The sequence below is a fragment of the Pseudomonas sp. Leaf48 genome (genome assembly GCF_001421885.1).
Classification (GTDB): domain Bacteria; phylum Pseudomonadota; class Gammaproteobacteria; order Pseudomonadales; family Pseudomonadaceae; genus Aquipseudomonas.
The window spans coordinates 169,771-253,513 of record NZ_LMLH01000030.1; the positions used below are offsets into that span (position 1 = coordinate 169,771).

General features: G+C 59.2%; 79 protein-coding genes, 4 tRNA genes and 2 pseudogenes (1 of these 85 cut by a window edge). 45 read left to right on the forward strand and 40 right to left on the reverse strand.

Going from position 1 to position 83,743, the window contains the following annotated elements:
- On the forward strand, nucleotides 1-968 hold the 3' portion of the coding sequence (gene gdhA / locus ASE98_RS21480) for an NADP-specific glutamate dehydrogenase (protein WP_060543323.1). Its footprint begins 370 nt before the window's first position; only the last 968 of its 1,338 coding nucleotides appear in the window; its start codon lies beyond the left edge, outside the window; its stop codon occupies nucleotides 966-968.
- Here the strand turns inward: gdhA and ASE98_RS21485 are convergent.
- The 3 genes from ASE98_RS21485 to ASE98_RS21495 form a co-directional block, all read right to left on the reverse strand.
- The gene (locus tag ASE98_RS21485; RefSeq protein WP_060543324.1) at nucleotides 965-1,459 is read right to left on the reverse strand and encodes a GreA/GreB family elongation factor; all 495 of its coding nucleotides are present in this window, start codon (nucleotides 1,457-1,459) and stop codon (nucleotides 965-967) included. The genes gdhA and ASE98_RS21485 overlap by 4 nt on opposite strands.
- Before the next feature lie 107 nt (nucleotides 1,460-1,566).
- Entirely contained in the window at nucleotides 1,567-3,420 is a 1,854-nt protein-coding gene (locus ASE98_RS21490) for an Lnb N-terminal periplasmic domain-containing protein (protein ID WP_060543325.1), read from the reverse strand.
- A 217-nt stretch (nucleotides 3,421-3,637) separates the two neighbouring features.
- On the reverse strand, nucleotides 3,638-4,126 hold the full coding sequence (locus ASE98_RS21495) for a DUF3015 domain-containing protein (RefSeq protein WP_060543326.1): 489 nt from the start codon (nucleotides 4,124-4,126) through the stop codon (nucleotides 3,638-3,640).
- Nucleotides 4,127-4,406: 280 nt separating this feature from the next.
- Between ASE98_RS21495 and ASE98_RS21500 the strand changes: the two genes are divergently transcribed.
- Together ASE98_RS21500 and ASE98_RS21505 are read left to right on the forward strand one after the other, a co-directional pair.
- Nucleotides 4,407-6,845, forward strand: coding sequence for a Lon protease family protein (locus ASE98_RS21500; RefSeq protein ID WP_060543327.1), 2,439 nt, complete (start codon nucleotides 4,407-4,409; stop codon nucleotides 6,843-6,845).
- A 342-nt stretch (nucleotides 6,846-7,187) separates the two neighbouring features.
- Nucleotides 7,188-7,529: a PA4575 family protein gene (locus tag ASE98_RS21505; RefSeq protein WP_060543328.1), complete on the forward strand. Its 342-nt coding sequence runs from the start codon at nucleotides 7,188-7,190 to the stop codon at nucleotides 7,527-7,529.
- 6 nt (nucleotides 7,530-7,535) lie between these two features.
- Here the strand turns inward: ASE98_RS21505 and ASE98_RS21510 are convergent, their stop codons facing one another.
- Nucleotides 7,536-9,365, reverse strand: coding sequence for a hypothetical protein (locus ASE98_RS21510; protein ID WP_060543329.1), 1,830 nt, complete (start codon nucleotides 9,363-9,365; stop codon nucleotides 7,536-7,538).
- A gap of 159 nt (nucleotides 9,366-9,524) precedes the next feature.
- Here ASE98_RS21510 and ASE98_RS21515 point away from each other — a divergent pair, with 159 nt between their 5' ends.
- The 3 genes from ASE98_RS21515 to ASE98_RS21525 all read left to right on the forward strand — a co-directional run bounded on the left by ASE98_RS21515 (nucleotide 9,525) and on the right by ASE98_RS21525 (nucleotide 11,176).
- Nucleotides 9,525-10,013, forward strand: a complete 489-nt coding sequence (locus ASE98_RS21515) for a TIGR00645 family protein (RefSeq protein ID WP_060543330.1) — start codon at nucleotides 9,525-9,527, stop codon at nucleotides 10,011-10,013.
- Nucleotides 10,014-10,147: 134 nt separating this feature from the next.
- Nucleotides 10,148-10,438: a DUF6482 family protein gene (locus ASE98_RS21520; protein ID WP_060543331.1), complete on the forward strand. Its 291-nt coding sequence runs from the start codon at nucleotides 10,148-10,150 to the stop codon at nucleotides 10,436-10,438.
- 120 nt (nucleotides 10,439-10,558) lie between these two features.
- Nucleotides 10,559-11,176, forward strand: coding sequence for an FKBP-type peptidyl-prolyl cis-trans isomerase (locus ASE98_RS21525; RefSeq protein ID WP_060543332.1), 618 nt, complete (start codon nucleotides 10,559-10,561; stop codon nucleotides 11,174-11,176).
- Nucleotides 11,177-11,310: 134 nt separating this feature from the next.
- Here ASE98_RS21525 and ASE98_RS21530 read toward each other — a convergent pair whose 3' ends face one another.
- From ASE98_RS21530 to ASE98_RS21540, 3 genes are all read right to left on the reverse strand, one after another.
- Nucleotides 11,311-11,568: a PA4570 family protein gene (locus tag ASE98_RS21530; RefSeq protein WP_060543333.1), complete on the reverse strand. Its 258-nt coding sequence runs from the start codon at nucleotides 11,566-11,568 to the stop codon at nucleotides 11,311-11,313.
- 204 nt (nucleotides 11,569-11,772) lie between these two features.
- A complete protein-coding gene (locus ASE98_RS21535; RefSeq protein ID WP_060543334.1) occupies nucleotides 11,773-12,114 on the reverse strand; it encodes a zinc ribbon domain-containing protein YjdM in 342 nt (113 codons plus the stop codon).
- Between the two features lie 181 nt (nucleotides 12,115-12,295).
- Nucleotides 12,296-13,264, reverse strand: coding sequence for a polyprenyl synthetase family protein (locus ASE98_RS21540; RefSeq protein ID WP_060543335.1), 969 nt, complete (start codon nucleotides 13,262-13,264; stop codon nucleotides 12,296-12,298).
- 239 nt (nucleotides 13,265-13,503) lie between these two features.
- Between ASE98_RS21540 and rplU the strand changes: the two genes are divergently transcribed.
- From rplU to ASE98_RS21565, 5 genes are all read left to right on the forward strand, one after another.
- Nucleotides 13,504-13,818: a 50S ribosomal protein L21 gene (rplU, locus tag ASE98_RS21545; protein ID WP_007950961.1), complete on the forward strand. Its 315-nt coding sequence runs from the start codon at nucleotides 13,504-13,506 to the stop codon at nucleotides 13,816-13,818.
- 35 nt (nucleotides 13,819-13,853) lie between these two features.
- Nucleotides 13,854-14,111, forward strand: a complete 258-nt coding sequence (gene rpmA, locus ASE98_RS21550; protein ID WP_003281574.1) for a 50S ribosomal protein L27 — start codon at nucleotides 13,854-13,856, stop codon at nucleotides 14,109-14,111.
- 195 nt (nucleotides 14,112-14,306) lie between these two features.
- On the forward strand, nucleotides 14,307-15,530 hold the full coding sequence (gene cgtA, locus ASE98_RS21555) for an Obg family GTPase CgtA (RefSeq protein ID WP_060543336.1): 1,224 nt from the start codon (nucleotides 14,307-14,309) through the stop codon (nucleotides 15,528-15,530).
- Nucleotides 15,531-15,667: 137 nt separating this feature from the next.
- The gene (gene proB / locus ASE98_RS21560; RefSeq protein ID WP_060543337.1) at nucleotides 15,668-16,786 is read left to right on the forward strand and encodes a glutamate 5-kinase; all 1,119 of its coding nucleotides are present in this window, start codon (nucleotides 15,668-15,670) and stop codon (nucleotides 16,784-16,786) included.
- Between the two features lie 12 nt (nucleotides 16,787-16,798).
- Nucleotides 16,799-17,263 (forward strand): CreA family protein, encoded by a 465-nt coding sequence (locus ASE98_RS21565; RefSeq protein WP_008022496.1) that lies wholly within the window; start codon nucleotides 16,799-16,801, stop codon nucleotides 17,261-17,263.
- 239 nt (nucleotides 17,264-17,502) lie between these two features.
- Here the strand turns inward: ASE98_RS21565 and rpsT are convergent, their stop codons facing one another.
- Complete coding sequence (gene rpsT / locus ASE98_RS21570) at nucleotides 17,503-17,781, reverse strand: 30S ribosomal protein S20 (protein ID WP_060543338.1); 279 nt, start codon at nucleotides 17,779-17,781, stop codon at nucleotides 17,503-17,505.
- A gap of 388 nt (nucleotides 17,782-18,169) precedes the next feature.
- On the opposite strand from rpsT, the gene murJ reads away from it, so the two are divergent.
- The 6 genes from murJ to ispH all read left to right on the forward strand — a co-directional run bounded on the left by murJ (nucleotide 18,170) and on the right by ispH (nucleotide 25,776).
- Nucleotides 18,170-19,708, forward strand: a complete 1,539-nt coding sequence (murJ, locus tag ASE98_RS21575; protein ID WP_060543339.1) for a murein biosynthesis integral membrane protein MurJ — start codon at nucleotides 18,170-18,172, stop codon at nucleotides 19,706-19,708.
- Nucleotides 19,709-19,837: 129 nt separating this feature from the next.
- Nucleotides 19,838-20,776, forward strand: coding sequence for a bifunctional riboflavin kinase/FAD synthetase (gene ribF, locus ASE98_RS21580; RefSeq protein WP_060543340.1), 939 nt, complete (start codon nucleotides 19,838-19,840; stop codon nucleotides 20,774-20,776).
- A 13-nt stretch (nucleotides 20,777-20,789) separates the two neighbouring features.
- A complete protein-coding gene (ileS, locus tag ASE98_RS21585) occupies nucleotides 20,790-23,621 on the forward strand; it encodes an isoleucine--tRNA ligase (protein ID WP_060543341.1) in 2,832 nt (943 codons plus the stop codon).
- Nucleotides 23,614-24,126 (forward strand): signal peptidase II, encoded by a 513-nt coding sequence (lspA, locus tag ASE98_RS21590; protein ID WP_060543342.1) that lies wholly within the window; start codon nucleotides 23,614-23,616, stop codon nucleotides 24,124-24,126. Before ileS ends, lspA begins: the two co-directional genes overlap by 8 nt.
- A gap of 7 nt (nucleotides 24,127-24,133) precedes the next feature.
- The gene (fkpB, locus tag ASE98_RS21595) at nucleotides 24,134-24,571 is read left to right on the forward strand and encodes an FKBP-type peptidyl-prolyl cis-trans isomerase (RefSeq protein WP_177336994.1); all 438 of its coding nucleotides are present in this window, start codon (nucleotides 24,134-24,136) and stop codon (nucleotides 24,569-24,571) included.
- Between the two features lie 257 nt (nucleotides 24,572-24,828).
- Nucleotides 24,829-25,776 carry a 4-hydroxy-3-methylbut-2-enyl diphosphate reductase gene (gene ispH / locus ASE98_RS21600; RefSeq protein ID WP_060543344.1) on the forward strand — a complete coding sequence of 316 codons (948 nt, stop codon included), beginning with the start codon at nucleotides 24,829-24,831 and terminating at the stop codon, nucleotides 25,774-25,776.
- Here the strand turns inward: ispH and ASE98_RS21605 are convergent.
- Nucleotides 25,745-26,303: pseudogene (locus tag ASE98_RS21605) on the reverse strand (GspH/FimT family pseudopilin). The gene ispH and the pseudogene ASE98_RS21605 overlap by 32 nt on opposite strands.
- 128 nt (nucleotides 26,304-26,431) lie before the next feature.
- On the opposite strand from ASE98_RS21605, the gene ASE98_RS21610 reads away from it, so the two are divergent.
- Genes ASE98_RS21610 through thiO form a run of 7 tightly spaced genes read left to right on the forward strand, consistent with a single transcriptional unit; the run spans nucleotide 26,432 to nucleotide 30,506 of the window.
- Nucleotides 26,432-26,905, forward strand: a complete 474-nt coding sequence (locus tag ASE98_RS21610; protein ID WP_060543346.1) for a GspH/FimT family pseudopilin — start codon at nucleotides 26,432-26,434, stop codon at nucleotides 26,903-26,905.
- Complete coding sequence (pilV, locus tag ASE98_RS21615) at nucleotides 26,902-27,351, forward strand: type IV pilus modification protein PilV (RefSeq protein WP_060543347.1); 450 nt, start codon at nucleotides 26,902-26,904, stop codon at nucleotides 27,349-27,351. The genes ASE98_RS21610 and pilV overlap by 4 nt, the downstream gene beginning before the upstream one ends.
- Nucleotides 27,348-28,055 carry a prepilin-type N-terminal cleavage/methylation domain-containing protein gene (locus ASE98_RS21620; protein WP_060543348.1) on the forward strand — a complete coding sequence of 236 codons (708 nt, stop codon included), beginning with the start codon at nucleotides 27,348-27,350 and terminating at the stop codon, nucleotides 28,053-28,055. Before pilV ends, ASE98_RS21620 begins: the two co-directional genes overlap by 4 nt.
- 10 nt (nucleotides 28,056-28,065) lie before the next feature.
- Nucleotides 28,066-28,530 (forward strand): pilus assembly PilX family protein, encoded by a 465-nt coding sequence (locus ASE98_RS21625; RefSeq protein WP_060543349.1) that lies wholly within the window; start codon nucleotides 28,066-28,068, stop codon nucleotides 28,528-28,530.
- Nucleotides 28,517-28,936 carry a hypothetical protein gene (locus ASE98_RS21630; RefSeq protein WP_060543350.1) on the forward strand — a complete coding sequence of 140 codons (420 nt, stop codon included), beginning with the start codon at nucleotides 28,517-28,519 and terminating at the stop codon, nucleotides 28,934-28,936. The genes ASE98_RS21625 and ASE98_RS21630 overlap by 14 nt, the downstream gene beginning before the upstream one ends.
- A 14-nt stretch (nucleotides 28,937-28,950) precedes the next feature.
- A complete protein-coding gene (locus tag ASE98_RS21635) occupies nucleotides 28,951-29,352 on the forward strand; it encodes a type IV pilin protein (RefSeq protein ID WP_060543351.1) in 402 nt (133 codons plus the stop codon).
- 53 nt (nucleotides 29,353-29,405) lie between these two features.
- Nucleotides 29,406-30,506 carry a glycine oxidase ThiO gene (gene thiO / locus ASE98_RS21640; RefSeq protein ID WP_060543352.1) on the forward strand — a complete coding sequence of 367 codons (1,101 nt, stop codon included), beginning with the start codon at nucleotides 29,406-29,408 and terminating at the stop codon, nucleotides 30,504-30,506.
- A gap of 83 nt (nucleotides 30,507-30,589) precedes the next feature.
- Here thiO and ASE98_RS21645 read toward each other — a convergent pair whose 3' ends face one another.
- From ASE98_RS21645 to ASE98_RS21655, 4 genes and pseudogenes are all read right to left on the reverse strand, one after another.
- A complete protein-coding gene (locus ASE98_RS21645; protein WP_060543404.1) occupies nucleotides 30,590-31,921 on the reverse strand; it encodes a sigma-54-dependent transcriptional regulator in 1,332 nt (443 codons plus the stop codon).
- 107 nt (nucleotides 31,922-32,028) lie between these two features.
- Nucleotides 32,029-32,152, reverse strand: a pseudogene (locus tag ASE98_RS27830) (hypothetical protein); the annotation flags it as partial.
- Between the two features lie 11 nt (nucleotides 32,153-32,163).
- Nucleotides 32,164-32,397: a PP0621 family protein gene (locus ASE98_RS21650; RefSeq protein WP_060543353.1), complete on the reverse strand. Its 234-nt coding sequence runs from the start codon at nucleotides 32,395-32,397 to the stop codon at nucleotides 32,164-32,166.
- 269 nt (nucleotides 32,398-32,666) lie between these two features.
- Complete coding sequence (locus ASE98_RS21655) at nucleotides 32,667-33,689, reverse strand: outer membrane protein assembly factor BamD (RefSeq protein WP_060543354.1); 1,023 nt, start codon at nucleotides 33,687-33,689, stop codon at nucleotides 32,667-32,669.
- 151 nt (nucleotides 33,690-33,840) lie between these two features.
- Here ASE98_RS21655 and rluD point away from each other — a divergent pair, with 151 nt between their 5' ends.
- The 7 genes from rluD (at nucleotide 33,841) to ASE98_RS21690 (ending at nucleotide 38,937) form a co-directional block, all read left to right on the forward strand.
- Nucleotides 33,841-34,803 carry a 23S rRNA pseudouridine(1911/1915/1917) synthase RluD gene (gene rluD, locus ASE98_RS21660; RefSeq protein ID WP_007990414.1) on the forward strand — a complete coding sequence of 321 codons (963 nt, stop codon included), beginning with the start codon at nucleotides 33,841-33,843 and terminating at the stop codon, nucleotides 34,801-34,803.
- Nucleotides 34,800-35,525, forward strand: coding sequence for a peptidoglycan editing factor PgeF (gene pgeF, locus ASE98_RS21665; protein ID WP_060543355.1), 726 nt, complete (start codon nucleotides 34,800-34,802; stop codon nucleotides 35,523-35,525). The genes rluD and pgeF overlap by 4 nt, the downstream gene beginning before the upstream one ends.
- A 130-nt stretch (nucleotides 35,526-35,655) precedes the next feature.
- A complete protein-coding gene (gene clpB, locus ASE98_RS21670; RefSeq protein WP_060543356.1) occupies nucleotides 35,656-38,220 on the forward strand; it encodes an ATP-dependent chaperone ClpB in 2,565 nt (854 codons plus the stop codon).
- Between the two features lie 300 nt (nucleotides 38,221-38,520).
- A tRNA-Asn gene (locus ASE98_RS21675) sits at nucleotides 38,521-38,596 on the forward strand.
- Between the two features lie 9 nt (nucleotides 38,597-38,605).
- Nucleotides 38,606-38,682, forward strand: a tRNA-Pro gene (locus ASE98_RS21680).
- A 5-nt stretch (nucleotides 38,683-38,687) separates the two neighbouring features.
- Nucleotides 38,688-38,763, forward strand: a tRNA-Lys gene (locus ASE98_RS21685).
- A 97-nt stretch (nucleotides 38,764-38,860) separates the two neighbouring features.
- Nucleotides 38,861-38,937, forward strand: a tRNA-Pro gene (locus tag ASE98_RS21690).
- A gap of 174 nt (nucleotides 38,938-39,111) precedes the next feature.
- On the opposite strand, the gene ASE98_RS21695 is transcribed toward ASE98_RS21690, so the two are convergent.
- From ASE98_RS21695 to ASE98_RS21710, 4 genes are read right to left on the reverse strand one after another with little or no spacing between them, the layout of a single operon-like run.
- A complete protein-coding gene (locus tag ASE98_RS21695) occupies nucleotides 39,112-40,410 on the reverse strand; it encodes an NAD(P)/FAD-dependent oxidoreductase (RefSeq protein WP_060543357.1) in 1,299 nt (432 codons plus the stop codon).
- A 60-nt stretch (nucleotides 40,411-40,470) separates the two neighbouring features.
- Nucleotides 40,471-40,644 carry a DUF3094 domain-containing protein gene (locus ASE98_RS21700; protein WP_060543358.1) on the reverse strand — a complete coding sequence of 58 codons (174 nt, stop codon included), beginning with the start codon at nucleotides 40,642-40,644 and terminating at the stop codon, nucleotides 40,471-40,473.
- A 54-nt stretch (nucleotides 40,645-40,698) separates the two neighbouring features.
- Nucleotides 40,699-41,226 (reverse strand): MOSC domain-containing protein, encoded by a 528-nt coding sequence (locus ASE98_RS21705; RefSeq protein ID WP_060543359.1) that lies wholly within the window; start codon nucleotides 41,224-41,226, stop codon nucleotides 40,699-40,701.
- Nucleotides 41,223-41,849 carry a DUF1780 domain-containing protein gene (locus ASE98_RS21710; RefSeq protein WP_007970534.1) on the reverse strand — a complete coding sequence of 209 codons (627 nt, stop codon included), beginning with the start codon at nucleotides 41,847-41,849 and terminating at the stop codon, nucleotides 41,223-41,225. The genes ASE98_RS21705 and ASE98_RS21710 overlap by 4 nt, the downstream gene beginning before the upstream one ends.
- A gap of 137 nt (nucleotides 41,850-41,986) precedes the next feature.
- On the opposite strand from ASE98_RS21710, the gene ASE98_RS21715 reads away from it, so the two are divergent.
- Entirely contained in the window at nucleotides 41,987-42,676 is a 690-nt protein-coding gene (locus ASE98_RS21715; RefSeq protein WP_060543360.1) for an energy-coupling factor ABC transporter permease, read from the forward strand.
- 32 nt (nucleotides 42,677-42,708) lie between these two features.
- On the opposite strand, the gene yacG is transcribed toward ASE98_RS21715, so the two are convergent.
- The 4 genes from yacG to ASE98_RS21735 are packed head-to-tail and all read right to left on the reverse strand — an operon-like array spanning nucleotide 42,709 to nucleotide 45,617.
- Entirely contained in the window at nucleotides 42,709-42,909 is a 201-nt protein-coding gene (gene yacG, locus ASE98_RS21720; protein WP_060543361.1) for a DNA gyrase inhibitor YacG, read from the reverse strand.
- Nucleotides 42,906-43,529: a dephospho-CoA kinase gene (gene coaE / locus ASE98_RS21725; protein WP_060543362.1), complete on the reverse strand. Its 624-nt coding sequence runs from the start codon at nucleotides 43,527-43,529 to the stop codon at nucleotides 42,906-42,908. The genes yacG and coaE overlap by 4 nt, the downstream gene beginning before the upstream one ends.
- On the reverse strand, nucleotides 43,526-44,398 hold the full coding sequence (locus tag ASE98_RS21730) for a prepilin peptidase (RefSeq protein WP_060543363.1): 873 nt from the start codon (nucleotides 44,396-44,398) through the stop codon (nucleotides 43,526-43,528). Before ASE98_RS21730 ends, coaE begins: the two co-directional genes overlap by 4 nt.
- A gap of 1 nt (nucleotide 44,399) precedes the next feature.
- Nucleotides 44,400-45,617 carry a type II secretion system F family protein gene (locus tag ASE98_RS21735; protein WP_060543364.1) on the reverse strand — a complete coding sequence of 406 codons (1,218 nt, stop codon included), beginning with the start codon at nucleotides 45,615-45,617 and terminating at the stop codon, nucleotides 44,400-44,402.
- Between the two features lie 225 nt (nucleotides 45,618-45,842).
- Here ASE98_RS21735 and ASE98_RS21740 point away from each other — a divergent pair, with 225 nt between their 5' ends.
- Both ASE98_RS21740 and ASE98_RS21745 read left to right on the forward strand, forming a co-directional pair.
- Nucleotides 45,843-46,259, forward strand: a complete 417-nt coding sequence (locus ASE98_RS21740) for a pilin (protein ID WP_060543365.1) — start codon at nucleotides 45,843-45,845, stop codon at nucleotides 46,257-46,259.
- Nucleotides 46,260-46,570: 311 nt separating this feature from the next.
- Nucleotides 46,571-46,927, forward strand: coding sequence for a BON domain-containing protein (locus ASE98_RS21745; protein ID WP_060543366.1), 357 nt, complete (start codon nucleotides 46,571-46,573; stop codon nucleotides 46,925-46,927).
- Between the two features lie 205 nt (nucleotides 46,928-47,132).
- Here ASE98_RS21745 and ASE98_RS21750 read toward each other — a convergent pair whose 3' ends face one another.
- The 15 genes from ASE98_RS21750 to dksA form a co-directional block, all read right to left on the reverse strand.
- The gene (locus ASE98_RS21750) at nucleotides 47,133-50,102 is read right to left on the reverse strand and encodes a DUF748 domain-containing protein (protein WP_060543367.1); all 2,970 of its coding nucleotides are present in this window, start codon (nucleotides 50,100-50,102) and stop codon (nucleotides 47,133-47,135) included.
- A 60-nt stretch (nucleotides 50,103-50,162) separates the two neighbouring features.
- Entirely contained in the window at nucleotides 50,163-51,179 is a 1,017-nt protein-coding gene (locus ASE98_RS21755; RefSeq protein WP_060543368.1) for a class I SAM-dependent rRNA methyltransferase, read from the reverse strand.
- 166 nt (nucleotides 51,180-51,345) lie between these two features.
- Entirely contained in the window at nucleotides 51,346-52,218 is an 873-nt protein-coding gene (locus ASE98_RS21760) for an oxygenase MpaB family protein (protein ID WP_060543369.1), read from the reverse strand.
- Nucleotides 52,219-52,276: 58 nt separating this feature from the next.
- Entirely contained in the window at nucleotides 52,277-54,214 is a 1,938-nt protein-coding gene (gene acs / locus ASE98_RS21765; RefSeq protein ID WP_060543370.1) for an acetate--CoA ligase, read from the reverse strand.
- Nucleotides 54,215-54,657: 443 nt separating this feature from the next.
- A complete protein-coding gene (gene pgi, locus ASE98_RS21770; protein WP_060543371.1) occupies nucleotides 54,658-56,322 on the reverse strand; it encodes a glucose-6-phosphate isomerase in 1,665 nt (554 codons plus the stop codon).
- A 229-nt stretch (nucleotides 56,323-56,551) separates the two neighbouring features.
- On the reverse strand, nucleotides 56,552-56,932 hold the full coding sequence (panD, locus tag ASE98_RS21775; protein ID WP_003228271.1) for an aspartate 1-decarboxylase: 381 nt from the start codon (nucleotides 56,930-56,932) through the stop codon (nucleotides 56,552-56,554).
- A gap of 302 nt (nucleotides 56,933-57,234) precedes the next feature.
- The gene (panC, locus tag ASE98_RS21780; RefSeq protein ID WP_060543372.1) at nucleotides 57,235-58,095 is read right to left on the reverse strand and encodes a pantoate--beta-alanine ligase; all 861 of its coding nucleotides are present in this window, start codon (nucleotides 58,093-58,095) and stop codon (nucleotides 57,235-57,237) included.
- Nucleotides 58,092-58,892 (reverse strand): 3-methyl-2-oxobutanoate hydroxymethyltransferase, encoded by an 801-nt coding sequence (gene panB / locus ASE98_RS21785; protein WP_060543373.1) that lies wholly within the window; start codon nucleotides 58,890-58,892, stop codon nucleotides 58,092-58,094. The genes panC and panB overlap by 4 nt, the downstream gene beginning before the upstream one ends.
- Nucleotides 58,893-59,329: 437 nt before the next feature.
- Nucleotides 59,330-59,815, reverse strand: a complete 486-nt coding sequence (folK, locus tag ASE98_RS21790; protein WP_060543374.1) for a 2-amino-4-hydroxy-6-hydroxymethyldihydropteridine diphosphokinase — start codon at nucleotides 59,813-59,815, stop codon at nucleotides 59,330-59,332.
- 3 nt (nucleotides 59,816-59,818) lie between these two features.
- Nucleotides 59,819-61,219 carry a polynucleotide adenylyltransferase PcnB gene (locus ASE98_RS21795; protein ID WP_060543375.1) on the reverse strand — a complete coding sequence of 467 codons (1,401 nt, stop codon included), beginning with the start codon at nucleotides 61,217-61,219 and terminating at the stop codon, nucleotides 59,819-59,821.
- Nucleotides 61,220-62,031: 812 nt separating this feature from the next.
- On the reverse strand, nucleotides 62,032-63,471 hold the full coding sequence (locus ASE98_RS21800) for a sigma-54-dependent transcriptional regulator (protein ID WP_060543376.1): 1,440 nt from the start codon (nucleotides 63,469-63,471) through the stop codon (nucleotides 62,032-62,034).
- 22 nt (nucleotides 63,472-63,493) lie between these two features.
- Nucleotides 63,494-66,448, reverse strand: a complete 2,955-nt coding sequence (locus tag ASE98_RS21805; RefSeq protein WP_162237410.1) for a sensor histidine kinase — start codon at nucleotides 66,446-66,448, stop codon at nucleotides 63,494-63,496.
- Nucleotides 66,432-66,608: a hypothetical protein gene (locus ASE98_RS26720; protein ID WP_003176118.1), complete on the reverse strand. Its 177-nt coding sequence runs from the start codon at nucleotides 66,606-66,608 to the stop codon at nucleotides 66,432-66,434. The genes ASE98_RS21805 and ASE98_RS26720 overlap by 17 nt, the downstream gene beginning before the upstream one ends.
- A gap of 77 nt (nucleotides 66,609-66,685) precedes the next feature.
- Nucleotides 66,686-67,570, reverse strand: coding sequence for a tRNA glutamyl-Q(34) synthetase GluQRS (gene gluQRS / locus ASE98_RS21815; RefSeq protein ID WP_177336995.1), 885 nt, complete (start codon nucleotides 67,568-67,570; stop codon nucleotides 66,686-66,688).
- A gap of 207 nt (nucleotides 67,571-67,777) precedes the next feature.
- A complete protein-coding gene (gene dksA, locus ASE98_RS21820; RefSeq protein WP_060543379.1) occupies nucleotides 67,778-68,221 on the reverse strand; it encodes an RNA polymerase-binding protein DksA in 444 nt (147 codons plus the stop codon).
- A 330-nt stretch (nucleotides 68,222-68,551) separates the two neighbouring features.
- On the opposite strand from dksA, the gene ASE98_RS21825 reads away from it, so the two are divergent.
- Both ASE98_RS21825 and sfsA read left to right on the forward strand, forming a co-directional pair.
- A complete protein-coding gene (locus tag ASE98_RS21825) occupies nucleotides 68,552-69,724 on the forward strand; it encodes a pyridoxal phosphate-dependent aminotransferase (protein ID WP_060543380.1) in 1,173 nt (390 codons plus the stop codon).
- A complete protein-coding gene (gene sfsA, locus ASE98_RS21830; RefSeq protein ID WP_060543381.1) occupies nucleotides 69,724-70,437 on the forward strand; it encodes a DNA/RNA nuclease SfsA in 714 nt (237 codons plus the stop codon). The genes ASE98_RS21825 and sfsA overlap by 1 nt, the downstream gene beginning before the upstream one ends.
- Here the strand turns inward: sfsA and ASE98_RS21835 are convergent.
- The 4 genes from ASE98_RS21835 to ASE98_RS21850 all read right to left on the reverse strand — a co-directional run bounded on the left by ASE98_RS21835 (nucleotide 70,434) and on the right by ASE98_RS21850 (nucleotide 73,580).
- Nucleotides 70,434-70,751, reverse strand: a complete 318-nt coding sequence (locus ASE98_RS21835) for a Rieske (2Fe-2S) protein (RefSeq protein WP_060543382.1) — start codon at nucleotides 70,749-70,751, stop codon at nucleotides 70,434-70,436. The two genes, sfsA and ASE98_RS21835, sit on opposite strands and share 4 nt — an antisense overlap.
- 321 nt (nucleotides 70,752-71,072) lie before the next feature.
- Nucleotides 71,073-71,345 carry a TfoX/Sxy family protein gene (locus tag ASE98_RS21840; protein ID WP_007971093.1) on the reverse strand — a complete coding sequence of 91 codons (273 nt, stop codon included), beginning with the start codon at nucleotides 71,343-71,345 and terminating at the stop codon, nucleotides 71,073-71,075.
- Between the two features lie 244 nt (nucleotides 71,346-71,589).
- The gene (locus tag ASE98_RS21845; RefSeq protein ID WP_060543383.1) at nucleotides 71,590-71,934 is read right to left on the reverse strand and encodes a pentapeptide repeat-containing protein; all 345 of its coding nucleotides are present in this window, start codon (nucleotides 71,932-71,934) and stop codon (nucleotides 71,590-71,592) included.
- A gap of 89 nt (nucleotides 71,935-72,023) precedes the next feature.
- Nucleotides 72,024-73,580: a bifunctional aminoglycoside phosphotransferase/ATP-binding protein gene (locus tag ASE98_RS21850; protein WP_060543384.1), complete on the reverse strand. Its 1,557-nt coding sequence runs from the start codon at nucleotides 73,578-73,580 to the stop codon at nucleotides 72,024-72,026.
- 116 nt (nucleotides 73,581-73,696) lie between these two features.
- On the opposite strand from ASE98_RS21850, the gene mrcB reads away from it, so the two are divergent.
- The 9 genes from mrcB to msrQ all read left to right on the forward strand — a co-directional run bounded on the left by mrcB (nucleotide 73,697) and on the right by msrQ (nucleotide 83,581).
- Nucleotides 73,697-76,021, forward strand: coding sequence for a penicillin-binding protein 1B (gene mrcB, locus ASE98_RS21855; RefSeq protein ID WP_060543385.1), 2,325 nt, complete (start codon nucleotides 73,697-73,699; stop codon nucleotides 76,019-76,021).
- A 16-nt stretch (nucleotides 76,022-76,037) separates the two neighbouring features.
- On the forward strand, nucleotides 76,038-76,787 hold the full coding sequence (locus ASE98_RS21860) for a tetratricopeptide repeat protein (RefSeq protein WP_060543386.1): 750 nt from the start codon (nucleotides 76,038-76,040) through the stop codon (nucleotides 76,785-76,787).
- Nucleotides 76,787-77,122 (forward strand): YqcC family protein, encoded by a 336-nt coding sequence (locus ASE98_RS21865; RefSeq protein WP_060543387.1) that lies wholly within the window; start codon nucleotides 76,787-76,789, stop codon nucleotides 77,120-77,122. Before ASE98_RS21860 ends, ASE98_RS21865 begins: the two co-directional genes overlap by 1 nt.
- A gap of 487 nt (nucleotides 77,123-77,609) precedes the next feature.
- Complete coding sequence (locus ASE98_RS21870) at nucleotides 77,610-79,334, forward strand: acetolactate synthase 3 large subunit (protein ID WP_060543405.1); 1,725 nt, start codon at nucleotides 77,610-77,612, stop codon at nucleotides 79,332-79,334.
- Nucleotides 79,335-79,336: 2 nt separating this feature from the next.
- Entirely contained in the window at nucleotides 79,337-79,828 is a 492-nt protein-coding gene (gene ilvN / locus ASE98_RS21875; RefSeq protein ID WP_060543388.1) for an acetolactate synthase small subunit, read from the forward strand.
- 45 nt (nucleotides 79,829-79,873) lie between these two features.
- A complete protein-coding gene (gene ilvC / locus ASE98_RS21880; RefSeq protein ID WP_007909969.1) occupies nucleotides 79,874-80,890 on the forward strand; it encodes a ketol-acid reductoisomerase in 1,017 nt (338 codons plus the stop codon).
- A gap of 144 nt (nucleotides 80,891-81,034) precedes the next feature.
- Nucleotides 81,035-81,889: a CDP-diacylglycerol--serine O-phosphatidyltransferase gene (pssA, locus tag ASE98_RS21885; RefSeq protein WP_060543389.1), complete on the forward strand. Its 855-nt coding sequence runs from the start codon at nucleotides 81,035-81,037 to the stop codon at nucleotides 81,887-81,889.
- Nucleotides 81,890-81,947: 58 nt separating this feature from the next.
- The gene (gene msrP, locus ASE98_RS21890) at nucleotides 81,948-82,961 is read left to right on the forward strand and encodes a protein-methionine-sulfoxide reductase catalytic subunit MsrP (protein ID WP_060543390.1); all 1,014 of its coding nucleotides are present in this window, start codon (nucleotides 81,948-81,950) and stop codon (nucleotides 82,959-82,961) included.
- On the forward strand, nucleotides 82,961-83,581 hold the full coding sequence (gene msrQ, locus ASE98_RS21895; RefSeq protein ID WP_060543391.1) for a protein-methionine-sulfoxide reductase heme-binding subunit MsrQ: 621 nt from the start codon (nucleotides 82,961-82,963) through the stop codon (nucleotides 83,579-83,581). The genes msrP and msrQ overlap by 1 nt, the downstream gene beginning before the upstream one ends.
- The last annotated feature ends 162 nt before the right edge of the window (nucleotides 83,582-83,743 follow it).

Sequence of the window (83,743 nt, forward strand, 5' to 3'; positions counted from 1 at the left end):
GTGGCAAGGGCGGTTCGGACTTCGATCCGAAAGGCAAAAGCGATGCGGAAGTCATGCGCTTCTGCCAGGCCTTCATGAGTGAGTTGTACCGTCACATCGGCGCGGACGTTGATGTACCGGCCGGTGACATCGGCGTCGGTGCCCGCGAAATCGGATTCCTGTTCGGCCAGTACAAGCGCCTGAGCAACCAGTTCACCAGCGTGTTGACCGGCAAGGGCCCCAGCTATGGCGGCAGCCTGATCCGTCCAGAGGCCACCGGTTTCGGTTGCGTGTATTTCGCCGAGGAGATGCTCAAGCGTCGCGGCCTGGCGGTCGAGGGCAAGCGTGTGGCGATTTCCGGCTCCGGCAACGTTGCGCAATACGCCGCACGCAAGGTCATGGACCTGGGCGGCAAAGTGATTTCGCTGTCTGACTCCGAAGGCACGCTGTACTGCGAGAGCGGGCTGACCGAAGAACAGTGGCTGGCGGTGCTGGAACTGAAAAACGTCCAGCGTGGGCGCATCCGTGAACTGGCTGGCCGATTTGGCCTGGAGTTCCGCGCCGGCCAGTTGCCGTGGACCCTGAGCTGCGACATTGCCTTGCCGTGTGCGACGCAAAACGAACTGGATGCCGATGCCGCCCGCGCCTTGTTGCGTAACGGCTGCATCTGCGTGGCAGAAGGCGCGAACATGCCTACGACCCTTGAGGCGGTAGACCTGTTCATCGAAGCGAATATTATGTTTGCGCCGGGCAAGGCGTCCAACGCGGGCGGCGTGGCAGTGAGCGGACTGGAAATGTCACAGAACGCCATGCGCCTGCTATGGACTGGTGGCGAGGTCGACAGCAAGCTCCACGCGATCATGCAGTCGATCCACCACGCTTGCGTGCATTACGGCGAAGAGAACGGCCGGATCAACTATGTCAAAGGCGCCAACATCGCCGGCTTCGTCAAAGTTGCCGATGCCATGCTGGCCCAAGGCGTGGTTTAAGCCGGTTCTATACGGATCACTTCGATCAGTTGATCCCCGGCGGGGCGCTGCCACAGCACTTCATCGTTGAGTCGTGCGCCGAGCAGTGCCCGACCCAGTGGTGAGCCCCAGTTGATCAGGCCATGGGCGGCATCGGCCTGATCTTCGCCCACCAGTTGCACCCGGTGTTCGGTGGCGTGCTCGTCGGCATAGGTTACCCAACTGCCAATCTGCACTTTGTCGGTGGAGGTCGCGTCCGGCACCACCTGAGCACTGCCCAGGCGTTGCTTGAAGTAGCGCAGATCGCGCTCGAGATCGGCCAGGCGCTGTTTGTCGGCCTGATCGCCCCGGGCCGATTGTTCGGCATGCAGGGTTTGCAGTTCGCTGAATTTGCCCTGCAACAGGCGCAGGCCTTGCGGTGTGACGTAGTTAGGCTGCGCGCTGACCTGTCGTTCGACGGGCTGGTCGGCTTGCGCGGCGGCGTTATCTTCGTTGACGAATGCCCGGCTCATGGTTTTCTCCCGTGATAGGGTTTGGGCCATGGTCGCAGGCATTTGGTTTCACTGGATGTCTGGATACGACTCACTGTGAGCGACAGGCGCGGATAGGCGTTGCCCGGTCAGTAGTGATACCACTTCACCTCAAGCATCACTTCGTTCTCGGGTGTGGCCAGATGGCTGAATTCGCGCTGGGCGCTCAGGCGCAGCCCGAGGTTGCGCGACAATTCCCACTGCTGGTTCAGACTCAGGCTACGGCGCACTTCGCCGTTGGTGAAGAAGTCGCCTCTGGCCTCCAGACTGAAATTACCCAACGGATTTTTCCACAGCACGCCGCTGTTGAACCCAGCGGCCGGAGCGATGAATTCAGCGAAGTCGTTGTTGTGCTCGACACGTACGGTGCCCAGAGCGAATCCGAGCATGTCGTCAGTCAGTTGCCAGGTGCCACCTGCGCCGCCATTGACGTGGCTGACCAGGGTTTCGTCGTCATGCTTGCCCGGTACCCGCTCCAGGCCGCCGGTGACTTGCCACGACAGCGGTTGCAGCAGCTCATTGCGTGGTGTCAGGGAGCGGATGGTCGCCAGGTCCAGTTGTTGCACCTGCCAGTCGTTGCCTTCGTACTGGCGCAACTTGAGTTGCAGGATTTCGATCTGTGCGCCGAGGGGGAAGCTTTCGGCGTTGTCGTTGAGGTCGTGATAGGCCATGCGCAGGCCATATTCGCCAAAGGCCCGGTCGCCGCGCGTACCCAGGCCGGCCTGCCAGGTGCGGGACTCGTGGCCATCCTCGGGCAGACCGGGTTGCGGGATATCCAGTTCCGGAGGCGGATTGCGGTTGATCGCCCGCAACAGTTCGAAACTGCGCTGGGCTCGCTGCGGATCGCGTTCCTGGCCGTTGGCGCGGTAGCGTTCCAGGCGATAGGCGGCATCAATGATCAGCGCCTGGCGGTTGCGGGGTAGTGCCGTGAACGCCGCATCTTGCAGTTGTTGCTGGTCGGCGCTGACTTTCAAGACCCATTGCTGCTCCTCATCGCTCAACGGCTCGGCTCGGCTCAGCAGTTCGCGCTCGCGGGAGGGGCGGTACTGGATCGATTCAACCAGCCCGGCCTCTTTCACCGCTTTGACGGTGTCGGTGGGGATCGCGGTGATCGGGAATTGCTCGGTCAGGCGCAGACTCGGACGCGCCACTTGCAGCAGTTCGAGCAGGCGATAGGAGCAGTTTTCATCGAAGAAAAAATAGTCGAACTGGATCTGTTTCAACTCCCAGACGTGTTCGACCATGCGCGCGGTTTCTTGCTGGCTCAGGTTCAGGCGGTATTCCCACAGGTCACGGTTTTCGAGGCTGCGGTATTCCGAGAGTTTTTCCTGATAGGGCACCAGCGCGAACAACCCCGGATAACCGCCCATCAAACCTTTCCAGGCGTAAAGGATGCTGTTGTCCGAGCCCTCGACGTAGGCGCCGAAGTTGATTGCGTAACTGAGCAGCGAAGTCTTGTCGCTTTGTACATCGGCCTGATCAATGCGCAACAGGGTGTGGCCGAACATCGACGAAGGGCTGTTGAGGTAAGCCGCCGGGAAAATCATCACCGCACTGTGGGGAGATACGTCCTTGAACCATTGCTTGAATTCTGCGCAGGCAGGCGCTGGCAAGTCGGTCAGGTTGAGCTGTGATTTCAGCCAGCGGGTACGGGCCGGATAGACGCATTGGGCATGCTGTTCGCCAGTGCTGGCCGGGGCGTACAGCGCCTGTAAGGTGGCGGCGAGCTCATGGTCGGGATGTTCGTTGCCGTCGGCGGCGAGGAAGAACTTTTCATCGCTGACATAACTGCGCCAGCCGCCGAGCTTGGCGGTTTCGTAATGACCGAGGGAAAGCCAGAAAGGGTCATTGGCCAGTTGCTGCAGACGTTGTGGATCGAGATGAGGCGCGGCGGACAGCGGGGCGCAGACACAGAGCACCAGCCAGGCAAGGCGTTTGAGCATAGTCGGCAACTTAAAGTCGAAAAAAACAAAGACCCAGTACGGAAGATACGTCGTTTGCAGGAGCCGGCTTGCTGGCGATGGCATCACCGCGGTTTATTTGGGCAACCGCAGTGATGCCATCGCCAGCAAGCCGGCTCCTACGGCTGACGATTTGGCCGAAAAGAGCAGGTCCAAAAAATAAAACCCGCTTCCCGAAGAAAGCGGGGTGCGTTCGAGCTTAAGCCTGGGTGGCGTACTTGGCCAGACGAGGGTCGCTTTTCAGAACGGCCAGGGTGTTGGCATGCACATCTTCCGCGGTCACATCAGCCTTGCTGAAGATCTGCTGGAAGTGCTCGTGAGTGACAGCGGCGAAATGCGCACGGTCTTGCGGCGCAACGCCCAGTACTACGGCATAAGTGGTCAGCGCTTCGCCCTGACCTTTAGCCATGTCTTCGGACAGCTCGTTCATCATGCCATTCATGGCAATCCAGGATTTGCCGCCATAGGTCAGCGACGCGTTGGTCGAGCAACCGTTGGTGCCGGAGGTCATACCGAAGGTTGCGTTGCCGGAAGTGCCGTTGGTGGTGGATGCCAGGAAGTGAGCCGGAGTACCACGCTGACCTTCGAACAGCATGTTGCCCCAACCGCAATCCGGGCCGCCTGGCGCCTGTGCCATAGCGTTGATGGATACAGCGGTGAAGAGAGTACCGAGAAGAATCCGTTTCATAGCTTTATTCTCTTTGTGTGCATACCAATAGACGAGGGAATCTGGCCCGTTCCGGTGCCAGTGGGCTGGGCATTAGTCCAGCCGCGCAGTTTGGAGTTTAGGCACGATCACGGGGTTCCGTTATTTTTTGCAAAAACTTCGTTGCAGAGCCGCGATTTAAGCCCGTCCTGGTTAGGGATTGCCAATTGTCGATGCGCAGGGCCGCGGCGCTCCTTGCCAGTCGGGCACAGGCAGCGCCAGAATGCTGGCATCTGCCCCGCCTGATTGTTAAGGAAGCCCGATGCCTGATCCTGTTGCTGCCAGCTTGCGTCTAGCGCCCGAAGCGCTGACTCGTCCGTTTTCCGCTGAACAGTTCAGCTTCTCTACCACCAATGATCTGGAGCCCTTTCGCGGTGTGCTTGGCCAGGAACGTGCGGTCGAAGCCTTGCAGTTCGGTGTGGCCATGCCACGCCCCGGCTACAACGTATTTGTCATGGGCGAACCCGGCACTGGCCGGTTTTCCTTCGTCAAACGCTACCTGAAGGCCGAAGGCAAGCGCCTGCAGACCCCGGCTGACTGGGTCTACGTCAACAATTTCGATGAGCCTCGCGAACCTCGCGCCCTGGAATTGCCCTCGGGTACCGCCGGCGCTTTCATCGGCGACATCAACGGATTGATCGACAATCTGCTGGCGACGTTCCCTGCGGTATTCGAGCACCCGTCCTACCAGCAGAAGAAAAGCGCCATCGATCGTGCTTTCAACCAGCGTTATGACAAGGCGCTGGATGTGATCGAGCGCCTGGCGTTGGAGAAGGAGGTCGCGCTTTACCGTGACGCCAGCAACATCGCCTTCACCCCGATGAGCGATGGCAAGGCCCTGGATGAGGCTGAGTTCGCGCAGTTGCCGGAAGCTGAACGCGAGCGTTTTCACGAGGATATCTCCGCGCTGGAGGAGCGTCTGAACGAAGAGCTGGCCAGCCTGCCGCAATGGAAGCGCGAGTCGAGCAATCAGCTGCGCCACCTCAACGAAGAAACCATCACCCTGGCTCTGCAGCCCCTGCTGTCACCGCTGTCGGAGAAGTACGCCGAGAACGCGGCTGTATGCGGTTATCTGCAAGCGATGCAGGTGTATTTGCTCAAGACTGTGGTCGAGCAACTGGTCGATGACAGCAAGACCGATGCAGTCGCCCGCAAGCTCCTGGAAGAGCAGTACGCACCGAGCCTGGTGGTCGGTCATTCAGCCAGTGGCGGTGCGCCAGTGGTGTTTGAACCACACCCGACCTACGAAAACCTTTTCGGCCGTATCGAATACAGTACTGACCAGGGCGCGCTCTTTACCACCTACCGGCAACTGCGGCCGGGTGCCTTGCACCGGGCCAACGGCGGTTTCCTGATTCTTGAAGCGGAAAAAATGCTCAGCGAACCGTTCGTATGGGATGCGCTGAAGCGCGCCCTGCAATCGCGCAAGCTGAAAATGGAATCGCCGCTCGGGGAACTGGGGCGTCTGGCCACCGTGACCCTGACCCCGCAACATATTCCGTTGCAGGTCAAAGTCGTGATCATCGGCGCCCGTCAGCTCTATTACACGCTGCAGGACCTCGATCCGGACTTCCAGGAAATGTTCCGTGTCCTGGTGGATTTCGACGAAGACATTCCCATGGTCGACGAGAGCCTGGAGCAGTTCGCCCAGTTGCTTAAAACCCGCACGTCCGAAGAAGGCATGGCACCCCTGACCGCTGATGCGGTGGCGCGCCTGGCGACCTACAGCGCGCGTCTGGCCGAGCACCAGGGGCGTTTGTCAGCGCGTATCGGTGACCTGTTCCAGCTGGTCAGCGAAGCGGATTTCATCCGTCACCTGGCCGGCGATGAAATGACCGACGCCGGGCACATAGAACGGGCGCTCAAGGCCAAGGCCACGCGGACCGGTCGGGTTTCGGCGCGGATTCTAGATGACATGCTGGCCGGGATCATCCTGATCGACACCGACGGCGCTGCGGTCGGCAAGTGCAACGGTCTGACGGTGCTGGAAGTCGGTGACTCGGCCTTCGGTGTACCGGCGCGGATCTCCGCCACGGTCTATCCAGGCGGCAGCGGCATCGTCGACATCGAGCGTGAGGTCAACCTCGGGCAGCCGATCCACTCCAAAGGCGTGATGATCCTCACCGGGTATCTGGGCAGCCGGTACGCCCAGGAATTCCCGTTGGCGATTTCCGCGAGTATCGCCCTGGAGCAATCCTATGGTTACGTCGACGGCGACAGCGCCTCACTGGGCGAGGCGTGCACCCTGATTTCGGCCTTGTCGAAAACCCCGCTCAAGCAATGCTTTGCGATCACAGGCTCAATCAACCAGTTTGGTGAAGTGCAGGCCGTCGGCGGGGTTAACGAGAAGATCGAAGGTTTCTTCCGTCTCTGTGAGGCTCGGGGGCTGACCGGCGAGCAGGGTGCGATCATTCCACAGGCCAACGTGGCCACCTTGATGCTCGACGAAAAGGTGCTGGCGGCGGTGCGCGCGGGGCAGTTCCATGTCTACGCCGTACGTCAGGCCGACGAAGCCTTGAGCCTGTTGGTCGGCGAACCGGCCGGCGCGCCCGATGAGAACGGCGAATTTCCGGAAGGCAGCGTGAACGCGCGGGTAGTGGAGCGCTTGCGCGTTATCGCGGAAATGATCAGTGAAGAGGATCTGAAGGAAGCCGAGAAAGAGATGGCGCAGGAGGCGTTGGCAGAAACCAAGCCTGCTTGACCTGACATTGCACAAAACTCTGTGGAAGCCTTTGTGGCGAGGGGGCTTGCCCCCGCTGGGCTGCGAAGCAGCCCCAAAACTTTTGGGACTACTGCGTAGTCTGACGGGGCGATGCGGCGTTCCGACAAGCCCCCTCGCCACAATGTTTTATATTGGCACTCATAAAGCGCCGTCGAAATGGCGTCAATATTCACACAATGACCGCTCGGCGTATTCTGGTCTCGTCCGGCATTCAGTTCGGACTTTTCTTCTATTCTCTGCTCAGGGATACCTACAGTCATCACTGGATCGAGACAGCCTTCCCTTGGGGGCTGAATACCGGATTTAACGAGGGTAGCCGCCATGTCGCGCAACCTCTGCCTCACCCGTCAATGCCTGGGTCTTGTGACCCGAATCGAATGCGCCGTGCGCCCCCTGGCGGGTGATAACGGTATGTGGACATTGCTGTTCGCCGCTGGAATGGCCGGTGAACAACCATCGGCCATCAAGGCCCAAGGGCCGTTTCATGGCCCGTTCGCGGCTGAATCCATCCTCGACACCATTGTGGAAAGCCTGACGCTTCACGGTTACGAATTGGCCGACGATCCGCAAATCTGGTGCCTGCACCTGCAAGCCCAGCTTCGCGAAATCAATGGTGGTCGCTGCAGCACCGTGGGCGGCTTTGAGTTTCGGCCGGAGCACTGAGTCGCACTATTGATCGAGGTGCGATGTATCGGCTTTGTCGAGTTTGACCTCGAAACCATATTGCACGGTGGTGAGGTCAGTGCGTTGATAGGTTTCAAGTCGCGCAGGCTGTCCGTAGAAATAATGCACGGCAAACAGCGCAGGGCCTTGTGCGTGCGCGTCATGGCTGACCGAGAGTATTTCTTTCAAGTAGTTGCCGGTGTCGTCCCTGGCAAAAAAGCGCCAGTCCTCAGCCGGGAACCGTTTCAGATCAACCACCAGTGTGTTGCCTTTGAGCTCCAGGCCTGCAGGCAACTGATTGGCATCGACGGTTTTTTTCTCAACTGTGGCCAGGAACAGCGGCATGGAGCCCACCGCATAGGCCGGCGTCTCTGGAAACAGATTCAGGTCGTAAGTGATGGTGCCTCGCAGGGGATCGATCTGAAACGCTTGTGGGGGCAGTTCGATAGGCTCGTCGCGTTTGCCGCCACCGTCTTCGGTAAAGAAACTGACCGGACTTTCGCCGGGGCTGAACGAGCTGCCGAGCATTTCATCATTGAAGCTGCGCAAGTGATTGAACTCGATTCGCGCAGCGCTGGGGTCGTCCACCGACTGACTGATGCTGACACCTTTCTTCAGTTGTTCCGCGCTCAAGTCTGCCCCTTTGAGCCAGCTGATGGCCTGGTCGTCGTACACGACCACGGACAGGTCCAGGGGCTGGATGGTTTTCGATGTGGTATTGGCCTCGAAGTGGCGTACCGGCAGGCTCAGATCCTTGCGGGTCACGGTGGCGGCGGAGAAATCCAGCAGGCTGACTTCCAGGGTTTCAATCGTCCCGTTGAAGTACACCTTCGAATAATGGCGGGTTTGCTGTTTCTCAAAGGTGCGTTGTTCTTCCTCGAGCTGTTTTTCCAGCGTCTCGCTCCAGGTTTTCTGCTGCTGTAATTTCGCTAACTGCTTCTGATAAAAAGCGATTTGAGCAGTTGTCTGGTTGATTGAGCCGGAGCGTGAGATGAATTGCCCGGTACCGTCCCTGGCCTGGACAATCAGCGGGTTCAAAGGTGTTTCGCTGACCTCGGGGGCCGGCGGCGCGCTGTTGCTGTATTCGATTTCTGCGTAATTGTCCGCCAGCTTGAGCAAGGTGACGCTGAGGTTGTCATTGCTGCGGGTCTTGCCAAGGTCTTGCCGGGTCAAATCGAAGCTGTAGAGCCGACGTGGCGCAATGACCTCCACCTTGCCTTGCAGACTCACTGGTTGTGGCTGCTGTTTTCGGTCGACGTCGAGGCCTTCGATGAATGGGTACGCCACGGTCAGGTCGTCGGGGTTGGTCAGGTTGGAGCTCGATGGACTCAACTGAATGCCGGGATCGGTTTCCGACCATTCCGGCTGGAACGGGATAACCCGTTTGTCGCTCAGCGTGACCGACTGCCATTGCAGACCATTGGGAAACACAAATGCGACGGGACCATTGAATGCGAATGGGAACACCGGTTGCAGATCGGTCAGGTAGTCGGAACTGGAGTCTTTTTTCAGTACGAACAACCCATTGATGTAAGTATCGACCAGCGCTTGCGGCGATGGGTAATGCTTGAGCATGGCGAGGGCGTCTTCGCTGTACTCGGTTTCCACCGGTTTGCTGTCGAGCTTGAGTTGCGCCCGTTCAAGCAGCAACAGTGATCCACCGAGCTCGGCTACGGCGTCCTTGAGCTTCGGATCCGGGATGGAGTCCAGGGACTTTTCGAACTGCGCGGTTTTTTCCTCAAGGTCGACCTGGCGCTTTTCATCCTCGGGTGAGCAGCCGCTTATCAGCAGCACCAGGCAAATACCGGCGCTTGTTAAAGGCAATCGCACATCCATTTCCAGTCTTCCTGTCCGATGTTGCTGGGCGGTCATTAATTTCGACACTAGCAGAAAAACTTTGAAGCACAGGCGCCGGTAACGGACTTTTCGACTGTTTCTGGGTGTGACGAGCGGCTGATATACTCGCGGCGATTTCAAATCCTCATGTGAGATTCAATGGAACGCTTTATCGAAAACGCAATGTACGCCTCGCGCTGGCTGCTGGCGCCGATCTATTTCGGCCTGTCCCTGGGACTGTTGGCGCTGGCGCTGAAATTCTTCCAGGAAGTCTTGCACCTCATCCCGAACGTCTTTTCGATGCTTGAATCAGACTTGATTCTGGTGCTGCTGTCGCTGATCGACATGGCGTTGGTGGGCGGTTTGCTGGTGATGGTGATGATCTCCGGTTATGAGAACTTCGTCTCGCAACTGGACATCGATGACAGCAAGGAAAAGCTTAACTGGCTGGGCACCATGGATTCTTCGTCGCTGAAGATGAAGGTGGCTGCGTCGATCGTGGCGATTTCCTCTATTCACTTGTTGCGTATTTTCATGGACGCCAAGAACGTCGATCCTCAGCATTTGCAGTGGTATGTGATCATCCACATGACCTTTGTGGTGTCGGCATTCGCCATGGGTTACCTGGATAAAGTGACCAAGCACTGATCTGCCGTTGATTGCTTTATCGCACCGCCCGTTTGTTGCAAAACAGACGGGCGGTTTCGTTAGTGGCTTGTGATTTAAGGCGCCGAGGCATATCCCTGTAGGAGTATTGATTCACCACCGCGAGAGGTGCGTCCATGAACCTGCAAGAGTTGAATGCTTATGCCATCGCCGGGAAGGTCGATGAGCTGAACCTGATCTCGATGGAGGGGGGGATCTACCTGCTGGAGGCTCGGATGCACGGCGCGCCGTATCCCTTGAGCGATGCACATGGCCAGATGATGAGCCTGCGTTCGGTGGAGCATGCCCGTGATGTGTTGCGCTCCTTTCCCAAGCTGCACTTCAACCTGGTACACACGGTGGTCCACGACGAAATGTGTGGGCTGGTCGCCGATATCCAGGGAAACCTGAAGGTGCCGATCACCTGACGCCTCTCATCAATGCCATGACAACTGTGCTAGTCTGCTGGCCCTTTTGGTTCCGGGCGCTCCGGGACGCGCTGTGCACGCACGGCTAGTTCCGGGGCGTCCGCACAGCGGAGCAGTGTCATGTCCGAAGTAAATCTGTCCACCGACGAAACCCGCGTCAGCTACGGTATCGGCCGTCAGCTGGGCGACCAGCTGCGCGACAACCCGCCACCGGGCGTCAGCCTGGACGCGATCCTGGCGGGTCTGACCGACGCTTTCGCCGGCAAGCCAAGCCGTGTCGGCCAGGAAGAAATGTCTGCAAGCTTCAAGGTGATCCGCGAAATCATGCAGGCCGAAGCTGCAGCCAAGGCTGAAGCGGCCGCTGGTGCCGGTCTGGCTTTCCTGGCTGAAAACGCCAAGCGTGACGGTATTACCACTCTGGAATCCGGCCTGCAGTTCGAAGTTCTGACTGCTGGCGAAGGCACCAAGCCATCCCGTGAAGACACCGTGCGTACCCACTACCACGGCACCCTGATCGACGGCACTGTGTTCGATAGCTCCTACGAGCGCGGCGAGCCTGCAGAATTCCCGGTTGGCGGCGTGATCGCCGGCTGGACCGAAGCACTGCAACTGATGAATGCCGGTAGCAAATGGCGCCTGTACGTGCCAAGCGAACTGGCTTACGGCGCTCAAGGCGTTGGCGGCATCCCGCCGCACAGCGTTCTGGTGTTCGACGTCGAGCTGCTCGACGTTCTGTAATGCCTGGCCCGATATGACCTCGGGCTAATGTGGGAGCGAGCCTGCTCGCGATGGCGGTGTTTCAGTCAGCAGCAATGTCGACTGTCAGATCGCAATCGCCAGCAGGGCTGGCTCCCACAGTTTTTTGCGCTGCATCATATTTCGATCTTGTGGTGCAAATCATGCGTCGGGCGCAATGCCCGGGCATAGCAGAACAGAAACAGATTGCGCACCAGTTCCTTGAGTACCACCGGCTCACAGGAACTCAAGCCGTTGAGGTCCAGGTCACCCTGATCCTGCAGTTCGTTCAAGGCTTCCTCTTCCAGCACTGCACAGACTTCCCCGGTTTCCCGATGCAGGATTCTGAGGTAAGGGTGTGGGCGATCCAGCCAGGCATCGATCAAATAAGTCATGGTCTCATCTCCATTGAAGGGTCCGATGAGAATAATTCTTATTTGTAAAATAGCAAGAGCCTATTGGCGGTTTGAGCTTTTTTCCGGGTGAAGATTGCGCGAGGTCAAAACGACTGGCGTTTGGCTACCAAGCGGGGTTGCCAGAGGAGAGTGCGAGGAAGGTGATACGCATCCCGCGCCTGGCACGGGATGGAATGGGCAGGCTCAGACCTTCCTGACGAACTCTGATTTGAGCTTCATCGGGCCGATGCCGTCGATCTTGCAGTCGATGTCATGATCGCCATCGCACAGGCGGATGTTCTTGACCTTGGTGCCGACCTTGACCACCAGGGACGTACCCTTGACCTTGAGGTCCTTGATCACGGTGATGGTGTCACCGTCCTGCAGGACATTGCCCACCGAATCCTTTTTCACCGCGTCGGCGGACACTGCTTCGGCTTCACCGCCAGCGGACCACTCGTGGGCACACTCCGGGCAGATCAGCTGGGCGCCGTCTTCATAGGTGTATTCGGAATTGCATTTCGGGCAGGGTGGCAACGTGCTCACTAAGGCTCCTTGGATTCAGGATCGCTAAAAGCGCACATTATATAGGGTTTTTTCAGGGGGTGGCTAACCCTGTAGGAGCGAGCACGCTCGCGATGGGCGCCAACGACGACGCGGGAAATCTGAATGCCCGCGTTTTCGTTAACGTCCATCGCGAGCGTGCTCGCTCCTACAGAAAAGCGCTTTAGTGCGTACGGGCGACCGCAAACTCGCTCAACTCGACCAGCGCATCGCGATATTCACTGGCTGGCAGCGCATCGAGGCATTTGATCGCACGGGCGACGTAATCGCGGGCCAGTTGCGCGGTGTACTCCAGCGAGCCCGAAGCTTCCACGGCTTCGCGGATGCTTTCCAGGTCTTCGATGCCGCCTTTCTGGATCGCCTTGCGCACCAGGGCGGCCTGCTCCGGCGTACCTTCACGCATGGTGTAGATCAGCGGCAGGGTAGGCTTGCCTTCGGCCAGGTCGTCACCGACGTTCTTGCCCAGGGTTTGAGCGTCGCCTTTGTAATCGAGCAGGTCGTCGACCAGCTGGAACGCCACGCCAAGGTGGTCGCCAAAGGTGCGCAGGGCTTCAGCCTGTTCCGGTGTGGCTTCGCACAGGGCGGCAGCACTGTGGGTCGAGGCTTCGAAGAGCATCGCGGTTTTGCCGCGGATGACTTCCATGTAGGTTTCTTCGGTGGTGCTGGCGTCACGGACCTTCGACAGCTGCAACACTTCGCCCTCGGCGATGATGCGCGTCGCTTGCGAAAGGATCTTCATGACGGGCATGGAACCCAATTCGACCATCATTTCAAAGGAGCGCGAATACAGGAAGTCGCCCACCAGCACGCTGGGGGCGTTGCCCCACATGGCATTGGCGGTCGAGCGGCCACGGCGCATGCCGGACATGTCGACCACGTCGTCATGCAACAGGGTCGCGGTGTGCAGGAACTCGATGGTCGCGGCCAGCAGACGCAGCTCATCGCCTTCGCGACCCAGGGCTTTGCCGCACAGCAGCACCAATAAAGGACGCAGGCGTTTACCGCCGGCCGAAGTAATGTAGTCGCCGATTTTCGATACCAGCGGCACTCGGGAAGTCAGCTGCTTCTTGATGATGCCGTCGACGGCGATAAAATCGTCCGACACCGCGCGGTAGAAAGCTTGGGGTTGCATCAGAGACAGTTGCTCCAGAAGGGTTGCGCGGCATGCTAGGACCCACGCCTGCAGGTGTCAAGGCGCGATGGACGGCCACTTGCAAGGCGCTCGTGCCTTGCGTACAATCGCGCACCCTGAACTTCCTGGGCAGCACCTGCCTTACGCAATTGCAATCGGGCCTTCCAGCCCATGCAGCCATGCCAGCCAATACCTCTTCTTATAAAGAGCTGGGTGAGCAGGATTATCGGAGAAATACCATGTCTTATGCAGTAATCGTTACTGGCGGCAAGCAGTACAAAGTCGCCCCGGGTGAATACCTGAAGATCGAAAAACTGGAAGTCGCTACCGGCGAATCCGTTACCTTTGATCGCGTTCTGTTGGTTGCCAATGGTGACGACGTGAATATCGGCGCTCCAGTTGTTGCTGGCGCTACCGTTGTGGCTGAAGTGATCTCCCAAGGTCGTCACGATAAAGTCCGCATCATCAAGTTCCGTCGTCGTAAGCACCACATGAAGCGTATGGGCCACCGCCAGTGGTACACCGAGATCAAAATCACCGGTATTCAGGCTTAATTACAGCCTAATTCCTCACTAGGAGAATTGAACTCATGGCACACAAAAAAGCTGGTGGTAGTACCCGTAACGGTCGCGACTCAGAAGCCAAACGCCTTGGCGTGAAGATGTATGGCGGCCAGGCTATCAAAGCAGGCAACATCATCGTGCGTCAGCGCGGCACCCAATTCCACGCTGGCTACGGCGTTGGCATGGGTAAAGATCACACCCTCTTCGCTAAAGTCGAAGGCGTGATCAAGTTCGAAGTAAAGGGCGCCTTCGGTCGTCGTTACGTGAGCGTAGTCGCGGCTTAATCGCGCGATCGCTGGAAAAGCCCTGTCTCGCGACGGGGCTTTTTCGTTTGTGGGGTGAGTCTCTTGCAAAGCTGTTTGTATGGGCTGTTGGCGTACGATGTAGGTATCGTGGTTTGGGGTCGCTGCGCTCATTTTTGCAAGAGTCTTATGTCTTGATTGTTTTTCGGCTCGTCCGTATGGCGAGAGGCGTTTGTTATGAAGTTTGTTGATGAAGTATCGATTCGAGTAAAGGCTGGCGACGGTGGCAATGGCGCCATGAGTTTCCGTCGGGAAAAGTTTATCGAGAACGGTGGCCCGAACGGCGGCGATGGCGGTGACGGCGGTTCCATCTACATGATGGCCGACGAAAACCTCAACACCCTGGTGGACTACCGTTACACCCGGCACTTCGATGCCGAGCGTGGCTCCAACGGCGGCAGCACTGACTGCACCGGCAAGAAGGGTGAAGACCTGATCCTGCGCGTTCCGGTCGGCACCACGGTGATCGACTCCGCGACTCAGGAAGTTATCGGCGACCTGACCAAGGCCGGTCAGAAGTTGATGGTAGTGCAGGGCGGCTGGCACGGTCTGGGCAACACCCGTTTCAAATCCAGTACCAACCGTGCGCCACGCCAGACCACGCCGGGCAAGCCGGGCGAGCAGCGTGACCTCAAGCTGGAAATGAAGGTGTTGGCGGATGTGGGCCTGCTGGGTTTGCCGAACGCTGGCAAAAGTACCTTTATCCGCTCCGTATCGGCCGCCAAGCCGAAAGTTGCCGACTATCCGTTCACTACTCTGGTGCCAAACCTGGGTGTGGTCAGTGTCGATCGCTGGAAAAGCTTCGTGGTTGCGGACATTCCAGGTCTGATCGAGGGTGCCTCCGATGGCGCTGGTCTGGGCATTCGCTTCCTCAAGCACTTGGCGCGTACCCGTCTGCTGCTACACCTCGTGGACATGGCGCCGCTGGATGATGCCAGCGCACCGGATGCCGCTGAAGTGATCGTCAATGAGCTGATCAAGTTCAGCCCGTCCCTGGCGGAGCGTGATCGCTGGCTGGTCCTGAACAAGTGCGATCAGATCCTTGAAGAAGAGCACGAAGCTCGCGTCAAGGAGATCGTCGATCGCCTGGAGTGGACAGGTCCGGTCTATGTGATTTCGGCCATCTCCAAGCTCGGTACCGAGCGTCTGTGTCACGACATCATGCGTTACATGGAAGATCGTGCTGATCGTCTGGCCGCTGACCCGGCTTACAAGGAAGAGCTGGCCGATCTCGATCAGCGCATCGAAGACGAAGCTCGCGCGCAACTGCAGGCGCTGGATGACAAGCGTGCCCTGCGTCGCAGTGGCGTGAAGTCGGTCCATGACATCGGTGACGATGATTGGGACGAAGAAGATGTGGATGACGAAGACGGTCCGGAAATCATTTACGTGCGTGACTGATTCGTTGCGATAAACTGAAGCGCCGCTCAATCGAGCGGCGTTTTAGTATCTGGAAATCGATTGTTGGTCACGAATAACCACGAATAACGTCACGGGCGGTGCCAGGTCGCGCCGCCCTCAAGCTAAGGTTGAAGATGATGCGGAGCAAGGTGACAGGTGCGCAGCGTTGGGTCGTGAAGATCGGCAGCGCTTTGCTGACGGCGGACGGCAAGGGTCTGGATCGCGCGGCAATGGGTGTCTGGGTTGAACAGATGGTGGCCTTGCATGAGGCGGGTGTCGAGCTGGTGCTTGTGTCCTCCGGGGCGGTGGCGGCCGGCATGAGCCGTCTGGGCTGGACCGCTCGACCCAGTGCGATGCACGAGCTTCAGGCCGCTGCAGCTATTGGTCAGATGGGCTTGGTGCAGGCCTGGGAATCGAGCTTTGCCGAGCATGGTCGGCACACTGCGCAGATTCTCCTGACCCACGATGACCTGTCCGACCGCAAGCGCTACCTGAACGCTCGCAGCACCTTGCGCGCGCTGGTTGAGCTGAAAGTGATTCCGGTGATCAACGAGAATGACACTGTGGTCACCGATGAAATCCGTTTCGGCGACAACGATACGCTTGCGGCGCTGGTTGCCAACCTGGTCGAGGCTGACTTGCTGGTGATCCTCACGGATCGTGATGGCATGTTCGATGCTGATCCGCGCAATAACCCGGATGCCCAGCTGATTTACGAAGCGCGTGCCGATGATCCGGCGCTTGATGCGGTGGCGGGTGGTACGGGTGGTGCGCTGGGGCGTGGCGGTATGCAGACCAAGTTGCGTGCTGCACGTCTGGCAGCCCGTTCCGGTGCGCATACGATCATTGTGGGTGGGCGCCTTGAGCGCGTGCTGGATCGCCTCAAGGCGGGCGAGCGCATCGGCACCCTGCTGTCGCCGGAGCGCGGCATGCTGGCTGCGCGCAAGCAATGGCTGGCTGGGCATCTGCAGACCCGTGGCACCCTGGTGCTGGATGCGGGTGCGGTGACGGCATTGTCCCAAGGTAACAAGAGTTTGTTGCCGGTCGGGGTCAAGCTGGTCCAGGGCAGTTTCCGCCGAGGTGAAATGGTGGTGTGTGTTGCGCCGGACGGTCGGGAAATTGCCCGTGGGCTGGCTAACTACAGCGCGCTGGAAGCGCAAAAAATCATCGGTCAGTCGTCTGAGGCGATAGTCGGCCTGCTGGGCTATATGGCGGAGCCCGAGCTGATTCATCGCGATAACCTGATTCTGGTCTGAAAGGAATATTGAATGCGCGTGGCAAAAGGATTGTTGGGCTTGCTGTTGGCGATGCCTCTGCTGGCCTCCGCTGAAGAGATTGGTCAGGTGTCGACGGTGTTCAAGTTCGTCGGGCCGAATGACCGGATCGTCGTCGAGGCGTTTGATGACCCCAAGGTGGACGGTGTGACTTGCTACCTGTCGCGCGCCAAGACCGGGGGCGTGAAGGGTGGGCTTGGGCTGGCCGAGGATCGTGCCGAGGCGTCCATTGCGTGTCGCCAGGTAGGGCCGATCAGCTTCAAGGGGGAGTTGAAGGATGGTGACGAGGTGTTCAAGGAGCGCACGTCGCTGGTCTTCAAGACCATGCAGGTGGTGCGATTCCTCGACAAGAAGCGCAATACACTGGTGTATCTGGTGTACAGCGATCGTTTGATCGAGGGCAGTCCACAGAATGCGGTGACGGCGATTCCGATTTTGCCGTGGGCGCACGCTCAATAGATTCGCGAAAGTTGAATTGTGAGCTGCTGTGTTATGAGGGGGCTTGTGTGGCGAGGGGGCTTGCCCTCGTTGGGTTGCGAAGCAGCCCCAAGACAGCCCCAAAGTAGGCCTACTCCGTAGTCCAGCGGGGGCAAGCCCCCTCGCCACAAAAGCCTGCATGCAGGGTTTTTGTGGCTGGCTCCTTAATCGCAGGCAATAAAAAACCGACCCTGAGGTCGGTTTTTTAATGAGCGCGTCGCTTAGGCAGCAGCGGCAACGCTCAAGGCCTTAACGTGGCCATTCAGACGGCTCTTATGACGAGCAGCCTTGTTCTTGTGGATGATGCCTTTATCGGCCATACGGTCGATAACTGGCACAGCCAGAACGTAAGCAGCTTGAGCTTTTTCAGCGTCTTTTGCGTCGATGGCCTTAACTACATTCTTGATGTAGGTACGAACCATGGAACGCAGGCTGGCGTTGTGGCTGCGACGCTTCTCAGCCTGTTTTGCACGTTTTTTGGCGGAAGGTGAGTTGGCCACCGTCGAGCTCCTCGAAAGACTTTTTAGGAAATAGCAAACAAAATAGGCCGCGAATCATGCCGATGAGTTGAGGTCTTGTCAAGGGCGGAGGAGACGTTCCGCTAAGTGGTAGGTCCCGACCCCATGAAAACTACTGCGCTCGACAATACTGCGTTGAAAACAGGCTCGGAATGCTCATTGACCGCGGTCAACTCCGCTTTCTCGCCTGTTTTCGCCTTGTCTTGCCTTCGCTCGTGACGTTTTCATGGGGTCGGTGGCCATGGATATTTCTTTCCGGCGTGCGACCTGTAAACTCGCGAGCTTTGGCTCTGTGCTGTTGCGGCGCGGAGTATCGCATAAGTAGGCGCCCAGTTCGCCTGCTGTTTATCGACAGGCACAAACTCTTTCAATGAATCTGCTCAAATCGTTGGCCGCCGTCAGCTCTATCACGATGCTTTCCCGGATTTTGGGGTTTGTTCGTGACACCCTCATTGCGCGCACATTTGGCGCGGGAATGGCGACCGACGCCTTCTTTATCGCCTTCAAATTGCCCAATCTGCTGAGGCGAATCTTCGCTGAAGGGGCATTTTCCCAGGCATTTGTGCCGATTCTGGCCGAATACAAAAGCCAGCAGGGCGATGAGGCCACGCGAACCTTCATTGCCTACGTCTCGGGCCTGCTGACACTGGTGCTGGCGCTGGTCACGGCGCTGGGCATGATCGCCGCACCCTGGGTCATCTGGGTCACAGCGCCGGGATTCACCGACACACCGGAAAAATTCGAACTGACCACCAGTCTGCTGCGGGTGACCTTCCCCTATATCTTGCTGATTTCCCTGTCTTCGCTGGCCGGCGCGATCCTCAACACCTGGAACCGCTTTTCTGTGCCGGCGTTCGTGCCAACCTTGCTCAACGTCAGCATGATCATCTTTGCACTGTTCCTGACGCCTTACTTCGATCCACCGGTAATGGCGCTCGGCTGGGCGGTGTTGGTGGGTGGTCTGGCGCAATTGCTTTATCAGCTGCCGCACCTGAAAAAGATCGGCATGCTGGTATTGCCGCGCCTGAACCTGCGCGATACCGGGGTCTGGCGGGTAATGAAACAGATGTTGCCGGCGATTCTCGGGGTATCGGTGAGCCAGATTTCACTGATCATCAACACGATTTTTGCTTCGTTTCTGGTCGCCGGCTCCGTGTCCTGGATGTATTACGCCGACCGCTTGATGGAATTGCCATCCGGTGTGTTGGGCGTGGCGTTGGGTACGATTCTGCTGCCAACCCTGGCCAAGACCTACGCCAGCAAGGACCGCCATGAGTACTCGCGCATCCTCGACTGGGGCTTGCGCCTGTGCTTTGTATTGGTACTGCCATGCTCGCTGGCCCTGGGGATTCTCGCGGAGCCGCTGACCGTTTCGCTGTTCCAGTACGGCCAGTTCAATGCCTTTGATGCCTCCATGACCCAGCGTGCGTTGATCGCTTATTCCGTCGGTTTGCTGGGGATTATCGTGATCAAGGTGCTGGCCCCAGGCTTTTATGCGCAACAAAACATCCGTACGCCGGTAAAAATTGCGATCTTTACCCTGGTCGTCACCCAGCTGTTCAACCTGATGCTGATCGGCCCGCTGGCCCATGCTGGCCTTGCGCTCGCGATCAGTGCCGGTGCCTGCCTTAACGCGGGGCTGCTGTTCTACCAGCTGCGCAAGCAGCAGATGTACCAGCCGCAACCGGGCTGGGCGAAGTTCGGCCTCAAGCTGCTGGTTGCGGTGGCGGTAATGTCAGCGGTCCTGCTCGGCGCGATGCATTTCATGCCGGCTTGGGACCAAGGGCATATGCTTGAGCGGTTCCTGCGTCTGGGAGCGTTGGTGGCTGCGGGTGTGGTGAGTTATTTCGGCATGTTAGTGTTGATGGGCTTCCGTCTGCGCGACTTCAATCGCAAGGCATTGAGCTGAGGTTCAGGCCTCGATAAACACGGGCGGGGCGGCGGTTTTGTCGGCTCGATCACTTTGGGTTACGGTGTTGCCTGTCGTCGGCCGCCGGGTGTGGTTATAATCGACCACTTTATGAGCAAGAAGCGCGTTATGCAGCTGGTTCGAGGCCTCCACAATCTGCGCCCCCAGCATCGGGGCTGTGTCGCCACTATTGGCAACTTTGACGGTGTACACCGTGGCCACCAGGCTATCCTGGCGCGGCTGCGTGAGCGTGCGCTCGAGTTGGGCGTGCCCAGTTGCGTGGTGATTTTCGAACCGCAACCGCGCGAGTTTTTTGCCCCGGATACCGCGCCCGCCCGTCTGGCCCGCTTGCGGGACAAGCTGCAGCTGCTGGCTGGCGAAGGTGTCGACCGTGTGCTGTGCCTGGCGTTCAACCAGCGGCTGAGCAAACTCAGCGCCAGCGAATTCGTCGACACCATCCTGGTTGATGGCCTCGGTGTGCAGCACCTGGAGGTCGGTGACGACTTCCGTTTCGGCTGTGATCGCGTGGGGGATTTCGATTTCCTGCAACAGGCCGGCGTACTTCAGGGGTTTACCGTCGAAGCGGCGCAAACCGTCGAGCTCGACGGTATTCGCGTCAGCAGCACCCAGGTCCGCAATGCCCTGGCCGCCGCTGATTTCGCCCTGGCCGAACGCCTGCTGGGGCGGCCGTACCGGATCGCCGGGCGGGTGTTGCATGGGCAGAAGCTCGCACGGCAGTTGGGTACGCCCACCGCCAACATACAACTCAAGCGCCGTCGCGTGCCGTTCACCGGGGTGTACCTGGTCGACGTCGAGATCGACGGCAGGACCTGGCCCGGCGTCGCCAATATTGGCGTGCGGCCCACGGTCCAAGGTGATGGCAAAGCCCACCTGGAAGTGCATCTTTTAGATTTTGCCGGCGATCTGTACGACCGGCGTTTAACGGTGGTTTTCCACCACAAGCTGCGTGAAGAGCAGCGTTTCGCCTCTCTGGAGGCGCTGAAAACGGCGATCAACGCGGATGTCGCCGCCGCCCGTGCACTAGCCGCACCTAGCGCCCATCGCTAATGAAGAGCCTTAAATGACCGACTATAAAGCCACGCTAAACCTTCCGGACACCGCCTTCCCAATGAAGGCCGGCCTGCCACAGCGCGAACCGCAGATTCTGCAGCGCTGGGACAGTATTGGCCTGTACGGAAAGTTGCGCGAGATTGGCAAGGATCGTCCGAAGTTCGTCCTGCACGACGGCCCTCCGTACGCCAACGGCACGATCCACATCGGTCACGCACTGAACAAGATTCTCAAGGACATGATCATCCGCTCGAAGACCCTGTCGGGCTTCGACGCGCCGTATGTTCCGGGCTGGGACTGCCACGGTCTGCCGATCGAGCACAAAGTCGAAGTGACCCACGGCAAAAACCTGGGCGCGGACAAGACCCGCGAGCTGTGCCGGGCGTACGCCACCGAGCAGATCGAAGGGCAGAAATCCGAATTCATCCGTCTGGGCGTGCTGGGTGACTTCGCCAACCCGTACAAGACCATGGACTTCAAGAACGAGGCCGGTGAAATCCGTGCCCTGGCCGAGATCGTCAAGGGCGGTTTCGTGTTCAAGGGCCTCAAGCCGGTGAACTGGTGCTTTGACTGCGGTTCGGCCTTGGCTGAAGCGGAAGTCGAGTACGAGAACAAGAAGTCCTCGACCATCGACGTGGCGTTCCCGATTGCCGACGAAGCCAAACTGGCTGCCGCCTTTGGTCTGCCGACCCTGGGCAAGCCTGCTTCGATTGTGATCTGGACCACCACCCCGTGGACCATCCCGGCCAACCAGGCGCTGAACGTTCACCCGGAGTTCAACTATGCCCTGGTCGACGTTGGCGACAAACTGCTGGTGCTGGCCGAAGAGCTGGTCGAGTCGTGCCTGGCGCGTTATTCGCTGGAAGGCTCGGTGATCGCTACCGCTACCGGTTCGGACCTGGAACTGATCAATTTCCGTCACCCGTTCTACGACCGTCTGTCGCCAGTTTACCTGGCCGATTACGTTGAACTGGGCGCAGGCACTGGCGTGGTTCACTCCGCTCCGGCTTACGGCGTGGACGACTTCGTGACCTGCAAGAAATACGGCATGGTCAACGATGACATCCTCAATCCGGTACAAAGCAACGGCGTGTACGCGACCTCGCTGGAGTTCTTCGGCGGCCAGTTCATCTGGAAGGCCAACCCGGCCATCGTCGACAAGCTGACTGAAGTGGGTGCGCTGCTGCACACCACCATCATCGAACACAGCTACATGCACTGCTGGCGCCACAAGACCCCGCTGATCTACCGCGCCACCGCGCAGTGGTTCATCGGCATGGACAAGCAGCCAACCACGGGCGATACCCTGCGTCAACGCTCGCTCAAGGCTATCGAAGAAACTCAGTTCGTTCCGGCCTGGGGCCAGGCGCGCTTGCACTCGATGATCGCCAACCGTCCTGACTGGTGTATCTCCCGTCAGCGCAACTGGGGTGTGCCGATCCCGTTCTTCCTGAACAAGGAAAGCGGCGAGCTGCACCCACGTACCGTCGAGTTGATGGAAGAAGTTGCCAAGCGTGTCGAAGTCGAAGGCATCGAGGCCTGGTTCAAGCTGGACGCCACCGAGCTGCTGGGCGATGAAGCGCCACAGTACGACAAGATCAGCGATACCCTCGACGTCTGGTTCGACTCGGGTACCACCCACTGGCACGTCCTGCGCGGTTCGCACCCGATGGGCCACGAAAGCGGTCCACGCGCCGACCTGTACCTGGAAGGTTCGGACCAGCACCGTGGCTGGTTCCATTCGTCCCTGCTGACCGGTTGCGCCATCGACAACCACGCGCCGTATCGCGAGCTGCTGACCCACGGTTTTACCGTCGACGAGTCCGGCCGCAAGATGTCCAAATCCCTGGGCAACGTGATCGCACCGCAGAAAGTCAACGACACCCTGGGCGCCGACATCATGCGCCTGTGGGTCGCTTCCACCGACTATTCAGGTGAGATTGCGGTTTCCGAGCAGATCCTGCAACGCAGTGCGGACGCCTACCGGCGTATCCGTAATACCGCGCGTTTCCTGCTTTCCAACCTGACCGGTTTCAACCCGGCCACCGACCTGCTGCCAGCTGAAGAAATGCTCGCGCTGGACCGTTGGGCGGTGGATCGCACCCTGTTGCTGCAACGCGAGTTGCAGGAGCACTACGGCGAATACCGTTTCTGGAACGTCTACTCGAAGATCCACAACTTCTGCGTGCAGGAGCTGGGTGGTTTCTACCTGGACATCATCAAGGATCGCCAGTACACCACCGGCGCCGACAGCAAGGCCCGTCGTTCGTGCCAGACCGCGCTGTTCCACATCAGCGAAGCGCTGGTGCGCTGGATCGCGCCGATCCTGGCGTTCACCGCCGACGAGCTGTGGCAGTACCTGCCGGGCGAGCGTAACGAGTCGGTCATGCTCAACACCTGGTACGAAGGCCTGACCGAGCTGCCGGAAGGCTTCGAGCTGGGTCGCGCCTACTGGGACCGGATCATGGAAGTGAAGGTTGCAGTCAACAAAGAAATGGAAATCCAGCGCGCGGCCAAGGCCGTCGGTGGCAACCTGCAAGCCGAAGTGACGCTGTTCGCCGAAGACGATCTGAGCGCCGACCTGGCCAAGCTGAGCAACGAGTTGCGCTTCGTTCTGATCACCTCGACCGCCAGCGTTGCACCATTGGTGCAAGCGCCGGCCGAAGCGGTGGCCACCGAAGTCAGTGGCCTCAAGCTGCAGATCGTCAAATCGGCCTTCGCCAAGTGCGCCCGTTGCTGGCACTGCCGTGAAGACGTCGGCGTGAATCCGGAGCATCCGGAAATCTGCGGCCGTTGCGTCGACAACATCAGCGGCGCCGGCGAGGTTCGTCACTATGCCTAATGCCGTTGGCCGTTTTGGACGGCTGAGCTGGCTCTGGTTGAGTTTGCTGGTACTGATCATCGACCAGGCCAGCAAGTTCTACTTCGAAGACAGGCTCGAAATGTTCCAGCAGATCGTGATCATCCCTGATTACTTCAGCTGGACCCTGGCCTACAACACCGGCGCAGCATTCAGCTTCCTGGCCGACAGCTCCGGCTGGCAGCGCTGGCTGTTTGCACTGATCGCCATAGGCGTCAGCGCAGTGCTGGTGGTATGGCTCAAGCGTCTGGGGCGCAACGAGACCTGGCTGGCGGTAGCGCTGGCACTGGTGCTGGGTGGCGCGCTGGGCAATCTGTATGACCGCATTGCCTTGGGCCATGTGATCGATTTCATTCTGGTGCATTGGCAGAATCGCTGGTATTTCCCCGCGTTCAACTTTGCCGACAGTGCAATCACTGTAGGTGCCGTCATGCTGGCACTGGATATGTTCAAAAGTAAAAAGACCGGAGAAACCGTTCATGACTGAACAGGTATTGGCTGAACAACGTATTGGCCAGAACACGGAAGTCACCTTGCATTTCGCATTGCGCCTGGAAAACGGCGACACGGTGGACAGCACCTTCGACAAAGCCCCGGCGACCTTCAAGGTCGGCGATGGCAGCCTGTTGCCAGGTTTCGAAGTGGCGCTGTTCGGTTTCAAGGCCGGTGACAAGCGCACGCTGAACATCGAGCCGGAGAACGCCTTCGGCCAGCCTAACCCGCAAAACGTACAGATCATTCCACGTTCGCAGTTCCAGGACATGGAATTGTCGCCAGGCCTGCTGGTGATCTTCAACGATGCGGCCAATACTGAATTGCCGGGCGTGGTAAAAGAGTTCGATGACGCGCAAGTGACTGTCGACTTCAACCATCCGCTTTCGGGCAAAACACTGACCTTTGACGTGGAAATCATCTCCGTCAAAGCGCTGTAACTGTTCGAATACGGTCAAATGTGGGAGCGGGCTCGTGTGGTGAGGTGGCTTGTGTGGCGAGGGGGCTTGCCCCCGCTGGGGTGCGAAGCGCCCCTAAATACCGGGTGCCACAGTATCGAGTGAAAATTTAGTACTCGGTTTACGATTGCTGCGCAATCGAGCGAGGTGGTGCGGCATTCCGACAAGCCCCCTCGCCACAACAAGCTCGCTCCCACAGTGGTTTTTATTTTTTTCGCGCGCAAGACACGAGGCACAGCATGCAAATCAAACTCGCCAACCCCCGTGGCTTCTGCGCCGGTGTGGACCGTGCGATCGAAATCGTCAACCGCGCCCTGGAGGTCTTCGGACCGCCGATCTATGTGCGTCACGAAGTGGTCCATAACAAGTTCGTCGTAGAAGACCTGCGCTCCCGTGGCGCGATCTTCGTCGAGGAGCTGGATCAGGTGCCGGACGACGTCATCGTGATTTTCAGTGCCCACGGTGTTTCCCAGGCGGTGCGCAGCGAAGCAGCCGGCCGTGGCCTGAAGGTATTCGACGCAACGTGTCCGCTGGTGACCAAGGTGCATATCGAGGTTGCGCGCTACAGCCGTGACGGCCGTGAATGCATTCTGATCGGCCACGCCGGTCACCCGGAAGTCGAAGGCACCATGGGGCAGTATGACGCCAGCAATGGTGGTGCAATCTATCTGGTCGAAGACGAGAAGGATGTCGCCAACCTGCAGGTAAACAACCCGGAGAAACTTGCATTCGTGACCCAGACCACCTTGTCCATGGACGATACCAGCCGCGTCATTGACGCACTGCGTACGCGTTTCCCGGCCATTGGTGGTCCGCGCAAGGACGACATTTGCTACGCCACGCAGAACCGTCAGGACGCGGTCAAGCAACTGGCGGACGAGTGTGATGTGGTGTTGGTGGTCGGCAGCCCGAACAGTTCCAACTCCAATCGCCTGCGCGAACTGGCCGAACGCATGGCTACGCCTGCCTACCTGATCGACGGTGCGGAGGACCTGCAGCAGAGCTGGTTCGACGGAGTCGAGCGCATCGGCATCACCGCTGGCGCATCAGCGCCGGAGGTTCTGGTGCGCGGGGTGATCCAGCAGTTGCAGGCCTGGGGCGCTACCGGTGCCGACGAACTGGCTGGGCGCGAGGAGAACATCACCTTTTCCATGCCTAAAGAGTTGCGCGTTCGTACGCTGCTCTAAGGCTTTGTCCCTCCCGCGCATAACGGCTGTTCTGCCTTGTCGTTGCGCAGGCTGACGCGGCCGCTTGGGGCCAGTACTACCTGGTACTGACTCAGCGGTTCGCGTGCAGCGCAAATGTGCAAAGTCCCCGCTTGAAAACCGCCGCCGGTAAACCGCGGCACGCCCGCCCCGTTGAACCGTACGTAACTTTTGACCGGCCTGTTGCCGGCAATGGGGACTTGTGCCGCACTCTGGCGTTCGCTCAGCAGCGGATTGTCGCGGTCCGTATGCCCCTTGCCGCTGATATCCAGAATCATCCTCCAACCCTGGCCCCAGTCGTCGTTGATAGCGTGAATCACAACTGCCTGGTTGCGCACAACCGCTTCGGTTCTGGCGGTGCGTATGCCACTGAACAGGGACTGCGCAGCCTGTTCCCGGTAGCTCGACGCCGTGAGGGTGGCGTATGCCGGGCTGACCAGAAGCAGAACAATTCCGACAATTGTCAGTCCCATGAGCAGTTCGATCAGGCTGAATCCTCGTTGATGCATGACATCTGCCTCCCTGGCGTGCCTTGGCCTGCGCGATCCTTGCGCAAGCAATGAGAAAACCCGACTTCCACCCGCCCATTATTTTGGCGAGCAACTGCAGGTATAGCCGAAGGTAACCGAGGGCAACGATGGATCTTCGTACAAAGGGTTTCACACTGATCGAGTTGCTGATCGCGCTCGCGATCCTGTCGATCATGATCACCCTGGCAGCCCCGGCGTTCAGTCGATCAGCGCAGATCGCCCGAGCGGATACCGAAATCGGCGATCTGCAACGAGGCCTGAATTTCGCCCGTATCGAGGCGATCAATCGCGGCACCACGACGCGGGTTCGTCCGACGTTCAGTCGCGGCGTCTGGAGCGGCGAGCTGACGATTTATGAAGGTAGCGGCACCTTGGCCAATGTGTTGCGGGTTGTTCCGGTGATGAGCAGCGGTGCAACGCTGACGCTAACCTCAGGAGTGACCGAGATCGATTTCAACAATCTGGGCGGGCTGTCTTCATCTTCCAGGGCGGTGGTGATCAGCTATGTATTGGGGACACAAAGCAGGATGCTGAGTGTGTGTTTGAACGGACGAATCGAATTGGCTGGAAGTTGCGGATGAAAGCATGGAGCAAGCGTACACAGGAAGGAATGACGCTGATTGAAGTACTGGTTGCGTTGGTGATCCTGGGAGTCGGGTTGCTGGGTGCGGCAGCGTTTCAGCTCAATGCGTTGAAATACACCGACAGCTCGCGCATGACCAGCCAGGCCAGTTTTATCGCCTACGACATGCTGGACCGCATTCGTGCCAACTCCACCGCTGACTACACGGTTAATCCACCCAGCTCGGGCAATCCGGGTGTGGCCCGGGACCAGGATCTGTACGACTTCAATTCCAATATCGTGAATTTCGGCGGCCCCAGTGCCACGGGCAGCATCACCCTCAGCCAGCGGGTGTACACCATCACCATTGAGTGGGACGACTCGCGGGCAGCCAATGCGGCCGATTCGCGACGCAGTTATGTCTTGTCCAGCCGCACTGCCGTTGACCCGGTGGCGGCGCCATGAACCGTCACAACCAAGGCTTCGGCCTCATCGAGTTGCTGATTGCCCTGGCACTGAGCCTGGTCGTGGTGCTGGGCGTTGTGCAGGTGTTTATTGCGGCCAAAAACACTTATCTCAGCCAGAACGCTGCCGCCGAGATGCAGGAAGACGCGCGTTTTGTGCTGAGCAAAATGATTCAGGAGATCCGCATGGTCGGCATGTTCGGCTGCCTGGGGGCGATTACCGATGCTAGCGAGAAAGGTGACTTCAAGGCCAGCCAGGCGACGCCGATCAGGTGGGATAACGCCAGCCAGACGCTGACCCTGGTGACCGCGGATGTTGGCAACCAGGGCGGGAAGCCGACCTGGACCGTTATATCCGACTGTTTGAACAGTGCGACGGCCTACAGTAACGCGCGGGCACCTGGATCGGGACAGCTGGCGTTTCCGGTCCGGCGGCTGGTTTACAGTTTCAGCAACAATCAATTGATGATGGGTATCGGGACGGAATCGCCGCAGGTATTGGTGAACAACGTCAGTGCTTTGAGCGTGAGCTTCGGTGTCGCCAGTTCCAATACCGACCTGGCCGCATCCAGTTACAGCGAAAATCCGTCGGATCCCGCGCGAATACGCAGCGTTCGCCTTACGCTGACGCTTTTCGATCCAAACCAACGGGTGAGCAGCCAAACCTTCAACGTGGTTGCCGCGTTGCGCAACCGGTTGCCATGAGGGGAGATGCATGACAAGGAATCCCCAGCGGGGCATGGCCCTTCTGGTCAGCCTGGTGTTTCTGCTGATGTTGACGCTTATCGGTATCTCATCCATGCAGAACGCTACCCTGCAGGAAAAAATGGCCGGCAGCGTGGCTCTGCGCAACCATTCATTTCAGGGCGCTGAAACGGCATTGCGGGTAGGCGAAAGTACGGTGCAACGGGACAGCTATTCGTTACCTGTTTGCAGTGGCGCCAGTCACTGCGCGCCGCCCGCGGAGTCGGCGACTATCACCGCTGGCGGCCACAATCCTGGCTCGGGGGTGACCTGGGTCGCTACCGGAACAGGCTTTTACGCAGTGCAAAACCTGGGTGCCACCCGGACTGCGGTGAATGTGCCGATCAACACCCCGGCAACCTTGTACCGCGTCACTGCGGTGGGCATCGCGGGCAATTCGCGCAGCGTGGTAGAGAGTATATATGCGAAGTATTGAACACCGGGCCGGGGGCTTGTCAGGTTTGTGCGCAATGGTTCTGGGGCTATGCCTGTCGCCTGTGGCCTATGCACTTGCGCCGCCAGAAGAGCCCGCCCTGGACCGCAACCGCTGCCTGGCGGGTGGTTACTGGTACGGCTTCTATCGGGACAAATCATTGCTGACGCCCATCTGCCTGAAGCTGCCTGCTGCTATCAGCGGTAAGATACTCGACAGCAATGGAGATGGGGTTGTCGATAACATCGACGCGATTTCCAGCGGGGTGGTCTACATCGGCGATAATCCGCCCCGCAGCGACACCGACGATGGTATGCCAGCAGTCGGACACGAGGCTGGTGGCGATATCATGCCATCGGGGGATGATTCCGGCGGCAGCCGTCGCATCATGTGGCGACAAATACAGTAAGTGAGAGTTGAGGCATGCATAGATTCAACCGCGGTTTTACCCTGATCGAAATCATGATCGTGATTGCGATCATCGGGATTGTCATGACCATAGCCGCCCCGAGCTTCACCGAGTACCTGAACAAGGGCCGCCGGACAGAAGTAGCCGGCCTGCTTTCTGAACAGGCGCAGATCCTCGAGCGCAACTACTCGAGCAAGAATGTCTACACCGATACCCCAGGTCTCAGCGCCGGCAACGACTATTACACGATTACCCAGACGTTGACCGACCAGACGTTCCTGCTCACAGCCGTGCGCAAGCCGGGCACTGGCATGGCCGAAGACAAGTGCGGTGATTTCACCCTGGCCAACACGGGAGTCCGTGGCATGGTCAACGCAAAGGATGGCCTTACCACCAAGGACTGCTGGGGGCGCTGATTTTTTTCGGGCGCCATCTGCGCCCTCTGTCTACTTAACGGTTGGATCAGAATATGACCAGGCAACAGCAAGTGGTGATTGTCGGCGGCGGGGTGATCGGTCTGCTCACGGCATTCAATCTCGCGTCCGAAGTGCAGAGCGTTGTGCTGCTGGATCGTTCGAACGTCGGTCAGGAGTCTTCATGGGCCGGTGGCGGCATCGTCTCGCCGCTTTACCCGTGGCGCTACAGCCCGGCGGTCACCGCCCTGGCGCACTGGTCCCAGGACTTTTATCCACAGCTGGGTGAGCGGCTGTTCGCCGCGACCGGGGTTGATCCCGAAGTGCATACCACGGGTCTGTACTGGCTGGATCTGGACGACGAGGCCGAGGCACTGGCCTGGGCACTTCGGGAAAACCGTCCATTGCGGACCGTGGATCTGTCGGCGGTGCATGACGCCGTGCCGGTGCTGGGCAGTGGTTTTTCCCGGGCGATCCATATGGCCGATGTGGCCAACGTGCGCAATCCGCGCCTGGTGAAATCCCTCAAGGCGGCATTGCTCGCGTTGCCCAACGTGACGATTCATGAGCAGTGCGAAGTCAGCGGGTTCATTCGTGATGGCGATACCGTCGTTGGCGTGCAGACAACGGCAGGCGTTATCCGCGGTGATCAAGTCGTGTTGACCGCGGGTGCCTGGAGCGGCGATTTGCTCAAAACTCTCGATCTCTCATTGCCGGTCGAGCCGGTCAAGGGGCAGATGATTCTCTACAAGTGTGCGGCGGACTTCCTGCCCAGCATGGTCCTGGCAAAGGGCCGTTATGCGATCCCTCGTCGCGACGGACACATCCTGATCGGCAGTACCCTGGAGCATGAAGGCTTCGACAAGACGCCTACCGAGTCCGCCCTGGAAAGCCTCAAGGCTTCTGCGGTGGAGTTGATACCGGCACTGGCCGGCGCCGAAGTGGTCGGGCATTGGGCCGGGTTGCGGCCAGGATCACCAGAAGGCATTCCTTACATCGGCAGGGTTCCAGGGTTTGACGGGCTCTGGCTCAATTGCGGGCATTATCGCAACGGTCTGGTGCTGGCACCGGCCTCGTGCCAATTGTTTGCCGACGTGATGCTGGGCAGGGCGCCGATCATTGATCCGGCGGCGTATGCGCCGGCTGGGCGGATCTGAAGCCGGACCAAAAGATCGTCCGAACTCGGCCCGAGCCTGCGGCAGTTCCTGAAAGGGGGCGCAGGCTGTGATCTTTTTTGGGGTCAATCCAGTCCCAGTTTCTTCAACCTGTAACGCATCGACCGAAACGACACACTCAATCGCTGCGCAGCCGCCGTGCGGTTCCAGCGGGTCTCCTCCAGTGCCTGGAGGAGGAGTTGGCGTTCGACGTTTTCCAGATAGGTCTGCAGATTGTCGATCTGCGTCAGGTCCGGGATGCCGCCCTCGGCTGTGCAGTTACCTTCGGCGAGACGCAAGTCGCCGGCTTCTATCAGCTGGCTCTCGCACAGCGTATGGGCCCGTTCGAGCATGTTTTCCAGTTCCCGCACATTGCCCGGAAAGCGATAGCTTTTCAGCGCGGCGAGGGCTTGCGGGTGGAGTCTGGCGGCGGGCTGCGCGGTCGTGGTGGCCAGGCGTTTGAGCATGCAGCTTGCCAGCGCTTCAATGTCATCGCGGCGCTCGCGCAAAGGCGGGACCCGCAGCTCAATCACGTTCAGGCGGTAGTAGAGATCCTGTCGAAAGCGGCCGGCGGCGACCTCGGCGTCGAGGTCTTTGTGGGTGGCGCAAAGGATGCGTACATCGACCACGGTTTCCTGTTGCCCGCCGACGCTGCGCACCGATTTTTCCGCAATGGCGCGCAGCAGTTTGACCTGCATCGCCAGCGGCAAGTCGGCCACCTCGTCGAGAAGCAGGGTGCCGCCATGAGCCGCCTGGAACAGGCCGGGCTTGTCCTCGATGGCGCCGCTGAAACTGCCTTTGCGATGGCCGAAAAACTCGCTTTCCATCAAATCCGCCGGAATGGCCCCGCAATTGATCGCAATGAACGGTTGTTTTGCGCGCAGGCCTTGATCATGAATCAGGCGCGCCACCAACTCCTTGCCGCTACCGGATTCGCCGCTGATGTACACCGGTGCCTGGCTGCGAGCCAGCTTGGCGATGTGCTTGCGCAGAGTGCGCATGGGCGCCGAGTCGCCCAGCAGGCGCCGATTGATGGCTGTGGGAGGGTTGGGAAGCAAGAGAGTAGCGTTGATGAGTTCTCGCAGGCGAGTGAGGTCTACCGGTTTGGTCAGGAAATCGAAAGCACCGGCCTTGAGTGCGTTGATTGCGGTATCGAGGCTGCCGTAAGCGGTGATCATGGCCACCGGTAATTGTGGGTGGCGTTGCTGAATATGTTGCACCAGCGCGAGGCCGGTGCCATCCGGCAGGTGCATGTCGGTCAGGCACAGGTCAAAATTCACCCGTCTCAGAAGACTCAGCGCCTCGGTCAGGTTGCGGGCGCTGAATGTCTCGAGTTTCATCCGTCCCAGGGTTATTTCCAGGAGTTCGCGAATGTCCGGCTCGTCGTCGACGACCAGAACCTTTTGTCGGGCGCTCATGTTCAACTTTGGTTCCATCCGTGGGCAAAGGTGATGAGAAAACAGGCGCCATCCTGGCGCGGTTCGAAGGCTGGGGGAGACCGGTTGCTTGCGCAAGGCTCATGGAGCAGTTGCAGGATGTCTTCGATTACCCGATTCATGCGCTGAGGTGGTCTTGAATAATCTGCGTCAGACGTCGATCTGCGCCTTCAGTTCCTCCCCCTCGCGCAATAGCTGTGCGCAGTGACTGATGGTCGTGGGGATCAGCGGTTGCTGGAGCCAGGGCCCTGTTCCAGATGCGCCTGGCTGCAGTACCACTGTTGTTCGAGACTCAATGCGCGATCCCGGGGCAGATGCACTCCGCAATGGGCGCAACGGACCATGGGGGCCGCGTCCCGCTCGGCCGGGGACCTGGGGGCCGAATTCTGACCCTTGAACTTGCGCCAGAACCATACCGCAGCGGCAATCAGGGCGATCCAGAACAATAAACGAAGCATGGTGAGCTGCTTTTTGAATGATGATGCGGCAGTTTAGCCAAGGACGTGCCGGGCGCACAGCCTAATAAGATGCTGAAATAAAAAGGGAGGGGCAGGGGGGGAATGCCGAGCAGGTAGGGGCAATACTTGAGGGATTGAACTTTTGTGGCGAGGGGGCTTGCCCCTGCTGGGTCGCGAAGCGGCCCGAAAAAACAGGACTGCTGCGAAGTCCAGCGGGGGCAAGCCCCCTCACCACAAAGGCTCGCTCCTACGGGATACGTTTCGAAATATCAGTCGAACACGCCAAAGGTCATGTAGCTGAACCACGAACGGTCCTCGTTGTTGCCTTCGGCTTCCTGATTTTCTTCCTCGATCACTTCGCCATTGCTGTCTTTAGGCTTGAGTTCGCTCGGGATCGCGTCCTTGGCGTCCTGGTACTGCCTCTGCACGTCCTGGTTGGCGCGGGTTTCTCCCGGCGGCAGCGGCGGACGGGATTCGATCAGGCCCAGGGTCGCCTTGCTCATCCACGAACGGTTGTCGGCTTCGGCCACCGACGGAACGAACTGGCCGTCCTCCAGGCTTGGGTGATCCGGGTAGTTGAGCTTCAGGGTTTCCAGGCTGGTCGCGGCCAGGTCATCCAGGTGCAGACGCTGGTAAGCCTCGGTCATGACCGCCAGGCCGTCACCGACCGATGGGGTTTCCTGGAAGTTTTCCACGACATAACGACCACGGTTCGCCGCGGCGACATAGGCCTGACGGGTCAGGTAGTAGTCGGCAACGTGAATTTCGTAGGCGGCCAGCAGGTTGCGCAGGTAGATCATGCGCTGCTTGGCGTCCGGCGCGTAGCGGCTGTTCGGGAAGCGGCTGGTCAGCTGGGCGAACTCGTTGTAGGAGTCGCGGGCGGCGCCCGGGTCACGCTTGGTCATGTCCAGCGGCAGGAAACGCGCCAGCAGGCCGACGTCCTGGTCGAAAGATGTCAGACCCTTGAGGTAGTACGCGTAATCCACGTTCGGATGCTGTGGGTGCAGGCGAATGAAACGCTCCGCAGCGGACTTGGCAGCCTCTGGCTCAGTGTTCTTGTAGTTGGCGTAGATCAGTTCGAGTTGAGCCTGGTCAGCATAACGACCGAACGGATAGCGCGATTCCAGAGCCTTCAGCTTGGTGATGGCACTGGTGTAGCTACTATTGTCCAGGTCGGCTTGAGCCTGTTGGTACAGCTCGACTTCACTGAGGTTTTCGTCTACGACTTCCTTCGATGAGCAAGCAGCGGTCAATGCGAGGATGGCGATCAGCAGCAGGTGTTTCACTTGCATGGCGGCTTGCGTCCCTATGACGGCCGCTGTCTTGGGCGAGGCCGTCCTGTTATGATGAGCGCCCCGTTGAATAGCCTCGGGGCAAAAGACGCCGTATTTAACCACAAGCGCGCAGCCGAAACCAAAGGCTGTGCCGACGCCTAGTCTGAGCATGTCCGATAAAATTGAACTTCGCGCAGAGGTGCCGTCCGAATTGGGCGGCCAACGCCTCGATCAAGTCGCCGCACAATTATTCGCTGAGCACTCGCGCTCGCGCCTTTCCGCCTGGATCAAAGACGGCCGCCTGACTGTGGATGGGGCGGTTATCCGCCCGCGAGACATCGTTCACGGTGGTGCCATCCTTGAGTTGACTGCCGAGCAGGAAGCTCAGGGCGAATGGGTCGCTCAAGATATTGCCCTGGACATCGTCTACGAAGACGACGACATCCTGGTGATCAACAAGCCCGCGGGCCTGGTGGTGCATCCGGCTGCCGGTCACGCCGATGGCACCTTGCTCAATGCCCTGCTGCACCACGTGCCGGACATCATCAACGTGCCCCGCGCCGGTATCGTGCATCGCCTGGACAAGGACACCACCGGTCTGATGGTGGTGGCCAAGACCATTCAGGCGCAGACGCAGCTTGTCACTCAATTGCAGAGCCGTAGTGTCAGCCGGATCTACGAGTGCATCGTGATTGGTGTGGTCACCGCTGGCGGCAAGATCAACGCGCCAATCGGTCGTCACGGCCAGCAACGTCAGCGCATGGCAGTCATGGAAGGCGGCAAGCAAGCCGTCAGCCACTACCGCGTGCTCGAGCGTTTCCGCTCCCACACTCACGTGCGGGTGAAGCTGGAAACAGGTCGTACCCACCAGATTCGCGTGCACATGGCGCACATCAACTACCCGTTGGTCGGAGATCCTGCCTACGGCGGTCGTTTCCGTATCCCGCCGGCAGCCAACCCAACCATGGTCGAGTCGCTGAAAAACTTCCCGAGACAGGCGCTGCATGCGCGTTTCCTGGAACTGGATCATCCGACCACCGGCAAGCGCATGAGCTGGGAATCACCGTTGCCGGAAGATTTCGTCTGGTTGCTGACCCTGCTCAAGCAAGATCGTGAGGCGTTCATCGGATGAGTGACTGGCTGATTCCCGACTGGCCCGCGCCGGCCGGGGTAAAAGCCTGTGTCACCACCCGGGCGGGCGGCGTCAGTCTGGCGCCGTTCGACAGCCTCAATCTAGGCGATCATGTCGACGACAGCCCTGAAGCTGTGGCCGAGAATCGCCGTCGTCTGACCGATCATTTCGCCATTCAACCGGCCTGGCTGCAGCAGGTCCACGGCATTGTCGTGGCCCATGCCCATCCAGGCCGAGTGGTTGCGGCCGACGCCAGTTGGACCGCAACGCCAGGCATCGCCTGTGCGGCCATGACCGCCGATTGCCTGCCTGCGCTGTTCTGCGACCGTGCCGGTACTCGCGTCGCGGCAGCTCATGCCGGTTGGCGCGGGCTGGCTGCAGGGGTGCTGGAAGCCACCCTCGACAGCCTGGTCGTGCCTCCTGCCGAAGTAATGGTCTGGCTCGGCCCGGCCATTGGACCGCAAGCCTTTGAAGTCGGCCCGGAGGTGCGCGAGACCTTCGTCGAGCAGTTACCGCAGGCTGCTGAAGCTTTTGTGCCCAGTCCCAACGCCGGCAAGTTCATGGCAGACATCTATATGCTCGCGCGTCTGCGCCTGGCGGCTCGCGGTGTAACCGCTGTTTACGGTGGCGGTTTCTGCACCGTGACCGATCCTCGCTTCTTTTCCTATCGCCGCGCCCCTCGCACTGGCCGATTCGCCTCCTTGATCTGGCTCGAACGCTAGACTCAGTTGATCTACATCAACGTCACGACGCTTGAAACTCCCGGAATCGACCGCATCTATTGTGGTATCTGGCAGGTTTCTCCATTCAGGACGTTTTATAGGTCCGGCCTGCTCAAAAGGAAGGTGACCCATGCGTATAGACCGTTTAACCAGCAAATTGCAGTTAGCGTTGTCCGATGCCCAATCCCTGGCCGTCGGTCTCGATCACCCGGCCATAGAGCCGGCGCACTTGATGCAAGCCCTGCTCGAGCAACAGGGCGGCTCGATCAAGCCTCTGCTGATGCAGGTGGGCTTCGACGTCAACAGCCTGCGTAAAGAGCTGACCAAAGAGCTCGACCAGCTACCGAAAATCCAGAATCCGACCGGCGACGTCAACATGTCGCAGGATCTGGCGCGCCTGCTCAACCAGGCCGATCGCCTGGCTCAGCAAAAGGGCGACCAGTTCATCTCCAGCGAGTTGGTGCTGCTCGCCGCCATGGACGAGAACAGCAAGCTTGGCAAGCTGTTGCTCGGCCAGGGCGTGAGCAAGAAAGCCCTGGAAAACGCGATCAACAACCTGCGTGGTGGCGAGGCCGTCAATGACCCCAACCACGAAGAGTCCCGGCAGGCCCTGGATAAGTACACCGTCGACCTGACCAAGCGCGCCGAAGACGGCAAGCTCGATCCGGTGATCGGTCGCGACGACGAAATTCGCCGGACCATCCAGGTGCTGCAACGCCGCACCAAGAACAACCCGGTGCTGATCGGGGAACCGGGCGTCGGTAAAACTGCCATTGCCGAAGGCCTGGCCCAGCGCATCATTAATGGTGAAGTGCCGGACGGCCTCAAGGGCAAGCGCCTGTTGTCCCTGGACATGGGGGCATTGATTGCCGGTGCCAAGTATCGCGGTGAGTTCGAGGAGCGCCTCAAATCCCTGCTCAATGAGCTGTCGAAGCAGGAAGGGCAGATCATCCTGTTCATCGACGAACTGCACACCATGGTCGGCGCCGGTAAAGGTGAAGGCTCGATGGATGCGGGCAACATGCTCAAGCCGGCATTGGCCCGCGGCGAGCTGCACTGCGTCGGTGCCACTACGCTCAACGAGTACCGCCAATATATAGAGAAGGATGCCGCCCTTGAGCGTCGCTTCCAGAAAGTGCTGGTGGACGAGCCGAGCGAAGAAGACACCATCGCCATTCTGCGTGGGCTCAAAGAGCGCTACGAAGTTCACCACAAGGTGGCGATCACCGACGGCGCAATCATCGCGGCGGCCAAGCTCAGTCATCGCTATATCACTGACCGGCAGTTGCCGGACAAGGCCATCGACTTGATCGACGAGGCCGCCAGCCGCATCCGCATGGAAATCGATTCCAAGCCGGAAGTGCTGGATCGTCTGGAACGCCGCCTGATTCAACTGAAGGTGGAATCCCAGGCGCTGAAGAAAGAAAGTGACGATGCGGCGAAGAAGCGCCTGGAAAAATTGCAGGAAGAAATCGCACGTCTAGAGCGTGAGTACTCGGACCTCGAAGAAATCTGGAACTCGGAAAAAGCCGAAGTACAGGGTTCTGCGCAGATCCAGCAGAAAATCGAGCAGTCCCGTCAGGAGCTGGAAGCGGCCCGCCGCAAAGGTGACCTGAACCGCATGGCGGAGTTGCAGTACGGGGTGATCCCGGACCTGGAACGCAGCCTGCAAATGGTCGACCAGCATGGCAAGCCCGAAAACCAGCTGCTGCGTAGCAAGGTGACTGAAGAAGAGATCGCCGAAGTCGTGTCGAAGTGGACCGGTATTCCGGTGTCGAAAATGCTCGAAGGCGAGCGCGACAAACTGATGAAGATGGAAAGCCTGTTGCACCAGCGTGTGATAGGTCAGGAAGAGGCGGTGGTTGCGGTTTCCAACGCGGTACGACGCTCTCGTGCCGGGTTGTCCGACCCTAATCGCCCGAGCGGCTCGTTCATGTTCCTCGGCCCGACCGGTGTGGGTAAAACCGAGCTGTGCAAGGCGCTGGCCGAGTTCCTGTTCGATACTGAAGAGGCGATGGTTCGCATCGACATGTCCGAGTTCATGGAGAAACACTCCGTGGCCCGCTTGATTGGTGCGCCACCGGGGTACGTTGGCTATGAAGAGGGCGGTTACCTGACCGAGGCCGTACGTCGCAAGCCGTATTCGGTGATCCTCATGGACGAAGTCGAGAAGGCGCACCCGGATGTATTCAACATCCTCCTGCAAGTACTGGAAGACGGGCGCCTGACTGACAGTCATGGCCGCACGGTGGATTTCAAGAACACCGTGATTGTCATGACCTCCAACCTGGGCTCGGTGCAGATCCAGGAACTGGTGGGTGATCGCGAAGCTCAGCGTGCGGCGGTAATGGACGCGATTTCCTCGCACTTCCGGCCGGAGTTCATCAACCGGGTCGACGAAGTGGTGATCTTCGAGCCGTTGGCCCGTGATCAGATCGCCGGTATTACCGAGATCCAGTTGGGTCGTCTGCGCAGTCGTCTGACCGAACGCGAGCTGAAGCTGGAGTTGAGCCCTGAGGCCATGGATAAGCTGATCGCGGTAGGTTACGACCCGGTGTATGGCGCACGGCCGCTCAAACGAGCGATCCAGCGCTGGATCGAGAACCCGCTGGCACAACTGATTCTGTCCGGTCGATTCCTGCCGGGCGACACAGCCAAAGGGGTTGTGGAGAACGACGAAATCGTCTTCGTCTGATCCACGACGGCAACAAAATCGAAAAGGCCTCGCATTGCGAGGCCTTTTTTTCGTTAGGCTGTTGAACTCAAAGGAAAAGGCTTGTAAAGTGCGCCCCGCAGTAAGTCACCCGCCAGGGTTTCCGCTCCCCAAGCAGGAATCCAAAATAAGTTGCAAATCATTAACTTGAAAGCAATTTAGGGGGTTGACAGAGGTTCTGAAGATTGTAGAATAGCGCGCCTCAGACACACGAACGCAGCGATGCAAACGGGTCGAAGAGAACGCAGTAAAGCTTCAAAGTTGTAAATTGAAATATGTAGTTCCGTGATAGCTCAGTCGGTAGAGCAAATGACTGTTAATCATTGGGTCCCAGGTTCGAGTCCTGGTCACGGAGCCAATTTCAAACCGGGGTATAGCGCAGTCCGGTAGCGCGCCTGCTTTGGGAGCAGGATGTCAGGAGTTCGAATCCCCTTACCCCGACCATTTTTGGGTCGTTAGCTCAGTTGGTAGAGCAGTTGGCTTTTAACCAATTGGTCGTAGGTTCGAATCCCACACGACCCACCATTTTTGAAACCAGTTAGCGCTGGGATCGAATCTTAAGATCAGAGGCCAAAAGCGCTGATCGAAGAAGGCGATCTTTGAAAGGTCGCCTTTTTTTTACCGGGGTATAGCGCAGTCCGGTAGCGCGCCTGCTTTGGGAGCAGGATGTCAGGAGTTCGAATCCCCTTACCCCGACCATATTAAAAATCCTCGTATCGAAAGATACGGGGATTTTTTTTGTCCACAGGAAATCAATTGCCCCGCAAAGCCAATGTGGGAGCGGGCTTGCTCGCGAAAGCGGTGTATCACTCAACCAACTTATTGACTGATTCACCGCTTTCGCGAGCAAGCCCGCTCCCACACTAGACCGAGTTAGTGCAGCTTGAGGCGAGGCTCAGTCCCGCGCCCGATCTTGCTGCCCAGCATCAGCATCGCCGTGCGGAACCACCCGTACAACGCCATCTGGTGCATGCGGTACAGCGACACATAGAACATCCGCGCCAGCCAGCCCTCCAGCATCACGCTACCGGTAAGGTTGCCCATCAAGTTACCCACAGCCGAAAAACGCGACAGCGAGATCAGCGAACCATAATCGGTGTACTTGTACTCCGGCAATGCCTTGCCTTCGATGCGCAGCTTGAGCGATTTGGCCAGCAACGAGGCTTGCTGATGCGCAGCCTGGGCGCGGGGCGGCACGTTGCGATCACTGCCAGGTTGCGGACAGGCCGCACAGTCTCCGAAGGCGAAGATATTCTCGTCACGGGTGGTTTGCAGGGTCGGCAGCACGTGCAGTTGGTTGATACGGTTGGTTTCCAGGCCATCGATGTCCTTGAGGACCCCCGGCGCACGAATTCCGGCAGCCCAGACTTTCAGGCTTGCTTTGATCTCGTTGCCGTCAGCGGTGATCAGGCTGTCAGCCGTCACTTCGCTGACCGCCGCATTGGTCATGACGTTGACCCCCAGTTTTTCCAGGGTTTTATGCACAGGCCCGCCGATTCGTTCCGGCAGGGCAGGCAGCACCCGTGGCCCGGCTTCGATCAAGGTGATGTGCATGTTTTCCGGTTTGATCCGGTCCAGGCCGTAAGCCGCCAGTTCATGGGCAGCGTTGTGCAGTTCGGCGGCCAGTTCGACTCCGGTGGCACCGGCGCCGACGATGGCCACGCTGATCTGTTCGACTTTGTCAGTCTGTCCGGCATGGGCGCGCAGGTAGTGGTTGAGCAGTTGCTGGTGGAAGCGCTCGGCCTGCTTGCGGGTATCTAGGAACAGGCAATGCTGAGCCGCGCCCAGGGTGCCGAAATCATTGGTGGTGCTGCCGACGGAGATGACCAGCGTGTCGTAAGCCACTTCGCGGGCCGGGACCAATTCCAGACCGGCTTCGTCATAGGTGGCGGCCAGCTGGATTTTTTTCTGCGTGCGATCGAGCCCGCTCATGCGCCCCAGCTGGAACTCGAAGTGGTTCCATTTGGCCTGGGCTACATAATTGAGTTCATCTTCGGAGGAGTTCAGGGAGCCGGCCGCCACTTCGTGCAACAACGGTTTCCAGATGTGGGTCAGGTTCGCGTCAACCAGCATCACACTGGCCGTGCCGCGTTTGCCCAGAGTCTTACCCAGACGGGTAGCCAACTCCAGACCGCCGGCGCCGCCGCCAACGATGACAATACGATGAGTCATGGGGATATCTCGCAAGGCTAAAAGAAATCGGTGCAATTACCCGAGCGAGCGCCACGCAGCTCATAGCGTCAGGTAACTGATAAATCGGCTTAACAGGCCCAAACCAATGGTCACTGCCAACACCAGCACCAGGAGCATCCACGGCCGGAAAGGCCGGCGCTCGACTCGGTGCTGGGACAGATGCAGGTACTCTTCGACATGCTTCTGGTCGTCGGGGTTCAAGCGGCTGGTCATATGAGGCCTCGTCAGGAGTAGACGTTGCTGAATGTATAGAAGCTACAGACTGATTTAACGAACGTTGAACGGAGCATAGCCGCTGTCCGGAATAGGCTCGACGCTCACCGAATCGTCCAGGCGAATGATGCCACTTTGTAACACCCGGGCAGTGATTCCGCCATGTCCGCGTACGGCCTGAAAGGTCCCTGGGCCGAGGTTGTTTTGCAGGCGTGCGCAAGGCTGGCACCAGCCCGTGGTTTCGAAAATCGCCTGGCCGATCCTGAAGCGACGGCCTTTGAGGCTGAACAGGTTGATACCGCTGATCACGAGATTGCGCCGCAAATCATTGGGCAACACCGGTTGATCGGCGGGGCGGCCCATCAGCGAACTGATCACTGCCAGATGCTCCCACTGCAACAGCGTCACCTGCCGTGTATTGCGTACCCCCGGCCGGGCACGATCGCCAGTCAGACCGGCCTCAAGCCGTGCCTCAACGGCATCCAGTTCGATCATCGGCACGTGGGGTTGCGGGCGTACGCCGATCCAGCGCACGCGGCCGGTTTGCGGGACTTCGGCGAGTAATTCCTGCAGTGGGCTCACAGGCTGATGCCGACGTCGAATACGATGCTGCGCCCCAGGTTGCTGCGCAGGAAATCCGGCGCATCCGGATGGGCAAACAGCACGCGGGCGAAGGTCGGCCCGACCAGTGACAACGAGCGCCAGCCCTGGCGCAGGTACTCGGTGGGTGGCGGGAAATGGCTGTTGAGGTCGAGCACTTCACGTTTGAGGCTGGCGAAAGCAATGATGTCCAGTTCCCCCAGGTCCATGCCGCGCTCTTTGTAGTTGTGGGCTTTTTTGCGCAAGGTTGGCGCCAGTCGCAGCAAAAACTCATTGGCGGGAATTCTTCGGGGCTTGGCCTCGCGGCGTACCAGTTGGCTCAGGGAAAACGCGCTGCGCCGACGTTGCAGTTCGTCGCGCCACTCATCGTTGAGACGCCGGCCTTCGTCGAGCACGAAGAACACTTCGAAACTGGCGTCACGAAACAACACGTCCGGCGGTTCTCCGGCAGGGGCAAACTCATCGGCGCGGTAAGGAATGTTGAGGCCTTGCAGCAGGCGCTGGCAGACCCAACGCTCCCGCTCCCATTTGCGGGCATTGGACAAAAATGCGTTGGCTTGCTCGGCCGCGATGGTCAGCAGGCGTAAGTAATCTGAGTCATCCATAGGCCCAAGCTTAGCGTTCAAATGCGACAAGCAGAAAGCATTGCATCGACTGGAGCGATTTCGTGACCGTAGTAGACTGCTGGACAGCGAGCCGAACCAGCCGAGGGGACAGCAGTGGAGCACAAAGGGTTAGCCTTATGATCGGCGCAGAGTTGCTGTCAGCGCAGACGCTGATAGTCGGCTGGCTCATATACGTGACGGTATTGTTATGGGCCGTTTGTCGTGCCCCCTGGGTCGAGTTGTTCACCGATAGCCGTCGCCAGCATTTGCTGTTCGGAACGGTATTTGCCCTGTTTCTGTTGTGGCTGGTGCGGCGCGATTTCGACACGGGCGTGTCTTACCACTTCATCGGCATGACGGCGGTAACGCTGCTGCTGGACTGGCCACTGGCGCTGGTCGGTGGTCTGGTGGCACAAATCGGCCTGGTGCTGCTCGGGCGTCAGGATCTGGCGGCGATGGGGGTTAATGGCGCGCTGTTGATCGCGCTGCCGGTGCTGGTCACCGAGTGCTGCGCGATTCTGGTGGAGCGTGCGCAACCGCGTAACCCGTTTGTGTATATCTTCGTTTCCGGGTTTTTTGCCGCAGCGTTGTCGGCGTTGCTGTGTCTGCTGCTGGCCCTGTGGTTGCTGTGGTTCGACGAGATCTTTGCCATGCCCTACTGGCTGGAAGACTTTGTCGGTTACCTGTGGTTGATCATATTTCCCGAGGCGTTCATCAACGGCATGGTGGTCAGCGCCCTGGTGGTGTTCTGCCCGGAATGGCTGGAGACGTTCAATCGCACACGTTACCTTTCGGCGCCGTGGAATGACGACGATCCCAAGCGTTGACCAGGCCCGAAATCGTCGACGTCTTCACAGGATCAGTGGCGCGGGTCGAAGTCGCCGCTGAACAATTCGTCCTCGGCATCGGGGGCGACCGGGATCTTGTGTTCTTCCGAGGCCCAGGCGCCCAGGTCGATGAGTTTGCAGCGGTCAGAGCAGAAGGGCCTGAATTTGCTCTCCGGGCTCCATTCCACGGGGGCGCCGCAGGTTGGACATTCGACGGTTGGGATTTGGCTCATGACTGGCCTCCACGCAAAGTAAGATAAAAGTGATGCAGGCGTTCGACCTCACTGTGCAGCCAGGCGAGGTCACGGTCATTGGTCACGACGTCGTCGGCATGGCTCACGCGATCCTGGCGGCTGGATTGGGCCTTGAGGATCGCCTGCACCTGTTGTTCGCTGGTCTGGTCCCGTTGCAGGGTGCGCTCGATCTGCAGTTGTTCGGGGGCATCTATCACCAGCACCCGTTGCGTCATGGCGTACTGTCCAGACTCGATCAGCAGTGGTGAAACCAGTATTGCGTAAGGCGATTTTGCCAGCGCCAGATGATGGGCGATTTCCTCGCCGATCAACGGATGCAGGAGTGCCTCCAGCCAGCGGCGTTGTTCCGGCACTTCGAAGATCAATTTGCGCAACGCGGCGCGGTCCAGTTGACCATCGGCTTGCAGTACACCGGGGCCGAAGTGTTCGGCGATTTGCGCCAGGGCCGGCCGCCCCGGTTCCACCACCCAGCGCGCGGCATGATCGGCGTCCACGACGTGGATGCCCAGGTCAATGAAGTGTTGGGCCGCCGCACTTTTACCGCTGCCGATGCCGCCGGTCAGGCCGAGAATCCAGGGTTTTTCCACAGAGGTATTCATTTCAAACCGACAAACTGCCAATAGAAGTCGGTTATTTGACCACCCCAGAGCAAGGCAATCCAGCCGGCAATTGCCAGCCAGGGACCAAAAGGGATCGGTGTCGAGGTATTTGCGTTGCCCAGGCGCAGACAGATCAGGCCGACAATGGCACCTGTCAGGGAAGACAGCAGGATGGTCAGAGGCAATATTTGCCAGCCGCCCCAGGCTCCCAGCAGCGCCAGTAGCTTGAAGTCACCGTGACCCATGCCGTCCTTGCCGGTCAGCAGCTTGAACAGCCAGAACACCGACCACAGCAGCGTGTACCCGGCAATCGCGCCCCATAACGCCTCTTGCAACGGCACGAACAGGCCGAAACTGTTGACGATGAGCCCCAGCCACATCAGCGGCAGCACCAGCACATCGGGTAACAGTTGATGTTCGGCGTCGATCAGGCTCATCGCCAGCAGGCCCCAACTCAGCACCAGCGTCATGCACGCCTGCCAACCGAAACCGAAGTGCCAGGCAATGAACGCTGACAACAGACCGCAGGCCAATTCGGTCAGCGGGTAGCGCTTGCTGATCGGCGCCGAGCAGGCCGAGCAGCGTCCGCGCAAAAAGACATAACTGAGCAGGGGGATATTTTCCCAGGCCCGAATGCGGTGGCTGCAATGTGGGCATTGGGAGTGAGGCAGTACCAGGTTGTAGGTTGGCAGCGGAGTTTCCCCGGGTAACCCGAGAATGTCCCGGGCCTGCACGCGCCACTCGCGTTCGAGCATTCTGGGCAGGCGCCAGATCACGACATTGAGAAAGCTGCCGACCAGCAGGCCGATCACACCTGTGATAACGACGAAGGCCAGCGGGTAATGGGTCAGAATTTCGTTCAAGGGCATGTCAGATCGCTGAGCCGAGTTGGAAAATGGGCAGGTACATCGCAACTACCAGGCCGCCGACGATAACACCCAGCACTACCATGATGAACGGCTCCATGAGGCTGGTGAGATTATCGACCATGTTGTCGACCTCGTCTTCGTAGTAGCTGGCAACCTTGTCGAGCATAGCGTCCAGAGTGCCGGACTCTTCGCCTATGGCAGTCATCTGTATCGCCATGTTCGGAAACACGCCACAGGTGCGCATGGCGAAATTCAACTGCATGCCCGTCGCAACGTCCTGCCTGATGCGCAGGACCGCGCGCTTGAACACTATGTTTCCCGTCGCGCCCGCCACCGATTCCAAGGCTTGCAGCAGCGGTACGCCGGCGGCGAAGGTGGTCGATAAAGTGCGGGCGAATCGGGCAACGGCGGACTTGTACAGCAAGGTGCCTGTCAGCGGCATCTTCAGCAGCCAGGCATCGGCTCTATCGCGAAAACCGCGCGAGGTCTGCAAGGCATGGCGAAGGCCCAGGGCTGCTGCGAGCAGCACGGCAAATACCATCCACCACCAGGCCTGCATGAATTGCGACAGATCGATGACCAGCACCGTGAAGGCCGGCAGTTGCGCGCCAAACCCTTTGAACATGGACTCGAATTGCGGCACCACGTTGACCAGAAGAATGGCGCTGACAATGATCGCGACGAACACCACCATCAGCGGATAGGTCATGGCTTTCCTGATTTTCGCCTTGAGGCTTTCGCTCTTCTCCCTGTAGGTCGCGACCCGTTCCAGCAGGGTATCCAGGGCGCCGGCCTGCTCGCCTGCGTCGACCAGGTTGCAGTACAACTCATCAAAGTATTGCGGCTTCCTGCGCAGCGCGGCAGCGAGACTATTGCCCGCCGCGACATCCTGTTTCAAATCGTCCACCAGCCTGCGCATGGCCGGGTTATCGAAGCCTTCACCGATGATGTCGAACGACTGCAGCAATGGCACACCGGCCTTCATCATCGTCGCCATTTGCCGGGTGAACAGGGCTATGTCCCGGGCCTTGACGCCCTTGCCCAGGTCAAATAGCGAGGGGGCTTTCTTGCGGATCCTGCCGGGGTTGATGCCTTGCTTGCGCAATTTTGCCTTGATCAGCGCCGGGCTCTGAGCGCTGAGTTCACCGGTGATTTTCGCACCTTTGCGGTCTGTGCCTTCCCATGCGTATACGCTGATTTTTACTGCCTTGACCGCCATGTCCAGTCCTGGATGAGCCGATTGATTTGCTCTTATAGCCTAGTCAACCGATGGAACCAAACCGGCGGCGCCAAGGTGACAAAAAACGTCAGATAGTGCGGATTCCTGAGGCGCTGAGGTGTTTTTCTTCGCTCAAGCGTCGGCCCGCCGGGGGCTGGGCCTTGGCACAGCCTGTGCTGATAGAGGTTCGGATCGAGAGATTTCAATTCATACATGGAACTGTCTATGAACAATCAAAAAGGTTTTACCCTGATCGAGTTGCTGGTCGTAGTGGCGATCATCGGCATTCTGGCGACGTTCGCCTTGCCGATGTATTCCAAATATCAGGCCCGGGCGAAAGTCACCGCCGGGTTGGCGGAGATTAGCGCGATGAAGGTGCCGTTCGAGGATGTCATCAATCAGGGGGACACTCCGACGCTAGCCAACGTAGCGCCGGGCGGCGCCACCGCGACCAGCAATTGCACACTGAGCGTGTCGGGGGAGGCGGGGGCTGGTGCCATTGTTTGTACATTGCACAACGCTCCCGGACTGGTTCAAGGCAAAACCATCACCCTGACCCGTGACGCTATCAATGGTTGGTCATGCGCGAGTACTGCCCAAAAAGACTACGTTCCTGCAGGTTGCAGCGGTTCAGCTTCCTGAAATGAAGGGGCAGGAGCGGGCTTGCTCGTTAACTCTCATCGCGCGCAGGGGTACGTGAACGTGTTCTCAATTGCGTGAAAAAAGCCTAAAAAATTCATGCGTTTAGGAACTTCTCACGAACCCGCAACTTGCATGCAGTGTTTTTGCGACTCATGCATTTTGCATGATTTCGAAAATGAACCAATTTATTAAGTTATTGATTTATAAGGATTATTTGTAATCGGAAAAGTTGGCACAACGTTCGCAATATACCTGGTAACCCTGCCGGGATGACGTCCGGCAGACTTTTCAGAAAAACAGGAGTTACACGTATGAAGAAGTTCGCTATCGCTGCCGCTACTGCAACCGCGCTGACCCTGACTATGGCCAACGCCGCATTTGCCCAGAACGCCCAAGCCACTCAGGCGCCTATGGTTGTGGCAACAGGTGAGGTGGATAAAGCCCAGGAAGCTACTTCTGATACCTGGATCACGACCAAAGTCAAAAGCGACCTGCTGACCGAAAAAGGTATTCCTGGCACCGACATTAAAGTCGAAACCAACAAAGGTGTTGTATCGCTATCGTCGACTGTAGCGGTTACCGATTCTCAGAAAGCTACCGCTGTAGCCATCACCAAAAAAATCAAAGGCGTCAAAGCGGTATCCGCTGATGGCCTGAAAGCTGAATAAGGCAAAACTTCTCGCCTGGACCGGGAGAAGGCGCGACAGACGGGACAAGGAATACGTCTGTCGCATTTCAAAGAGTTCATGCGAACGGCCACAAGGATTGTGGCCATTACAGGCCCCGGCATTCGTGTCGGGGCCTGTTCTATTCAAATGATTGAAATCTGCTGTGGGATTGTTTCGCGAGTGTATTTATCGGTGGCCCAGCGCATTACTCCGCATCCAGATGCAAGGGTGTAACTACCCGGCCATCTCCCTCGGCTTCGCCCAGATTGGCATCGATGAAGTACACGCGGTCGTCTGCCAACTGGCCCTTGTCGACCAGGTAGTCCTTGATGCTACTGGCGCGTTCCTGGCCCAGTTGACGTAACAGTACGTCGCTGGAGCTCCAGAACTTGATCACATCAGCACGCATTTTCGCGGTGCGTTCTTCCTTGCCCAGATCCTTCCATTCGAGCGGTGGCTGAGTCTTCAGGCGGGTGCGGTAGATGCCTTCGAGCAGTGTGCCTTTTTCATCCTCCGGCACTTCCAGCAACGACGCCTGGGCCGGCACCTTGTCGCCTCGGCGCTGGAGCATTTTGTAGTAGTTGTACTGGTATTCCCGTTCCAGGCGCTGCTCGGCGATCAGTGGGCCATCGCTGCTCTGGGCGGCGGTACCTTCGATTTCCAGGCGCAGGGCCGGGCGTTCCTTGAGGGCCTGGGACAGCTTGTTCAGGGCGCCTTCGGCGTCCTTGCTCAAATCGCTGGACCCCGCCGCGAACGAGACGGTGCCCAGATCTTCCGAGCCGCCACCGCTGACCAGCCCGCCGATAAGCTTGAACGGCGCCGCTGCCGCCTTGACGATCAGATTGCGCAGGGTTTGCCAGACAATCGGCATGACGCTGAATTGCGGGTTGTTGAGGTCGCCGGTGACCGGCAGTTCGATGGAGATCTTGCCGTCGACGTCCTTGAGCAGGGCAATGGCCAGTTTCAGCGGCAGGCTCACGGCATCCGGGCTGTCGACCTTTTCGCCCAGTTGCAACTGTTCGACCACCACTTTGTTTTCGGCTTTGAGCTGGCCCCGGGTGATCTGGTAATGCAGGTCGAGGTTCAAGCGGCCCTTGCGAATACGGTAACCGGCGAACTTGCCGGAGTAAGGCGTCAGTGTGGTCAGCTCGACGCGTTTGAAACTGGTGGCAATGTCGAGGCTGGCCATGGGGTCGAACGGGTTGACCGCGCCCTTGATGGTCACCGGTGCGTAGCGGTCGACCTTGCCGTTGATATTGACACTCGCAGGGTTGGCCTGACGACTGTCGATGGTGCCGATCTGCCCGTTGAGCTGCTGGACGGCAGTGGCGAAGTTCGGGGTCAGGCTGAAGTCGGCGAAGTTGGCCGAGCCGTCGTTGATGGCAATGCCCCCGATGTGGATGCCCAACGGTTTTTCCTTGGCGGCAGGTTTGGCGGCGGTGGTTTTGCTGGCGGTATCGGCCGGTTGTGGAACGAGCAGGTCATCGACGTTGGTTGTGCGGTCATCGTTGATCATGAAACGAACATAGGGCTGGAACAGATTGACCTTGTCGATCGACAGGCTGTCGCCATGCTGATAGTTCAGGCCCTCGACCACCACTTGTTGCCACTTCAGGAAGTCGCGGGTTTTCAGGGTGTCGAGGGTGTGTAACTGATCGACCTGGGCGCGACCGGTGACGCTGAAAGCCAGTGGTTCGGTGCTCTTGAGGTTGACCGCCAGATCACTGCCGAGCATGCCGCTTCGCAGTTCCAGGCGAATGAACGGGGTGATGTAGGACTGGGCAACCCGCAGGTCGATATCTTTCGTCTGTACGTTCAGCCTGGCACTGACCGGGGCCAGGTTGACCTCGCCATCGGCCATGAGCGTGCCTTGTTTACCCACACCGGTATCGAGCTTAAGGGTAAATGGCGAGCCATTGAGGCTGTCGAAATTCTGCAGATCGACATTCAGCGGTCCCACATCCAGAGCAACGGCGGGCTGTGCTTTACGGTCGGCCAGATGCACCTGGTAGCCACGCAGTTGCACATCCTTGACCAGCACCTGCCACGGTTTGCTCGGGGCGGTTGGCTCAGGTGCGGGAGAGTCGGCGGCGGCCGGAGCACTGGCTTCGGCGGCAGGCCGGGATGGCTGGCTGGCGAACAGTTTTTGCCAGTCGAGTTGACCATCGGATTCCAGGGCGGCCCAGGTTTCCAAGTTTTGGCTGCGGATCTTGCCCACCACCACTTGCTGCCTGGCAAGGTCCACGGTCGTTTCGCTGATCTCCAGTCGTTGCAGCTTCGCCAGCGGGCGGCCGTCCGGCGCCTTGATGGCGAAAGGCGCAACACTGACGGCAACATTGCTCAACAGCAGTTCGGTTGCTTTGGATAAATTGAGTTTGTAGTCGGTGCTGAGGCTGACGATTCCTTCCTCGAGGTCCAGCGGCACGGCGTCACGCACGTAGGGCCAGAAGGCTTTCATCTTGCCATCGGTGATTTTCAGCTTACCTTCGGAAGCAAGCGGGATGAGGCTGAAATTGCCGGTCCAGTCGATTTGCCCACCGTTAGGACCGATAGCCACCAAGGTCATGTCGGCGCTGTCTTCAGGCAGGGTACTTAAGTTTTTCAGCTCGAAATCGAGGGTGTCGTAAAGGAATTCGATGGGCTCGCTGGGCCGCGCATCCTCAAAGTGCACGGCACCGCCGGCCAGCTTTATGCGCTCGATGCGCAGTGGAAACGGCTTTTCGTCCGGATTGGCAGGCGTTGGATCGCTCGCCGGCAACTTGAACAGGCCAAGCAGATTGAGCTTGCCGTCCTTGCTGAACAGGATCTCAGTCCTGGACTTCTCCAGTTCGATATCCGACAGATGCAGCGCCTTGGTCCACAGGCTGTCGAGCTGCAGGTTGGCGTACAGGCGTTCAAAGCCGACCTGTTCCTTGCCGGGTTCACCGATGTTCAAACCCCAAAGGGTCAGCTCCAGACTGAACGGGTTGAATTCGATTCGCTGAAGTGTGGCGGGGGTGTTGGCGTAGTTGGCCAGTTGCTGGTTGGCAACGCGCAACGCGATCCCCGGTAAAATCAGAAAGCCCAGCAAACTGTAGAGGGCCAGAGCAGTCAACAAGGCGCCGATGGCGCGAATCAATCCTTTGGGCATGTGTGGCTTCATCTGTCTGAATCGGAGTGCCTTGGAGTATGGCATGCGATTACGGTTCCGAAGCAAACGCAAATGCTCAGGATTGCTCCACGTCTTCGAGGCAAATCACAGCTGCAGAATCAGGGTTTTCAGTGGTGGTTGCTGGTCCATGGACGGGAAATCGCCACCGGGTTTCATCACTGTCCATTCACGCACCGGGCGCCCGGCCTTTTCGGCGCAGCGCAAAACCTGTTCGCGCCACTCGTCCATGCCGACTTTTGCCAGGTTGTTGCAACAGATCAGCACGCCGTTGTCGGCAGTGGTCAGCAGCGCCGGCTTCAGCAGACTCTGGTAGTCACGCAGCAGGTCAACGGTGCCGAACGCGCTCTTGGCCCAGGCCGGTGGGTCGAGCAGTACAAGATCGTACTGACGCTGTTCCAGGCGTTGATAGCCTGGCAGTTTCTGCCCGCGACGCTGGCTGATGGGCAGGCCGGCCAGCTGGCGAATGGCCGGGAAGTAATCGGACTGGATGAATTCCATGGTCGGCAAATGCGGGTTGAGCAGGCCGTTCTCCCGGCCAACCGCGAGGTTGCCTTCGGCGAAGTCCAGGTTGCACACCTCGCGCGCGCCACCGGCAGCGGCGCTCAGGCCGACGCCACAGGTGTAGGCGAACAGGTTCAGCACACTTTTGTTTTTGCTGTGATCCTTGACCCAGCCGCGGGTGTTGCGCAGGTCAAGAAACAGCAGAGGATCCTGTCCGGCGTGGCGGCCGCGAACCCGATAATTGAGACCCCATTCGTGGCCAATCAGGTCTTGCAGTGCTGCTTCGTCGGCACGATAGACGTTGTCTTCACGGTCGATGCGCGAGTTGCCACGGGAACGATCGTTGTAGACCAGCAGGGTTTCGAACCCCAGGTGTTGATTGACGATTTCGTGCAGTTGCAGCAGCGCCTCACGCTCCAGCGACTGGTGGAAACTTTGCACCAGCAGTTGCGGGCCGTAGCGGTCGATGGTCAGGCCGCCAGCGCCTTCCTGGCTGCCATGGAACAGGCGATAGCAATCGGTGCCTTGCTGGTGCAGCTCGGCGAGCAGGTCCTGGCGTTGATCGAGGGCGGCGCGCAGCGCCTGATTCAAAGAAGACATGCTGGGCGCCTTGCAGGAGGAATTTGGCGCGGGAGTTTAACAGCTTGAGCACTGTAAGAGCTGGCCCTTGTGGGAGCGTGGCTCGCCCGCGATGAACGATAATGCGGTTTGTCAGTTGAACCATAGCGTGGCCATCGCGGGCAAGCCACACTCCCACAAAAGACTATCAGGTCAGCAGGCCCATGCGCCGTCTGGCCCGTTGCACCGAGCCGTTACGCACCGCCCAGCGCAGCATGGGCGCACTGCGATTGACGCTGGCGCGGATCAGTTTGCGCTGCAGCGGGCTCTGGCTGACGCCGAGCATGTCGCTGGCCCAGTCCGGCAGCAGGTCGATCCCGGCTTGCATCATCAACCCGCCGAATGGCCTGGCCAGACGACTGGGGGAGGGGGCGTTCAACAACAAACGCAACACTTCGCGGCTGCGTTCGTCGCACAGCAACTGCGGGCGCATGCGCTCCAGATAAGCGCAAACTTCCTTCCGGGAGCGGGGCACATTGCAGGCACCCAGGCGTTCGGCGACCAGTGCGATTTCTGCGTAATAGCGATCCTGATCAGCCGGGGACAAGTGCGGATTTCGGTAGCGCAGATGCGCGGCGAGGAAGTTACTGACCTCAGCCACATGTACCCATGTCAGCAACTCTGGATCGCTGGCGGCGTAGGGGCGGCCGTCGGGCGCTGTGCCGGTCACTTGCAGGTGGATGGTGCGCACTTTTTCGATCAGCCAATCGGCGTCCTGACTTGAGCCAAAGGTGGTGCCGGAGATGAACTGCCCGGTGCGGCGCAACCGGCCGAGCATGTCTTCGCGAAAATTGGAGTGGTCCCACACACCGGCCAGGGCCAGCGGGTGCAGGGCCTGCAGCATCAAGGCGCTGATACCGCCGATCAGCATGCTGCTGAAGTCGCCGTGAACCTGCCAGCTCACCGAGTCGGGCCCGAACAGGCCGGGATCGCCCTTGGGGTTTTCCAGGTCGAGCTTGCCCAGGGACAATCCGGTGAGGCTCATGATCTGGGTTTCGATACGGGTGCGAATGAATTCCATGGCGACTCTGTAGTTCTCTGCAGGAGCGAGCCGGCTCGCTCCTGCAATGGCCAGCAGGTTATTGGTTCAGGCGTTTGTCGATCAGACCCTGCACCACGCTCGGATCGGCCAGGGTCGAGGTATCGCCCAGGCTGTCCAGTTCGTTGCAGGCGATCTTGCGCAGGATACGCCGCATGATCTTGCCTGAACGGGTTTTCGGCAAGGCCGGTGCCCACTGGATCAAGTCCGGTTTGGCGAAACTGCCGATTTCCTTGCTGACCAGGGCCAGCAATTCTTTCTTCAGTTCATCGTTGGCTTCGACGCCGTTCATGGGGGTGACGAAGACATAGATGCCCTGGCCCTTGATGTCGTGTGGGTAACCGACTGCAGCGGCCTCGGCGATGCTGTCGTGCAGCACCAGGGCGCTTTCCACTTCGGCGGTGCCGATACGGTGGCCTGAGACGTTGATCACATCGTCAATGCGCCCGGTGATCCAGTAGTCACCATCTTCATCGCGCCGCGCGCCATCGCCGGTGAAGTAGTAACCGGGATACGGCTTGAAATAGGTGTCGACCATGCGCTGCGGGTCGCGGTAGACGCTGCGGATCTGCGCCGGCCAACTGGATTTAATGGCGAGTACGCCGCTGCCCGGGCCTTTGATTTCCTTGCCGTGCTCGTCAAGCAGTACCGGTTGTACGCCGAACATCGGCTTTGTGGCGCTGCCGGGCTTGATGTATCGGGCGCTCACCAGCGGGCTGAGCATGATGCCGCCGGTTTCGGTCTGCCACCAGGTATCGACGATCGGGCAGCGCTCTTCGCCGACCTCATGGAAATACCATTGCCAGGCTTCCGGATTGATCGGCTCGCCGACCGTACCGAGTAGCCTGACGCTGGCGCGGGAGGTTCCCTTCAATGTCGCGGGCCCTTCGCGCATCAACGAGCGCAGGGCTGTGGGGGCGGTGTAGAAAATGTTCACCTTGTGTTTGTCGATCACCTGCCAGAAGCGTGAGGTTGTCGGGTAGCTCGGTACGCCCTCGAAGATCAGTGTGGTAGCGCCGTTGGCCAGCGGACCGTAGACGATGTAGCTGTGGCCAGTGACCCAACCGACGTCGGCGGTGCACCAGAAGACTTCGCCCTCGCGGTAATCGAGCACGTACTTGAAGGTCATCGCCGCTTGCAGCAGGTAGCCGCCAGTGGTGTGCAGTACGCCTTTGGGTTTGCCGGTGCTGCCAGAGGTGTAGAGGATGAACAGCGGGTCTTCGGCATCCATTGGCTCGGGCGGGCAATCGGCGCTGACGTCGCGCAGGGCCTGCTGGTACTTGAGGTCCCGTCCTTCGACCCAGTTCACTTGTACATTACTGCGCTCGATCATCAGCACGGTGCTCACGTCCGGGCAGTTTTGCAGCGCCTTGTCGACGTTCTGCTTGAGTGGCACGGGCCTGCCGCCACGCACGCCTTCGTCTGCGGTGATCACGGTGCGGCAGTCGGCGTCGAGAATACGGTCGCGCAACGAGTCCGGAGAGAAACCGCCGAACACCACCGAGTGCACCGCGCCGATGCGGGTACAGGCAAGCATGGCGTAGGCTGCCTCGGGAATCATCGGCATGTAGATACACACGCGGTCGCCTTTTTTCACGCCACGGCTTTTCAGCACGTTGGCCAGGCGGCAGACGTTTTCATGCAATTGCTTGTAGGTAATCGATGTCGAGTCGGCAGGGTTGTCGCCTTCCCAGATGATGGCGACCTGATCTGCGCGTTTCTCCAGGTGCCGGTCGATGCAGTTGTAGCTGACATTCAATTTTGCACCGGCAAACCAACTGGCCTCACCGGTCTTCAGGTTGTAACGCTGGACGGTGTCCCAGGGCGCGCTCCAGTCGAGAAAGCGTGTGGCCTGTTCGGCCCAGAAGGTGCTGGGGTGTTCGATGGATTGGCGGTACAGACGCTGATAGTCGTCTTGACTCAATTGTGCAGCCCGGCGGACGGCATCGGCTTTGGGGAACGTGCTGATATCGAACATGACGGTTCCTTATTCTTGTTTTGCGACAAAGATAAAGATGCGCCGAGTGACCAATGGGTTCAAGAGGGGAGCTACGCGACCCTCGTAGGAGCCGGCTTGCTGGCGATGGACGCTAACGATGACACGGGCCTCCTGTATGCCCATGGCGCTCTCCGGCTTTTCGCGAGCGTGCTCGCTCCTGCAGGGGAGCGCGCCGAACTGTAGGAGCGAGCATGCTCGCGATGGACGTTAACGATGACGCGGGCATCCTGAATGCCCATGGCGCCCTCCGGCTTTTCGCGAGCGTGCTCGCTCCTGCAGGGGAGCGCGCCGAATTGTAGGAACGAGCATGCTCGCGATGGACGCTAACGATGACGCGGGCGTCCTGAATGCCCGCGGCGCCCTCGGGTTTTTCGCCAGCAAGCCGGCTCCTACAGGGAATGGGGCATTGCTGCCCCGTCAGATCACCCGCGGTGACGACCACGGAAGTAGTTGATCAACCCTTGGGTCGAGGCATCGTCAGCCGGGGTTTCTTCGCTGCCGACCAGGCGGTTGTAGACGCCTTTGCCCAGTTCCTTGCCCAGCTCCACGCCCCACTGATCGAAGGCGTTGATGCCCCAGATCACGCTTTGCACGAAGACTTTGTGTTCGTACATCGCCACCAGTGCGCCGAGGCGGCGCGGGCTGATGCGCTCGACCACCAGGGTGTTGCTCGGACGGTTGCCCGGGATCACCTTGTGCGCGGCGAGTTTCTGCACGTCCTCTTCACTCATGCCTTTATCGCGCAGTTCAGCCTCGGCCTCGGTCAGGGTCTTGCCGAGCATCAGCGCCTGGCTTTGCGACAGGCAGTTGGCGTACAGCCACTGATGGTGATCGGACACCGGGTTGAAGCTGACGATCGGCACGATGAAGTCGGCCGGGATCAGTTGGGTGCCCTGGTGCAGCAACTGGTGATACGCATGCTGACCGTTGCAGCCTACGCCGCCCCAGATCACCGGCCCGGTGTCGGTGGACACTGGCGTGCCGTCCTGGCGCACGCTCTTGCCGTTGGATTCCATGTCCAGCTGTTGCAAGTGCTTGGTGATGTTGCGCAGGTAGTGGTCGTACGGCAGGATCGCGTGGCTCTGCGCGCCCCAGAAATTGCCGTACCACACGCCGAGCAGGGCCAGCAGCACCGGCATGTTCTGCTCGAAGGGTGCGCTCAGGAAATGCTGGTCCATGGTGTAGGCGCCGGACAGCAGTTCCTTGAAGTTCGACATGCCGATCGCCAGGGCGATGGGCAAACCGATGGCCGACCACAGCGAATAACGGCCGCCGACCCAGTCCCACATCGGGAAGATGTTTTCTTCGCGGATACCAAAGGCCACCGCCGCCGCGTTGTTGCTCGATACGGCGATGAAGTGGCGATACAGCTCGGCTTCCGAACCACCCTGAGCCAGGTACCAGGCACGGGCGGCCTGGGCGTTTTTCAGGGTTTCGAGGGTGTTGAAGGATTTCGACGAGACGATGAACAGCGTGGTCTCGGCGCGCAGCTTCATGGTCAGTTCGTGGAACTCACTGCCGTCGATGTTCGCCAGGTAATGGCAACGTACGCCTTTCTGGGCGTAGGACAGCAGCGCTTCGGAGACCAGCTCGGGGCCCAGGAAGGAGCCGCCGATGCCGATGTTCACAACGTCAGTGATCGGCTTCTCGGTGTAACCACGCCACAGGCCGTCGTGGATACGGCCGACGAGGTCAGTGATCTGGTTGAGCACCTTGTGCACTTCCGGCATCACGTTGACGCCATTGACCGACAGCTTGTCGCCGACCGGGCGGCGCAAGGCGGTGTGCAGGGCCGGGCGGCCTTCGGAGGAGTTGACGATTTCGCCGTCGAACAGCGACTTGATCGCGCCCTTGAGGTCGACTTCGTTGGCCAGCCCCACCAGCAGGTCGCGGGTCTGGGCATTGATCAGGTTTTTCGAGTAGTCGAGAAACAGGCCGCAGCTGCTGAGGGAGAATTGCGTAAAGCGCTGCGGGTCGGCGTTGAAGGCCTCACGCATGCTGAAATCCTGCATGGCTTGGCGGTGATCATTCAACGCTTGCCAGGCGGGCAGAGCGGTCACGTCGTGAGGAGTGCGGTAGTACGCCATCGCTGCGTTTTTCCTTTTTACTTGAACGGCCTTTTGAACACTGAAGATCCCGGAGCGCTGCGTATAGGCGTCCGGGCAACTGCGCCGACAGGGTTTCATGGCGCAGGGCGAATACAGTAAACCCCGCGCAGTGATCTGTCTTGACTTTGTCTGACCTGTTTCCAGCACTTTTTTAACATCGGGCTGCAAATCGTCCGACAAACGGAGCAATGACCGGACTTCAGTCAGATCAGGCGACTTGGACCGGGATGGCGTTGCTGGTATGGCTCAGCTCATTGCCCGGTGCCATATACAGCATGCGTGGCTTGAAGTTGAGCAGTTCGGCTTCGCTGTAATGGGCGTAGGCGCAGATGATCACGCGGTCACCGACCTTTGCCTTGTGTGCTGCGGCGCCGTTGACCGAGATCATGCGCGAACCTTCTTCGCCACGAATGGCGTAGGTGGTGAAGCGCTCGCCGTTGTCGACGTTGTAAATCTGGATCTGTTCGTACTCGCGGATACCGGACAGGTCCAGCCATTCGCCGTCGATGGCGCAGGAACCTTCGTAGTCGAGCACAGCGTGGGTGACTTCGGCGCGATGCAGCTTGGCTTTGAGCATGATGGCGTGCATGAGTGTTTTTCCCCAGGTCAGAATCGAACGGTGGGCAATGTGCCCGAAGGGTTTGAAATCGGCAATACGAAATCGGCAAACACACAAAACCGCTGTGGGAGACTGTGTGTTGAAGGGGCGCTTTTGTGGTGCGTGGGCTTTTGTGGCGAGGGGGCTTGCCCCCGTTGGGTCGCGCAGCAGTCCCTTGTTTTTTGGGGCCGCTGCGCGACCCAACGGGGGCAAGCCCCCTCGCCACAAAAAGCCCCTTCAGCAAAGAAACCCCTTCACCACAGAAGTTCGCTCCCACAGAGGGGGGGCGATATTCAGGCTGGCATATCCAGGTTCAGATGCAGGTTGTCGATCAACCGTGTCGTGCCCAGGAACGCCGCGACCAGAATTACCAGGTCGCGATCTTGTGCAACCGCCGGGCGCAGGGTCAGTGCGTGGCGAATTTCCAGGTAGTCCGGGCGCAACCCAGCCGCTTCGAGCTGTTTGACTTGCGCATCGATCAGGGTCGGATAGTCGCGCTCGCCTTGCTTGATCGCATCGCTGATGTTGCTCAGTGTGCGATAAACGATTGGCGCCACGGCTCGCTGTTCTTCATTGAGGAAGCCGTTGCGTGACGAAAGTGCCAGGCCATCGGCGGCACGCACAGTCGGCTCGCCGATGATCTGCACCGGCATGTTCAAGTCCTGCACCAGCGCACGGATCACCGCCAGTTGCTGGAAGTCCTTCTCGCCGAAAATCGCCAGGTCTGGTTGAACCATGTTGAATAGCTTGCTGACCACCGTCGCCACGCCTTCGAAGTGCCCCGGACGGCTTGCACCGCACAGGCCTTCGGAAAGTTGCGGGACACTGACGCGGGTCTGGCCGGTCATGCCTTCGGGATAGACTTCTTCAACGCTCGGCGCGAACAACAGATGGCAGCCGGCCTGGAGCAGTTTTTCCTGGTCGGCGGCGAGGGTGCGCGGGTATTTGTCGAGGTCTTCACCCGCGCCGAACTGCAGCGGGTTGACGAAAATGCTCGCCACAACGAAGTCCGCCCGTTGCGAGGCTTTGGTCACCAGCGCCACATGGCCGCTGTGCAGGTTGCCCATGGTCGGCACCAACGCGATGCGCTTGCCTTCACTGCGGGCGCGGGCCACTGCGGCCCGCAATTCGCGTACGGTTTTTACGGTGTTCATGCAGAGAATCCGTGTTCGATTCCAGGGAAGGTCGCCGCTTTGACTTCGGTGACGTAGGCACGCAAGGCCGCATCAATGCTGGTTTGGCCGGTCATGAAGTTCTTCACGAATTTTGGCACCCGGCCGGTAATGGACAGGCCCAGCATGTCGTGCAGGACCAAAACCTGGCCGTCGGTGCGGTGGCCAGCGCCGATACCGATCACCGGGATGTTTACCGCCTGGGTGATCTCTTCGGCCAACTCGCTCGGCACGCATTCGAGCAGCAGCATCGCCGCACCCGCCTGCTCCAGGGAAATGGCATCGGCACGCATTTGCCGCGCCTGGTTCTCATTGCGACCCTGAACCTTGTAGCCGCCGAGAATGTTGACCGATTGCGGCGTCAGGCCCATGTGCGCGCACACCGGGATACCGCGCTCGGCCAGCAGGCGGATCGAGTCGGCCAGCCACAATGCACCTTCTACCTTGACCATGTGCGCCCCGGCCTGCATCAACAGCGCGCTGTTGTTCATGGCTTGTTCAGTGGTCGCATAGGCCATGAACGGCAGGTCGGCGAGGATCAACGCATCGCTGTTACCGCGCTTGACGGCGGCCACGTGGTAAGCCATGTCCGCGGTGGTGACGGGCAGGGTGCTGTCGTGGCCCTGCAATACCATGCCGAGGGAGTCGCCCACCAGCAGCACTTCGACGCCAGCCTGGTTGCAGGCATGGGCGAAGGTTGCGTCATAGCAGGTCAGCATGGTGATTTTTTCACCTTTTTGCTTCAGACCTTGCAGGGTGGTCAGGGTGATGGCTGGCATGAAAAAGTTCCTCATTCAGGCGCTGTGAAAACTACTGCGAGTAACGCGCGTGATTCTTCGTGTAATACAGGCGCACGTTTTGTTTCGTGCTTTTAAGGCCTGGATTGCGCCCTTAAACGCCATGTAGGCGGCAGCGGGACGCCTATAGTCGTGAGGAGAACGTGGGAAGTCAATTGCGTGTGTTACCGCGTTGTTACGGGTGGGGTGTTACCGCGGGGACTGATGCGATTCAGCACCATCGTGCAGCAATGGCAATGTGGGGGTGAGCTTGGTGGGGGCTTTTGTGGTCAGGTGACTTTTGTGGCGAGGGGGCTTGCCCCCGTCGGACTGCGCAGCAGGCCCATTTTTTTTGGGGCCGCTGCGCGACCCAGCGGGGGCAAGCCCCCTCGCCACAAAAGCCCCTTACCACAGGGATTCGTTCCAGCAGGGGATTCTGGTCAGGTTTGGGGCAATCGTTCCAGACCGACGAACGGGCACGCAGCGAGCAGTTCGTTGAGGCAGCGGCCATCAGCCAGGCGCAGATCCGCAGGCGCCAGTTCGGCCAGTGGATAAAGCACGAATGCTCGTTCCTGCATGTGATAGTGCGGAACCTTGAGGCGCGGTTCGTCGATCACCCTATCACCGAACAGCAAAATATCGAGGTCCAGGGTGCGTGGCCCCCAGCGTTCCAGCCGCTCACGGCCCTGGCCGTTCTCGATGGCCTGCAAGGCATCCAGCAACGCCAGAGGAACGAGTGTGCTGTCCAGGGCGGCCACCGCGTTGGTGTAACGCGGTTGGCCGGGAAGCAGCGAGTCACTTTGATAAAAAGCGGAAACCCCGGCCAGCTTCGATTGCGGTAGTTGCGTCAGCGCCTCGATGGCGCTGCGTAACTGTTCGGCAGGCTCAGCCAGATTGCTGCCCATACCGATGTATATGCGTTCCATGGGTTATTCGCCCGTGGCGCTCGAAGCACCGGCGGCGCGCTTGCGCTTGGAGCCGCTGCTGCGACGACGTTTGCGCGGGGCGCCGGTGCCGTCATCCTTGCCGCTGAGGTCGCGGATCATGTCGCGACGTTCGCTTTCGTTGGCGTCCTGATAGTCCGTCCACCACTCGCCCAGGCCGTCGGTCTGCTCGCCCGCGCTTTCGCGCAGCAGCAGGAAGTCGTAGCCGGCGCGGAAGCGCGGGTTGTCCAGCAGCAGGTCGGCGCGCTTGCCACTGCGTCGCGGCAGGCGTTCCTGCATGTCCCAAATCTCGCGAATGGGCATGGTGAAACGCTTGGGAATCGCAATGCGCTGGCACTGCTCGGCGATCAGTTCGTGGGCTGCTTCCTGCATTGCTGGAATCGGCGGCATGCCACGTTCCTGCAAACGCAGAACGCGTGCCGGCAGGGCGGGCCAGAGCAGCGCTGCGAACAGGAACGCCGGGGTTACCGGTTTGTTCTGCTTGATGCGCAGGTCTGTGTTGCTCAAGGCTTCGCTGATCAGCGTGTGGGTGTAGGTCGGGTTGTATTCCAGAGCTTCGGCGCTGGCCGGGAACAGTGGATCGAACAATTGCAGGTCGACCAGCATCTCAAAGGTGTCAGCGGCATGGCCGGACAGGAACAGCTTGAGCACTTCTTCGAAAAGACGGGCTGACGGAATGTCACGCAGGGTCGGTGCCAGATCGCGGATCGGCAGGGCGCTGTGTTTTTCGATGCCGAAATTGAGCTTGGCGGCGAAGCGCACGGCTCGCAGCATCCGCACCGGGTCTTCCTGGTAACGCTGCTTCGGATCGCCGATCAAACGGATCAGGTGATTGCGGATGTCGTGTACGCCGTTGGCGTAATCGAGGATGCGCTCGCTGACCGGATCGTAATACAAGGCGTTGATGGTGAAGTCGCGACGTTGCGCGTCTTCTTCCAGGGTGCCATAGACGTTATCGCGCAAGATGCGCCCGCTTTCGTTGCGCGAAGACTGGTTGCTGTCTTCATCGTCTTCATTTTGCGGGTGATTGGCGCGGAAAGTCGCGACTTCGATGATTTCGCGACCAAAGTGGATGTGCACCAGCTTGAAGCGGCGACCGATGATCCGCGCGTTGCGGAATTCGGCCCGTACCTGCTCGGGGGTAGCACTGGTGGCGACGTCGAAATCTTTCGGTGTAATACCTAGCAGCATGTCGCGCACGCAGCCGCCAACCAGGTAAGCCTGATAACCGGCGCCCTGCAGGCGTTCAACGATATTCACCGCGTAACGGCTGAATTGGCCCTTTTGCAGCGAGTGTTGACCGCTGTTGAGCACTTCAGGCGTGCTGCGAATGTGTTGCACAGGACGCTTGGGGGAACGGAATGACTGGAACAGCTTCTTCAGCATGGGATGCACTGTTTGAAGGAATATTCGGCCATAACAGAAGAATGACCGCATGATGGGCGGGGATTCTAGCATTTAGTCGGGGGATGGTGTAGGACGACGCAAATTGACCTTGTAGGAGCGAGCACGCTCGCGAGGGTAGTCAACGATAACGCGGGGTGTCAGGTGGCCAACGGCGTCAGTAGGTTTTTCGCGAGCATGCTCGTTCCTGCAGGTACAGGGTTTGTCATTCGAGCCGCCAAATCGCAGAAACTACAAGGGGAGCCGAAGCTCCCCAAGAAGTAGTTGCATGCTCTATTTTTATTTTTGGTTTCGGGCTTCTTGTTTTTGTTGAGTGCCCACGTCATGAAGCTTCCTTCATGACCCTCCCAATCGGGAGTCAAGAGCAAACGGATTGCTTTGGTCGCTGAGTTGCAGTGATCTTGCGATCCAACCAGTACAGGCTCTGTCTAATGACAGTTTTTTGTTGTTCTCGGCCTGGTCGTGGGGCTAGCCCCAAATACAACGCCTCTCCAAAAGAATCAGTTAGCTGCGCCTCTCGCCGTCTTGTTTTTATTGTGCGTGAGTCGATTCGTCTTATTTTTATTGTCTTGTGCATTGCTTGTTATTGTTCTTGTACCAAACATATAGCAGGGTGCGTGCCAACTTTTGCAAGGCCCAGTAAAACAAGGGTTTAGGCCGCTTGGGAAGGTTCTTGCAGGCGAAAAAAAGCCGGGGCTTCGTTACCGTAAGCCCCGGCTTCTGTTACGTGGAAAACCTCAGGTAACAGTTTTTTCACAAATTCATGTGTTACCCGCACATGAGACAGCTACGGTTCAGCTCTCGCTGGTAACCCCGGTCTTGCGTCGTGGTATGCCAAGGCGCTGGCGGCGTTCCCACAGGCATTTGCGACTGACCCCGAGCTTGCGAGCCAGCTCGGTCTCGGTCATGTGGTCCTGATGTTCGAGAACGAAATGCTGGAAATAGTCTTCCAGGGACAGGTCTTCGGTCGGCTCGTGGTTGGTGTTGCCGGTATTGCCGTTCCCCTGCTGCGGCGGCAAACCGATGAATTCGTCGTCTTCCAGATCTGCAAGCTCGATGTCGATGCCCAGCAGCTCGGCGGAAATCTCCGGGCTCTCACACAGGATGACGGCGCGCTCGACGGCGTTTTCCAGTTCTCGAACGTTACCCGGCCATGAGTAGTGGCGAATGGCTTGTTCCGCATCCGCCGCGAACTTCAGATCGGTGCGGTTGATCCGTGCGCTTTGCCGCGCGAGGAAGGCGTTGGCGATTTCATTGACGTCAGCACCCCGTTCGCGCAGCGCGGGCAGCTTCAACGCAATGACGTGAAGACGGTAATAAAGGTCTTCGCGGAACTGACCGATTTTCGCCAGGCTCTTGAGATCGCGGTGAGTCGCGGCGATCAGGCGCACATCGACTTTCTGCGACTGCACCGAGCCTACCCGACGAATTTCGCCTTCCTGCAATACGCGCAGCAGGCGAGCCTGGGCTTCCAGGGGCAGTTCGCCGATTTCGTCGAGGAACAAGGTGCCGCCGTCCGCCGCTTCGACCAGGCCGGCGCGTCCGGCGCTGGCGCCGGTGAATGCGCCTTTTTCATGGCCGAACAGTTCGGACTCGATCAGGCTTTCAGGAATGGCGGCGCAGTTCACCGAAATCATCGGTGCCTTGGCGCGTTTGGACAGGTTGTGCAGGGCGCGCGCCACCAGCTCTTTACCGGTGCCGGATTCGCCCTGGATCAGCACATTGGAATCGGTCGGCGCGACTTTGCGGATCTTGCTGTACAGGTCCTGCATCGGTGGGCAGGAACCGATAATGCCGATTTCACCGTTGCTGTTGTCGGTAGCCGATTTCGCCGCGCCATTGGCGGCCTTGCCGGTTGCCGGCTCGCCACCGGCTTGCACCGATTGCCGGTCGCGCAGGATTCGCGCGGCGGCCTGGAGCATTTCGTCGTGGTCGAAGGGTTTGGCGATGTAGTCCACCGCGCCCATCTTCATCGAGTCTACCGCCGAGCGCAGGCTGGCGTAGCTGGTCATGATCAGCACCGGCGTGCCTTGAGCGAGTTTGATCAGTTCGGTGCCAGGGGCGCCGGGCAGGCGCAGGTCGCTGACGATCAGATCGAACGAGGGAATGGTGAAGCGTTCTTGTGCTTCCTGCACGGAACCGGCTTCGCTGACCTGGTACTGGTTGCGTTCCAGCAGGCGGCGCAAGGCGGAGCGGATAATGGTTTCGTCTTCGACGATCAAAATGTGCGGCATTGATTCGATTCTCTCGACGGTCTCAGTTCACAGCGGACGTCGCTTCGACATGACGCGGCAATGTCACCCGGATACGGGTGCCGCGTTGGCTCTGTACATCAGCCGGGCTGTCGATGGTGATTTGTCCATAATGCTCTTCAACGATGGAATAGACCAGTGCAAGGCCCAGACCGGTGCCTTCGCCAGGGTCCTTGGTGGTGAAGAAAGGTTCGAACAATCTATCCATGATGCTCGACGGAATACCGCTGCCTTCGTCCTCCACGATCAGATCGACCGTGTGTTCGCCGGCTTCGCTCTTGACGCGCACCGCGCTGCCCGGAGGCGAGGCGTCGCGAGCGTTCGAGAGCAGGTTGATCAACACCTGGGCCAACCGCTGCGGGTCGCCTTCAACCCAGTGGTCGGGGTCGCACAGGTTGTAGAACTGCACTTCGAAATTGCGTCGGTTCAGGGCCAGCAGGCCAATGGCGTCCTGGGCCACTTCCGCCAGACAGACGGGCTCGTCACTGTGCTGATGGCTGCCGGCATGGGCAAAGCTCATCAGCGACTGGACGATGCGCGACACACGTTTGGTCTGCTCGAGGATCTGGCCGCTGATTTCCTTCAACTCGCCGTCTTCCTCGCGCTCTTCGCGCAGGTTCTGCGCCAGGCAGGCGATACCGGTGATCGGGTTGCCGATTTCATGGGCTACACCCGCCGCCAGTCGGCCGATGCTGGCCAGGCGCTCGGAGTGCACCAGCTTGTCTTCGAGCATCTGGGTTTCGGTGAGGTCTTCCACCAGCAGCACCAGGCCACTGTTGCCCGGAGCCAGGGGTTCATCGATCGCCGCTTTGTGCAGGTTGAGCCAGCGGGTCTGGCCATCGAGGGCCAGGTGCTGTTTGTGCAAGTGCTCGTCCGGCAGGTTGATAAAACCTTGCAGCAGTTCTTTCCACGGATCGGCAATGGTGCTCAGGCGCGAGCCGACCACACGCTGTGCGGCAATCCCGGTGAGTTCCTCCATGGCCTTGTTCCACATGAGGATTTCCTGGTCCTTGGCCAACGAGCAAACGCCCATTGGCAACTCCTGCAGTGTTTGACGGTGATAGCGACGCAAGGCGTCGAGTTCAGCGGCCAGGCCGGTCAGGCGAGAGTGATAGTCCTCAAGGCGACTTTCAATAAAGTGGATGTCTTCGGTGACATAGTTTTCACCGCCGGCCTTGTACGGCAAGAAGGTCTCGACCATGTCCTGGGCCACGCTCGGCCCCATCAGGCCGGAGAGGTTGGCTTCGATGCGGTCACGCAGGCGGCGCAAGGCATACGGGCGGCGCTCGTCGAAGGGCAGGTAGAGGTCGCGCAGGGCCTGTTCGACTTCCTTCTGCGCCGCTTTGGCGCCCAATGGTTTTGCCAACTGCGTGGCGAACTCCTGAGGTGAGGCGGCGTGCAGTTCGCGGCGTTGCGGGCGGCGCACGTTGTCCACGGCACAGGCTTCGGCGGCGCTGGCCTCTTCAGTGCTGGCGTTGGTGAAGAGCGAGATCAGGGTGAACATCAGTACGTTGGCAGCCAGCGATGCGATAGCTGCCATGTGCCAACTGGTGTCGTCCAGGACGTAGATCATGTTCAGCAGCGGAATATAGAAACCCTGAAGGTTGCCGACCAGCGGCAGCAGCATGGTCACGATCCACACCAGGATCCCCGCCAGCAACCCGGCGATGAAGCCGCGACGGTTGGCAGTCGGCCAGTACAGTACCGAGAGCACGCCCGGCAGGAACTGCAGTGTGGCGACGAAGGCAACGATGCCGAGGTTGGCCAGATCCTGCTCGGCGCCCAGCAGCAGATAGAAGCCATAGCCGGCCATGATGATTGCGACAATCAGCGCTCGGCGAGTCCACTTCAGCCAGCGGTAGATGTTGCCTTCGGCCGGTGGTTGATACAGCGGCAGCACCAGGTGGTTGAGAGCCATGCCGGACAGGGCCAGGGTGGTGACGATGATGAGGCCGCTGGCGGCGGACAGCCCACCAATGTAGGCCAGCAGCGTCAAGGCCTTGCTGTTGGCGGCAATGCCAATGCCCAAGGTGAAATATTCGGGATTGGTCGTTGCTCCGAGTTTCAGTCCGGCCCAGAGAATCAGCGGCACGGCCAGGCTCATCAGCAACAGAAACAGCGGCAAGCCCCAGCTCGCGCTGACCAGCGAGCGCGGGTTGAGGTTTTCGGTAAAGGTCATGTGATACATGTGCGGCATCACGATCGCCGAGGCGAAGAACACCAGCAGCAGCGTGCGCCATGGGCCTTCCTGCAAGGGGGTATGCAGGGCGGCGAGGGCGGTCTGGTTATGCAGCAGCCACAGTTCAAGCTGTTGCGGACCGTCGAATACCCCGTACAAGGCATACAGGCCGACGCCGCCCAGGGCAATCAGCTTGATCACCGATTCGAAGGCAATCGCGAACACCAGGCCTTCATGCTTTTCGCGGGTGGCGATGTGTCGGGAACCGAAGAAAATCGTGAACAGTGTGATCAGTGCGCAGAAACTCAGGGCCACGCGATGCTGCACCGGCTCGCGGGTCAGGATGCCGATGGAGTCGGCGACCGCCTGGATCTGCAAGGCCAGCAGTGGCAACACGCCGACCAGCATGAAAATCGTGGTCAGGGCACCGGCCCAGGTGCTGCGGAAGCGGAAGGCAAACAGATCCGCCAGGGACGACAACTGATAAGTGCGGGTGATCTTCAGGATCGGATAGAGCAGCACCGGCGCCAGCAGAAAGGCTCCGGAGACGCCCAGATAGCTGGATAGAAAGCCGTAGCCGTACTGATAGGCCAATCCGACCGTGCCGTAAAACGCCCATGCGCTGGCGTAGACCCCGAGTGACAGGGTGTAGGTCAGCGGGTGGCGAATGATCGCCCGGGGGATCATGCCCCGTTCGCTGATCCAGGCCACGCCGAACAGTACCGCCAGGTACGCGGCGCTGATCAGGATCATCTGGGTCAGGCTAAAGCTCATCGGCATCTTTTTGGCTCTGCAGGATGAAGGTCACGACGATCAGAATCAGCCAGAGCAGATAGGGGCGATACCAAGCGCCTGTGGCGTCGATCCACCAATCCATGATGGCTGGGGAAAACAGGTAGATCCCCACTACCAAAAGCAGGACCAAGCGATAGATGTACATCCCGGCCTCTCTTTTTTATGCGCGTGCCCGAAAACGAGCGGCGATGGTAACGGATGGGCGCACGACTGCAAGTGTGATCACAGCAGCTGTGCCTCCGGCAGGCTCAGTGTGCGCGGGATCAGCAGCGCATCCCAGTGGGCAATCCCCCAACTCAGCACTTCCCGTGGCGTGGCGTAAGCCAGTTCGGTTCCCGGATGTTGCCCCAGTGCGCGCAGCGCTCGCAGCAACAAAGGTGTTGCCTGATCTTCGTTTAGCGGTGGAGAACGGTAGGATTTTCCGAGTTTGTTGCCGTCCGGCTGGGTAATCAGCGGGATATGCAGGTAGCGCGGCGGCGGCAGGCCGAGCAACTCCTGGAGATAAAGCTGACGGGGCGTGGAATCCAGTAAATCGGCACCCCGTACGATGTCGGTGATGCCTTGCCAGGCATCGTCCAGTACCACTGCCAATTGATAGGCATATAGCCCGTCGCGCCGGCGAATCACGAAATCGCCGACTTCCCGACCCAAATGCTGGCGGTATTCGCCTTGTACCCGATCGATGAAGTGATATTCGAGTTCGGGCACCCGTACGCGAATAGCCGCATCGTCGGGACCGTGACCGGCATTGCGGCACAGTCCTGGATAGATGCCGTGATACGGCTCCAGTTGTTTGCGCGAGCAGGTGCAGGCGTAGGCCAGGCCATGGTTGAACAGGCGATTGAGGACTTCGGCGTAGGCATCATGACGCTCGCTTTGCCGAACCAGCTCGCCATCCCATTCGAACCCATAGCTTTCCAGCGCCTTGAGGATCGCAGCCTGGGCGCCAGGCTCTTCACGGGGTGGATCGAGGTCCTCCATGCGCATCAGCCAGCGGCCACCCACTGCGCGCGCATCCAGGTACGAGGCGAGCGCTGCGACCAGCGAGCCGAAATGCAGATGGCCACTGGGCGTGGGGGCGAAACGCCCGATGTAGGGAGAGGCGATGGCAGTCATGAGGGCGATGTTACTTGTATGGGGTGGCACGAACCACCTGTGGAGCGGGCTGCCCGCGAAGAGGGTGTGTCAGCAACATGTATGTCGACTGATACTCCTCATTCGCGAGCAAGCCCGCTCCCACAGGTTTCTTGCCGAAGCAAATGTCAGAAACAAAAACGGAGCGTCAAAACGCTCCGTTCCTGGTTCAAGCCGCTATTACTTGCCGACTTGTTTTTCCTTGATTTCCGCAAGGGTCTTGCAGTCGACGCACATGTCGGCGGTAGGGCGGGCTTCCAGACGCTTGACGCCGATCTCGACGCCGCAGGATTCGCACCAGCCATACTCTTCGTCTTCGATCAGTTGCAGCGTTTTGTCGATCTTCTTGATCAACTTGCGCTCACGATCGCGGGCTCTCAGTTCGAGGGCGAACTCTTCTTCCTGGCTGGCACGGTCTGCCGGATCCGGGAAGTTGGCCGCTTCGTCCTTCATGTGGTCAACGGTACGGTCGACTTCCTGCATCAAGTCCTGCTTCCACTTGTTCAGGACCTTGGTGAAGTGCGCGCGCATGGGCTTGCCCATGTATTCCTCGCCCGCTACTTCTTTGTAGGGTTCGAAGCCGCTGATTGTCGGCTGATGCTGCTGCTTTGCTTGGGTGGGCATGAAATGGACCGCCTCTACTCTTGTAATCCATCTGCGCAGGACTGCTCTACCGACACCTGCCGGCCCTGCGGCTGCAAGCGGGCGAACTTACCAGATCAAATCGGACCGCGCCACTCCCTGATGTCAAGCGCGTGGCCCAAGGTGCTTGCAAATGATGACAAAGCGTTGTCTGTTGGCTCTGGAGCCCTGCTCAATAATTGATTTTAGTCAAACCTGGGGCGCCCGTCAGAGTCGTTTGCGCCCGCGGTTATAAGGGCTCTGACCGCTTTAAGTTCTCGCTCGTTCCTGTGCTTGGGTAGAATCGTTCTTTTTCCCGTTGAAGGAAGGCCAATGGCTCAGTCCTACAGTGCCCGCAGTCGCGCAATCGAACCTTTCCACGTCATGGCTCTGCTGGCGCGGGCCAACGAATTGCAGGCGGCCGGCCACGATGTGATCCACCTGGAAATCGGCGAGCCGGATTTCACCACTGCCGAGCCGATCATTCAGGCGGGGCAGGCGGCTTTGACGGCGGGGAAAACTCGTTACACCGCAGCCCGCGGCATTCCCGAGCTGCGAGAGGCCATTTCCGGTTTCTATCAGCAGCGCTACGGGTTGAGTATCGATCCACGACGCATCCTGATCACGCCTGGCGGATCAGGCGCGCTCCTGTTGGCCAGCGCCTTGCTGGTGGATCCGGGCAAGCACTGGCTGCTGGCAGACCCGGGCTACCCCTGTAACCGGCATTTCCTGCGCCTGGTGGAAGGTGCGGCGCAGCTAGTTCCTGTGGGGCCGGAGGTGCGCTACCAACTGACACCTGGTTTGGTCGAGCGGCATTGGGATCACGACAGCGTCGGTGCATTGGTCGCGTCGCCTGCCAACCCGACCGGCACCATCCTGACCCGCGACGAGTTGGCGGGGCTGTCTACTGCAATCAAGCAGCGACACGGCCATCTGGTGGTTGATGAGATTTATCACGGCCTGACTTACGGCACCGATGCAGCCAGCGTGCTGGAAGTCGATGACAGCGCTTTCGTGCTTAATAGTTTTTCGAAATATTTCGGCATGACGGGTTGGCGTCTCGGCTGGCTGGTTGCACCCGATGCTGCCGTCGGTGAGCTGGAGAAGCTCGCGCAGAATCTGTACATCAGTGCGCCAAGCATGGCCCAGTACGCGGCCCTGGCCTGTTTCGAGCCCGGGACTATCAGCATTCTCGAAGAGCGTCGCGCCGAGTTCGGAAGGCGTCGGGATTTTCTGCTACCAGCCTTGCGTGAGCTGGGTTTTCGCATTGCCGTCGAGCCTGAAGGGGCGTTCTACTTGTACGCTGATATCAACAAGTTCGGCGGTGATGCCTTCGCGTTCTGTAAACATTTCCTCGAAACGGAGCACGTGGCGTTCACTCCGGGGCTGGATTTCGGCCGCTATCAGGCCGGCCATCATGTGCGTTTCGCCTACACGCAGAACCTTGAGCGTTTGCAGGAAGCGGTGGAGCGCATCGCTCGCGGTTTGCGGAGCTGGCAAGGCTGATGCGTTTTCATCCTGCACTCGAAGAAGGCCGACTAATTCGTCGTTACAAGCGTTTTCTCGCCGATATTGAGACCGTTAGCGGCGAGTTGCTGACCATTCACTGTCCGAACACCGGCTCGATGCTCAATTGTCAGGTCGAAGGCGGCCAGGTCTGGTTCAGTCGCTCCAACGATCCTAAACGCAAGTTGCCGGGCACTTGGGAGATCGGTGAAACCCCTCAGGGGCGGCTGTTTTGTGTGAACACCACGCGCGCCAACGGCTTGATCGAAGAAGCTCTGCGGGCCGGTGTCATCACCGAACTCAATGGTTTTACCGGGCTCAAGCGTGAAGTGGCATACGGTCAGGAAAGCAGCCGCATCGATTTTCGACTCGACTATCCTGGTGGCCCGGCCTATGTCGAAGTCAAAAGCGTCACCCTGGGTTTTGATGGCACGGCGGTGGCGGCCTTTCCTGATGCGGTGACTCAGCGCGGGGCCAAGCATCTGCGCGAGTTGGCACACCTGGCCCGAGACGGTATTCGTGCAGTTCAGCTGTATTGCGTATGCCTGACCGGAGTCGATGCCGTGCGCCCTGCGCAAGAAATCGATGCGGCCTACGCGCAGGCGTTGCGTGAGGCAGTGGCTTGCGGAGTCGAAGTGTTGGCTTACGGTGTGCGCTTGAGCCACGAAGAAATGGTGGTAGAACGGCGTCTTGACGTGTTGCTGGGTGGCTAGAGGCTGACCCAGATCCCCTGTTCGTCTTCGCGGCAGGGGACGCTGGCCAGGGATTGCCCGGCACAGGGGCCGGCGATACATTCGCCGTCCTCGATCAGGAACAGGGCGCCATGGGTGGCGCACTGGATCAGGCTCTGGCTGTCGTCGAGAAACCGGTCCGGATGCCATTCCAGCGCAACGCCACGGTGGGGGCAGCGGTTGACGTAGACATAAACCTGTCCTTCCCGGCGCACTGCAAACAGTTTCTGTCCTTCGACTTCGAAACCGCGACTGCTGTCGTCAGCCAGCTCGGCACCTGCACAAAGCAACTTCATGTCTATCCTCTGTCCCGCCAGCCTGTCCGGTAGTGGCGGTGGAAAACCTGAGATTATCAAATGGCCTTTATCCTGGGGCAATCCACATTTTCCACAGGCAAAAAAAGACCCGGCAAGAGCCGGGTCAAATAACCGTGATTAGCCTGATGAGGAGATAATCTGAGAGTCCGAACCAAGGGCAATTCAGAAAATCGACCAGTCTCGCGACCAGTTTTGATAATCATATCGATTCTCATTACCATGTCAACCGCTGTTTTTCTGTTTCTTCCATTTGGTCGTTTTCGACGTCTCGAATGTCGTAATCATTGCCTTGGAGTTGGCTCAATTCTTGTGGCGTGACGAAATGGCCTCGAGCTGCTTGTTCAGGGCTTCCTTGCGTTCGGCAGGAATATCGTTCCAGTGTACGTCCATGAGGGCGCCTTCAATTGCATACAGCAACACCTTTGACGCGCGAAAACCGCGCGTGCGCACGGCCCGGTAAGCGTCCACCGCTCCCAGGCGACGCAAGTCCGAGGCGCTATGGATGCCCACGGCATGCAGCCATTGCGCCGACGTCTTGCCAAGATTCTTCAGGTGTTGCAGTTCATCATTCATCGAGCCTCCTTGCGATGGCCGAATAGTGCGCGAGGGCAGTATTGAGGAGTGTAGCCATCAGTAGGAAAAGCGTTATCGTTTGGTCGTTTTCGACGCAAACGCTTCTAAGGAGGGAATTTTGGAGAGAGCTCGATGAGGCGCGAACGTGGCCGGAACCAGCGCCTGGAAACGGCGTTCGTGAGAGAAGAAAACTCATGGTCCGGCGCGCAGAAAAGGCGCCGGACTGTCCAGTTTGCGGACTGTTTCAGCGTGTGCGGTAACGCAGTCGTGTGCCGAAATTCATCGACATCAGGATCTCGTCGGCACTCAGTTCCGGCGGAAAGTAGGTTCCGGAAATTTGCGCATGGGCCAGGCTGGCACCTTCCAGTCTGGCTTTGCGAAAGTCGATGCCACGCAAGTCGGCAGAGCGGAAGTAGGCGTCCGAAAAGTCTACGCCATCGGCATTCAATTCCCGCAGATCCAGCCCACGGAAGTCCCCTCCCACCATATCGATAGACTCATTGAGCGGGCGCTCGCTATTGAAGCCGCTGATGTCGTCTTTGTGCAGCAGCGCATAAAGCGGGGTGTCGAGAAGTTTGGGCTGGCTCATGTCGCATCACCTGATGGTTTTATGACGCCAGTATAGTGCCACTATTTGGCGGCCGTGAAGCCAGCGAGGGCTTCACGACCGAAATAGTTTTACAAGCCTGGAAGGCGTTGACGGATTTGCGCGACAACGGTATCCAGAGTCCCGCTTTCATTGGTCTGAACGCGTTTGCTGCAGAGGATTTCTGCTGGCGTCAGTGCTTCGCGGCTGGCTTGTTGGGCAGCGATAACCGCCAGGGTGGCATCCGAAGGGTCTTTTTTATCGGACTGGCGCAAGGCCAGCCAGCTTTCGATGACTGCCTGCGGTGCGTTGCAGTCGAGGATCAGGAACGGCGCGCCTGTGGCTTCGGCAACTTTCGCCGCGAGCACGCGTTGATCCTGCTTGAGATAGGTAGCGTCGATCACCACCGGGAAACCTGCCCGCAGAATGACATCGGCAATTTCATGCAGGCGGGTATAGGTGGCGACACTGGCGTCGGCACTATAGATGCCGGCCTGCAGATCGTTGGCTACGGTTTGTTCGCCAAACATGCGTTTACGCTCGACATCGGAGCGCAGGCGAATGGCGCCCAAGGCTTCCACTAGGCGCATGGCCACGTGGCTTTTGCCGACGGCGGAAACACCGTGGGTAATGGCCATGAAGCGCGAAGGTATGGTGCTGTAGCTTTCCGCCAGGTTGGCGTAGTTGCGGTACTGACGCAGGGTGGTTGCGCGCTGCACGGCGGTGGCGTCCGCCGGCATGCTGAACAGCGCGACCTTGGCGCGGACCAGCGCGCGGTAAGCCTTGTAGAAATTCAGCAGTTCGAGGCCCTGGTAGTCGCCGGTCAGCTCCAGGTACTGGCTGATGAAGCGCCGTGCCAGGCATTTCAGGCCGCGGTCTTCCAGGTCCATTGCCAGGAAGCCGGTGTCGGCATAGACGTCGGTAAAGCGGAACGGTTCGTTGAATTCGATGCAGTCGAAGATCACAACCTTGCCGTCGATCACGGTCGCGTTGCCGAGGTGGATGTCGCCGTGGCACTCGCGGATGAAACCATCGGCCTTACGCTGGGCGAACAGTGGCTTGAGGCGTTCGAAGCTGCTCTCGGCCCAGGCCTGCAGGGCATCGAGTTGCAGCAAATCGGCCTTGTCACTGAGGAACGGGCGAATCTGTTCGAAGTTCTGGCGCACCGGTGCCATCACGCTGTCCGGGGTGCCGGCCTCGTGCTCGGCCGGAACTTTCGGGGCGCTGAGGTGGAAGCGGGCGATCTGCTCGGCCATCTCGTCGATGTGCGCAGGGGTCAATTCGCCATTGGCTTGCAGGGTGCTGAGCAATCCGGTCTGCGGGAACTGGCGCATTTTCAGCACATATTCGATAACCGGGCCGTCACCGCCCAGTTGCGGCGCTTCGGCACTGCCGGTGACCGGCATAACTTCCAGATACAAATCGTCGGTCAGGCGCTGGTTCAGGCGCAGCTCTTCACCGCAGAATTTTTCCCGAGCCTGGAGGCTGGTGAAGTCGAGGAAGCCGAAGTTGACCGGCTTCTTCACTTTATAGGCAAATGGGCCGGTGAGCAGGACCCAGGAAATATGGGTCTCGATGACCTGGAACCCATCTACAGGGTGCGGGTAGAGGGCAGGGTTTTGCAGGGCAGCGATCAGGGACTGGCTCACGGGCGATCCTTCAGAGTCTGGGAAATTCGAGGTCGCCATTATGGCCGCAAGTCCGCTCGACGCAAACCTCGGAGCGCTCCTGTTGACTAGCCATAAAGTGCGTATAATCCGCCGCCATGACTCGTACTCGAACTCCCCGCACCCCCAAAAAACCACCCTCCAGAGGCCTGAGCCCCTGGTTAGGCTGGGCCATTAAACTCAGTCTGGTCGGCCTTGTCGTGCTGGCCGGATTCGCCGTGTACCTCGACGCGATCGTCCAGGAGAAGTTCTCCGGCAAGCGCTGGACCATTCCGGCCAAGGTGTATGCGCGCCCGCTGGAACTGTTCGTCGGGCAGAAACTGAGCAAGGACGATTTCCTGACCGAGCTGGATGCCTTGGGCTATCGCCGTGAAAGTGTGGCCAACGGCCCGGGCGCCGCTGCAGTCAATGGCAATACCGTCGACCTTAATACCCGCGGCTTCCAGTTCTATGAAGGCATGGAGCAAGCGCAGCCGGTGCGGGTGCGGTTCTCCGGTGACTACGTCGCCGAACTGTCGGCGACCAACGGCTCGAAACTGTCGGTTGTGCGCCTGGAGCCGCTGCTGATCGGCGGTCTGTATCCGAAAAACCTCGAAGACCGGATTCTGATCAAGATCGATCAGGTGCCACCGTATTTGCTCGAAACCCTGGTGGCTGTCGAGGATCGGGATTTCTATCATCATTTTGGTGTTTCGCCGAAGTCGATTGCACGGGCGATCTGGGTCAATGGCTCGTCGGGCCGTATGCGCCAGGGCGGCAGTACCCTGACTCAGCAGCTGGTGAAAAACTTCTACCTGACCAATGAGCGCAGCCTGAGCCGAAAGCTCACCGAAGCCATGATGGCGCTGCTGCTTGAGTTGCATTACGACAAACGCGAAATCCTTGAGGCGTACCTCAATGAAGTGTTCGTCGGTCAGGACGGTCAGCGTGCGGTGCACGGTTTCGGCCTGGCCAGCCAGTTCTTCTTCAGTCAGCCGTTGGCTGAACTCAAGCTGCATCAAGTGGCTCTGCTGGTGGGGATGGTCAAGGGGCCATCTTCCTATAACCCGCGGCGCTATCCGGAGCGTGCCCTCGAGCGGCGCAACCTGGTGCTCGATGTGTTGCAGGAGCAGGGCGTGGCTACGGCTGAGCAAGTCGAGGCGGCGAAGAAGATGCCGCTGGGCGTGACCAAGCGCGGCAGTCTTGCCGACAGCTCATTCCCGGGCTTCCTCGATCTGGTCAAGCGTCAGCTGCGCGAAGACTATCGCGACGAAGACTTGACCGAAGAAGGCCTGCGCATCTTCACCAGCTTCGACCCGATCCTGCAGATGAAGGCCGAAGCTTCGGTCAACGACACCTTTAAACGCCTGGCGGGGCGCAAGGGCTCTGAAGACGTCGAAGCGGCGATGGTCGTGACCAATCCGGAAACCGGTGAAGTTCAGGCCATGATCGGCAGTCGTCAGGCCAGCTTTGCCGGGTTCAACCGCGCGCTGGACGCGGTACGCCCCATCGGCTCGCTGATCAAGCCGGCGGTATACCTGACCGCACTCGAGAAGCCCAGCCAGTACACCTTGACCAGTTGGTTGTCGGACGAATCCTTCTCGGTCAAAGGGGCGGACGGTCAGGTCTGGAAACCGCAGAACTACGATCGCCGCTCTCACGGCACAGTCTTCCTTTATCAAGGGCTGGCGCATTCCTACAATCTGTCGACCGCGCGTCTGGGTCTGGCGGTGGGCGTTCCGAATGTTCTCAAGACCCTGGCGCGTCTGGGTGTGAGCCGTGAGTTCCCGGCATTCCCGTCGATGTTGCTCGGCGCCGGTGGCATGACCCCGATCGAAGTCGCGACCATGTACCAGACGCTTGCCAACGGTGGCTTCAACACACCGATGCGCGGGATTCGCAGCGTACTGACGGCAGAAGGCGAGCCGCTCAAGCGTTATCCGTTCCAGATTCAGCAGCGTTTTGATCCAGCGTCCATCTACCTGATCCAGAGCGCCATGCAGCGTGTCATGCGTGAGGGTACCGGCAGCTCGGTTTACAACGTGTTACCGAAAACCTTGACCCTGGCGGGCAAGACCGGCACCAGTAATGATTCGCGGGACAGCTGGTTTGCGGGCTTCAGCCAGGATTTGCTGGCGGTGGTCTGGCTGGGTCGTGATGACAACGGCAAGACGCCATTCACCGGTGCGACCGGTGCGTTGCAGGTCTGGGCCAGTTTCATGCGCAAGGCCGATCCGCTGCCGCTGGACATGCCGCAACCGGATAACATCGTCCAGGCTTGGGTCGATTCGCGTACCGGGCAGGGTTCTGACGCCGGCTGCCCAGGTGCTGTGCAGATGCCGTATATTCGCGGCAGCGAACCGCCTCCCGGTGCCGCTTGCGCTGGCGAAGGCCCGGCATCGGGCGAATCGGTGATGGATTGGGTCAAAGGCTGGATGAATTAAGCAAAGAGGGTTTCAAGTGAACAAGTGGTTGATTCCAGCGGTTGCCGCCGTAGCTTTGCTCAGCGGTTGCTCCACCGTACAACGTGGCTCGATTCCGGTTGTGGACGCCGGCACTGCCGTTTCCAACAGCGAGCGGATTTCGGCGAACGGCGGCTTCCGGCAAACGACGGTCAAGCGGCCTGCGCAAGCTCAGGTTCAAGAAATTCCGCAGGGTGATAGCGGAGTCGTCGTAATGGTTCCGGGAGCGGGCGCCATGACCTCGACCCCGATCAGCACGACCCCGATTACCCCGGGGCCGGTCAGTTCCGGCCCGATCACGCCAGGGCCGATTGATACGACTTCGGGGCAGTCGGCACCGATCAACCAGGGCAGTTACAGCATGCCGTCGACGCCAAGCGGGATTCCGTCGGCCAGTTCCGGCGGCCTGTCTGCGGACGAGCAACTGGATGGCCCGGTGTTGGCGCTGTTGACCACGGCGCAGCAGCAACAGGCCAGCGGTGACCTCAACGGTGCCTCCTCCAGCCTCGAGCGCGCCCAGCGTGTTGCACCTCGCGAGCCACAGGTTCTGTACAAGCTTGCGCAGGTGCGGATGGCCCAGGGCGATGCGGCGCAGGCAGAGCAGTTTGCCCAGCGCGGCCTGACCCTGGCCAACGGTCGGCCGGCACTCCAGGCCAGCCTGTGGGATCTGATCGCCCAGGCACGGGAAAAACAGGGTGACTCTGCGGGCGCTGCACAGGCTCGGCAGAAAGCCAAGGTTTCACTGTGATGGATGCGCGCTTTCCCCGGATAGCCGACCAACTGCTGTTGATCGAGCGTGAACTGCGGGTGCAAGGCTGGTGGGATGAAGTCCCACCATCGGCCGAAGCGCTATCGAGTGTCGAGCCGTTCTCGGTCGACACCCTGGAGTTCGAGCAGTGGCTGCAATGGATCTTCCTGCCGCGCATGAAGGCGATCCTCGAACAGGACTTGCCGCTGCCCAACGCTTCGGGCATTCAGGAAATGGCGGAAATGGTCTTTGCTTCGCGCAATGTGCAGGGCAGGGATCGCCAACTTCAGGTGTTGCTCAAAGAGTTCGATCAATTGATCAGCGCCGCCCGCTGAAACCGTAAAAGTCAGATAGTCCCTAGGGTTGTGGGTTGGCGGTCAGGTAGCGACCGCCAAGTCTGTGATGCAGAAGTGCGTTCGCGTGCCAATTTTCTGCCAAAACTTGCGCAATTGAAGCTAAGACCGCTGGGCTTTACGGGTTTTTTCTTGCGTTCTCATATGTTTAGCAGAATAAAGCACATAGACGACTTGACTTGCAGGGGACGAAACAGAAGAATCCAAAGTCCGCTGTAGAGGGACTGCCAGAAGCAGGCCCACTCGGCAGATCATGAGGCGCACACCCGCGCCGACCTGTTACACCCGCAACGCGTTACCTCGCGCTGGGTGGGAAAGGCCCGCAACACTTGGGACGATCCCAATACTTGCTCAGTCAGTGCTGACGTAGTCGGCGACCACCGTCGCTCATGCTCTGCTGGGAAGTAAACCTATTAAGACCCGTTCCATTTTTCGTGGGCGGTATTCTGGCGTTTTAGAGGTGAGCAACGTGGAGCTTTTATCTGGCGGTGAGATGCTCGTCCGCTTTTTGCGCGACGAAGGCGTCAAATATATCTACGGGTACCCGGGTGGTGCTCTTCTTCATGTTTACGATGCCCTGTTCAAAGAACCGGAAGTGACCCACATCCTGGTTCGTCACGAGCAAGCGGCTACCCATATGGCTGACGGCTATGCCCGTGCCACCGGTAAAGCCGGCGTGGTATTGGTGACATCCGGTCCAGGTGCCACAAACGCCATTACCGGTATCGCCACTGCCTATATGGACTCGATTCCAATGGTGGTCATCTCCGGTCAGGTGCCAAGCACCATGGTCGGCACCGATGCATTCCAGGAAACCGACATGATCGGTATTTCCCGGCCGATCGTGAAGCACAGCTTCATGATCAAGCACGCGTCGGAAATCCCTGAAGTCATGAAGAAGGCTTTCTACCTGGCGCAATCCGGTCGTCCGGGCCCGGTCGTTGTCGATATCCCGAAAGACATGACCAACCCGGCCGAGAAGTTCGAATACATCTTCCCGAAAAAAGCCAAGCTGCGCTCCTACAGCCCGGCTGTACGCGGTCACTCCGGCCAGATCCGCAAGGCGGCAGAAATGCTCCTGGCGGCCAAGCGTCCTGTGTTGTACGCGGGCGGCGGCGTGATCCTCGGCGGTGGTTCCGCACCACTGACCGAACTGGCGAAAATGCTTAACCTGCCAGTGACCAATACCCTGATGGGGTTGGGTGCCTACCCTGGCACCGACCGTCAGTTCATCGGCATGCTCGGCATGCACGGCAGCTACACCGCCAACCTGGCGATGCACCATGCCGATGTGATCCTTGCAGTCGGCGCGCGCTTCGACGATCGCGTGATCAACGGTCCGGCCAAGTTCTGTCCGAACGCCAAGATCATCCACATCGACATCGACCCGGCTTCGATCTCCAAGACCATCAAGGCCGATGTGCCTATCGTTGGTCCGGTTGAGAGCGTCCTGACCGAGATGGTCGCGATCCTCAAGGAAATCGGCGAGACCCCGAACAAGGAGTCCGTTGCCAGCTGGTGGAAGCAGGTCGACGAGTGGCGCGGTGATCGTGGCCTGTTCCCTTATGACAAGGGCGACGGCAGCAAGATCAAGCCACAAACGGTCATCGAAACCCTGTGCGAAGTGACCAAGGGCGACGCCTTTGTAACTTCCGATGTGGGCCAGCACCAGATGTTCGCGGCGCAGTACTACCGTTTCAACAAACCGAACCGGTGGATCAACTCCGGTGGCCTGGGCACCATGGGCTTCGGTTTGCCGGCGGCCATGGGTATTGCGTTGAGCTTTCCGGAGGCCGACGTCGCCTGTGTTACGGGCGAAGGCAGCATCCAGATGAACATCCAGGAGCTGTCGACCTGTCTGCAATACGGTTTGCCGGTAAAAATCGTCATCCTCAACAACGGTGTGCTGGGTATGGTTCGCCAGTGGCAGGATATGAGCTACGGCAGCCGTCACTCGCATTCCTACATGGAATCGTTGCCTGACTTCGTCAAGCTGGCAGAGGCCTACGGCCACGTCGGCGTACGCATCACCGAGTCCAAGGACTTGAAGTCGAAGATGGAAGAGGCGTTCGCCATGAAGGATCGCCTGGTCGTGATCGATATTTCGGTCGACACCAGCGAGCACGTCTATCCGATGCAGATCAAAGACGGCTCCATGCGCGATATGTGGCTGAGCAAGACGGAGCGTACCTAATCATGCGGCACATTATTTCCTTGCTTCTGGAAAACGAACCCGGTGCTCTGTCCCGTGTGGTTGGTCTGTTCTCGCAGCGCAACTACAACATCGAAAGCCTGACCGTGGCCCCTACCGAAGACCCGACCCTGTCGCGTCTGACGCTGACCACTGTCGGCCACGATGAAGTGATCGAGCAGATCACCAAGAACCTGAACAAACTGATCGAAGTGGTAAAACTGGTCGACCTGTCGGAGAGTGCTCACATCGAGCGCGAGCTGATGCTGGTCAAGGTCAAGGCCACCGGCGCCCAGCGCGCCGAGATCAAGCGCACCACCGATATTTATCGTGGACAGATCGTCGATGTCAGCGCCAGCGTGTATACCGTTCAACTGACCGGTACCAGCGACAAGCTCGACAGCTTCCTTCAGTCCATCGGCACTGCCTCGATACTGGAAACCGTCCGTAGTGGCGTGACCGGGATTGCTCGCGGCGACAAAGTACTCAGCATCTAAACCAAATTAGCGAATGGCCTGAACGGCCTGATATAGGGGAAATTCATGAAAGTTTTCTACGATAAAGACTGCGACCTGTCGATCATCCAGGGCAAGAAAGTTGCCATCATCGGCTACGGTTCCCAAGGTCACGCTCAAGCGTGCAACCTGAAAGACTCCGGCGTTGACGTGACTGTTGGCCTGCGTAAAGGCTCGGCCACCGTTGCCAAGGCTGAAGCCCATGGCCTGAAAGTGACTGACGTTGCTTCCGCTGTAGCGGCTGCCGACCTGGTCATGATCCTGACCCCGGACGAGTTCCAGTCTTCCCTGTACAAGAACGAAATCGAGCCAAACATCAAGAAGGGCGCTACCCTGGCCTTCTCCCACGGTTTCGCGATTCACTACAACCAGGTTGTGCCGCGCGCTGACCTCGACGTGATCATGATCGCGCCGAAAGCTCCAGGCCACACCGTACGTTCCGAATTCGTGAAGGGCGGCGGTATCCCTGACCTGATCGCTATCTACCAGGACGCCTCGGGCAACGCCAAAAACGTTGCACTGTCCTACGCCGCCGGCGTTGGCGGTGGTCGTACCGGTATCATCGAAACCACCTTCAAGGACGAGACCGAAACCGACCTGTTCGGCGAGCAAGCCGTTCTGTGCGGCGGTACCGTTGAACTGGTCAAAGCCGGTTTCGAAACCCTGGTTGAAGCTGGCTACGCGCCAGAAATGGCCTACTTCGAATGCCTGCACGAACTGAAGTTGATCGTTGACCTCATGTACGAAGGCGGTATCGCCAACATGAACTACTCGATCTCCAACAACGCCGAATACGGCGAGTACGTGACCGGCCCGGAAGTGATCAACGCCGAATCCCGTCAGGCCATGCGCAACGCCCTGAAACGTATTCAGGACGGCGAGTACGCCAAGATGTTCATCAGCGAAGGCGCCACCGGCTATCCTTCGATGACCGCCAAGCGTCGTAACAACGCCGCTCACGGTATCGAAGTCATCGGCGAGCAACTGCGCTCCATGATGCCGTGGATCGGTGCCAACAAGATCGTCGACAAAGCCAAAAACTAAGTCACGCCCTTGTACGAAGAACGCGGCTAAGGCCGCGTTTTTTCGTTTGCGGGGCGCTTCTGGTATAAAGCTGCATCGTTTGCGGTCGAACCGTCGTCCCCAGACACCAGTCCAAACTTTCCACCCCGTTGCAAGGTAATGTCCATGAGCGAACGTCCCGAAGAGCCAAACCAGGCTTCTGACGCCGAAAGCCTCCTGCCCGTCGATGAGCATATCGAGGAAGGGCACGACGCTGAAGGTCGTAAAGTCCGGCATCGTGGTATCTATCTTCTGCCGAATCTGTTTACCACTGCGAACCTGTTCGCAGGGTTTTACTCCATCATCAACTCGATGAGTGCACAGGCAGCCCTGAGCGCCGGTGACTCGGTCAATGCGAGCAAGTATTTTGCATTCGCCGCCATCGCTATTTTCGTGGCAATGGTGCTCGACGGCCTCGATGGTCGCGTTGCGCGCATGACCAATACCCAGAGTGCCTTCGGTGCCGAGTACGACTCGCTGTCGGACATGGTTGCCTTTGGTGTGGCGCCGGCATTGCTGGCGTTCGGTTGGGCCCTGGGCGACATGGGCAAGGTCGGCTGGATGGTCGCCTTCATTTATGTGGCTGGCGCGGCATTGCGTCTGGCGCGCTTCAACACTCAGGTCGGTACTGCGGACAAGCGCTACTTCATCGGCCTTGCCAGCCCGGCAGCTGCCGGTGTGGTGGCGGGCATTGTCTGGGCGTTCAGTGATTACGGCATCCAGGGCTCTAAAATGTCCTTCCTGGTGGCGCTGATGGTAGCTGCGGCCGGCATGCTGATGGTCAGCAACATCAAGTACAACAGCTTCAAGGAGCTGGATCTGAAAGGTCGCGTGCCGTTCGTGGCCATACTTGCCGTGGTGCTGGTATTCGCGGTGGTGTTCAGCGATCCGCCACGCATCCTGTTGCTGGTGTTTCTCGCCTACGCTGCCTCAGGTCCGGTTCAATACCTGTTACGTCTGCGCCGGCACAAAAACCTGTAATTTCCCTCATACTCCGCAGTCTATTGGTGCATCTGTTCTCCAAAACTGCGGAGTAGCCATGCTGATCAAAGTCCCCAAAGCGTCCGACTGCCATGAGTCGGACGTCACGCCTGAATCCTTCTATCTTTCTCGTCGCCATCTATTAGGTGCAGCCGTTGCCGGTCTGGCAGCAAGCGGTTTGCCGTGCTGGGCCGGTGCAGATGAAGCAGTCCGTTATGCAGACGTCGAACCTGGTAACGCGCCTTCCTGGTTCACCGAAAAACTTCCAGCAACCAGGTGGGGGGCGGTCAACGTCAAGGACGAGGCGATCACGCCATTCAAGGATGCTACCCACTACAACAACTTCTATGAGTTCGGCGCCGACAAAGGTGACCCGGCGGCGAACGCCGGAGCGCTGAAGACGCAGCCATGGACAGTGGTAGTGGATGGGGAGGTTGGCAAGCCTGGGCGCTATGCACTTGAAGACTTCATGAAACCCTATCAGTTGGAGGAGCGGATTTATCGTCTGCGCTGCGTGGAGGCCTGGTCGATGGTTATTCCATGGATAGGTTTCCCCATCTCGGCGTTGCTCAAGGAAGTCGAGCCAACCTCAAAAGCCCGGTTCATTCGTTTCGAAACCCTGCAGGACCCCAAGAGCATGCCGGGGCAGCGGTCCGGGTTTGCCCTGATCGACTGGCCTTACGTAGAAGGGCTGCGCCTGGATGAGGCGATGAATCCGCTGGCGATTCTGGCGGTGGGGATGTACGGGCGGGAGTTGCCTAATCAGAACGGTGCGCCGCTGCGTTTGGTGGTGCCATGGAAGTACGGCTTCAAGAGTATCAAGTCTATTGTGCGGATCAGCCTGGTGAGCGAGCAGCCGAAAACCACCTGGCAAAGTATCGCTGCGGATGAGTACGGCTTTTATGCGAACGTGAACCCTGCGGTTGACCACCCCCGCTGGACCCAGGCCCGTGAACGACGCCTGCCCAGTGGCCTGTTCAAGCCGAATGTGCGAGACACGCAGATGTTCAATGGCTATGCCGATGAGGTCGCTTCTCTATATACAGGGCTCGATCTGCGGGCGAACTACTGATGCGATATCCGCTCTGGCGTATGGGGGTATTCGTTGCTGCACTGGTCTGGCCGCTGCTTTGGTTGTATCAGGCATGGGGCGATTCGCTGGGGCCGGATCCAGGCAAGGTATTGGTTGACCGGTTGGGCTTGGGAACGCTTGTCCTTCTTCTCATTACATTGAGCATGACACCCCTGCAGAAGCTCACCGGTTGGGTAGGGTGGATCGCTGTCCGCCGACAGCTGGGGTTATGGTGTTTTGCCTATGTGGTCCTGCACTTGAGCGCCTATATGGCGTTTATCCTCGGTTTTGACTGGTCGCAGTTGGGTGTCGAATTGCGCAAGCGTCCTTACATTATTGTCGGAGTCCTGGGGTTTCTCTGTTTGTTGGCGTTGGCGGTGACGTCCAATCGATACAGTCAGCGCCGCTTGGGGTCTCGCTGGAAGAAGCTGCATCGCCTGGTTTATGTGGTTCTGGGCCTGGGGTTGCTGCATATGCTCTGGATTGTGCGGGCTGATCTGAAGGAATGGGCGATTTATGCAGTTATAGGCGCGTTGCTGATCGCATTGCGAATACCGCCTGTGACCAGGCGAATTCCACGCCTGATGAGCAAAAAGGGCACTTCTGCCAAAAAAGCGTAATTAGTGGTTGACGGCAGATTCTGGAAGCCTATAATTCGCCCCACTTCCGGCGCAGTCGAAACAGAAAACTCCTTGGTAAACAATGAGTTACGCAGTTTTCGACAGCAAGTTGCTTCAGTTCATCGAAGCCGAAAGGGAGTTGAAAAAGAGGTGTTGACAGCA

Coding starts and splice junctions, on each gene's coding strand:
- ASE98_RS21485 (WP_060543324.1), bottom strand. CDS start 1,459: ATGAGCCGGGCATTCGTCAACGAAGATAACGCCGCCGCGCAAGCCGAC.
- ASE98_RS21490 (WP_060543325.1), bottom strand. CDS start 3,420: ATGCTCAAACGCCTTGCCTGGCTGGTGCTCTGTGTCTGCGCCCCGCTG.
- ASE98_RS21495 (WP_060543326.1), bottom strand. CDS start 4,126: ATGAAACGGATTCTTCTCGGTACTCTCTTCACCGCTGTATCCATCAAC.
- ASE98_RS21500 (WP_060543327.1), top strand. CDS start 4,407: ATGCCTGATCCTGTTGCTGCCAGCTTGCGTCTAGCGCCCGAAGCGCTG.
- ASE98_RS21505 (WP_060543328.1), top strand. CDS start 7,188: ATGTCGCGCAACCTCTGCCTCACCCGTCAATGCCTGGGTCTTGTGACC.
- ASE98_RS21510 (WP_060543329.1), bottom strand. CDS start 9,365: ATGGATGTGCGATTGCCTTTAACAAGCGCCGGTATTTGCCTGGTGCTG.
- ASE98_RS21515 (WP_060543330.1), top strand. CDS start 9,525: ATGGAACGCTTTATCGAAAACGCAATGTACGCCTCGCGCTGGCTGCTG.
- ASE98_RS21520 (WP_060543331.1), top strand. CDS start 10,148: ATGAACCTGCAAGAGTTGAATGCTTATGCCATCGCCGGGAAGGTCGAT.
- ASE98_RS21525 (WP_060543332.1), top strand. CDS start 10,559: ATGTCCGAAGTAAATCTGTCCACCGACGAAACCCGCGTCAGCTACGGT.
- ASE98_RS21530 (WP_060543333.1), bottom strand. CDS start 11,568: ATGACTTATTTGATCGATGCCTGGCTGGATCGCCCACACCCTTACCTC.
- ASE98_RS21540 (WP_060543335.1), bottom strand. CDS start 13,264: ATGCAACCCCAAGCTTTCTACCGCGCGGTGTCGGACGATTTTATCGCC.
- rplU (WP_007950961.1), top strand. CDS start 13,504: ATGTCTTATGCAGTAATCGTTACTGGCGGCAAGCAGTACAAAGTCGCC.
- rpmA (WP_003281574.1), top strand. CDS start 13,854: ATGGCACACAAAAAAGCTGGTGGTAGTACCCGTAACGGTCGCGACTCA.
- cgtA (WP_060543336.1), top strand. CDS start 14,307: ATGAAGTTTGTTGATGAAGTATCGATTCGAGTAAAGGCTGGCGACGGT.
- proB (WP_060543337.1), top strand. CDS start 15,668: ATGCGGAGCAAGGTGACAGGTGCGCAGCGTTGGGTCGTGAAGATCGGC.
- ASE98_RS21565 (WP_008022496.1), top strand. CDS start 16,799: ATGCGCGTGGCAAAAGGATTGTTGGGCTTGCTGTTGGCGATGCCTCTG.
- murJ (WP_060543339.1), top strand. CDS start 18,170: ATGAATCTGCTCAAATCGTTGGCCGCCGTCAGCTCTATCACGATGCTT.
- ribF (WP_060543340.1), top strand. CDS start 19,838: ATGCAGCTGGTTCGAGGCCTCCACAATCTGCGCCCCCAGCATCGGGGC.
- ileS (WP_060543341.1), top strand. CDS start 20,790: ATGACCGACTATAAAGCCACGCTAAACCTTCCGGACACCGCCTTCCCA.
- lspA (WP_060543342.1), top strand. CDS start 23,614: ATGCCTAATGCCGTTGGCCGTTTTGGACGGCTGAGCTGGCTCTGGTTG.
- ispH (WP_060543344.1), top strand. CDS start 24,829: ATGCAAATCAAACTCGCCAACCCCCGTGGCTTCTGCGCCGGTGTGGAC.
- ASE98_RS21610 (WP_060543346.1), top strand. CDS start 26,432: ATGGATCTTCGTACAAAGGGTTTCACACTGATCGAGTTGCTGATCGCG.
- pilV (WP_060543347.1), top strand. CDS start 26,902: ATGAAAGCATGGAGCAAGCGTACACAGGAAGGAATGACGCTGATTGAA.
- ASE98_RS21620 (WP_060543348.1), top strand. CDS start 27,348: ATGAACCGTCACAACCAAGGCTTCGGCCTCATCGAGTTGCTGATTGCC.
- ASE98_RS21625 (WP_060543349.1), top strand. CDS start 28,066: ATGACAAGGAATCCCCAGCGGGGCATGGCCCTTCTGGTCAGCCTGGTG.
- ASE98_RS21630 (WP_060543350.1), top strand. CDS start 28,517: ATGCGAAGTATTGAACACCGGGCCGGGGGCTTGTCAGGTTTGTGCGCA.
- ASE98_RS21635 (WP_060543351.1), top strand. CDS start 28,951: ATGCATAGATTCAACCGCGGTTTTACCCTGATCGAAATCATGATCGTG.
- thiO (WP_060543352.1), top strand. CDS start 29,406: ATGACCAGGCAACAGCAAGTGGTGATTGTCGGCGGCGGGGTGATCGGT.
- ASE98_RS21645 (WP_060543404.1), bottom strand. CDS start 31,921: ATGAGCGCCCGACAAAAGGTTCTGGTCGTCGACGACGAGCCGGACATT.
- ASE98_RS21650 (WP_060543353.1), bottom strand. CDS start 32,397: ATGCTTCGTTTATTGTTCTGGATCGCCCTGATTGCCGCTGCGGTATGG.
- ASE98_RS21655 (WP_060543354.1), bottom strand. CDS start 33,689: ATGCAAGTGAAACACCTGCTGCTGATCGCCATCCTCGCATTGACCGCT.
- rluD (WP_007990414.1), top strand. CDS start 33,841: ATGTCCGATAAAATTGAACTTCGCGCAGAGGTGCCGTCCGAATTGGGC.
- pgeF (WP_060543355.1), top strand. CDS start 34,800: ATGAGTGACTGGCTGATTCCCGACTGGCCCGCGCCGGCCGGGGTAAAA.
- clpB (WP_060543356.1), top strand. CDS start 35,656: ATGCGTATAGACCGTTTAACCAGCAAATTGCAGTTAGCGTTGTCCGAT.
- ASE98_RS21695 (WP_060543357.1), bottom strand. CDS start 40,410: ATGACTCATCGTATTGTCATCGTTGGCGGCGGCGCCGGCGGTCTGGAG.
- ASE98_RS21700 (WP_060543358.1), bottom strand. CDS start 40,644: ATGACCAGCCGCTTGAACCCCGACGACCAGAAGCATGTCGAAGAGTAC.
- ASE98_RS21710 (WP_007970534.1), bottom strand. CDS start 41,849: ATGGATGACTCAGATTACTTACGCCTGCTGACCATCGCGGCCGAGCAA.
- ASE98_RS21715 (WP_060543360.1), top strand. CDS start 41,987: ATGATCGGCGCAGAGTTGCTGTCAGCGCAGACGCTGATAGTCGGCTGG.
- yacG (WP_060543361.1), bottom strand. CDS start 42,909: ATGAGCCAAATCCCAACCGTCGAATGTCCAACCTGCGGCGCCCCCGTG.
- coaE (WP_060543362.1), bottom strand. CDS start 43,529: ATGAATACCTCTGTGGAAAAACCCTGGATTCTCGGCCTGACCGGCGGC.
- ASE98_RS21730 (WP_060543363.1), bottom strand. CDS start 44,398: ATGCCCTTGAACGAAATTCTGACCCATTACCCGCTGGCCTTCGTCGTT.
- ASE98_RS21735 (WP_060543364.1), bottom strand. CDS start 45,617: ATGGCGGTCAAGGCAGTAAAAATCAGCGTATACGCATGGGAAGGCACA.
- ASE98_RS21740 (WP_060543365.1), top strand. CDS start 45,843: ATGAACAATCAAAAAGGTTTTACCCTGATCGAGTTGCTGGTCGTAGTG.
- ASE98_RS21745 (WP_060543366.1), top strand. CDS start 46,571: ATGAAGAAGTTCGCTATCGCTGCCGCTACTGCAACCGCGCTGACCCTG.
- ASE98_RS21750 (WP_060543367.1), bottom strand. CDS start 50,102: ATGCCATACTCCAAGGCACTCCGATTCAGACAGATGAAGCCACACATG.
- ASE98_RS21755 (WP_060543368.1), bottom strand. CDS start 51,179: ATGTCTTCTTTGAATCAGGCGCTGCGCGCCGCCCTCGATCAACGCCAG.
- ASE98_RS21760 (WP_060543369.1), bottom strand. CDS start 52,218: ATGGAATTCATTCGCACCCGTATCGAAACCCAGATCATGAGCCTCACC.
- acs (WP_060543370.1), bottom strand. CDS start 54,214: ATGTTCGATATCAGCACGTTCCCCAAAGCCGATGCCGTCCGCCGGGCT.
- pgi (WP_060543371.1), bottom strand. CDS start 56,322: ATGGCGTACTACCGCACTCCTCACGACGTGACCGCTCTGCCCGCCTGG.
- panD (WP_003228271.1), bottom strand. CDS start 56,932: ATGCACGCCATCATGCTCAAAGCCAAGCTGCATCGCGCCGAAGTCACC.
- panC (WP_060543372.1), bottom strand. CDS start 58,095: ATGAACACCGTAAAAACCGTACGCGAATTGCGGGCCGCAGTGGCCCGC.
- panB (WP_060543373.1), bottom strand. CDS start 58,892: ATGCCAGCCATCACCCTGACCACCCTGCAAGGTCTGAAGCAAAAAGGT.
- folK (WP_060543374.1), bottom strand. CDS start 59,815: ATGGAACGCATATACATCGGTATGGGCAGCAATCTGGCTGAGCCTGCC.
- ASE98_RS21795 (WP_060543375.1), bottom strand. CDS start 61,219: ATGCTGAAGAAGCTGTTCCAGTCATTCCGTTCCCCCAAGCGTCCTGTG.
- ASE98_RS21800 (WP_060543376.1), bottom strand. CDS start 63,471: ATGCCGCACATTTTGATCGTCGAAGACGAAACCATTATCCGCTCCGCC.
- ASE98_RS21805 (WP_162237410.1), bottom strand. CDS start 66,448: ATGCCGATGAGCTTTAGCCTGACCCAGATGATCCTGATCAGCGCCGCG.
- ASE98_RS26720 (WP_003176118.1), bottom strand. CDS start 66,608: ATGTACATCTATCGCTTGGTCCTGCTTTTGGTAGTGGGGATCTACCTG.
- dksA (WP_060543379.1), bottom strand. CDS start 68,221: ATGCCCACCCAAGCAAAGCAGCAGCATCAGCCGACAATCAGCGGCTTC.
- ASE98_RS21825 (WP_060543380.1), top strand. CDS start 68,552: ATGGCTCAGTCCTACAGTGCCCGCAGTCGCGCAATCGAACCTTTCCAC.
- sfsA (WP_060543381.1), top strand. CDS start 69,724: ATGCGTTTTCATCCTGCACTCGAAGAAGGCCGACTAATTCGTCGTTAC.
- ASE98_RS21835 (WP_060543382.1), bottom strand. CDS start 70,751: ATGAAGTTGCTTTGTGCAGGTGCCGAGCTGGCTGACGACAGCAGTCGC.
- ASE98_RS21840 (WP_007971093.1), bottom strand. CDS start 71,345: ATGAATGATGAACTGCAACACCTGAAGAATCTTGGCAAGACGTCGGCG.
- ASE98_RS21845 (WP_060543383.1), bottom strand. CDS start 71,934: ATGAGCCAGCCCAAACTTCTCGACACCCCGCTTTATGCGCTGCTGCAC.
- mrcB (WP_060543385.1), top strand. CDS start 73,697: ATGACTCGTACTCGAACTCCCCGCACCCCCAAAAAACCACCCTCCAGA.
- ASE98_RS21865 (WP_060543387.1), top strand. CDS start 76,787: ATGGATGCGCGCTTTCCCCGGATAGCCGACCAACTGCTGTTGATCGAG.
- ilvN (WP_060543388.1), top strand. CDS start 79,337: ATGCGGCACATTATTTCCTTGCTTCTGGAAAACGAACCCGGTGCTCTG.
- ilvC (WP_007909969.1), top strand. CDS start 79,874: ATGAAAGTTTTCTACGATAAAGACTGCGACCTGTCGATCATCCAGGGC.
- pssA (WP_060543389.1), top strand. CDS start 81,035: ATGAGCGAACGTCCCGAAGAGCCAAACCAGGCTTCTGACGCCGAAAGC.
- msrP (WP_060543390.1), top strand. CDS start 81,948: ATGCTGATCAAAGTCCCCAAAGCGTCCGACTGCCATGAGTCGGACGTC.
- msrQ (WP_060543391.1), top strand. CDS start 82,961: ATGCGATATCCGCTCTGGCGTATGGGGGTATTCGTTGCTGCACTGGTC.